The sequence below is a fragment of the Geodermatophilus sp. SYSU D01045 genome, from assembly GCF_054050295.1.
Window position 1 is genome coordinate 1 of sequence record NZ_JBJGZB010000009.1, and the last position, 111,895, is coordinate 111,895.

Below are 111,895 nucleotides of genomic sequence, written 5' to 3' on the forward strand. Positions count from 1 at the left end.
CGAGCGCCCGTCCCCCCGGGGGGACGGGCGCTCGGTCGTCCCGGGGACTCAGTCGAAGGCGGCCGCCCCGGCGTCGGCGAACAGGTCGGCGAAGGCCGCGGCGTCGGGCGCCGTGTCCCCGGGTCCCGCGCTCTGGGCGAGGAGCAGTCCGCGCGACCCCTCGACGGCGACGCCGACCAGCTTGGTGGCCGTGTCGCCCCAGCCCTCCACCGTGACCTGCAGGCCGGCGCTCTCGCCGCCGACCGCGGGCAGGTCCAGGCGCGCGAGGCGCACGGTGGCGTCGAGGCCCCAGGGGGTGCTGACCGTCACCGAGGAGCAGGCGCCCAGCAATTCGTCGACCGGCAGCGTGAGCCCGGCGAGCTCCGGCGACTCGGCCACCACCTGGTAGGTGCGCACGTCGTCGCTGCGGGCGACCTGGGCCGCGACCACGGGGTCGGCCGCGTCGTCGGCGGGCTCCGGCAGCGCCTCCAGCACGTCGGCGCACGCGGCCGGCTCCACGCTCACCCCGTCGGGCAGGCCGTCGTGCTCGCCGTCGTCAGCGTCGTCGCCGTCGTCGTCGTGGTCCCGCCAGCCGCCCCAGCCCCGGCCGCCGTGCCACCCGTCCCGGTCGTCGCCGTCCAGCCGGACGACGGACGCGTCCGGCCCGAACGCCTCGGCGGGCAGCAGCCGGTCCCCGAGGTCACCGGAGGCCGGCGTCTCCTCGGGCGTGGCGGGATCCTCGGCGGGGGTCGGGTCGGGGGCCTCCTCGGTGGCCGCCGCCGGGCTCACGTCCCCCGGCTCGGCCACCTGCTCCCCGGTCCCCCCGCACGCCGCGAGCAGCGCCGCCCCGCAGGCCAGCACCGCCGCACACGCCGTCCGTCGCGCCGCTCCCGCCCTCACCGCCATGCGAGTGATGGTCCACCTGCCCGGGGAGCGGCGTCGAGGGGTCGGGGGCCGGAACCGGACCACGCCCCGGGCCGTTGGTCCGCCGTCCGTCCCCGTCGCCGGAGGTGCCCCGTGCCGACCGCCCTGCTGACCCTCCCCGCCCCCGCCGAGCAGGCCGAGCGGCTGGTCGCCGCCGGCGCCCACGAGCGCGCGGGCCTGTCGGCGGCGGAGCTGCGCGCGCTGGCGGCGGGCGTCCCGGACGACGGGCTGCTCGTCCTCGCGCCGTCGCTGCTGCCGGCCACCGCCCTGGTGGAGCTGGTGTCCTGGCGGGACCGGCCGGTGTTCGTGGTCGTGGACATGACCGACCTCGACCGGTTCACCCCGCTGGACGACGCCGCCCCGCCCGCCGGCGTCTACGCCCTGTCCGCCCCCGAGCGCGGCGACGGGTACCGCAACTGCACGCCCGACGAGTCGCTGCCCCGGATCCGCGCCGCGGGCCGGACGCCGCTGACCGTGACCGAGGGCCTGACCTGGCTGCTGCAGTGCCCGGACCTGCTCGAGCGCAACGCCTGCACGATGACCGTCGGCTCCCGGCTGCGGCGGGCGGACGGGTCGCTGGACGCCCGCACCCCGGCGCTGTGGATCAGCAACGGCACCGGCCGCGACGGCCGTGAGCGCCGGGGCACGGCGAAGGTCGGCTGGTGCTGGGCGGGCAACCGGCACACCTGGCTGGGCATCGCCTCTGCCGCCGGCCGCACCCCGCCGTCCTGACGCGGGCGAGATCGGGGTGTGGTCGCCTCCCGCGCCCGGGGGCGACCACACCGCCGATCCCGCCCGGACGCCTCAGGCCTGGGCGCCCACCACGTCGGCGGTGGTGCCGAGGTCGTCCGGGGCGCCCTCGCCGCGGTCGGGCACGTGCGTCTGCGGCGCGTGCGCGGGCTCCGGCTCGGCGAAGGCCTCCGGCGACGGGCAGGAGCAGACCAGGTTGCGGTCGCCGAAGGCCTGGTCGATCCGGCGCACCGGCGACAGGTAGCCGCGGGTGACCAGCGAGGGCACCGGGAACACCGCCGCGCTGCGCGGGTACGGCCGATCCCAGTCGCCGGCCAGCATCTTGAGCGTGTGCGGGGCGTTGCGCAGCGGGTTGTCCGCCTCGTCGTACTCCCCCGTCGCGACCTTCTCGATCTCGCCGCGGATGGTCACCATCGCCTCGACGAACCGGTCGAGCTCGGCCTTGTCCTCGCTCTCGGTGGGCTCGACCATGAGCGTGCCGGCCACCGGGAAGCTCATCGTCGGCGCGTGGAAGCCGAAGTCGACCAGCCGCTTGGCGATGTCGTCGTTGGTGATGCCGGTGGCCCGGGTCAGCGGCCGGATGTCGAGGATGCACTCGTGGGCGACCAGCCCGCCGGCGCCGGTGTAGAGCACCGGGAAGTGCTCGCGCAGCCGGGTGGCGAGGTAGTTGGCGCCCAGCACCGCGTGCTCGGTGGCCCGCCGCAGCCCGTCGGGGCCCATCAGCCGCAGGTACGCCCAGGAGATCGGCAGGATCCCGGCCGATCCCCACGGCGCGGCCGACACGGCCGGGCCGGAGCCGCCGGTGTCGGCCAGCGGGTGCCCCGGCAGGAACGGCACCAGGTGCTCGCGGACGCCGATCGGGCCGACGCCGGGCCCGCCGCCGCCGTGCGGGATGCAGAAGGTCTTGTGGAGGTTGAGGTGGCTGACGTCGGAGCCGAAGCGGCCCGGCCGGGCCAGGCCCACCATCGCGTTGAGGTTGGCGCCGTCGACGTACACCTGGCCGCCGGCGTCGTGCACCGCGGCGCAGATCTCGCGGACCTCGGTCTCGAACACCCCGTGCGTCGACGGGTAGGTGATCATGATCGCGGCCAGCCGCTCGGCGTGCTGGTCGATCTTGGCGCGCAGGTCGGCGACGTCGACGTTGCCGGCCTCGTCGCAGGCCACCACGACCACCCGCATCCCGGCCATGACCGCGCTGGCGGCGTTGGTGCCGTGCGCGGAGCTGGGGATGAGGCAGACGTCGCGGTGCGACTCGCCGCGGGCGGCGTGGTAGCCGCGGATCGCCAGCAGCCCGGCGAACTCCCCCTGCGAGCCGGCGTTGGGCTGCACGCTGACCGCGGCGTAGCCGGTGATCTCCGCGAGCCAGGTGCACAGCTCGTCGATCAGCCGCCGGTAGCCGCGGGCCCGCTCGGCCGGGGCGAAGGGGTGCAGCCCGGCGAACTCCGGCCAGGTGACCGCGGCCATCTCGACGGCGGAGTTGAGCTTCATCGTGCACGAGCCCAGCGGGATCATCGTGCGGTCCAGCGCCAGGTCCTTGTCCGACAGCGAGCGCAGGTAGCGCATCATCGCCGTCTCCGAGCGGTGCGCGGAGAAGACCGGGTGGGTGAGGAACGGGGTGCGCCGGCGCAGGGCGGCGGGCAGCGCGTCCGGGCCGTCGTCGTCCAGCGCGGACTCGTCCGCGGCGACGCCGAAGGCCTCCGCCACCAGCCGCAGCACCGCCGGCGTCGTCGTCTCGTCGCAGGCGACGGCCACGGTGTCGGCGTCGACCAGCCGCAGGTCCACCCCGCGCCCGGCGGCCGCGGCGACCACCTCGGCGGCCCGGCCGGGCACGCGCGCCTGCACGGTGTCGAAGAAGGAGTCGTGGACGACGTCGACGCCGCCGGCGCGCAGCCACCCGGCCAGCGCCAGCGCGCTGCGGTGCACCCGGGCGGCGATCGCGGTCAGCCCCTCGGGCCCGTGGTAGACGGCGTAGGCGCCGGCCATGACCGCGAGCAGCACCTGCGCGGTGCAGATGTTGCTGGTCGCCTTCTCCCGGCGGATGTGCTGCTCGCGGGTCTGCAGCGCCAGCCGGTAGGCGACGTCGCCGTCGGCGTCGACCGACACCCCGACCAGCCGGCCGGGCAGCTGCCGGGCCAGGCCCTCGCGCACCGACAGGTAGCCGGCGTGCGGGCCGCCGTAGCCCAGCGGGACGCCGAAGCGCTGGGTGCTGCCGCACGCGACGTCGGCGCCCCACGCGCCCGGCGCCTCGAGCAGGGTGAGCGCCAGGACGTCGGCGGCGACGACCACCGCCGCGCCGGCGGCGTGCGCGGCGTCGGCGAGCGCCCGGTGGTCGCGGACCGCGCCGCTGGCGCCCGGGTAGGACACCAGCACGCCGAACGCGCCGGCCTCGGGCAGGTCGGCCGGCCAGCCGGCGGACAGGTCGGCGACGTGCAGCCGGATGCCCAGCGGCTCGGCGCGGGTCTGGAGCACGGCGAGGGTCTGCGGCAGCGTGTCGGCGTCGACGACGAACACCGCGCCCGGCTTGGCGCGCCCGGCGCGACGGACCAGCGTCATCGCCTCGGCCGCGGCGGTGGCCTCGTCGAGCATGGAGGCGCCGGCGACCGGCAGGCCGGTGAGGTCGGCGACCATCGTCTGGAAGTTCAGCAGCGCCTCGAGCCGGCCCTGGCTGATCTCGGGCTGGTAGGGCGTGTAGGCGGTGTACCAGGCGGGGTTCTCCAGGACGTTGCGCTGGATGACCGCCGGGGTGACCGTGCCGGAGTAGCCGAGCCCGATCATCGGGACGGTGACCTGGTTGGCCGCGGCCCGCTCGCGCAGCTCGGCGAGCACGGTGGCCTCGTCGGCGGCCGGGGGCAGCGACAGCTCGTCGCGGTCGCGCACCGCCTCGGGGACGGTGGCGTCGACCAGCGACTGCAGCGAGCCGTGGCCGACGGCCTCGAGCATCGCGGCGGTCTCGTCCGCCCGGGGGCCGATGTGCCGGCCGGCGAAGGAACCCGCGGGGCTCAGGGAGCGCAACGAGGGGAGGGAGTGAGCAGCGTCCGCCACTGCCACGACGCTACCAGCGCCTTCCGCGTGCGAACGGCGGCCCGCTCACCGCCGCGGGTCGGGCGGCCTGCCCGGACGCACGGGGAGGGGCGTCGCGCACCCCGCGGGACGCCCCTCCCGGACGTACGGGTCTGCTAGGCGGTCTGGGCGCGGCGGCGGCGGCGCAGGGACAGCTCGTCCTCGGCGGCGTGCAGCGGCGCGCCGTCCAGCCGCTCGGCGGGCAGCTCGGCCAGCTCACCGGACAGCTCGCGCAGCGCGCCGGACACCGCGATGCCGAAGACGCCCTGGCCGCCGGCGAGCAGGTCGACGACCTCCTCGGCCGAGGTGCACTCGTAGACCGTCGCCCCGTCGGAGAACAGCGTGACGTTGGCGAGGTCCTTGATCCCGCGGTTGCGCAGGTGGTCGACGGCCTTGCGGATGTTCTGCAGCGACACCCCCGTGTCGAGCAGCCGCTTGACCACCTTCAGCACCAGGATGTCGCGGAACGAGTACAGCCGCTGTGTCCCCGAGCCGGTGGCGCTGCGCACCGAGGGGGCGACCAGACCGGTACGGGCCCAGTAGTCCAGCTGGCGGTAGGTGATCCCGGCGGCGGCACACGCCGTCGGGCCGCGGTACCCGACGAGGTCGGTGTCGACCTCGTCGTAGTCCGTCGCCCCCACGGCGGCGTCGCTGAAGAGCTGACCCTGGGAGCCCTCGCTCTGGTCGCTCACGTCAGCGTCCTCCTTCGAGTCCCGCCACGGGCGCGGCGGAGCGTCCCGGAGTGCTCCCGCTTCCCCACGGGTCACACCGGTGTTGTCCGCGACCGTAAGCCGGGCCCCCAGGGCGGTCAACTGACGCGGGCGGCGTGTCGCCCCACTCACCCCATCAGAGTGGTATCGGCACGTCCGCGCCGGACTCCAGGGTTCTGTGACTGGTGTGACGAGGGTGACCTCCGGGGTCCCACCCGCCCCGTGCGTGCACGCGCAGCAGCGGGACGCCGCGGCCGGAGCCGGCGTCCCGCGCCGCGCCGGGTGTCAGGCGCCGCCGGAGCCGGAGCCGGCGCCGAAGTCCTCGGGCGAGATCTGGTCGAGGAACTCGCGGAACTTCTCGACCTCGTCCTCCTGCTCGTCGGGGATCTCGATCCCGACCTCGTCGAGCAGTTCCTCGGCGCCGAAGATGGGGGCGCCGGTGCGCACGGCCAGGGCGACGGCGTCCGAGGGGCGGGCGCTGACCACCCGGTCGTCGCCGAAGTCCAGCTCGGCGATGTAGATGCCGTCGCGCATCTCGGTGATGTTGACCGCCTCGAGGGTGGCGCCGAGGGTGCGCACGACCTCGCGGAGCAGGTCGTGGGTCATCGGCCGCGCCGGCCGCACGCCCTGCTGCTCGAACGCGATGGCGGCGGCCTCGACCGCGCCGATCCAGATCGGCAGGTACCGCTCCCCCTGCGTCTCCTTCAGCAGCAGGATCGGCTGGTTGCCGGGCAGCTCGACCCGGACCCCGACGACTCTGAGTTCCTGCACGGTGTTGCTCCTCAGCTGCGGCGGTACGGGTGGGCGCCGGTGCGCGGTGACGGACGGCCGGTCCGGCGGCTGGGTCCACCGTACGCCGGACTCACGGGCGCAACAGGTCGCGCAGTCGCGCCTCCAGCAGCGCCCGGTGCAGCTGCGCGGACAGCGCCGCGAGCTCGGCGAGCTGCTCGGTGGCGCGGGCCCGCGCGTCCTCCGAGCGGGAGCGCAGGACCGGCGCGAGCAGCTGCTCGACCAGCGCCGCCTCCCGCTCCGCGCCGGTGCGGAACACCCGCAGGTGGCGCGGCTCGATGCCGTGCCGGGCCAGTCCCGCGGCCGCCCGCGCGATCGGCAGGTCGCGGGCCGGGTGCCGCCCGTCGGCGTCGGGGACGAGCAGCCCGAACTGGACGTGGTCGGCCAGCTGGGCCGGCGTCAGCCCGGCCGCCGCGGCGAACGCGGCGGCCTCCATCGGCCCGGACGCCGCCGGCGGGTCCCCGTCGGGCCGGAGCTCGTCGGGCACGGCCGGGGCGGCCGGGTCCGGCACCGGCTCGCCGCGGTCGAGCGCGTCCAGGTGCTCCTTGATGACCCGCAGCGGGAGGTAGTGGTCCCGCTGGGCGGTGAGCACGTAGCGCAGCCGGTCGACGTCGGCCCGGGAGAACTTCCGGTACCCCGACGGCGTCCGCTCCGGGGAGACCAGGCCCTCGGCCTCGAGGAACCGGATCTTGCTGATGGTCACGTCGGGGAAGTCGTCGCGCAGGGCGCCCAGCACCGCCCCGATGGTCAGGCGGGGGGTGCGGGCGTCGGGCGCGCCGTCCCCGGACGCGCCGGCGGGCGCAGAACGCAAGGGATCAGCGCCCCGCTGTCAGCGGGCGGCGGGCTCGCCGGTGCGCGGGCCGGTCAGGTAGACGAGGCGGAACTTGCCGATCTGCACCTCGTCACCGCCGGACAGGGTCGCGACGTCGACCGGCTCCCGGTTGACGTAGGTGCCGTTGAGGCTGCCGACGTCGTGCACCGAGAAGCCGCCGCCCTCGCGGTGGAACTCCACGTGCCGGCGGCTGACGGTCACGTCGTCGAGGAAGATGTCGCTGTCGGGGTGCCGGCCGGCGGTGGTGACGTCCTGGTCGAGCAGGAAGCGGCTGCCGGCGTTCGGGCCGCGCTTGACCACGAGCAGGGCGGACCCGGCGGGCAGCGACTCGACCGCCCCGGCGTGCGCGTCGGCCGAGGGCTCGACGGCCTCGGGGACGTCGCCGGTGTCCTCGCCGCCGACCTTGGGGATGACGCTCGTCGACTCCCCGACGCGCTCCTGGGAGAGGGCGGCGCCGCACTGCGCGCAGAAGCGACTGCCCTCGGGGTTGTCGTGGCCACAACGAGTGCAGTGCACGTCTGTCTCCTCCGGTGCAGGGGGCACCGCCGCGGGCGTGGGGTCCTGCCGCGGGCGGCCGGCGGACGACGGCACCGGACGGTGTCGTCGCGGGTCGGCCGCCGTGCGGGGCACGGCGGGCCGTTGGTCATGGAACCAGCGGTGGTCCCGGGGGTCAACCGGACGCCGGGGCGGCGTCACAGCTGTCCCACGGGGCCGTCGAGGGCCCGTTCCCGAGGGCAGCATAGTGATCGTCCCCGGGCGTCCGGGCGGCCCGGGGGGTGGTCAGGACGCGTCGACCAGCGCCTGGTAGGCGGCCGCGTCGAGCAGGTCGGCGGTGGGGTCGCCGCCGTCGCCGGCCACGGTGATCTCGACCAGCCAGCCGGTGCCGTAGGGGTCGGCGTTGATGGTCTCCGGGGCGTCGCCGAGGGCCTCGTTGACCGCCGAGACGGTCCCGGCCACGGGCGAGTAGACGTCGGACACCGACTTGGTCGACTCCACCTCGCCGATCGGGTTGCCGGGGCCGACCTCCTCCCCCACCTCGGGCAGCTGCACGAACACGATGTCGCCGAGCGCGTCCTGCGCGTGGTCGGTGATGCCGACCCGGACGACCGTGCCCGCCTCCCCGCTGCCCTGCACGAGCGCCCACTCGTGCTGGTCGGTGTAGCGGCGGTCGTCGGGCGTGCTCATGCGGTGTCGTCTCCCGGGAGTCGTGGGGGTGGTCCGGCGGCCCGCGGGACCGCGGTCAGTCGCCGGCGTCGGGCTGAGCGTATTGAGGCTCGTCGAGCGGCCGCAACGCGTCCACCACGACCCGGTCACGCTGCTCGATGTCGACGCTGCCGCCCTGCCGGCCGACCCGGTCGACGACGCCGCCGGGGATGCTCATCGCCGTCTGCAGGTCCTGCGGGGAGCCGATGACGACGACCTCGTAGGGAGCGCTCACCGCCCGCCCGTCGACCTGCAGGGCGCCCGGGACGCCGGTGACGGCGGTGGAGACGCCGATCCGCACGCCGTCGATCTGCATGGTCTCCGCGCCCGCGCCGCGCAGCTCCTGGACGGCGTCGAGGAGGTCGGCCACCCGCACCTGCCCCTCGGGGTCGCGGATGGTCATGACCAGGCCCGGCCCCTCGGCGGCGACGGTGCCGTTGAGGATGGCCAGGGCGTCGGCGCGCTCGTTGGCGTCCTCGAGGGCGGCGGCCGAGCGGCTGTCGGTGTCGGACAGCTCGCGCAGCGCGCTGCGCTGGTCGGCGATCTGGGCGCGCAGCCGCTCCTCCTCGAGGTCGAGGTCGTCGAGGATCGCGACGAGCTCCTCCTCGCGGGCGCCCTCCAGGGCCTGGCCGGTGTCGGTGCTGCGCACCTGGACCGCGATCGCGAAGCCGAGCAGCAGGGTGAGGACGCCGATGAGCGAGGCGGCGACCAGCCGCTGCCGCCGGCGCCGCGGGGCGGGGGCGGGGGCGTCCTCCCCGGCCGGCGGGGCTGCAGCAGGCTCCTCGTCCCCGGCCGGCGCGGGAGCGTCCCCGGCCGGCGCCGGAGCGTCCCCGGCCGGCTCGGGGGTCTCGCCGGCGGGCGCGGGAGCGCCGTCGGCCGCGGCGGGAGCGTCGTCCGCGCGGGCGGGAGCGTCGTCGTCCACCGGCTCGGGGGTGTCGTCGGCCGGGGCGGTCCCGGCGGCGCGGGCCTCGGCGGGTCCGGCGTCGGTGACCTCCGGCCCGGCGTCGGCCGGGCCGGGGGGCCGCGGGTCGTCCCCGGCGGGACGCGGGGTGCCGCTCATGCCCGGAACAGGTGCCGGCGGATGGCCGCGGCGTTGCCGAAGATGCGGATGCCGAGGACGACGACCACCGCCGTGGACAGCTGCGCGCCGACGCCGAGCTGGTCGCCGAGGAACACGATCAGCCCGGCGACGACGACGTTCGACACGAACGAGATGACGAACACCTTGGCGTCGAAGATCCCGTCGAGGCGGGCGCGGGCGCCGCCGAAGACCGCGTCGAGCGCGGCGACCACCGCGATCGGCAGGTAGGGCTGCAGCCACAGCGGGACGGTGGGGTCGAGGACGAGGCCGAGCGCGATGCCGACGGCCAGGCCGATGACGGGGATCACCGCTCAGTCCCCCGTGCCGCCGGCGGCGGCCTCGGCCGGCTGGCCGGCGAAGGGCTTGGCGGAACGCAGCTCGGGGACTCCCCCGGCGGGAACGGACAGCTCGTCCTCCTGGGCGAACTCGAAACGCAGGCCGTAGGTCTCCGAGATGACCGCCAGGGCGTTGACCTCGGGACTGGCCAGGAACCGGGCCCGGAGCTCGTCCGGGTCCCCGACGGCGCTGACGCGGTAGGGGTTGGTGACCGGGCGGAAGTCCACGAGGACCGCTTCCCCGGCGAAGCGGATCGCGGTCGTGGGACCCAGCCGCTGGTCGTTGATCGACACGGCCTCGGCGCCCGCGGACCACAGCGCGTTGACCACCAACTGCAGGTCGCCGTCGCGGACGTCGCCGCTGCCGTCGTCCTCGGCGCCGCCGACCGGGTCGGCGTCGGCGTCGGGCTCGGCGTCGGCCAGGGTGACCAGCAGGCCGGGGCCGGTGACCGCGTCGAGGCCCGCGGCGAGCTCGGCGGCGTCGAGGGCGTCGATGGCCCGCTGGCCGACGGTGCTGGCGGCCAGGGCGTCGTCGCGGGCGTCGGCGACCTGGCCGCGCAGGTCCTCCAGCTCGGCGGCGAGGTCGTCGGTGCTGGCGGACTGGGCGCCGATCTCCTCCACCAGCCGGGCGCGGACCTCGTCCTGCCCGGCGGCTCCGGCGGCGGCCTGGTGGTAGGTGACGGAGAACAGCAGCCCGGCCAGCGCCATGGTCACCGCGACCGCCAGCGCGCCGAGCCGGCGGCGGGCCGGCGGGGCGTCGGCGGGACGGGCGGCGCGGGCCGCGGCGGCGCGGGCGTAGGCGGGGTCGAGGGTCTCGGCGAGCACCTGGTCCAGCAGCGAGGCGCCCATGGAGCGCATCCCGCCGCGGACCGGCGGGGCGGGCCGGGGAGTCGGTCGGGCGGCGGTCACGGCGCCGGGCGGGCCGCTGCGCCCGCCCCGGACGGTGCCGCGGCCCGGGTGAGCGCCCGCTCGGTGCGCACGATCCCGGCCACCTGGACGACGTAGAGCACGCCGGCCAGCACGTAGAGCACGCCGCCCCAGATGGTGAACGCGTAGGCGAACGGCTGGACCCAGGCCAGCCAGGCCCCGGTGGCGTCGTCGGCCAGGAGCAGCAGCGGGAAGGCGTAGAGCAGGTTGAACGTGGCCGCCTTGCCCAGGTAGTGCACCTGCAGCGGCTCGTAGCGGAAGTGGCGCAGGACCAGCAGCATCACGCCGAGCACCACCTCGCGGCCGACGAGCACCGCGACCACCCACAGCGGGACGACGTCGCGCAGCACGAAGGCGACCAAGGTGGCGATGATGTAGAGCCGGTCGGCGGCCGGGTCCAGCAGCGCGCCGAGGCGGCTGGACTGGCCGAGCACCCGGGCGAGCTTGCCGTCGGCCCAGTCGGTGACGCCGGAGAGCATGAGCACGGCCACCGCCCAGCCGTCCTCGTGCGGGCCCAGCAGCAGCCAGAGGAACAGCGGCACGCCGAGCAGCCGCAGCACCGACAGGGCGTTGGGGACCGTCCACACCCGGTCGGGCAGCTCGTTGCGGTCGGCCACCCGGCCCACACCCGCGTCCGGTCCCACGACCGCGCCCGCCATCGAGCCCGGCTCCGGGGACGCCGGGACGGCCGACGGCCCCTGCGACGACGTCACTGCTCCTCCACCCCGCTGCACACCGTGCCCGAGGCTAGTCGACGGACGCCGCCGCTCCCCGCCACTCGCGGGCCCGTGGCGGGCCCCCGCGGCGGGGGCGGCCGCTAGGCGGGGACGAGCAGCGACGCCGGGGCCGGCTCGTGGCCCAGCGGGCGGCGGCTGAAGGAGCCGGTGCCGTGGCTGACCGAGCGCAGCGCGCCGGCGTAGCCGAGCAGCTCCATCTCGGGCACCTCGGCGCGGACGGTGGTGCGGTCCCGGTCGGGGTCGGCGTCGCTGCCGGTGACCCGGGCGCGGCGGGAGGACAGGTCGCTCATCACCGCGCCCACGTGCTCCCCGGGCACGACCACGTCGACCTCGCACCACGGCTCGAGCACCTTGGTGCCGGCGGCGGCCGCGAGCTCGCGGACCGCCAGCGCCCCGGCGGACTGGAAGGCGGCGTCGGAGGAGTCGACCGAGTGCGCCTTGCCGTCGACGAGGACGAACGCGACGTCGACCAGCGGCCGGTCGTCGTGCACGCCCTTGGCCGCCTGCGCGCGGATGCCCTTCTCGACGCTGCCGTGGTACTGGCTGGGCACCGCCCCGCCGACCACCTTCTGCTCGAAGGTGATGCCCGACCCGGGCGGCCCGGGCTGCGCCTCGACCACGACGACGGCGTACTGCCCGTGCCCGCCGGACTGCTTGACCAGCCGCCCGGTGGCCTTCGCCGGCGCGGCGAGGGTCTCGACCATCGGCACCCGCACCGGGACGGTGGTCACCGCGACGCCGTGCCGGGTGCGCAGCCGCTCGAGCAGCACCTCGCCGTGGGCCTCCCCCACGCACCACAGCAGCAGCTGCCCGGTGTCGCGCGAGCGCTCGACGCGCACCGTCGGGTCCTCGGCGGCCAGCCGGGCCAGCGCGGGCCCGAGCCGGTCCTCGTCGGCGCGGGAGGCGGCCTCGACCGCGACCGGGTGCTGCGGCACCGGCAGGTCCCAGGGCGGCACCAGCCGCGGGTCGCCGGGTGCGGACAGGGTGTCCCCGGTCTCGGCGGTGCTCAGCCGGGCGACGGCGCAGACGTCGCCGGCCGGGCAGGCGGCGACCGGGCGCAGCGCCGACCCGAGCGGGGAGGACACCGCGCCGATGCGCTCGTCGGCGTCGTGGTCGGGGTGGCCGCGCTCGGCGCCGCCGTGCCCGGAGACGTGCACCGGGGTGTCCGGGGTGAGGGTGCCGGAGAAGACCCGCAGCAGCGAGACCCGGCCGAGGTAGGGGTCGGTCGTCGTCTTGACCACCTCGGCGACCAGCGGGCCGTCGGGGTCGCAGGTGAGCTCCGGGGCCCGCGAGCCGTCGGGGCGGGTGACCGGCGGGCAGCCGTGCTCGGTGGGGCTCGGGAAGCCGTTCACGATCAGGTACAGCAGCGCGTCGAGGCCGATGCCCTGCAGCGGGGCCGCGCACAGCACCGGGTGGAAGTGGCCGCGGGCGACCGCGGTGCCCAGGTCGGCCATCAGGTCGCCCTGGACCAGCTCGTCGCCGGCGAGGTAGCGCTCCATAAGCGCCTCGTCCTCGCTCTCGCCGATGATCCCCTCGATCAGCTCGCCGCGGAGCCGGTCGGCGTCGGGGGCCTGCGCGCCGGGCTCGAGCAGGTTGACCACGCCGGTCACCGTCCCGTCGGGCGCCCGGTCGACGAGGTGGACCGGGTACACCCCCTCCCCGAGCGCCGTCTGGCACAGCCGCACGGTCTCCTCGACGTCGGCGCGGGCGCGGTCGAGCTGGGTGACGACGACGGCGCGCGGCATGCCGACCGCGGCGCACTCCTCCCACAGCTGCACGGTGGTCGCGTCGACACCGCCGACGGCGGAGACGACGAACAGCGCGGCGTCGGCGGCGCGCAGCCCGGCCCGCAGCTCGCCGACGAAGTCGGGGCTGCCGGGGGTGTCGAGCAGGGTGATCCGCGTGCCGTCGTGCTCGACGGTGGCCACGCCGAGGGTCACCGAGCGCTGCTGGCGGACCTCGACGTCGTCGCTGTCGAGGCAGGTGGTGCCGTCCTCGACCCGGCCGGCGCGCACGAGAGCGCCGGTGGCCACGAGCAGCGCCTCGGCGAGGGTCGTCTTGCCGGCACCGGCGTGGCCGACGAGGGCCACGTTGCGCACCCGGGCCGCCTCCCGCGGCTCCGGCGCCGGGACGACGTCCTTACCCACGGCGGCCGCCGGGCCGGTCGCTGTCCTGGACGGGGATGCGCACGGGGACCTCCCGGGCTCGCGGGATGTGGTGTGCACCACACCCTGCCCCCGGACGCGCGGGCCGGGCAAGTCCCTCCCGGGACTCAGTCGGCGGCGGTCCCGGCGGGGGTCCCCGCCGCCGCGCCGACGGTGACCCGGACGGTGCACCGGGCCCACCCGGCGGGGGTCACGTCGCCGACGGCCACCGTCACGTCGTCGCGGGTGCCGGCCGCCAGCGCGGCCACGAGCAGCCGGGCGGCGGCGGCCGCGGGGTCCCGCTCGGCGGCCAGGACCCGCTGCAGGGTGGCGGCGGCGACGACGCCGGACAGCCCGTCGGAGCACAGCAGCAGCCGGTCGCCGGGCTCGGCCCGGACGGCGACCACGTCGGCCCGGCCGGGGTCGGCCGAGCCGCCCACGGCGCGGAGCAGGACCGACCGCACCGGGGAGGCGGCGGCCTCCCCGGGGGTCATGTCGCCGGAGTCGACCAGCGCCTGCACCAGCGAGTGGTCGGTGGTGAGGCGGGTGAGGACGCCGCCGCGGAGCAGGTGGGCGCGGCTGTCGCCGACGTGCCCGACGACGAGCCGGCCGTCGCGGGTGAGCACGGCCGCGGTGCAGGTGGTGGCCATGCCGGCCAGCGCGGGGTCGGCCGCGGCGGCGGCGCGCACGGCGGCGTCGGCGGCGGCGATCGCGTCGGCGAGCCCGGCGTCGGGACGGGCCTCGGTGCCGTCGCCGCGGGCGGCGGCCGCGCGGGCGACGACCTCCTCCACGGCCAGCCGGGCCGCGGTGCCCCCGCCCCGCCCCCCTCCTACGCCGTCGGCGACCACGAGCAGGGCGGGACCGGCGGACCCGGCGTCCTGGTCGGGGCCGCGCGGGCCGGCCAGGGAGACCGCGGCGGGGTCGAGGACCAGCCGGTCCGGGCCGGCCGGGTCCGGCGGCGGCACCGGACGCCCGCCGGGCGCCGCGACCGCCGGGAACCACGGCAGCGGCGTCGACGGGGCGGTCACGGGCGACAGCATGGACCGCCGTGCCCCGTCCCGGGGGAAGCGCCCGCGGGGCCGGACCCCGCGGGCGGCGGCGCTCAGACCCGGACGTCCCGGTAGGCCTCCCAGGCGTTGCTCATGCGGGCCACCTGCCCCAGGGAGAACCGGTCCATGCAGAAGTCCTCGGTGTAGTCCATGAAGTTGTGGACCGGGTCGAGGCCGGGGTCGGCCGGGCAGCTGTCGCGGGTCGCGTCGACGGCGCACTCGAAGGCCGGCACCGCCTCGGCGGGGGTGTCGGCGACGTGGTCGCCGGGGCCGGAGCAGCCGCCCTGGAAGGTGTGGAACAGCCCGAGCCAGTGGCCGACCTCGTGGGTGGCGGTGTCCCCCTCGTTGTAAGGCGCCGCGGCGCCACCGGGCAGCGACTCGTCGAGGACGACCACGCCGTCGCGCCACAGCTGTCCGCCCTTGGCCGACTGCGGGAAGGTCGCGTAGCCGAGCAGGCCGCCGCCGATGGGGGCGACGTAGACGTTGAGGGTGGCCGGGCCGCCCTCGCGCAGCGCGGACTTGGCCGCCCGCTCCTCCGGGCTCCCGGGCACCAGGCCCGCCCAGGCCGCGTTCACCGTGTAGTCGGTGTCGACGAGGGCGAAGCGGAACGGGGTGTCCGGCGAGGGCCCGGCGGCGCCGACGCCGGCGTAGGCGTCGTTGAGCACCTGCACCTGGGCGGCGATCTGCCGGTCGCGCTGCCGCTGCTCGGTGCGGGACAGCGGCTCGGCGGTGACGACGTGGACGTGCGTCGGGATGGTCACCGACGCGGCGGGCAGCACGGGCCGGCTCTTCGGGTCGCCCAGCGCCGCGGCCTGGTCGGTGGCGACGGCGTTGGGCTCGTCGCGGGTGGCCCCGGGCCGGACGCGGGCCTCGGTGCCGTGGCTGACGCCGTCGGTGTGGACGTCGGCGCAGGCCGCCGCGGCGCTGGGGAGGGCGGCAGCGGCACCGGCCGGGCCGGCCGCCGGGGCGGTCGTCAGGGCCAGTGCCACCGCGGCGCCGAGGGCGTGGACGGTCCGGCGCAACCGGGTCATGGGTGCCTCCGCAGGGCGCATCGGGTCCTCCGGCCCCGGCCCTGGCCGGCCGGAGGTGGGCGGGAGCCAACCACACTCCGGAACCGGACGGTCCGTCCACGTGTGTCGCAGGACACGTCCGCACCGACCCCGCGTGGGACCTGCGGGCGGGAGCGGTCCGCCGGCGTCCGGGACACTGGGGCGGTGACGAGCGAGACGGGCGGGCACGCGGCCGGGCGGGACCAGGAGAGCAGCCGCGCGCACGCGGTGCCGCGGGAGGCCGCCGACGGGCCGCCGCCGTGGGTGGCCGCGTGCGGGACGCCGGTCGCCGTCGTCCAGGGGGCGTGGGACGGCCGGCGCGGACTCGGCGCGGACGACGTCTGCCCGGAGTGCCGGCGCCTGGTGCCCGCCCGGGGCTAGGTGCCGGCCGCCTCGAGCGCGTCGTCGTCCGCGGGCTCGGCCACGGTGGCGCCGGGCAGGCGCACGGTGAACACCGTCCGCCCGGGCCGGCTGTCCACGCCGACGGTGCCCCCGTGCCCGGCCACCACGGCCGCGACGATCGCCAGCCCGAGGCCGGTGCTGCCGTTTGCCCGCGAGGGCGCGGAGTCGCCGCGGGCGAACCGCTCGAAGACCCCGGCCTGCAGCCCGGCGGGCACGCCCGGGCCGTCGTCGGCGACCTCGAGCACCGCGGTGCCGTCCTCGGCGCGCAGCCGGGTGGTCGCCGTCGTCCCGGCCGGGGTGTGCGTGCGGACGTTGGCCAGCAGGTTGGCCAGCACCTGGTGCAGCCGGGCGGCGTCGCCGGGGACGAGCACGGCCGCGCCGGGCAGGTCCACCCGCCAGCGGTGCGCGGGCCCGGCGGCGTGCGCGTCGCTGACGGCGTCCATGACCAGCCCGGTGAGGTCGACGGTGCCGACGGCGAGCTCGCGGCCGGCGTCGAGCCGGGCGAGCAGCAGCAGGTCGTCGACCAGGCCGGACGTGCGCACCGCCTCGGCCTCCACCCGGCGCAGCGAGGCGTCGGCGTCCTCGGGCAGCCCGCCGCGGCGGCGCACCAGCTCGGTGTAGCCGCGGACGGAGGTGACCGGGGTACGCAGCTCGTGGCCGGCGTCCGCGACGAACCGGCGCAGCCGGGTCTCGGAGGCCTGCCGCGCGGCGATGCCGGACTCCACCGAGTCCAGCAGCCGGTTGAGCGCCGCCCCCACCCGGCCGACCTCGGTGCGCGGGTCGGTGTCGGCGGCCGGCACCCGGTCGGGCAGCCGCACCTCGCCGCTGGACAGCGGCAGCGCGGCGACCCGCCCGGCGGTGGCGGCGACCCGGTGCAGCGGGCGCAGCGTGCGGCCCACCACCACCGACCCGGCGACACCGGCGGCCAGCAGCCCCAGCAGCCCGGCGACCACCTCGACGGCGACCAGCCGGACCAGTGCGGCCTCGGCCGAGGCCAGCGGCAGGCCGGTGACCAGCACGTCGCCGTCGCCGGACGGCGAGGCGACCACCCGGTAGTCCCCCAGCGGACCGAGGTCCACGGTGCGCGCGGCCCCGTCGGCCGGGACGCCGGCCAGCGCGGCGGCCTCCCCGGCGCTCAGCGCCTGACCGTCGCCCTCGGTGCCGACGACGGCGGCCTCGGTCACCGTGCCGTCGACGACGCGCGCGCCGAGTGTGCCGTCGCCCTGGCCGGGCACGAGCAGGAAGTCCGGTCCGCCCCCCGGGTCGCCGGGCCCGGGCCCGCTGAGCCCGCCGTCGGCGTGCGCCGAGCGGGTCACGGCGGCGGCCAGCCGGTCGTCGACCTGGCCGAGCAGCTCGCCGCGGACCGCGGCGGTCGCCGCCGCCCCCACGACGACGCCCCCACGACGACGAGCACGAGGGCGAGCGGGACGAGGAAGACCCACAGCAGCCGCGCCCGCAGCGAGCGGGGCCGGGCTCGCCGCGGGAGGGCACGCGTCGTCACGCCGTCCACGGTCCGCGCCGCGGCTGCACGTTCCCTGGACGCCGGGCGGGAGTCGGCTGGGTCCCGGGCGCCGCGGCGTGCCGCCCGCCGTCCCGCCTGTCAGAGTCGGGGGTGATGACGACGGGGACCACCGGCCTGACCCCTCCCGCGGCGCCGGCCGGCCTGACCGCGGCCGAGGCGCGGGCGCGGCACCGGCGCGGTGAGGGCAACGTCGCGGTCAGCGCGTCCTCGCGCAGCTACGGCGTCATCCTGCGCACGAACGTCTTCTCCTTCTTCAACGTCATCCTGTTCGCCATCGGCGCGGCGCTGCTGGCGCTGGGCCGGTACAGCGACGCGTTCACCAGCGTCGGCCTCGGGCTGGTCAACGCCGCCGTCAGCGCGGTGCAGGAGATCCGGGCCAAGCGCAAGCTCGACCGGCTGCAGCTGCTCGCGCGCGGCACGGTGACGGTGGTCCGCGACGGCGCCGACACCGAGGTGCCGCCGGAGGAGGTCGTGCTCGGCGACGTGCTGCGGCTGCGCCCGGGCGGGCAGGTCGTCGTCGACGGGCCGGCGCTCGGCGGGCGGCTGGAGGTGGACGAGTCGCTCCTGACCGGGGAGTCCGACGCGCTGCCGAAGGAGCCCGGCGACGACCTGCTGTCGGGCTCGTTCGTCGTCGGCGGCGAGGGCACCCAGCTGGCCCGCGAGGTCGGCGCCGCCTCCTACGCCGGCCGGCTGACCGCCGAGGCGCGCCGGGCCTCCACCGACCGGACGCCGCTGCAGCGCCGGATCGACTTCGTCGTCCGGCTGGTCATGCTCCTGGTGCTGCTGATGAGCGTGACGATCCTGGCGCAGGCCGCGCTCGAGGGCTTCACCCTGGTGCGGACCGTGCAGACCACCGCGGTCCTCTCGGGCCTGGTGCCCTACGGGCTGTTCTTCCTCGTCGCGGTCGCCTACACCGTCGGGGCGGCGAGGAGCGCCGGCCGCGGCGCGCTGGTGCAGCAGGTGAACGCGGTGGAGTCGGTGAGCAACGTCGACGTCGTCTGCACCGACAAGACCGGCACGCTCACCACCGGCCGGCTGTCGCTGGCCGAGGTGCGCCCGGTCGGGCCGCTGCCGGCCGCCGGGGTGGAGCGGCTGCTGGGGTCGATGGCCCGCAGCACCGCCGCGGGCAACCTGACGACGGCGGCGCTGGCCGGGGCGCTGCCCGGGGAGCCGGTGCCGGTCGCCGAGGAGGTGCCGTTCTCCTCCGCGCTGCGGTGGAGCGCGCTGCGCACCGCGGATGCCGTGTTGGTCCTCGGCGCCCCCGACACGCTGGCGCCGCGGCTGTCCGGGGAGCCGCTGGGCGTCCCCGTGCGCGAGCTGACCGGCCGCGGGCTGCGGGTGCTGGTGCTCGCCCGCGCCGACCGGGACGCCCCGCTGCGCGACGGCGCCGGCCGGGCGCGACTGCCCGCCCTCGAGCCGCTCGCCGTCGTCGCGCTGGCCGACGAGCTGCGCCCCGGCGTCGTCGACACCCTCGCCCGGCTCACCGCGGACGGCATCGCGGTCAAGGTGGTCTCCGGCGACGACCCGGCCACGGTGGCGGCGCTGGCCCGGCAGGCCGGCCTGGAGCCGGGCGAGCCGGTGGCCGGCCCCGCCCTCTCCGGGCTGTCGGAGGCGCAGTTCGACGACATCGTCGCGCGGACGACGGTGTTCGGGCGGATCGCCCCGGAGCAGAAGGAGCGGCTGGTCGACGCGCTGCGCCGGGCCGGCGGCTACGTGGCGATGGTCGGCGACGGTGTGAACGACGCCCGCGCGCTCAAGCGGGCGCACGTCGGGGTGGCGATGGCCGGCGGCAGCGCGGTCACGCGCGACGTCGCCGACATCGTGCTGACCGGCGACTCGCTGGCCGCGCTGCTGCCCGCCGCGCACGAGGGCCGCCGGATCATCACCGGGATCAGCACGTCGATGCAGGTGTTCCTCGCGCGCGTCGGCACCCAGGGGCTGGTCATCCTCGCCGTCACCATGCTCGGGCTGGGGTTCCCCTACTCCCCGGCCAACGTCGGGCTGACCCTGCTCACCGTCGGCGTGCCGACGCTGTTCCTCACCGCCTGGGCCCGCCCGTCCGCGCCCGACCCGCACCTGCTGACCACGCTGTGGCGGTTCGTGGTGCCGGCGGTGCTGGTGACCGCCGCGGGCGGGGTGGCCGTGTACGCCCGGCACTACACCGACCTGCTGCAGGGGTTCACCGACGACGCCGTCCCCTCGTTCGTCGTCGACGCCTTCGAGGACTACACCGGCGTGTCCTCCGACGACGTCGGCTTCGCCGAGGCGGCGGCGACGATCGGCGCGCAGACGGCGCTGTCGACGTTCGTCTCCTACGCGGCGTTCCTGCTGATCCTGTTCCTCAAGCCGCCGAACCGGTGGTTCGCCGCGTGGACCCGCCCCGACGGCGACCGGCGCCCCGCGTGGCTGGTCCTCGCGCTGGTGGTGGTGTTCTCCGCCGGGCTGTTCTGGCCGGCGTTCACGACCTACTTCGGGCTCACCGAGGCCGCCGACCCGGTGTTCGAGACCGTGGTCCCGGCGCTGGTGCTCTGGTTCGCGGTGCTGACCGCCGCCTACCGGTTCCGGCTGCTCGAGCGGGCGCTGGGCCTCACCGGCGTGGTCAGCCCGCTGCAGCCGCCGGGGTCACGGGACCCAGGAGCTCGGCGAGGGTGAGCGCGGCGGCCCGCGGCCGGTCGACGACGAGGACCTCGCCGGGCGCCGGGCCCGCGGCGCGGTAGCGGTCCCAGCGTCCGGCGTGCCGCCGCATCCGGCCCTCGGGGATGCGGCGGCCGCGGATGCGCTGGCCCTCGGCGGCGTCGTCGGCGGAGACGTCGAGCAGCACCAGCCGGACCGCGCGCCCGGCCCGGTGGGCCGCCCACAGCACCACCGGGCGCCACCAGCGGCTGGTCCACGGGTCGGTGAGGACGACGACCGGCGCCGTCCCCGCCAGGGCCCGGAGGACCCGCAGCCGGTGCGCGGTGTGCACCAGCGGGCGCATCACGCGGTAGGGCACCCGGGAGCCGGTGCGCCAGCGGGCGGCGACGTCCTCGGAGTCGACAGCGGCGACGCCCGGGACGCCGTCACCGAGCACCCGCCGCACCAGGGTGGTCTTGCCGCTGCCCGGCAGGCCGCCGACGACGACGAGCGTGCGGGCCGGCGCGGGCGGGCGCCCGCCGGGCCGTGCCGACGGCAGCGTGGTGGTCACGGGTCTCCTCCTCCGGGCGCCGGCCGTCGCGGGGCGTGCACTCCGGCGGAGCGGGGGACGGTACCGGCGCGGCGCCCCGCGGTGCCGGACCGCGTGCGCGGGGACCGGGGTGCAGCGCGGCACCGTCCTCCCCAACGGAGGACGGCGCCGCGAGGTGCCGGGCGGTCAGTCGTCCTCGTCGTCCGGGCCGCCGCGGCCGCCCCACCAGGGACCGTCCCCGTCGGCGGACTGCACGAACTCGGTGACCCGCGCCTCCAGGTCGGCCAGCCGCTCGTCGGCCTCCTCCTGGGTGAGGCGGCCCTCCTCGACGGCGGTGGCGATGCGCTCCTCCGCCGCGCCGACGAGCGCGGCGACGAGGTCCGCGACGGCGACGCCCCGGTCCTCGGCCACCGAGGCGAGAGTGGCGCCCTCGGCCTCCAGGGCCGTGCGCAGCTCCTCCTCGGACAGGCCCAGGGTCTCGGCGGCGACCGGGAAGCCGCCGCCACCCCAGCCGCCCCACCCGCCGTGCCGGCCACCGGGGCCGCCGTGCCAGGCCCCGGCGTCGCTCAGGGTGGCGGCGACCTCGTCGGCCTGCTCCTGGGTGATCGACCCGTCGTCGACCAGGCCGGCGAGGGCGTCACGGATGCGGTCGACGGCCGAGGTCGCGGAGGTCTCGGGAGTCGTGTCGTCCTCGGCCAGGGCCGGGGCGGCGAGGGCGAGGCCACCGACGATCAGGACGCCTGCCGTGGTGGCGAGCACGGTCTTTCTGCGCACGGGGGTTCTCCTCGTTCGGGCGGCCGGCTGCTCCGGCCGTCGCCCCGAGCGTCGGCGCGGTCCCTGTGACGGACCTGTCAGGCGGCCGTGGCGGGACTGTGGACCTCGCTGCCGTCCACCTCTGCCGCCCCGGGCGTGTGCAGCAGCACCGCCGCGGCGTTGGCCACCACCACGACGCCGATGCCGGCCCACTCGTGCAGCGCGAGCACCTGCCTGAGCAGCACCGCGCCGGCGAGGGCGGCCCACGCCAGGGTGCGCGCTGCACAGGACGCCGAACGCGCGCGGCGGGACCCAGCGCAGCGCGACCACGTCGGCGGCGTAGGGCACGGCCGAGGCGAGCACCCCGGCCGCGACGGCGCACGCCCAGCGGCGCGCCGGTGAGCCGCTCCTGCACGACCAGCACGACGACGACCGGGGTGACGGCCAGCGCGCACAGGGCGGTCGCGAGCGCGGGGGCCTGCAGCCCCGGCAGCCGGGCGCCGGCGACCCGGTTGAGCAGGGTGTAGGACGCCCAGCAGCCCGCGGCGGCCAGCCCGAGGCCGATCCCCGCCCAGTCGCTGGAGCCGCCGGGCAGCACGAGCAGCCACACCCCGCCGGCCGCGGCGAGGGCGACCAGCAGGTCCCGCCGCGACCGGGACCCGGCCAGGGCGACGGCCAGGGGCCCGAGGAACTCCAGGGTCACCGCGAGGCCCAGGCCGATCCGCTCGATCGCCGAGTACAGCGCGAGGTTCATCCCGCCGAAGACGGCGGCCAGCAGCAGCACCGGCCACCACTGCGGCCAGGTCAGGCGGTGCACGGCCGGGCGGGCGAGCGGCAGCAGCACGGCAGCGGCCACCCACTGCCGCACCGCGACCACCCCGGCGGGGCCGACGGCCGGGAACGCCTGCGCCCCGAGGGCGGCGCCGGTCTGGTTGCTCGCCGAGCTGACCAGCAGGGTGGCGAGGCGCGCGGGTGGTCGCGCACGCCCGGCGGGTCGTCGAGGAGGTGGCCGCCCTGCGGCGCGCCGCCGAGCGGGGCCGCGGGGAGCTGCGCGTCGGCTACGCGTGGGCGGCGCTGGGCCGGCACACCGCCGCGGTGCAGCGCCAGTGGGCCCGGACCGCACCCGGCGCGTCGCTGGTGTTCGTGCACTCGAACACCCCCACCGCCGGGCTGGCCGAGGGGCTGGCCGACGTGGCCGTGCTGCGCCGGACGCCGGCCGACCCGCGGCTGCGGACGGCGCCGGTGGGGTCCGAGCGGCGCTACGCCGCGCTGGCCGCCGACGACCCGCTGGTCCGCCGCCGCACCCTGCGGCTGGCCGACCTGGCCGGCCGGGTCCTGACCTCCGAGTCATGGCCTCCGACGGCGCCACCGGCACGACGACGGCGCGGCTGTGGGCGCCCGGGCACGGGCCCGCGGAGATCCGGGACACCCGCGGGGTGCACGAGTGGCTCACCGCCATCGCCGCCGGCCAGGCCGCGGGCGTGACCACCGAGGCCACCGCACCACCGAGGCCACCGCGCGGCACCACCCGCGGCCCGGCGTCGCCTACCGGCTGCTGCGGGACGCACCGCCGGTCGAGGTCCGGCTGGCCTGGTGGGCCGACAGCCCGCCGCCGGGCCTGGCCGGCCTGGTCGAGGTGGTCCGCGCCCGCCTGTCCGGCACCGCCGTCCCCGGCTGACCTGGGAGGACGACACACGGACGTCACCCGTTCGTCGCCGATCGGGTCCAGGCTGTGCCCGTGCACGCCGTCCGCCCGCCGACCGGGCGCCCGCGCCGGGGTCTGCTCGCGCGGCTGGTCCTCGGCGCGCTGACGCTCGTCCTCGCGTCGGTGCTGGTGGTGACCGCCGCGGGCGTCCTGGCGGTGGTCCTCTGGGTCCGGGACGGCGGGGAGGGTGCGGAGGCGCCGGCCACGCTGCGGGCCGCGGTGGCGCCGGAGCCGGGCAGTCCCGGCGAGATCCGCGGCCTGGACGCCGCCGGGGAGGCCGCCGTCCCCGTGCCGCCGCCGCCGGTCGCCGTCGACGAGGCCGGGGTGCTGGCCGCCGTCGACGCGGCCGCGGCGGCCGCGGACGGCACGGTCGCGGTGGCGGTGCTCGACGCGCTCGGCCGGCCGCTGGTCACCGGTCCGGCCGCCGGGGACGTCCTCCTGTCGGCGTCGCTGGTCAAGCTGCACGTCGTCGGCCGGCTGCTGGCGCTGGACGCCGCCGGCGCGGTCGACCTCTCCGACGGCGACCTCGCGCTGATGGAGCGGGCGATCGTGTCCTCCGACGACGGCGCGATGAGCACCCTGTGGGACCGCTACGACGGCGCCGCCCTGGTCACCGCCACCGCCGCCGACGCCGGCCTGACCGCCACCGCGCCGCCGCGGGTCGCCGGCCAGTGGGGCGAGGCGACACTGAGCGCGGCCGACGTCGCCGTCCTGCTCGTCGGCCTGGCCGGCACGCTCGGCGAGGAGCCGGCCGCCACGCTGCTCGGCTGGATGCGGAACACCGCACCGACGGCGGCCGACGGGTTCTCCCAGACCTTCGGCCTGCTCGCGGGCGGCAGCGGGGTGGCGGTCAAGCAGGGCTGGATCTGCTGCATCGACGGCCGGCGGCAGCTGCACTCGGCCGGCGTGCTGCCCTCGGGCACCGTCGTGGTACTGCTCGGCGACTTCCCCGCCGCGACGTCGTGGGGGCGCGCCCGCGCCGCCCTCGACTCCGCCGCCGGGGCGGTGCTCGCCGCGCTCGGCTGAGCCCCTCAGGGAGCTCACAGGCGGGGTCCAGCCCCTCCGGAGGGTGCCCGGGCAGCGTGCCGTCATGGACCGCGACACCGCGCCCTGGCTCTTCGACCCCTCGGCGACCCGCGCCCTCGTGGTGGCCCGGCGCTCCCCCGGCGGCGGGCCGGTCGGGGACGTCGTCTCGGACGTGGTGTGGGGCGAGGTGGTGCGCCTGCTGCGCTGGGCGGCCGCCGGCGGGTCCGGGCCCGTGGAGCTGCGTCCGGGGACGTGGTGGCGGCTGGCCGCCGAGAGCGCGGCGCTGCTGCGCCGGCTGCCGGCCCTGAGCGCGGAGATCGACCAGCCCTGGTCGATGGTCCCGCCGGTCCCCGCCGAGCCCGGGGTCGATCCGGCCGGGCGGATCACGCAGGTGGCCCGCCGGCTCGCCGACCGGCTCCGCTCCGGGGAGCCCGTCCCCCTGCGCGTGCTGGCCGCCGAGGTCGACGCGCTCGGCGAGGCGGCCGTGCAGGCGCTCGCCGCCGACTCCCTCGGACACTAGACGGACGTCGTATCGCGATATATCGTTACTGTCATCCGATACGTCAGGAGGCAGTCATGACACCCGATCCACGCTTCGAGGGATGGCGGCCCGGTGGCCGCGGGCACGGCCGGGGCCACCACCCGCACGGCCACCGGCCACACCGGTCCGGCCCGGCCGGGCCTGGCGGCGGGGGCCCCGTCGGCTTCGGCTTCGGCGGCCCGGGCGGGCCCCGGTCCGGTCCGGGCATCGGTCCCGGCTTCGGTCCCGGCTTTGGTCCCGGCTTCGGTCCGGGCTTCGGCCCGGGCCCCGGTCCCGGTGGCGACCCGGCGGCCGGGTGGCGGCGCCGCGGCGGCCGCGGGAGGGCCCCGCGCGGCGACGTCCGCGCCGCCGTCCTGCTGCTGCTCGCCGAGCAGCCGATGCACGGCTACCAGCTCATGCAGGCGATCGCCGAGCGCAGCGGCGGCCGCTGGACACCCAGCCCCGGCGCCATCTACCCGACCCTCAGCCAGCTCGAGGACGAGGGCCTGGTCACGGTGACCGCCGACGCCGGCCGCAAGCTCGCCACGCTCACCGACGCCGGCCGCAGCGCCGTCGAGCAGCTGCGCGGCACCGGGAACGACCCCTTCGCGGGCGGCCCGGAAGGTGCACCCGCCGCCGACCTGCGCGGCCTGCTCGACCAGCTCCACGGCGCGGTCCGCCAGGTGGCGCGCACCGGCACCGAGGCCCAGCTCACCGCCGCGGCCGGCGTCCTCGCCGAGGCCCGCCGGGCGCTGTACCTCCTGCTGGCCGACGGGCCCGGCGGCACCCCGGACGCCGGCGCGCCGGAGACCCCGCAGGCCTGACCTGCACCGCCTCCGGTCCCCGCCGCAGCACCCCGCGGCGGGGGCCCGGCGTCCTCGGGGCCTGTCCCGCACCACCCGCCGGCCGGTCGCGGGCGCGAGTTGTGGATAACGGTCGACCGGCAACGCCACGAGGGCGCCTCCCCGCTCGCTGTCGTCGAGGGGCCGTCCCCCGAGGGGACGGCCCCGCCCTACGCCTCGGCCGGCTCGGGGACGACGGCGCAGGTGCCCGCCGGGTAGAAGACGCCGGTGTGCCCGTCGGCGTCCCACTGGACGACGTACGGCGGCGCCCCGCCCTGCCCGCGGACCTCGAGCACCCGCCCGGTCCGGTCCGGCTCCCCCTGGTGGGTCGAGCGGACGACGATCCTGTCCCCCACGCGTGCTTCCACGGCGACCTCCCGGCGGTGGCGTGCCCTCTGCGCTGCCCGTCCTGGCCGGTCCAGCCTGCCGCTGCCGCCGGAGGGGGACAAGGGCCTCAGGCCGCCCCGTCGAGCACCTCGCGCAGCCGGGCCGCGAAGGCCGCGGGCTCCCCGGTCTGGCCGTACTCGCCGCCGAGGAAGCCCGCGTGCCCGCTGGGGAAGACGACCGGCGCGGTCCCCAGCGCCGCGGCCACCCCCACGCCGCCGCGGTGCGCGAGCTCACCCTCGGACTCGGCGCCGACGGCGACGACGACCCGGGTGGGCGCGGCCCGCAGCGCCTCGGTGTCGTGCTCGTGGTGGGTGCACGAGATCAGGTTCTGCCCGAGCAGGACGTCGTCGCGCGAGCCGTCGTCGTCGGCCGGCAGGCCGAACTGCGCCGGGTCGGGCCCGGGGCCCGCGAGCTCGGGCGTCACCGGGCCGCGGTGGGCGACCAGCCGGATGAAGGCCGCCATCCCGGCGCCGAAGCCGGACCGCTGGTAGGCCTCGCCGACGGCGCGGGTGGCGGCCGAGGCCTCCGCGGCGTCGGGGACGTACCGGACCGACGGCGGCTCGTGCGCGACCAGCGTGCGCACCAGCCCGGGGTGGCGGGCGACGAGGGTCAGCGCGTTCACCGCGCCGCCGCTGCTGGCGAAGACGTCGACCGGGCCGCCGCCGACCGCGGCGAGCACCCGGGCCAGGTCGTCGCCGTGCTCCTCGGGCGTGCTCGTGGCGGCGCCGTCGGTGCGGCGGCTGCGCTCGACGCCGCGCGGGTCGTAGGTGACCACCGTGCGGTCGGCGAAGTACCCGGCCAGCGTGCCGAAGCCGGCCGCGCCCATCGGCGAACCGACCAGCAGCAGCACGGGCGCGTCGGCGGGGCCGGGGCGGACGTCGTGGGTGAGGACGGCGCCGGGCACCTCGAGGGTGCGGGTCTCGAGCGCGGGGGCGGTGCTGGTCATCTCGGGCCTCCCGGGAGCGGTGGTGTCGGAGGGGAGACCGCCGCGGCGGGCCGGACTCATCGGCGCGCCGCCCCGATCGATGCGTACGGGCGTCCGCATGGATGTGTACGCTCGTCCGCATGACCTCGCCGCCCGCCCCGGACGACGCCCGGACCATGCGCGAGCGGATGCTCGCCGGTGACCTCTACGTCGCCGACGACCCCGAGATCGCCGAGGAGAGCGCCGCCGCCCTGGACCTGGTGGCCGCCTACAACGCGACCTCGGCCCGCCAGGGCCCGCTGCGCCGGGAGCTGCTCGGGCGGCTGCTCGGCTCGCTCGGCGAGGACACCGAGATCCGCCCGCCGCTGTACGTCGACTACGGCAGCCGGATCCGCATCGGCGCCCGCTGCTTCGCGAACGTCGGGCTGGTCGCCCTGGACGTCGCGGCCATCACCATCGGCGACGACGTGCAGATCGGCCCGAACGTCCAGCTGCTCACCCCCACCCACCCGGTCGAGCCCGGGCCGCGGCGGGACAAGTGGGAGGCCGCGCGGCCGATCACCGTCGGCGACAACGTGTGGCTCGGCGGCGGGGTGGTCGTGCTGCCCGGCGTCACCATCGGCGCGGACACCGTCGTCGGCGCCGGGTCGGTCGTGACCCGCGACCTGCCGGCCGGCGTGGTCGCCGTCGGCAACCCGGCCCGGGTGGTCCGCGAGCTGGACCGCGGGTGACCGCCCCGGCCCGGCGGCCGCGGCGGCACGACCCCGGCCGCCGGGACCGGCTGGTGGCCACGGCGCTGGACGTCATCGCCGACGCCGGCGTCGCGGGCGCCACGCACCGGGCCATCGCCCGCGCCGCCGACGTGCCCCTGGGGTCGATGACCTACCACTTCGCGAGCCTGGACGAGCTGCACGCCGCGGCGTTCACCCGGCACGTCGAGGAGGTGGCCGCCCGGTTCGACGCCCGGATGCGCGCCGCGCCCGACCGGGCCGCGGCCCTGGACGCGCTCGTCGGGCACCTCACCGGCGACCTCCTGGGCTCCGGCCGGGACCTGGTGCTGGCCGTCGAGCTCTACGTCGCCGCCGCCCGCCGGCCGGCGCTGCGCACGGTCACCCAGGACTGGATGCAGCGCAGCCGGGCGAGCCTCGAGCGCCACTTCGACCCGGTCACCGCCCGGGAGCTCGACGCCCTGGTCGAGGGGCTGGTGCTGCACAGCGCCCTGTCGACCGACCCCATGGACCGCGCCCAGATCCGCGCCGCCATCCTCCGCTTCGCCGCCTGACCCCCTCCCGCCCTCGACTCCCTGACAGGACGCCCGTGTCGGACACCCTCCCGGTCACCGCCCCGCCCCGGCTGCGCGCCGCCCGCGCCGCCGTCGCCGCCTGCTTCTTCGTCAACGCGGTGCTCTACGCCGACCTCGTGCCGCGGCTGCCGGAGGTCAAGGACCGGCTGGGCGTCTCCAACGCCGAGCTCGGCGCGGCGCTGGCGGCCCTACCGCTCGGGGCGCTGGTGTCCGCGCTGGCCTCGGCCGCGCTCATGCGCCGGTTCGGCTCGGCGCGGGTGGCCTCCTGGGGGCTGGTGGCGCTGGCCGCCGCCGTGTGGGGCGCCGCCGTCGCGCCGTCGTGGTGGCTGTTCGCCGGGGCGCTGTTCGTCGCCGGCGCGCTGGACGCGGTCGTCGACGTCGCGCAGAACGCGCACGGCCTGCGGGTGCAGCGGGCCTACGACCGGTCGATCCTGAACTCCTTCCACGGCCTCTGGAGCATCGGCGCGGTGGCGGGCGGGCTGCTGGGCTCCGCCGCGGCGGGCCTGCGCGTCCCGCTGGGGGTGCACCTGGGCGTGGTCGCGGCCGTCTTCGCCGTCGTCGCGCTGGTGGCGCACCGGTCGATGCTGCCCGGCCCGGACCGGGAGGAGGCGCCCGACGAGACCGTGCCCGCCGGCGGGCGGGGCACGCTGCGGGCGGTGGCGCTGCCGCTGACCGCACTGGGCGTGCTCGCCGCGTGCGGGGCGTTCGTCGAGGACGCGGGCTCCTCCTGGAGCGCGCTGTGGCTGCGCACCGAGGTCGGGACGGGCGCGGCGGCCGCGGGGCTGGGCTTCGTCGCGCTGTCGCTGGCGATGACCGTCGGCCGGCTGACCGGCGACCGCGTCGTCGACCGGTTCGGGCAGCGCCGGGTGGCCCGCGTCGGCGGCGCGATGGTGGCCGCGGGCACGGGCCTGGCGCTGGCGGTGCCGTCGCCGACGACGACGCTGGCCGGGTTCGCGCTGGCCGGGCTCGGCGTCGCCACCCTGGTGCCCGCCGTCTACGCCGCGGCCGACGACCTGCCCGGGCTGCGGCACGGCGTGGGGCTGACGCTGGTCAACTGGCTGCTGCGGATCGGCTTCCTGGTGTCCCCGCCGCTGGTCGGCGCGCTCGCCGACGCGACCAGCCTGCGGGTCGGGCTGCTGACCGTCGTCGTCGCCGGGGTGGCCACGGTGGTGTGCGGCGGGGTGCTGAAGGCGTCGGTGAGCCGCACCACCTGAGGGCCCGGCATCCGGTGGTGCACGACCGGCCTCCCCGGAGCCGGGCCAGGGAGCGGTGCTCGGAACCTGGCCCGGTGCCCGGCGGAGGAGTCCCCCTCTACTCGGCCGCGGCGGAGCGTGTGCCCACCCAGGGTGCACGCCCGGTGCACGGTCCGCATCCCGGAGTGTCGGTGGCCCGGGTCAGGATCGGCCGGTGACGACCTTCTTCCTCCCCCGTGCGACCGACGACGAGCAGGCCGAGCGGCTGTACGAGGCCCTCGCCGAGTTCGCCGGCTGCGAGCCCGCGCCGCCGGGGGCGCGGGTGCGCTCGGTCGCCTTCGACCAGGACGGCGCCCGGTGGGTGGCCGAGGTGGGCCGCGAGCTGCGCGGTCGGCGGACGACGCGGCTGCTGCGCCGCGGCGAGCTGCTCGAGCACACCGAGGAGCTCACCGACCCCGCCCGCGTGCTCGCCGTCTACCCGGGGACGCCGTACCACGTGGTCACCGACGCGCAGCCGATCACCGGCACCGCCTCGGAGTGGGCCAACCCGTTCCCCGTCACGCCCGCCGAGGTGGTGCTGTTCGACGCCCGCTGAGCCGCGGCGGCGCGGTTCCGTGACGTCGACACGACAAGTTGTCCCTATGTCCTGACAAAGTCTTGACGCCGCGCCGTGCGCCGGAGCACAGTCAGCTCCCATCCCGGGCACGACGCACAGGACGGAGCGGGACCGTGGACGACACCTCCGACGGAGCGGCCCCGGACGTGGTGGTCATCGGCCGCAGCGGCGTCGACGTCTACCCCCTGCAGACCGGGGTGGGCCTCGAGGACGTCGAGACCTTCGGCAAGTACCTGGGCGGGAGCGCCGCCAACGTCGCGGTCGCCGCGGCCCGCCTCGGGCACTCCCCCGCCCTGGTCACCGGCGTGGGCGACGACCCGTTCGGCCGCTTCGTCCGCCGGGCGCTGCGCGACCTGGGCGTGGACGACCGGTTCGTCGTCGTCGACCCCGACCACCCGACGCCGGTCACCTTCTGCGAGGTCTTCCCGCCCGACGACTTCCCGCTGTACTTCTACCGCCGCCCGACCGCGCCGGACCTGCAGATCCGGCCCGGGGACCTGGACCTCGACGCGATCCGCGGCGCCCGGCTGTTCTGGGCGACGGTCACCGGCCTGTCCGAGGAGCCCAGCCGCTCGGCCCACCACGCCGCCTGGGCGGCCCGGGACCGCCGCCGGCACACCGTCCTCGACCTCGACTACCGGCCGGCGTTCTGGTCCTCCCGGGAGGAGGCCGCGGCGCAGGTCCGCGCCGCGCTCCCCTCCGTGACCGTGGCCGTGGGCAACCGCGAGGAGTGCGAGGTCGCCGTCGGCGAGACCGACCCCGACCGGGCCGCCGACGCGCTGCTGGACGCCGGCGTGGAGCTGGCGGTCGTCAAGCAGGGTCCGCGCGGGGTGCTCGGCAAGACGCGCACCGAGCGGGTCGAGGTGCCGCCCACCCCGGTCGACGTCGTCAACGGCCTCGGCGCGGGGGACGCCTTCGGCGGCTCCCTGGTCCACGGCCTGCTCACCGGCCTGCCGCTGGAGGAGCTGCTGCGCAATGCCAACGCGGCCGGGGCGATCGTCGCCTCGCGGCTGGAGTGCTCGACCGCGATGCCGACGGCGGCCGAGGTCGCCGTCCACGTCGCCGCGCACCGCGCGACCACCCCCCGACTGGAGGACACCCGTGTCTGACACCGCCCTCGACCTCCCCGGCGTCGGGACCGCCGCGCCCCTGTGCAGCAGCTACGCCGAGGTCACCGAGCTGCGCAGCCGCACCCCGGAGGCGATCGGCCGCGCCCTGGCCACCCGCCGCCGCCGGCCCGCGTTCCTCCCCGACGACGGGCGGCTGATGCTCGTCGCCGCCGACCACCCCGCCCGCGGGGCGCTCGCGGCCCAGGGCCGGCCCGCGGCCATGCACAGCCGCACGGAGATGCTCGACCGGCTGCGCACCGCACTCGCCCGGCCCGGCGTCGACGGGCTGCTGGCCACCGCCGACGTCGCCGAGGACCTGCTGCTGCTCGGCGCGCTCGAGGACAAGGTCGTCGTCGCGTCGATGAACCGCGGCGGCCTGGCCGGCTCCGTGTTCGAGATGGACGACCGGATGACCGGCTACGACGTGCAGGGCGTCGTCGACGCCCGGTTCGACGCGGCCAAGATGCTCAACCGCTTCGACCTCGACGACCCCGCCACGGTCGTGTCGATGGAGGCGGCCGGCCGCGCGGTCACCGCCCTGGCGCGCGCCGGGCTGGTGGCGATGCTCGAGCCGTTCCTGTCCCGGCGGGTCGACGGTCGGGTCGTCAACGACCTGTCCCCCGACGCGGTGATCAAGAGCGTGCACGTCGCCCAGGGCCTGGGCGCCACCTCCGCCTACACCTGGCTGAAGCTGCCGGTGGTCGCGGACATGGAGCGGGTGGCGGACGCGACGACGCTGCCGACCCTGCTGCTCGGCGGCGACCCCGCCCGCCGGCCCGAGGAGACCTACGCCCAGTGGCGCGACGCGCTCGCGCTGCCCCCGGTGCGGGGGCTGGTCGTCGGCCGGACGCTCCTCTACCCACCCGACGACGACGTCGAGGCCGCGGTCGACACCGCCGTCTCGCTGGTCCACTGAGGACGGGCCCGCCGTGACCGCCACGTCCCCCGCTCCGCGCACCGCCCCCGACACCCGCTCCCTGCACCTGCCCGCCGGGACGGCCGCCACCGGGCCCTACGCCCTCGAGGTCACCCCCGAGTCGGCCGGCTGGGGCCACTCCGGGCTCCGCGTGCTCGAGCTGCCCACCGGCGGCCGGCACGTCCTCGACACCGGTCCGGACGAGGTCGTCGTCGTCCCGCTCGAGGGCGGGGTCACCGTCGCCTGCGACGGGGAGGTGCTCACCCTCACCGGCCGCAGCTGCGTCTTCGCCGGGCCGACGGACTTCGCCTACCTGCCGCTCGGGTCCACCGCCGAGCTGTCCAGCCGCAACGGCGGCCGGTTCGCGCTGTGCAGCGCCCGGGCGCGCCGTCGGCTGCCGGTCCGGTACGGGCCCGCCGCCGGGGTGCCGGTCGAGCTGCGCGGCGCCGGCCGGTGCAGCCGGCAGGTGCACAACTTCGCCACCGCCGGGGTCTTCGAGGCCGACTCGCTCATCGCCTGCGAGGTGCTCACCCCCGGCGGCAACTGGTCGAGCTACCCGCCGCACAAGCACGACGAGACCTCCGCCGAGGAGAGCGAGCTCGAGGAGGTCTACTACTTCGAGGTCGCCCCCGGCCCTCTCGGGCAGCCCGGCCTGGCCTACCACCGCGTGTACGGCACCGCCGAGCGGCCGATCGACGTGCTCGCCGAGGTCCGCGACCGCGACGTCGTCCTGGTCCCGCACGGCTGGCACGGACCGTCCATCGCCGCGCCCGGGCACGACCTCTACTACCTCAACGTCATGGCCGGCCCCGGCCCCGAGCGGGCCTGGCGCATCGTCGACGACCCGGCGCACACCTGGGTCCGCGGCACGTGGGCCGGCGAGGACGTCGACCCCCGCCTCCCCCTGCACGCCCCCGACCAGAACGGAGCGACCCTCCCGTGAGCGCGCCGACTCCCCCGCCGCCCCGGACCGGGACCGCGCGGCTGACCGTCGCCCAGGCGGTGGTCCGGTTCCTGGCCCAGCAGTCCACCGAACGCGACGGGCAGCGGCAGCGGCTGTTCGCCGGCTGCCTGGGCATCTTCGGCCACGGCAACGTCGCCGGCCTCGGCCAGGCGCTGCTGCAGGCCGAGGTCGACTCGCCGGGGGCGCTGCCCTACGTGCTCGGCCGCAACGAGCAGGCGATGGTGCACACCGCGGTCGCCTACGCCCGGGCGAAGGACCGGCTGCAGACCTGGGCGGTCTCCCCCAGCGTGGGACCGGGCTCCACCAACATGCTCACCGGCGCCGCGCTGGCGACGATCAACCGGCTGCCGGTGCTGCTGCTGCCGGCCGACACGTTCGCCACCCGCGCCGCCGGCCCGCTGCTGCAGGAGCTCGAGCGCCCCGACAGCGGCGACGTCACGGTCAACGACGCGTTCCGCCCGGTGTCGCGGTACTTCGACCGCATCTGGCGGCCCGAGCAGCTGCCCGGCGCGCTGCTCGGCGCCATGCGGGTGCTCACCGACCCGGCCGAGACCGGCGCGGTCACCCTCTGCTTCCCGCAGGACGTGCAGGCCGAGGCCTTCGACTGGCCGGTGGAGCTGTTCGCCCCGCGCACCTGGCACGTGGGCCGGCCGGTGCCCGAGCGCGCCGCGCTCGAGCGCGCCGCCGAGGTCGTCCGCTCCGCCCGCCGGCCGCTGGTCGTCGCCGGCGGGGGCGTCGTCTACTCGCACGCCACCGAGGCGCTGGACGCGTTCGCCACGGCCACCGGCATCCCCGTCGCGCAGACCCAGGCCGGCAAGGGCGCGCTGCCCTTCGACCACCCGCAGTCGGTGGGCGCCATCGGGTCCACCGGCACCACCGCGGCCAACGCGCTGGCCCGCGAGGCCGACGTCGTCATCGGCATCGGCACCCGGTACCAGGACTTCACCACCGCCTCCCGCACCGCCTTCGCCGACCCCGGCGTGCGCTTCGTCAACGTCAACGTCGCCGCGATGGACGCCGCCAAGCACGCCGGCGTCACGGTGCAGGCCGACGCCCGGGAGGCGATCACCGCGCTGGGCGCGGCGCTGGCCGGCTGGTCGGTCGACGACGCCTACCGGGCCCGCACCGCCGAGCTCGCCGCGGCGTGGGAGGCGACCGTCGAGGCCGCCTACCACCCGGCGACGTCGGGCAGCGGGGGCCGGCTCACCCAGAACGAGGTCATCGGCGTGGTCAACGAGGTGTCGGCGCCGCGGGACGTCGTCGTCTGCGCCGCGGGCTCCATGCCCGGTGACCTGCACAAGATGTGGCGGGTCCGCGACCGCAAGGGCTACCACGTCGAGTACGGCTACTCGTGCATGGGCTACGAGATCCCCGGCGGCATCGGCGTCCGGATGGCCAGCCCCGACCGCGACGTCTTCGTCATGGTCGGCGACGGCTCCTACCTGATGATGCCGACCGAGCTGGTCACCGCCGTGCAGGAGGGCGTCAAGATCGTCGTCGTCCTGGTGCAGAACCACGGCTTCGCCTCGATCGGTGCGCTGTCGGAGCAGCTGGGCTCCCAGCGGTTCGGCACCCGGTACCGCTACCGGACCGCCTCCGGCCGGCTCGACGGCGGGGTGCTGCCGGTCGACCTGGCGGCCAACGCCGCCAGCCTCGGCGTCGACGTCCTCTCCGCCCAGGACGGCCCGAGCCTCGAGGCCGCCCTCCGCAAGGCCAAGGCGAGCGACCGCACCACCGTCGTGCACGTGGAGACCGACCCGCTGGTCGACGCGCCCTCCAGCGAGTCCTGGTGGGACGTCCCGGTCAGCGAGGTCTCCACCCTCGAGAGCACCCGCAGCGCCCGCGCCGTCTACGAGGGCTGGAAGGCGCGCCAGCAGTCCCACCTCGTCCCCGCCCAGCCCTGATCCCGAGACGGAGGAGACCCGATGACACAGCAGCCGATGACACAGCAGCACGGCCGCGCGCGGATCCGGGTGGGGTCGGCCCCCGACTCCTGGGGCGTCTGGTTCCCCGACGACCCCGACCAGGTGCCCTGGCAGCGGTTCCTCGACGAGGTCAGCGCCTGCGGCTACGAGTGGATCGAGCTGGGCCCCTACGGCTACCTGCCCACCGACCCGGCGCGGCTGTCCGACGAGCTCGCCGCGCGCGGCCTGGAGGTGTCGGCCGGCACCGTGTTCGAGCACCTCCACCGCCCCGGCTCCTGGGAGGCGGTGTGGAGCCAGGTGAAGGACGTCGCCGCGCTGACGCAGGCCACGGGCGGCACCCACGTGGTGGTCATCCCCGACACCTTCCGCGACCAGAAGACGGGCGCCGACGTCGAGTCCCGCGAGCTCACCGCCGAGCAGTGGCGGGCGAAGACCAGCGGTGTGGACCGGCTGGCCCGCGCGATCCGCGAGGAGTACGGGCTCACCATCGCCTACCACCCGCACGCCGAGAGCCACGTCGGCTGGCAGCGCGACATCGAGCGGTTCCTCGCCGACACCGACCCGGGGCTCGTCCCGCTGTGCCTGGACACCGGGCACGTCAGCTACTACCGCGGCGACAACCTGGAGCTGATCGAGAAGTACCCCGAGCGGATCGGCTACCTGCACCTCAAGCAGGTCGACCCGGCGGTGGTCGACGAGGTGCTCGCGAAGGACGTCGTCTGGCCCGAGGCGGTCAAGATGAGCACGTTCGTGGAGCCACCCCACGGCGTGCCCGCCTACCCGCCGCTGTTCGAGGCGATCGAGCGGCACGGGCTCGACGTCTTCGCCATCGTCGAGCAGGACATGTACCCCTGCCCGCCGGACCAGCCGTTCCCCATCGCCCGGCGCACCCACCGGCACATCGCCGGGTGCCGGCTGCCGTCGCTGGAGATCGGCACCCCGAGGGCCCCCGCCGCCCGATCGGAGGCCCGGGCGTGACCACCGCCGAGACCCGCGCCGGAGCCCTCCCGGAGCTCGCCGACGTCCCGGCGCGCGACCTGCGGGTCGCCGTCCTCGGCGTCGGGATGATGGGCGCCGACCACGTCGCCCGCCTGCACAGCCGCATCTCCGGCGCCACGGTCGCCGCCGTCAGCGACGCGTTCGCCGACAAGGCCGAGCAGGTGGCCGGCACCGTGCCCGGCTGCCGGGTGGTCGGCGACCCGCTGGACGCGATCGCCGACGACGACGTCGACGCCGTGCTGGTCGCCACGCCCGGCCAGTTCCACGAGGAGCAGGTGCTCGCCTGCATCGAGCGCGGCAAGCCGGTGCTGTGCGAGAAGCCGCTCACCATGGACGCCGAGAGCTCGCTGGCCGTCGTCCGGGCCGAGGACGCCTACACCGCCCGCACCGGCCGGCGGCTGGTGCAGGTCGGCTTCATGCGCCGCTTCGACCCCGAGTACGCCGAGCTCGAGGCGCTGCTCCGCTCGGGGGCGCTCGGCGAGCCGCTGGTCGTGCACTGTGCGCACCGCAACGCGGCCGTCCCGCCGCACTTCACCAGCGAGATGATGGTCAACGACTCGGTGGTGCACGAGGTCGACGTCGCCCGTTTCCTGCTCGCCGAGGAGATCGCCGCGGTCACCGTGCTGCGGCCGCGGCCCACCCGGCACGCGGTGGCGGGCCAGTCCGACCCGCTGCTGGTGTTGCTGGAGACGACCGGTGGCCGGCTGGTCGACGTCGAGGTCTTCGTCAGCACCGGCGTCGGCTACGAGGTGCGCACCGAGGTGGTCGGCGAGGACGGCAGCGCGATGATCGGCCTGGACCTCGGCCTGGTCCGGCAGTCCGGCGGGGCGGCGGGGGCGGCCCGGTCGACCGGCGTGGCGCCGGACTTCCGGCAGCGGTTCGGCCGGGCCTACGACATCGAGCTGCAGCGGTGGGTGGACGCCGCCCGCCGCGGCGACGTCGACGGCCCCGGCGCGTGGGACGGCTACGCCGCCCAGGCGGTGTGCGCGGCCGGCGTGCAGGCGCTGCGGTCCGGGCGGCGCACCGAGGTCCGGCTGGCGGCCCGGGAGGCGGCACGGTGAGGATCGCCCTGGACCCGCAGATGCTGCGGACCACGCCGCTGCTCGAGCTGCCCGACGTCGTGGCCTCGATGGGCTACGAGTGGATCGAGCTGTCCCCGCGCGAGGACTTCGTCCCGTTCTTCAAGCACCCGCGCGTCGACCTGGCCACGGTGCGGGCGTTCCGGTCGCGCCTGGCCGACGCCGGCGTCGGCGTCACCTCGGTGCTGCCGGTCATGCGCTGGTCCGGACCCGGCGAGGAGGAGCGGCAGGCGGCGGTGCGCTACTGGAAGCGGGCCGTCGAGATCACCGTCGAGCTCGGCGTGGACACGGTGAACTCCGAGTTCAACGGCCGGCCCGAGGCGCCGGAGCTCGCCGAGGCGATGTTCTGGCGGTCGATGGAGGAGCTGCTGCCGGTGTTCGAGCGGGAGGGCGTCCGGCTGGCCCTCGAGCCGCACCCCGACGACTTCATCGAGCTCGGCCACCCCGCGGTCGACATGGTCCGCGGCATCGACTCGCCGTGCGTGTCGTTCCTCTACTGCACGCCGCACACCTTCCACCAGGGCGACGACGCCGCCGGGATCATCGGGCACGCCGGCGACCTGCTCACCCACGTGCACGTCGCCGACTCGATGGACCACCGCGCCTCCGACGGGCTGCGCTACATCACCAACCCGCCCGGCAACACCACCCGCGTCCACCAGCACATGGAGATCGGCCGCGGCGACGTCGACTTCGACGCGGCCTTCGCCGCGCTCGCCGGGATCGGTTTCGACGGCGTCCTCACCACCTGCGTCTTCGGCTGGGACGACCAGGCCCGCGAGTCCGGCACGCGGATGCTCGCCGCCATCCGCGAGCTGGTCACCAAGCACTTCCCCGACAGCACCCTCACCTGAGGAGCACCGACCATGCCCACGCACATCCCGCACTGGATCGACGGCGCGCGGCGCGACGGCACCAGCGGCCGCACCGGCGAGGTGACCGACTCCGCCACCGGCGAGGTGACCGGCGAGGTCGCCCTGGCCTCCGCGGAGGAGGTCGAGGCGGCCGTCGCCGCCGCCGCGGCCGCCTTCCCGCGCTGGCGGGACACCTCCCTGGCCAAGCGCACCGCGGTGCTCTTCCGCTTCCGCGAGCTGCTCAACGCCCGCAAGCCCGAGCTGGCCGCGATCATCACCGCCGAGCACGGCAAGGTGCTCGACGACGCCCTCGGCGAGGTCTCCCGCGGCCAGGAGGTCGTCGAGTACGCCTGCGGCGTGCCCTCGCTGGTCCGCGGCGGGTTCACCGAGAACGCCTCGACCGACGTCGACGTGCACTCCGTCCGCCAGCCGCTGGGCCCGGTGGCGGTCATCAGCCCGTTCAACTTCCCGGCGATGGTCCCGATGTGGTTCTTCCCCATCGCGATCGCCACCGGCAACACCGTCGTCCTCAAGCCCAGCGAGCAGGACCCCTCCGCGGCGGTCTGGATGGCCGAGCTGTGGAAGGAGGCCGGGCTGCCCGACGGCGTGTTCAACGTGCTGCAGGGCGACAAGGTCGCCGTCGACGGGCTGCTCGAGCACCCGGGGATCAAGGCGGTGTCCTTCGTCGGGTCCACCGCGATCGCCCGGTACGTCTACGAGACCGGCACCCGGCACGGCAAGCGCGTGCAGGCCCTCGGCGGCGCCAAGAACCACATGGTCGTGCTGCCCGACGCCGACCTCGACCTCGCCGCCGACCAGGCCGTGAACTCCGGCTTCGGCTCGGCCGGCGAGCGGTGCATGGCGATCAGCGCCGTCCTCGCCGTCGGCGGGATCGGCGACGACCTGGTCGCCCGGATCGCCGAGCGGACGCGGACGCTGCGCACCGGCGACGGCCGCAAGGGCTGCGACATGGGCCCGCTGATCAGCAGGAAGCACCGCGACCGGGTCGAGTCCTACGTGGAGGCCGGCGAGCAGGAGGGCGCGAAGGTCGTCGTCGACGGCCGCCGGGTGCAGCCCGACGGCGGGGAGGACGGCTTCTGGCTCGGCCCGACGCTGGTCGACCACGTCGAGCCGCACATGAGCGTCTACACCGACGAGATCTTCGGGCCGGTGCTGTCGGTGCTGCGGGTGGACAGCTACGAGCACGCCGTCGAGCTGATCAACCGCAACGAGTACGGCAACGGCACCGCGATCTTCACCAACGACGGCGGCGCCGCCCGGCGGTTCCAGCACGAGGTGGAGGTCGGGATGATCGGCATCAACGTGCCGATCCCGGTGCCGATGGCCTACTACTCCTTCGGCGGGTGGAAGAACAGCCTGTTCGGCGACGCCCACGCCCACGGCGCCGAGGGCGTGCACTTCTTCACCCGCGGCAAGGTGGTCACCTCCCGCTGGCTGGACCCCAGCCACGGCGGGCTCAACCTGGGGTTCCCGCAGAACGCCTGAGCCCCGGGTCAGTGGTGGTGGGTCTGCCGGCCGAGGGTGTCCACGGGGGTCGCGCCAGGGCGGGTCCACTGCGGCACGGGGCGGCTGGTGGGCCCCCAGGCGGCGTTCCCGTCGGCGTCCGAGCGCCAGTACCAGCAGATCGGCGCGCCGTGCCCGCCGACCGGTGAGCCGACCTGCGGGGCCTGCGGCCAGCCGTCGGGGACGTCCTCCCACGCCTCGCGGCGGCCGTAGGGCGTCATGTCGAGCAGGCCGAGGGTCCCGTCGGCGGGCTCGTTGCCCCGGCCGGTCGTGGAGTAGGTGAGGAACACGCGGTCGCCGTCGCGCAGGTAGCAGGACAGGTGCCCCTCCTCCGTGGCGATCCGCTCCTCCACCCCCCGCACCGAGTACCAGGGCTGGGTGTAGCCCATGAACCCGACGAAGGGCGCCACCTCGTCCCAGGCCCCCGAGGTCAGGACGGCGAACGAGACACCGCGGGCGTTCAGGTAGACGGCGTCTCGCAGGTGCCAGAGGTTGAAGGTGCAGCCCTCGCACTGCCCCTGGTGCGGCGCGCCGTCGTACCACATGGAGTGGTAGACGAGGAGCTCGTCGCGGCCCTGGAACAGCTCCGGGAACCGGACCGGGCCGTCGGGTCCGACGACCTCGGCCGTGCCGTCGACCTCCACCATCGGCAGCCGGCGGCGGGCCGCGGCGATGGCGTCGCCCTCACGGGTGTGCGCCTTCTCGCGCACCAGGAGCTCGTCCCGCGCGGCCTGCCAGGTGGCCCGGTCGACGACGGGCGGACGGCCGGCCGGCGCGGGAGCCGGGCGGTCCGGGGTGGTCGTCATGGCGTCCTCCGGGGGATCTCGTCACCGACGCTTCCCAGGGAGGACCCGCGCCCCGGCCGGAACTCATCGCGGACGGTGGCCCCCGCTACCGGCGGGCGCGGGCCACCGCGGCGGACAGGTCGCCGCGCCACGGGTCGCCGTGGCCGGGGACGAGCAGGTCGGCCGGCAGCGCGGCGAGGGCACCGAGGGCGTCGCGGGCGCGGTCCGGGGAGGCGGCGAAGAACCCCGGCAGCAGCTGCGGCCCGCGCACCCGCGACGTCGGGTGGCCGGTGACGAGCGCGTCGCCGGTCGCCACCATCCCGTGCCGGGGGAACAGGTAGGCGGTGTGCCCGGAGGTGTGGCCGGGGGTGGGCACGGGGACCGGCCCGCCCGGGAGGTCCAGCGGGCCGCCGTCCGGGCCGCCGTCCGAGGCGTCGCCGGGGAACGGCCGCGCCGCGGCGACGACGGGGTGCGCGGTGGCCCCGGCCCGCACGATCGACAGCGCCCACCGGGCGACCCGCGGCCGCCAGGCCCGGACGGCGACGTCGAGCGGCGTGGCCTGCTCGCGGCGCTCCCCGCGGGTGTTCGGCAGCTCGTCCGGGTGCACGAGCACGGGGGTGCCCGCCGCGAGGGCGGACAGCCCGCCGACGTGGTCGACGTGGGCGTGCGTGACGAGGACGGCGCGCACGTCCTCCGGGCGGGAGCCGAGGGCGCGGACCGCGTCGGCGAGGCTCGCGGCGTCGCCCGGGTACCCGGCGTCGACCAGGGTCAGGTCGCGGCCGTCGCGGACCAGCACCCGGTTCACCGCGGTGCCCGGCACGCAGAAGACGTCCTCGGTGACCTCGTGCACCGGCGCTCCCTCCCCCACCCGGACGGTAGCGCCGCGGGGGTTGCCCGGCCGCCCGGCGGGGTGTCGACTGGCCGGGCCGTCGGAGGGAGGGAGCCGGTGGGACGTCGGACCCGGAGCGGGCTGCAGGACGAGCTGCTGCGGCTGCTGCGCCCGCCGGACCCGCGGCGGGAGCGGCTGCCCAGCGAGCGGGTCGCGCCCGCGCTGGCCGCGATCGGCGACCGGATGTCGGGCCGGCCGGCGGACGAGGTGTGCGCCGCGCTGGAGGCGGCGGTGCGGGAGGCCGGCGGCACACCCGACCGGGCGGCGCTGCGGGAGTTCGCGGCCGACATCGAGGCCGGCGACAACCCCTTCGCCTGAGGACCCCGGACGGTGGGACGCTCGGTCCCGGAGGGGCGCTCCCCCGTCTCCCCCGCCCCGGCCGAGGTGAGGCCCGATGACCGCAGCGGCGATCCGCCGGCTGACCGCGTCCGGCGTGGGGGCGTGCCTGCTGGTGGCCGGCTGCGCCGGCGACCCGGACGGGTCCCCCGCACCGGCGGCCGCCGCGCCGGCGAGCGCCCCCGACCGGCGGGACGCCACCTACACCGTGACCTGCGACGGCGTCGTGCCCGAGGGGTTCGCGGTGACCCTGCGGGACGGGTCGGCGCGCGTGCCCGCCGAGACCGGCCCCTACGACTGGTTCGAGGTCTCCCTCGCCGCCGAGACGACCGGGGACGTCGACCGCGACGGCCGGCCGGACGCCGTCGTCCTGCTGCGGTGCTCCCCGCAGCCGTCGAACGGGATCGTCGAGGAGGTCCAGGTCCTCGACGCCGACGGCGACCGGCTCGCCACGCTGCCGAGCCCGCGCACGCTGCCGCGGGCCGACGTCCTCCCGCCCGTGTACGACCCGGACGGGCTCGCGGTGGAGGACGGCCGCGTCGTCGCGGTCATGCGGGTGTACGAGCCGGGCGACACCCACGCCGGCGGCCCGTCCGGGCGGATGACGGTCCGCTGGCAGTGGGACGGCCGGGACTTCCGGCGGCTGCCCTAGGTGCCGCCGGACCCGGTCAGGCGCGGGCGAACAGCGCCCGGTGCGCCTGGCGGCCGAGGATCTCGGCGGCGAGGCCGCGCTCGGAGCCGCGGCCCTCGAGCAGGGCGGCGAGGTCGTCGCGGTCGGCGGTGGTGGCGTAGTCGGCCAGCTCGCGCTCGAGGGCGCGGCGTGACCGCTGCCACACCGAGCCGCGGCTGAACGGGGCGAGGAGGCGGGGAGCGGTGCGGGTCATGACGGTTCTCCGTGCTGCATCTGCGATCGCTGTACCGACTCCATCGTCCTCGCCCGCGGCACGCCGGTGGCACTCCGGGCCTGTGAGTGTCGGCACCGTGACCGGACGCACCCGCCGGAGGGTCAGCGGCCGACGAGCGTCGTCTCGAAGTCGTAGCGGGACGCGCGGTAGACGTGCCGGCCGAGCTCCACCGCGCCGCCCTTGTCGTCGAACGCCGTCCGCTCCATCGTGAGCAGCGCCGCGCGCGGCGGCTCCTGCAGCAGCCGGGCCTCGTCGGCCCGGGCCAGGCGGGCGCCGATCCGCTGGTGGGCGACCCGCAGGTGCACCCCCTGCGCCCGCAGGTACTGGTACAGCCCACGCTCGACGAGGTCCTCCGCCGACGGGTGGAACCGGCCGGGCAGGTGGTTGGTCATCAGCGCCAGCGGCTCGCCGTGCGAGCGCCGCAGCCGGCGGACCACCACGATCTCCTCCCCCGGCGCGAGGTCGAGCTCCCCGGCGACGTCGGCCGGCGCGGGGCGCCGCTCCAGCGACAGCACCTCGGTCGTCGGCTCCTCACCGGCGCGGGACAGGTCGTCGTAGAGGCTGGTCAGCTCCACCGACCGGCGGACGTGCGGCTGGATCACCTGGGTGCCCACGCCGCGCTTGCGGACCAGCAGTCCCTTGTCGACCAGCTCCTGCACCGCGCGCCGGACCGTCGGCCGGGACAGCCCGTACCGCTGGGCGAGCAGCAGCTCGTTCTCCAGCCGCGAGCCCGGGGGCAGCGAGCCGCCGGTGATCGCCCCCTCGATGGCCTGCGCCAGCTGGAAGTACAGCGGCGTCGGGCTCGAGCGGTCGATGTCGAAGGTGAGCACGTCTGCCTCCCGGGGAGCGAGCACCGCGGGTCGGTTCGGAGCACCCGCCTCCCGCCCCCCGATGATCGCACCCCGCCGGCCGGGATCCTCCTGTCCTCCCCTCATCGGGGCAGCCGGACAACAGGATGTCCGGACAAGCAGACGTCAGCCGTAGGCGGTGCAGAACGCCGCGAGCGCCTCCTCCGGGTCGCCGGACGCCCAGCCCTCCAGCGCGACGACGCCGTCGTAGCCCAGCCGGGCCAGCGCCGCCGCGACCGCCTCGTGGCGGATCTCCCCCGTACCCGGCTCGCACCGCCCCGGGACGTCGGCCACCTGCACCTCGCCGACCAGCGGCAGCGCCCGCTCCACGAGCGCGATGAGGTTCCCCTCGCCGATCTGCGCGTGGTACAGGTCCAGGTTGAGCCGCAGGTGCGGGCTGTCCACCGCCTCGACCAGCGCGATCGTGTCCGCGGCCCGGGCGAACGGCGTGCCCGGGTGGTCCACGGCGGTGTTGAGGTTCTCCAGCGTGAACACCCGCCCGGCCCGCTCGCCGAGCTCCGCCAGCCGGGTCAGGGTGCGGGCGGCGGTCAGCCACATCGCCGGGGTCACGACGGCGGCGGGGACGACGGGCAGCCCGCGGGCGTCCAGCCCGGTGCCGTGCACGTTCAGCCGCGGGCAGTCCAGCCGCTCGGCGGCCGCCAGCGACCGCTCGGCGGTGCGCAGCAGCTCGGCCGCGCCGTCGTCGTCGGCGAGGGTGCCGGTGACGTAGCCGGTCATCGAGGAGAACGTCGCGCCGGTGGCGGCCAGCGCGTCGAGGTCCTTGCCCGTCCAGTCCCAGATCTCGACCTCGAGCCCGGCGGCGGCGATCCGCCGCACCCGCTCGGCGAACGGCAGGTCGAGGAACAGCATCTCCGCCGAGGCGGCCAGCCGGTACCGGCTCACTTCTCCACCTCGTCGGTCCGCACCGGCCGGCCCGCGCGGACCGACTCGGCCGCGGCCAGCGCGATCGCCAGCGCCGCGCGGGCGTCCTCCCCGGTGACCGGGGGCGGCGTCCCGCCGCGGACGGCGTCGACGAAGGCCGCGAGCTCGGCGGTGTAGGCGTCGGCGAACAGCTCCTGGTCGCTGCGGACGGTCTCGGCCACCCGGCCGCCGGGGCCGGAGAACACCGCGCCGGTGCGGCGGCCGTCGCCCATCGTGACCATGCCGCCGGAGCCGAGCACCTCGCCGCGGACGTCGTAGCCGTAGGCGGCCTCGAAGCAGGCCTCGGCGACGCCGATCGCGCCGTCGTCGAAGCGGACGACGACGACCGCGGTGTCCAGCAGCCCCCGGTCGCGCCAGGCGGGCTCGACCAGCGCGTCGGCGACGGCGTGCACCTCCACCGCCTGCGCGCCCGGGTGCAGGAACCGCAGCGTGTCGAAGTCGTGGATCAGCGTCTCGAGGAAGACGGTGTCCGGCTTCACCCGCGCCGGGACGAAGCCGCCCGGGTCGCGGGTGAGCGAGCGCAGCAGCCGCGGCGTGCCGAGCGTGCCGTCGTCCAGCAGCGCGCGGGCGGCGGCCCAGTCCGGGGCGAAGCGGCGGTTGAAGCCCACCTGCAGCACCACGCCGGCGGCGCGGGCGGCGTCGATGGCGCGGTCGGCGTCGGGCAGCGTCACCGCCATCGGCTTCTCGCAGAACACGTGCCGGCCGGCGGCCGCGGCGGCGGCCACCAGGTCGGCGTGCGCGCGGGCCGGCGCGGCGACGACGACGGCGTCGACCTCCGGGTCGTCCCACACCTGCGCGGCGTCGGTGTAGGCCCGGCCGGCGCCGAGCACCCCCGTCAGGTACTCGGCGGCGCCCTGCGCGGGGTCGGCCACCGCCACCAGCCGCGCGGACGGCAGCCGCCGGGCCAGGGTCTGCGCGTGGAAGGCGCCCATCCGCCCCGAGCCGAGGAGGGCGACGCCCAGCGGGCCGGCGGTCACAGGTCCAGCACCAGACGCGGGCCCGCGGCGCGGGAGACGCAGATCATCATGCAGTCGCCGGCCTGCCGCTCGTCGTCGCCGAGCACCGAGTCGCGGTGGTCGGGGGTGCCGGCGAGCACCGCCGTCTCGCAGGTGCCGCAGGTGCCCTCCGCGCAGGAGGACAGCACCCCGACCCCGGCCGCCTCCACCACCGACAGGATCGAGCGGTCGGCCGGCACGGGCAGGGTCAGCTCGCTGCGCTGCAGGACCACCTCGAACGGCTCGTCGCTGACCGGGCCGGTCTGCGGCCGCGGGGCGAAGCGCTCCACGCGCAGGGAGCGCGCGGGCCACCCGGCGACCGTGCGCTCGACCGCCGCGAGCAGCGGCTCGGGGCCGCAGCAGTAGACCAGGGTGTCCGGCTGCGGGGTGCCGAGGACCTCGTCGAGGTCGAGCAGGCCGGTCTCGTCCTGCGGGCGGACCGAGACCCGGTCGCCGTGGGGGGCCAGCTCGTCGAGGAAGGCCATCGAGGCGCGGCGCCGGCCGCCGTAGACCAGCCGCCAGTCGGCGCCGGCCGCCTCGGCCGCGCGGATCATCGGCAGGACCGGCGTGATGCCGATCCCGCCGGCGACGAACAGGTACCGCGGCGAGGGCGCGAGCGGGAAGTTGTTGCGCGGGCCGCGGACCCGCACCCGGTCGCCCTCGCGGAGGGTGTCGTGCACGTACCGGGAACTGCCGCGCCCGTCGGGGTCGCGCAGCACGCCGAGCCGGTAGGCGGAGTGGTCGGCCGGGTCGCCGCACAGCGAGTACTGCCGGGTGGGCGCCCCGTCGAGGACCAGGTCGACGTGCGCGCCCGGCTCCCAGGCCGGCAACGGCGAGCCGTCGGCCGCGCGCAGCACCAGCTCCACCACGCCGTCGGCGACCTCGCGCTTGACCGCCACCCGCGCCGGCGCCTCGAACTCGGTGGTGGCGAGGGTGACGCTGGTGGTCCGGTGCCGGACCTCCTCCACGTGCGGGCGGCGCCGGGCGCCCCCGCCGAAGCCGATCGGCAGGTTCTTCCAGACGTACATGTTCGGCGAGCTCGGGTAGAAGGTGGGCGCGCCGGCGAGGGTGTACTCGCCGAGCACCGGCAGCGCCTCCTCCAGCGCGATCCGCGCCTCGAGCCGGGCCAGCGGGGCGCCCAGGCAGCCGTGCACGCCCTCGCCGAAGCCGAGGTGGCGGCCGCGGGGCCGGGTGACGTCGAAGGTGTCGGGGTCGGGGAACTGTCGCTCGTCGCGGTTGGCCGCGCCGGTCACCAGGACCACGCGGCCGCCGGCCGGGATCGTGACGCCGTGCAGCGTCACCTCGCGCGAGGTGGTGCGGGCGGTGAGCTGCAACGGGGTGATCAGCCGCAGCGCCTCCTCGACCGCGGCCGGGATCAGCGAGGGGTCGGCCTGCAGCAGCGCGCGCTGGTCCGGGTTCTCGGCGAGCAGCGTGAACAGCGTCCCGGTCAGCCCGGCGGTGGACTCCACGCCGCCGAGGAACAGGATCATCATCAGACCGCTGACCTCGGACTCCGTCGTCACCCGCTCCGGCACGAACGGCACGCCGTCGACCTCGGCCTGGACGAACCGCGTGACCAGGTCGTCGCGGGCGGCCCGGCGGCGGTCGTCGAGCAGGTCGATGAAGAACTGCTGGACGCCGGCGGTGGCCGCCCGCGCGACCGGGGTCAGGTGCGGGGTGCCGGGCACGCGGTCCTTGAGCTCGTGCGTCCAGTGCTCGAGCTGCTCGCGCCGCGCCTGCTCCAGCGGGTCGGGGTCGTGCCGGCCCGGCAGCCCCATGAGGTGGAAGAACACGTCGAAGGGCATCGGCCAGGCCAGCTCCTGGGCGATGTCGACCGTGCCCCGGCCGCCGCTGCCGCGGCCCCGCCAGGTGCCCACCAGCTCGCGCACCACCGCGCGGATGCCGTCCTCGAGCGCGGCGATCCGGCGCGGCAGGAAGTAGGGCTGCACCACCGAGCGGACCTGGTCGTGGCGGGGGTTGTCCATGCTGCCGATCGATCCCGGCGGCACCTGCTCGAGGCGGCTGTCGTCGATGTCCATGCCCTCGAAGCTGCGGAACGTGTCGGCGTCCAGGGCCGCGGCGCGCACGTCCGCGAAGCGGGTCAGGACGTACCAGCCCCAGCGCTCGCTGTGCCACACCGGCGCCTCGTCGCGCATCCGGCGGTACAGGCCGAAGGGGTCGGACGTGTAGAAGTCCGGCTGGAAGGGGTCGTAGTCGAGGGTGGCGGCGGGGGCTGTGGCGGTCTGGGCCATGGCGGTCTCCGCGGTCGGGAGCAACGAGGCTTGAAGCGCTTCAAGCGTCAGGGGTGACCCGGGCCACTGTCAATGGTTTGTCAGGTCAAACCGGCGGCGCCGCGGTCGTTCCCCGGACCACCAGCCGCGGGGGGACGACGACCTCGCGGTGCTCCGTGCGTCCGCCGTCGAGCCGCTCCACCACCGCCGCGACCGCGTGCCGGACCAGCTCGCGCGACTCCTGGCTGACGGTGGTCAGGTCGACGTGCGCCAGCCGGGACAGCGGGCTGTCGTCGTACCCCACGACCGAGACCTCGCCCGGGACGGCGACGCCGGCGCGCAGCAGCGCGTCGAGCAGGCCGACCGCCGAGGCGTCGTTGTAGGCGACGACGGCGGTCGGGCGCTCCCCCGGCCCGAACAGCGTCCGCGCCGCCCGCGCCCCGGCCGCCTCGCCGTGGTCCCCGGCCACCACCCGCAGGTGCCCGTCGAGACCGTGCCGGCGCATGGCCTCGCGGTAGCCACGCCGGCGGGCCGACGCGATGACCCCCCGGCCGCCGTCGACGTGGACGATCCGCCGGTGCCCGAGGGCGACCAGGTGGTCGACCGCCAGCGCGACACCCTCGTCGTCCGCGGCCCGGACGACGTCCACCCCGGCGGAGGGCACCGGGCGCCCGACGGCCACCACCGGCAGCTGCCGGTCCAGCGCCCCGAGACGGGCCGCGGGCGCCTCGGGGCCGAGCAGGAGCAGCGCCTCGCACCGGGAGTCGAGCAGCGTCTCGACCGCGCGCTCCTCGTCGCGGGTGCGGGTGACCGTGCTGAGCACCAGGTCGTAGCCGTGTTCCTCCGCGGCCTCGTGCAGGTCCTCGACCAGCTGCGCGTGGAAGGTGCTGCGGACGTCCATCAGGACGCCGATCAGCCGGCTGCGCCGCCGGGCCAGCAGGCTCGCGGCGCGGTCGGGGCGGTACCCGAGCCGGGCGGCCGCTCCCAGCACCCGCTCCCGGGTCGCGTCGCTGGGCCCCGGGGCGCCGCGCAGCACCAGGGACGCCGTGGCCGGGGACACGCCCGCCTCGGCGGCGACGTCCGCCAGCCGCGGGCGGCGCACCGGCTCCTCCACGCTCAGGACGACCACCCGCTCCCTTGACACGACCCGGCTCCGCTGTTGTGATCGGCATCCCTATTGAAGCGCTTTAGCGACCCGCGGGTGGTGCCGTCCCCACCGCGCCGGCGCGCCACCTCCCCGGCTCCGCCCCCGCGCCGCCCCCGCCCACCCCACGAGAGGGGACCAGCGATGTCGCAGCGGCCGCTGTCCGTGGCGGTGATCGGTGCCGGGATGGCCGGCCGCAGCCACGCGGCCGGCTACCGCCAGGCGGGCACCGTCTTCGGGGAGGGCCTCCCGCCCGTCCGGCTGGCCGCGATCGCCGACGCCGACGCGGAACTGGCCCGCGACGCGGCCCGCCGCTACGGCTACGAGCGGGCGGTGTACCGCTGGGAGGACGTCGTCGAGGACCCCTCGATCGACGCGGTCAGCATCGTCCTCGGCAACGCGCTGCACCGGCCCGTCGCCGAGGCGGCGGTCGCCGCCGGCAAGCACGTGCTCTGCGAGAAGCCGCTGGCCGGGTCGATGGAGGACGCGCGGGCCATGGCCGCCCTCGCGGCGGACGCCGGCGTGGTCACCGCGGTCGGCTACACCTACCGCCGCTCCCCCGCGATCGCGGCCATCCGCGAGCACGTCCGCGGCGGCGGGCTCGGGGAGCCGACCCTGTTCAGCGGCCGCTACTGGTGCGACTACGCCTGCGACCCCCGCAGCCCGATGAGCTGGCGGTTCCGCGGCGGACCCGGCTCGGGGGCGCTGGGTGACGTCGGGGCCCACCTGATCGACGCCGCCGAGCACCTCTGCGGGCCGATCACCGCGGTGTCCGGCGGCGCGCTGACGACCCAGGTCCCGCGGCGCCCGCTCCCCCTGGGCAGGGTCGTCGGGCACGGCACGGCGCCGGTCGGCGACGAGGTCGGGGAGGTCGAGAACGAGGACACCGCCGTGTTCACCGCGCGCTTCGCGTCCGGCCTCGGCGGCTCGTTCTCCGTGTCCCGCACCGCGTTCGGGCTGCCGAACGGGCTCGCGTTCGACGTGCACGGGCTCGCCGGGCGGGTCGCCTTCGACGCCCACCGCCCCGCGGAGTACCTGGTCGACGACGCCCAGCCGGAGGCCCGCACCCGCGGGGCCCGCCAGGTGGTCGTCGGGCCGCAGGCGCCGTACTTCCACGGCGGCTACCCGATGGAGGCCCCCGGCGTCGGGATCGGCAACCAGGAGGCCTTCACCTACCAGTGCCGGGCCTTCCTCGACCAGGTGGCCGGGACCCCCGACCCGTTGCCCGCCAACGCGTCCTTCGCCGACGCGCTGCACACGATGGAGGTCATCGCGGCCGTCGTCCGGTCCTCGGGGGCCGGCGGCGCCCCCGTCGACGTGGCCGTGCCGGACCCCGCTCCGCCGGCCGCGGCCGGCGCCCCCGCCGTGCCGGCGCCTCCCGCCTGACCTCCTCCGTGACCGGACGACCCGGGCGCGACGACCGGCACGCGACGACCGGCACGCGACGACCAGGAAGCGACGACCAGGAAGCGAGACCCCCGTGGCCCTCAAGCTCGGCGCCTACACCGCCTGCCTCCACGACCGCCCCCTGTCCGACGCCCTCGACGTGCTGCAGGCCGACGGGCTGACCTCCGTCGAGGTCAACACCGGAGGCTTCATCCCCTCCCCGCACTGCCACGTCGACCTGCTGCTCGCCTCGGAGCGGGCCCGGCGCGACTACCTGGGGACGTTCGCCTCGCGCGGGATGGAGCTGACCGGGCTCAACTGCAACGGCAACCCGCTCAACCCGCTGCCCGGCGTCGGCCCGGAGCACGCCGACGACCTGCGCCGCACCATCGAGCTGGCCGGACTGCTGGGCGTCCGGAACGTCGTGACCATGTCGGGCACCCCCGGCTCGGACCCCGCCGCCCGCTACCCGTCCTGGGTGGTCAACCCGTGGGACGACGTCTACCTGGACGTCCTGGACTACCAGTGGGGGGTGGCCGAGGAGTTCTGGCGGGAGATCGACGCCCTCGCCCGCGCCCACGACGTCCGGGTGGCCCTCGAGATGCACCCGCACAACCTGGTCTTCTCCCCCGTCACCCTCGAGCGGCTCGTGGAGCGCACCGGCGCCACGAACGTCGGCGCCGAGATGGACCCCTCGCACCTGATGTGGCAGGGCATGGACGTCGTCGCGTGCATCCGGCGGCTCGGGCCGCTGGTGTTCCACGCGGCGGCGAAGGACGCGGAGATCACCCCCGGGGTCGACGTCCGCGGCGTGCTCGACACCTCCTTCACCCGCGTGCCGGCCGACGCCCCGGACACGGTGCCGACCGGCATCGGGTACCGGTGCTCCGCCTGGCCCGAGGACCCGGCGTGGCGGTTCGTCGCCGTCGGCGTCGGCCACGACGTCGGCTGGTGGACGGAGTTCCTGCGGGCGCTGGCCGAGGTCGACCCCGACATGGCGGTCAACATCGAGCACGAGGACGCCGCCCACGACCGCCTCGGGGGCCTCGCCCTCGCCGCGGAGAACCTCCGGGCGGCCGCCGCGAAGCTGTAGCGCCGGGTCAGCCCCCGGCCGTGGGCGGCTCGGGCCGCAGCCGGGGCCGGGGTCGCAGGGCCGGCGGCCACGTAGCAGGCGTCGATCAGCCGCATGGTGGTGACCGCGTCGTCGACGCCGACGGGAGACGACGCGCCCTCACGCATGACCGGCGCCGCCGTCCGGCCCGGGGGCGGACGGCGGCGCCGTCGCCGGGTCAGCGCTTGAGCTCGTGCGAGAGCTCGGCGAGCTCCTGACCGCCGGCCATCTCGGTGGTCAGCTGCTCGAGGGTGACCTCCGAGCGCTTCTTGTCCAGCACCCGCCGGCCGAGCTTGAGGATGACGAAGTGGTCCCCGACCAGGTAGGCGTGGTGCGGGTTGTGGGTGATGAAGACGACCCCGAGACCGGCGTCGCGCGCCGCGGCGGTGTACTTGAGCACCACACCCGACTGCTTGACGCCCAGGGCCGCGGTGGGCTCGTCGAGGATCAGCACCCGCGCGCCGAAGTACACCGCCCGCGCGATGGCCACGCACTGGCGCTGACCGCCGGACAGCGTGCCGATCGGCTGGTTGATGTCCTTGACGACGATGCCCATCTTCTGCAGCTCGGTGTCGGCGATCTCGCGCATGGCCTTGATGTCCAGGGGCGCCATCGGGTACTTGCCCTTGCGGATCTCCGAGCCGAGGAAGAAGTTGCGCCAGACCTCCATGAGGCCGACCACCGCCAGGTCCTGGTAGACGGTGGCGATGCCGGCGTCCAGCGACTCCCGCGGCGAGCTGAAGCGCCGCTCCTGGCCGTCGACCCGCAGCGTGCCCTCGGTGTGCGAGTGCAGCCCCGAGATGATCTTGATGAGGGTGGACTTGCCGGCGCCGTTGTCCCCGAGGACGCAGGCGACCTCCCCGGCGTTGACCGTCAGGTTGATGCCCTCCAGGGCGCGGATGGCGCCGTAGGACTTGCCCACGCCTTCCATCTCGACCAGGGGCGTGCCCTTGGCCAGGTCCTGGGCGGCGTGCTCGGCGATGGTGTCGGTCACGTCGTCATCTCCTCTGGGCGGCGTAGTTCTTGATGTAGAGGTTCACGAGCACCGCGAGCAGCAACATCACGCCCAGGAAGGTGCGGAACCAGTTGGGGTCCCAGCCGGCGTAGACGATGCCCTGGGTGGTCATGCCGAAGATGAAGGCGCCCAGCGCGGAGCCGACGGCCGAGCCGTAGCCACCGGTCAGCAGGGCGCCACCGACGACGGCGGCGATGATGTAGATGAACTCGTTGCCGACGCCGAGGCCGGCCTGCACGGTGCTGAAGTTGAACAGCAGGTGCATCCCGAGGAACCAGGCCAGGAACGAGACGCCCATGAACAGGCCGATCTTGACCTTGCGCACCGGGACGCCGACCGCGCGGGCGCTGGCCTGGTTGCCCCCGGCCGCGGTGATCCAGTTCCCGGTGCGGGTGCGCAGCAGCAGCCAGGTGCCCACGGCCACGAACACCAGCCACCACAGCACGGTGACCTTGAGCGTCATGAAGCCCAGGTCGATGTCGCTGGCGAAGACCGCCTTGGCGGCGCCGAAGCCGTCGATGTTGCTGGTGTTGGGCGTGGCGACCGTGCCGGTGACCAACTTCGTGACGCCGAGGTTGAGGCCCTGCAGGATGAAGAAGGTCGACAGCGTGATGAGGAAGCTGGGGATCCCCGTCCGCACCACCAGCCAGCCGTTGACGAACCCGATCGCCAGGGCGATCAGCAGGCTCACCACGACGCCGACCCACATGTTCAGGCTGAACTGGTAGCAGATCATCGCGGAGGCCAGGGCAGCGGACACCACCATGACACCGGCGGACAGGTCGAACTCGCCGCCGATCATCAGCAGGGCCACGCCGACCGCGACGATGCCGATGGTCGAGGAGGCGTAGAGGACCGTCGCCAGCGCCGGCAGGGTCCGGAAAGGCGCGGCGACGGCGTAGAAGAAGGCGAAGATCACGATCGCCGCGGCCAGCGCCCCGATCTCGGGACGGGCGAGGACGCGGGACACCATCGATCGTTCGGCACGGCCCGGTGGGGTGGCCGGGGGTGCGGTGGACGGCTTCGCCGCCACGGATGAGCTCATGGCGTGCTCCAGACTCGGGAGGGCGGGGTGGGAGGAGCCGGTCACGCGACTCCTCCCCAGCGGGCTACCGGGTGTTGTTGTTGGCGTACTCGACGATCGGGCCGATGTTGGTCTCGTCGACGACGGACGGTCCGGTCAGGACCGGCCCCCCGCCGCCGATGTCGTTGCCGTTGGTCAGGTTCAGCCACAGCGCCGTCACGGCCATGTAGCCCTGGACGTAGGGCTGCTGGTCGACCGAGAACAGGATGCCGCCGCTCTCGATCTGCTCGGCCACGTCGGCGTTCAGGTCGAAGGTGACGACGGAGGCCTGGCTGCCCGAGTCGGCCTTCGCCTGCTGGGCGGCCAGGGCGATGTCGGCGCCGAGGGTCACCACGTTCGCGATCGAGGGGTCCTGCTGCAGCTTGGCGCCGATGGTCTGCTGCACGGACGGCAGGTCGTCGCCATCGACGTAGAGGATCTCGGTGTCGGGGAAAGCGGTCGTCACCCCGGCACAGCGTGCCTCGAGTTGCACCTGGCCCTGCTGCTGGATCACGCAGACGGTGTGGCCGGGGTTCTCCTGGGAGATCTTGGTGCCCACGGTCTGCCCGGCCAGGTCCTCGTCGGAGCCGAAGTACATGCCGACGCCGTAGTTCGTGTAGTCGTTGATCCCGGCGTTGAAGGCGACGACCGGGATGCCGGCGTCGACCGCCTGCTGCACCTCGGGCCCGATGGCGTCGGGGGTGGGCAGTGTGGTCGCCAGCCCGTCCACTCCCTGGTCGATCGCGTTCTGGATGAGCGTCGTCTGCTCGCCGGCGTCCTGGTTGTTCGAGTAGTTCAGCGTGATGTTGTGGTTGGCCGCGGCCGCCTCGGCACCGTTGCGGATCTTGTCCCAGAACGTGTCGCCCGGCGCCTCGTGGGTGACCATCGCGATGGTGTAGCTCTCGCCCTCGGCGGCACCGCCGCCACCCTCGTTCTGCGCGCCACCCTCGCTGCTGCACGCCGTCGCGACGACGACCGTCACGCTCACCGCCACCGCCAGCCGCAGCGACCGTCGGGTCCTCCTCATGGGCGTCTCCTCGTCGGGATGGCCACCCTGCTGGCGGCCGTCGGCCGGTCCGGCTGGGATCCCCGCACCCGGCGGGACGTCCTAATGTCCGGACATAGTGACAAGGGGAATGTGACACGGGCCACCCCGAGCGTCAAGGCCCCTGGGCCCTGCCGGCGGGCACGGGGCCGCCCCCGACCGCGGCCCCGGGGACCGCCACCCGCGCCCCGCGGGCGGCGGACCCGGCGATCGCGTCGAGGACGGCCGCCGCCCACACCGCGTCGTCGAGGGTGGCGCCGTGCGGCGCGCCGGTGGCGGCCGCCAGCAGCGCGTCGCGGGCCTCGACCACCTTGAGGTCGTCGAAGCCCATCGGGTTGCCGGGTCCGGGCTGGAAGGCCGCGTACTCCCCCGCCCCGGGACCGACCAGCACGGTGGCGACGGGCTGGTCCTGCGCGAGCGGGCCGCGGCTGACCTGCAGCTCGCCCATCCGGCGGAAGTCCCAGGCCAGGCGCCCGGCGCTGCCGTGCACCTCGAAGCCGTAGGCGTTCTGCTCCCCCGCCGCCACCCGGCTGGCCTCCAGGGTCACCCGCGCGCCGGAGGACAGCCGCAGCAGCGCGGCGACGTGGTCGTCGTTCTCCACCGGCCCCGGGACGCCGCCGGCCGCCGTGGCGTGTCCCGACGTCGGCCCGGCCGGGCGGGGCCGCTGCGGCACGAACACCGCCGTGTCGGCGAGCACGGACACGACCTCCTCGCCGAGCAGGTGGCGGACCAGGTCGACGGCGTGCGAGCCGAGGTCGCCGAGGACCCCGCTGCCGCCGCGCGCCCGCTCGTACCGCCAGGTCAGCGCCCCCTCCGGCGCGGCGGCGTAGTCGCTGAGGAAGGCGACGCGGGCGTGGGTCACCCGGCCGATCTCCCCGGCGGCGAGCACCTCCCGCGCCAGGGCGACCGCGGGCACGTTGCGGTAGCTGAAGCCCACGACGCCCTGCACGCCGGCCGCCGCGGCCGCCCCGGCCACCGCGCGGGCGTCGTCGGCGCCCAGGCCGACCGGCTTCTCGATCCACAGGTGCCGGCCGGACTCCGCGACCGCGACGCCGATCTCCCGGTGCAGCCAGTTCGGGGCCGTGACCGACACGAGCTCCACCCGCGGGTCGGCGAGCACCTGCTGCCAGTCCGCGGTCGCCGTGGCGAAGCCGTAGCGGGCGGCGGCGGCCTCGGCCCGGCCGGGGACGTCGTCGGCGACGGCGACCAGCCACGGCACGGCGGGCAGGCCGGCGAAGTGGTGCCCGACCCGGGTGTGGGCGCGGGCGTGCACGGTGCCCATCCAGCCGAACCCGACGACCGCGACCCCGACCGGACGCCCGTTCCCCCGCCCGTTCCCCGGCCCGTTCCCGCCCACGGCACGCCCCCTCGGCCCCGTGCGTGGGAGCGAGCGTAGGGCCCGGACCGGGCGGCGGGGACCCCCTCCGCGCGGCCGGCCGGGACCGTCCTAGGAGCGGAAGAACAGCCGGACGGTGGTGCCGGCCGGACCGGTGCGGACGGCGGCGTCGTCGGCCAGGCTCCAGGCCAGCCACATCCCCCGCGCGCCGTCGGCGGGGTCGGGGGGCACGTAGCCGAGCGTCTCGTCGGTCAGGCCGGGCCCGCCGTCGGACACCTCGACGACGAACGCGTCCCCGTCGGTCCAGGTCGCGAGCTCCGCGAAGGGCGCGGCGCGCAGCGCGTTGACCAGCACCTCGTGGGCGGCCAGGACGACGTCGCCCAGCCGCGCGCGGCGGCCGGCCGGCAGCAGCAGGCTGAGCGCGCGGCGGGCCTGCGCCGGCGACGTCACCGGGACGACGGCCGCGCCCGCGGGGCGCCGGGTCCAGGGCGGCTGGACCGTGCGGAGGAAGTCGGCCGGGTCCTCGTACGCCGGCTGGGGCGCGGGGGCGGCGCCACCCCAGGTGAGTGGGTGGGTGCGGGCGACGGCCGCGAGGACGTCGGCCGGCAGCCGCTGGGCGTCGTGCAGGCAGAGGCTGTAGTACGGCATCGCCTCGTAGCAGCGGTTGGCCACCGCCTCGAAGCGGCTCCACTCCCGCCCGTCCTCGCGGGCGAGCCACACCGGCTCGGCGGCCAGCCGCCAGCTCGGCGCCTCCGCGCGGAGGGCGCGCAGGTCCCGGTCGTAGGCCTGCAGCGTGCCGTGGCCGCCGCGCCACCAGGTCTCGGCGGCGGCGAAGACCGCCAGCCGGCCGAGGTCGGTCCCCAGCTGCCCGGCGAGCAGGCTGCGCACGCGCTCGCCGGCGACGACGAGCACCGGCTCGTCGCGGCGGAACCCCTCGAGGACGAAGGGCACCACACGCTCGACCAGCTCGGCGTCGGAGGAGAACACGAACCCCTCGTGGGCGAACCCGGTGCCGTCCCAGTCGCCGGTCGGCCGCATCCAGGTCACGGCTGCTCCGGGGCGAGGTCGAACAGCTCCAGGCAGCGGCGCACGTTCCGGCGCGCCCCCACCGGCTGCAGGTCGATCCCGCGGGCGGACAGCTCCTGCGCGGCGCCGGCCAGGGCCCGCGCGCCCGCGACGTCGAGGAAGTCCAGGTCGGTGAGGTCGAGGACCAGCTCGCCGGGGGTGTCGCCGGCGACGTCGACGAGGGCGGTCGCCACGTGCGCGGCCTCGGTGAGGTCCACCTCGCCGTGCAGGGACAGCCGGGGTCCGCGGCCGGAGAGGTGGGCCAGCGGCTGCCGATCGCCGAGGTGCTGCAGTGGGTGGAGGACGGCGACCGGCCCGAGGGCCTCCAGGCCCACCGACGCGTCGTACAGGCACAGCGCGGTCATCGGGACCGCGCCCATGACCTCGTCGGCGAGCTGCTCGTAGGCGTGCAGCAGGCGGCGGCCGGAGCGCCCGCCGCGGATCAGCTCGGTGACGTCGGCGGCCACCCGCAGGCCGGTGCGCCCGCCGGCGAGGGCCTCCTGCGTCGCGGCGCGGTAGTGCTGCGCCTGCTCGGCCGGGGCCAGGCCGCCCGCGGAGGTGTAGCTGTCGCCGGTGACCTGCACGTCGAGCCGGCCGTCGGCGAGCAGCTCGTCCCGGTGGGGCAGGCCGGACACCGCGGCGAGCAGGGTGGGCCGCGAGGGGCCGACCAGCACCAGCTGCTCGTCGCGGCGGCGCCCCTCCTCGAGGAAGGGGACGACCGCGGCGGCGAGGTCGGCGGGGCCGCCGAAGGACCAGCAGGCGTGGTCGCCCGGCCGCAGTCCGGTCGGGCCGTCCAGGCCCCGCGGCACGGTCACGCCCGCGACGCTACCGACCCGGGTGCCCGATGTCAGGCCCTCGGACGGATCCGTTCCGCGGGCGGCCGCGGCGACGGTCCGCCCGCCCGGCTCAGGCGGGCGCGACCAGCCGGACGGCGTCGACGGCGGCCAGCGCGCCGAGCTCGTCGGCGACCATCCAGATGTCGGCGATGCGGCCGCCGTCGAGGGTGAGGACGTCGACCACCCGCAGCCGCACGTCCCGGCCGGTGGGCGGGAGCGGGCCGGCCGCGGTCTGCAGCGGGCCCACCTGCCGGCCGCCCATCCGGAAGGCGATCACGACGCGGTCGCCGTCCTCGACCACGGCGACGACCTGCCGCTCCACCCGCTCGAAGGTGCGCTGCGCCGCCCGGGCACGGGTGACCAGGTCGGCGGCGGTCAGCGGCCGGCCGTTGACCGTGACGGGGTCGGTGTAGACCGCGCGGAACGCCTCCTCCGCGGCGGGTCCGCCGGGCAGCGGCTCGGTCCACAGCCGCAGCAGCCGGTCGACGTCGAAGGCCATCGGCTCGTCACCGCCGGGAGCGGAGGGTCATCCCCAGGAGCACCCCGAGCAGCAGCATGATCGTCAGGATCAGCCACAGCGGCGACGTGACGTCGACGGTGAACAGGTCGACGGTGACCCGGTCCCGGTTCTGCACGATGAACGCGACCGCCACGACCGCGATGAGCAGCGCGAGGACCTGGCCCGGCCGCACCCGGCGGCGGGCCGGCCGGGGCGACGGGGATGCGGGTGACGTCGTGGCCATGGCTGCCTCCGCCGGTCGGGAGTCGCACGGACGGGCCGCACGCGCCACCGTCTCCGTCGCTGCCAGGGGCCTGCCTCACCCCGGACGGACGAGACGGCGGAGTCGGTCCGACCGGGCGGCACGCGACCTCCGCCCAGCGGGCCCGGGACGTCCGCCCCTGACCCGGAGACCGGCAGGAGCCGACGGTGGGCCCGTGACCCCCTCGAGGTGGGCCCCGCGCCCGCGCCACCTGATCGCGGCGGGGGTGGCCGGGTACGCGGCCCTGCAGTGGCTGGGCCGCACCTCCGGCACCGATCGCGCCGAGCGCCGCCGGCTCCTGCCCGGGGACGGCCTGTGCCCCGATCCGCAGATCGTGACCACGCACGCGACCACCGTCGACGCGCCGCCGGAGTGCGTGTGGCCCTGGCTGGTGCAGATGGGCTGGGGCCGCGGACAGTGGTACACCGCCCGCTGGGTGGACCGGCTGCTGTTCCCGCGCAACGGCCCCAGCGCCGACCGGCTCGTCCCCGCGTGGCAGCACCTCACCGTCGGCGACCGGGTCCTCGACGGCCCGCCGGAGGCGCACTGCGCCTTCACCGTCGCCGACGTCGAGCCGCCCCGGCACCTGGTGCTGCACTCCCGCGAGCACCTGCCGCCGGGGTGGGCCGAGCGCCACTGCGCCGCGATCGACTGGTCCTGGGCGTTCGTGCTGCAGCCGCTCGAGGACGGGCGCACCCGGTTCCTGTTCCGGACCCGCGCGCGGCTGCGGCCGTGGTGGGTCACCGCGGCGTACCGGATCGCCGTGGTGCCCGCCGACCTCGTGATGTCCCGGCAGATGCTGCGCGGGGTGCGGTCCCGCGCGGAGCGGACCACGCGGGCCGACCTCGTGGCGGTCGGAGCGGCGGCGGGAGGAGCGTGAGGGCCGCACCGGGCGTCCGGGAGGTCGCCCCGGGCGTCCACCTGCTGGGCGTGGGACGGGGCCCTCTCGCCTCGAACGTCCTCCTGGTCCGCTCCGGCCCGGCCTGGGTGCTCGTCGACGCCGGGTGGCCGGGCAGCGCCCGGCTCATCGAGGCCGCGGCGCGGTCGCTGTTCGGGCCGGGCACCCGGCCGGCGGCCGTCTTGCTCACCCACGTCCACCCCGACCACTCCGGCGCCGCCGGGGAGCTGGCGCGGTCGTGGCAGGTGCCGGTGTACGTGCACCCGGCCGACCTGCCGCTGGCGCGGGGCGAGTACCTGCCCACGTACGACATGCCCCTCGACCACTGGGTCCTCGTGCCGCTGATGCGCCTGCTCCCCCGGCGGGTGCGCGAGCGGATCACCGCGGCCGGCGACATCAGCGAGGTCACCCGTCCTCTCGACCCCGCGGCCGGGGTGCCCGGCCTGCTTGGCTGGCGGGTGGTCCCGCCCCCGGCCACACCCCCGGCTCCGTCGCCTACCTGCGTCCCGCCGACGGCGTCCTCCTCACCGGCGACGCCGTCGTGACCGTCGACCTCGGCTCACCGGCCGGGCTCCTGCTCGGCCGGCGGCGCCCGTCCGGCCCGCCCTGGTACACGACGTGGGACCGGCCGGCGGCGCGGCTCCGGGCACCACCCGGCGCCGACGGGAGACCCGGGTGCCCGCCGGTGACGGGAGCGGTCAGCCGGCGGCCCGGAGCGCGTACGCCTCGACCGTGAGGAGGACGCCGGCCCCGAACGCGACCGCCGTGCCCGCGCGGGCGCCGGGACCCGCCTCCGACCGGTCGGGACGGGGCGCGAACATCCGGAGCAGGCCGCCGAGCAGGGCCGACCACCCGGTGAGCGTGAGCACGACCGGCCAGCCGGCCACCCAGCGGTTGTGCGCGCGCACGAGGGACAGGCCGGCGACGAACACGAGCGATCCGTCGAGGTAGCTGACGCTGGGGTACTGCTCCCGCACCAGGTCGAGGTTCACCGCCTCCGACGCGGAGATCGCGAGCAGCGCCGCACCCACCAGCCCGGCCAGGCGCCGGGACCAGTCGTCGGCCTCGGCGTCGGCCGGACGGCGCCCGGCCCGGGTCCGGGCGGACACCGCGTCCTCCCCGCCCCGGTCAGGTCCGGACGACGAGGGTGTGCGCGGCCATGTCACCGAGCCGCTGCCGACGGGGGTTGGAGAGGGCGACGACGAAGGCCACCAGGTAGCCGAGGAGGCCGTCGACCAGCCGGAGCACGGTGCGGATCGCCGCGGCGGCGTAGCCCGGCGACGTGGCGCCGGTCCGCTCGTCGATGACCCGGATACCGGTCGCCATCTTGCCCAGCGTCTGCCCGAGCCCGCCCTCCATGAGGACGAAGTAGGCGGCGGCCACGAGGAGGTACAGCGCGGTGGCCCACGGCGGGGCGTCGGACACCCACTCCCAGGGGCCCACCTGCTCGATCGAGTCGGTGCCGGCGGCGAGCAGGGTGTAGGCGCCGCCGATGACCACGCCGTCGATCAGCGTGGCGACGACGCGGCGGCCGGTGACGTGGACGTCGGTGGTGGCGGTGTACGGGGGGTGGAGCGCCGTCATGGCTGCCTCCTGCGGGGTGCGGTCGGACCGTCCCAGCCTCGCGGGACGGTCCGGCCGCCCCCACGCCCGGACGGCCCGGGCGCAGGGGGTCCTTCGGCCCGGGTCAGTCCCGCACGCGCAGGAGGACCTTGCCGGCGGCGCGGCGCTCGTCGAGCTCGGTGACCGCGGCGGCGGCGTCGGCGAGGTCGTGCACCGTGCCGAGCACCGGCTGCAGGAGGCCCTGCTCGAGCAGCGGCAGCAGGTCGGCCCACTGCTCCTGCACGTAGCCGGGGTCGCCCGCCCAGAACGCGCCCCAGCCGACGCCGACGACCGACACGTTGTTCAGCAGCAGCCGGTTGACCTTGACGGTGGGGATCTCGCCGCCGGTGAAGCCGAGCACCAGCAGCCGGCCCTCGCGGCCGAGGCTGCGCAGGGAGTCGGTGAACCGGTCGCCGCCGACCGGGTCGGCGACGAGGTCGACGCCGCGGCCGCCGGTGAGCTCCTTCACCCGGTCGCGGAACCCGTCGGCGAGCACGACCTCGTCGGCCCCGGCGGCGCGGGCCACCTCGCCCTTGGCCTCGCTGGACACCACCGCGAGCACCCGCGCGCCGTAGGCCTTGGCGAGCTGGACGCCCGCCGTCCCGAGCCCGCCGGCGGCGCCGTGCACGAGCACCGTCTCGCCCTCGCGCAGCTGACCACGCCGGCGCAGCGCGAAGTGCATGGTCAGGTAGTTCATCGGCAGCGCGGCGCCCTGCTCGAAGGAGACCGCGTCGGGCAGCGGGAAGACGAAGCCCGGGTCGGCCGCGGCCACCTCGGCGAAGCCGCCGAAGCCGGGGAAGGCGGCCACCCGCCGGCCGGCGGTGAGCCCGCTCCCCTCCGGCGCGCTGCGCACGACGCCGGCCACCTCGCTGCCGGGCACGAACGGCGGCTGGGGCTTGAGCTGGTACTCGCCGCGGCTGAGCAGCACCTCGGGGAAGGTCACGCCGGCGACGTGGACGTCGATCACGACCTTGCCGTCCGCGTCGGGCTCGGGGACGTCGGCGACGGAGATGGCCGAGGGGCCGTCGAGGCTGGTGATCTGCGCGGCGCGCACGGGTCCTCCTGGTGCTCGGGAGACGGTCCGGCGAGTGTGTCAGAGCACGTCCGCGGCGCTGGCGTACGGCAGCCGCCCCCGCGGGCCTACTTGCCCCGCGGACCCGACGGGCACGTCGAGCTGCACCTGCCCGGCGTTCCGGAAGGCGAACGTGACCGGCACCGTGTCCGTGGTGGTGATGTCGGTGGTCACGTCGTCGAGCTGCATCCGCACCTGGCCCTGCGTCGCGTCGACCGAGCCGTCGGCGGGCAGGTCGATGCCGTCGGGGCTGCTGCCGCCCTGCTCGTCGAGCAGCGCGACCGACCCGGCCGAGGGCGTGCTCACCGAGACCAGCCGGTCGTCGGTGTCCGCGTCGTTGGTCAGCGCGCCGCGCAGGGCGACCGAGTCGCCCTGCGCGATCGTCGCGTCGGCGTCGAGGTAGACGTCGTCCAGGGCGACCTGCCCGACCGAGCCGTCGACGCCCGGGGTGTCCGGCGTCTCCTGCGCGGTCTCCGCGTCCTGCCCCGTGCTGCACGCGGTCGCGAGGAGGACGAGGACCGCGGCGCCCGTCGCCGTCCCGAGGGGTGGGCGTGCTCCGGTCCGCTGCTCCACGCTCTCCTCCTGACGTCGGTCCGGCGCCCGTCGTGCTCCCGGGGCCGGTCGCGCGCCGGGTCCGGGCTCAGGCGCCGGGGGTGGCCTGCAGGTCCTCCCGCCGCCGGACGCGCACCGCGCGGAACGGCCGCCCGTGCGCCGGCTCCTCGGCCCAGTCGACGCTGACCACCTGCCCGGCGCGCAGCGACTCCCCGGCCGGCTCGACGGCGGCGGCGTCGGCCCAGCAGTCGCCGGGCAGGCCGGGCACCTCGATGACGGCGCCGCGCGCCTGCTCGTCCCAGCGGACCACGGTGCCGGTGGAGGTCCCCGTGCGCGTCATGCAGCGAGGGTGAGGGCCGCGGCGCCCCGTGGCAACGACGTGCTCCCGCGCACATCCCGGACGCGTGCGCGCCCGCCGGGCGTTGTCCCTGGCATGAGCACCCCGAGCGCGACCACCGAGCGGGCGCCCGGCGCGGCTGGCCCGCTGTCGGAGGCCGTCCTCGCCGACGGCACGCCGGCCCTGGTCTGGCCGCTGCTGGACACCGATGCCGAGGCCCTGCGGGCCGGCTACGCCGAGCTCTCGCCCGAGTCGCGCCGCGCCCGCTTCCTCACCGACCTCCCCGAGCTGTCCGACTCCCTCCTGGAGCTCCTGGTCGACGGCGTGGACGGCGTCGACCACGTCGCCGTCGTCCTCACGGCGTTCCCGGCGGAGGGCGGCGCCCGCCCGGTCGGCGTGGCGCGCCTGGTGCGCTGGCCCGGTGAGCCGGGGACCGCCGACGTCGCGGTCACCGTGCTCGACGCCTGGCAGGGCCGCGGGGTGGGCCGGGCACTGCTGGACGCCGTGCTCGCCCGCCGGCCTCGCGACGTCGTCCGGCTGCGCACGACCGTGGCCGCGTACAACCGCGCCTCCCTGGGGATGCTGCGCCGGGCCGGCCGGCTGACCGCGCGGCACGAGGGCGGCGGCGAGCTCACCGTCGAGGTCACCGACCTGCCCCCGGTGGCCTGACGCCGGGACCGCCACGGGCGGGGCCGGACTCATCCGGTCCGGGCGACGTGCGGGCCGGCGCGTCGGAGCAGGCTCCGCGTGCCGGCACGCCCACAACGGCGGCGAGGCGCGCGACACTGGGCGCGCACCGTCGCCGTCCGTCGACCTCACCGGGTGGTGGACCATGAAGACGACCGACCGTCCCGCCGTCCCCGACGGGCTGCCCCGGCTGCGGGCGGGGTCCCACGCGGTGCCGGAGCTGGGTGCCTGCCTGATGGAGTACGTGTCCGTCCTCGCCGGGGCCACCTTCGACGACCACCCCCGCTGCACGGACCCCACCGTGGCCGCGCTGGCCCGGCTGGTGAACGACGCCTCGACCGACGACGGCCGGCCGCTGCTGGCCGCCTTCGCCCCGGTCCTGGTCGCCACGGGTCCCCTCCGGGACGCCCGGCGGACGGCGGCCGTCGTCCGCGCCGCCGTGCAGGCCGCGGGCGCCGCGGCGGAGGACGGGGCCGTCCTGGCCCGGCACCTCGCCCGCGCCGAGCGGAGGTACGCCCGCGTCACCGGCACCGGGCTGCGGGCCGGCCTCGCCCGGCGGCTGGACCCGCTGTACCGGCACGGACCCGGGCGCCACCGCCTCGAGGCGTCGGTCGACGCGCTGCGGGGGCTGCCCGGGCCGCGGCGCGACGTCGCGCTGCGGGCCACGCTGGCCGCGGCCGTCGCCGCCGCCCGCGAGCCGGACACGGCCTCCGTGCTCGTCCTCGCGGAGGAGCGCGCCGAGTGCCTCGACCTCCGTGACCGGGAGCGGGAGGGGCTGTCCCCGTCGGGTCAGGTGGACGGTCCCCGGCCCGACCAGCTCCAGGCGTAGCGGCCGTCGTCGGAGGCGGTGCCGGCCTCGCCGAGCTCGAGCGGGCGGAAGGTGTCGACCATGACCGCCAGCTCGTCGAAGCGCTCCGCGCCCAGCGACCGCTCGACCGCGCCGGGCTGCGGGCCGTGGCTGTGCCCGCCGGGGTGCAGGCTGATCGAGCCCCGGCCGATCCCGGAGCCCCTGCGGGCCTCGTAGTCGCCGTCGACGTAGAACATGACCTCGTCGCTGTCGACGTTGGAGTGGTAGTAGGGCACCGGCACGGCCAGCGGGTGGTAGTCGACCTTCCGCGGCACGAAGTTGCAGATCACGAAGTTCGCGCCCTCGAACACCTGGTGCACCGGCGGCGGCTGGTGCACCCGGCCGGTGATCGGCTCGAAGTCCGCCACGTCGAAGGCGTAGGGGTAGAGGCAGCCGTCCCAGCCGACGACGTCGAAGGGGTGCTCCGGCGTCACGTGGACGGTGCCGGCCAGCCCGCCGGGCCCGGGGCCGCGGTGCTTGACGTACACCTCGACGTCGGTGCCCTCGGCCAGCAGCGGCTCGGCCGGCCCGCGGAGGTCGCGCTCGCAGTAGGGCGCGTGCTCGAGGAACTGCCCGTACCGCGAGAGGTAGCGCTTCGGCGGCGCGATGTGGCTGTTGGCCTCGATCGCGTAGGTGCGCAGCGGCTCGTCACCGGTGGGGACCCAGCGGTGGGTGGTGGCCCGCGGGACCACCACGTAGTCGCCCCGGCCCACCTCCAGGACGCCGAACACCGTCTCGACGGTCGCCGTCCCGCGCTCCACGAAGACGCACTCGTCGCCGACCGCGTTGCGGTAGTACGGCGACGGCAGCGACGACACCGCGTAGCAGATGCGGACGTCGGCGTTGCCGAGCACCAGCCGCCGGCCGGTGACCGGGTCGGTGGCCTTGTGCTCCTCCCCGGGGAACAGGTCGTGCAGCTTCAGGTGCCGGGGCACCAGCGGCGCGTTCGGCGTCAGGGTCTGGTCGGGCAGCTCCCACGGGCGGGCGTCGACCAGCGCCGAGGGCAGGCCCCGGTGGTAGAGCAGGGAGGAGTCGCTGGAGAAGCCCTCCTCCCCCATCAGCTCCTCGGCGTACAGGCCGCCGTCGGGACGCCGGAACTGCGTGTGCCGCTTGGGCGGGACCTCGCCCACCCGCCGGTAGTACGCCACCGTCACGCACCTCCCCAGTGGCAGGAACGGCCGTTCCTGCCGCTCGACGATCAGAAGTTGCCGCGCTTCTCCTGCTCGCGCTCGATGGCCTCGAACAGTGCCTTGAAGTTGCCCTTGCCGAAGCCGAGCGAGCCGTGCCGCTCGATCAGCTCGAAGAACACCGTCGGCCGGTCGCCGGTGGGCGTGGTGAAGATCTGCAGCAGGTAGCCGTCCTCGTCGCGGTCGACCAGGATCCCGCGGGCCTGCAGCTCCTCGATCGGCACGCGCACCTCGCCGATGCGGGCGCGCAGCTCGGGGTCCTCGTAGTAGGAGTCCGGCGTCGCGAGGAAGTCGACGCCCTCGGCGCGCAGGGCGTCGACGGTGGCGACGACGTCGCCGGTCGCCAGCGCCACGTGCTGGGCGCCGGGGCCGCGGTAGAACTCGAGGAACTCGTCGATCTGGGACTTCTTCTTCCCCGCCGCCGGCTCGTTGAGCGGGAACTTGACCCGGTGGTTGCCGTTGGCGACGACCTTGCTCATCAGCGCGGAGTAGTCGGTGGCGATGTCGTCGCCGATGAACTCGGCCATGTTGGTGAAGCCCATGACCCGGTTGTAGAAGTCGACCCAGCGGTCCATGGCGCCGAGCTCGACGTTGCCGACGACGTGGTCGACGGCCTGGAACAGCCGTCCCGGGCGCCCCGGCCGCGGCTGGTGGGACGACGTCCGGGCGACGTAGCCGGGCAGGTAGGGGCCGGTGTAGCGGGAGCGGTCGACGAGGGTGTGCACGGTGTCGCCGTAGGCGGCGATCGTGGCCAGCCGGACGGTGCCGTGCTCGTCGGTGAGGTCGTGCGGCTCGGCGACGACGGTGGCGCCCTGGGCGCGGGCGTGGGCGACGCACCGGTCGACGTCGGGCACGGCGAGGGCGATGTCGACGATGCCGTCGCCGTGCGCGCGGTGGTGGTCGGCGCGCGGGCTGGCCGGGTCGTAGGCGCCGGTGACGACGAAGCGGGCGGCGCCGGAGCGCAGCACGTAGGCGCGGTGGTCGCGGTTGCCGGTCTCGGGGCCGGAGTAGGCGACCAGCTCCATGCCGAAGGCGGACTGGAAGAAGTGCGCCGTCTGCACCGCGTTGCCGACGACCCACACCAGCGCGTCCCAGCCCGAGACCGGGAACGGGTCGGCCGACTCGTCGTACTGCACCAGGCCGACCAGCTGCTCCAGCTGCCGCAGGTCGAGCCCGGCCAGGCGTTCCTCGTCGTTGAGGGTCTGCTCGATCGACACGGGGGCCTCCTGTGCGCGGGGACGTGGGGGAAGCCCACTGCGCGGAGCCGGTCTGTGCAACCCTGACCGCATCTGCTGGTCCGGCTGCACCGCTGGCCCAGCGGACCGGCCCGTCGACTGGGCAGACTGCACAGCTCGCACCCGGGAGGACGCATGACCCTCGACGCGCTGGACGTCGCGGTGCTGGAGGCGCTGCGCGCGCACCCGCGCGCGGGCGCGCTGGAGCTGTCCCGCCTGCTCGGGGTCGCCCGGGCGACGGTCACCGCCCGCGTCGCGCGCCTCGAGCAGTCCGGCGTCGTCACCGGCTACGGCCCGGACGTCGACGTCGCGGCGGCCGGGTTCGGCGTCCAGGCCTTCGTGACGCTGGAGATCGCGCAGGGCGCCATCGAGGCGGTCCGCGCCGACCTCGAGGCCATCCCCGGCGTGCTGGAGGCGCACGCGACGACGGGCAGCGGCGACGTGCTCTGCCGGGTGGGCGCGGCGTCGCACGAGGCGCTGCAGCAGGTGCTGGTCGACCTCAACCGGTCGCCGTCCGTGGTCCGCTCGACCAGCGTCGTGGCGCTGTCGGAGCTGGTGGCGCGGCGGACCCTGCCGCTGCTGCGGACCGGGGCCGCCCCGGACGCCGGCCGCTCCCGGATGCCCCGCGCCTGACCGCGGCCGGGCTCCGGGCGCGGCGTCAGGCGGTGACCTCCCCGGGCGCGGCGGCCCAGGCGGACGGACGGCCGGTGCCGGTGCGGACCACCGTCACCGGGCACGGCGCGTGGTGGACCACCTGGTCGCTGGTCGACCCGACCAGCAGCCCGGCGAACCCGCCGCCGCCGCGGGCGCCGACGACGAGCAGGTCCGCGCCCCCGGCCGCCTGCACGAGGGCCCGGGCCACCGGGCCGTGCACCGTGTGCGTGCGCACCGGCACCGCCGGGTCGAGGCCGGCCGCGGCGACGCAGCGCTCCAGGTCGTCGCGCACGGCCCGCTCGGAGTCCTCGAGCGGCGGCACGTAGCCCGGTGCCCAGGTCGACGGCCGCGGCGCGGTGGTCAGGCTCCACGCCCGGAGCACGTGCAGCGGGAGCCCGGTCCGCCCGGCCAGGCCGGCCGCCCACACCAGCGCCTCCTGGGCGCCGGCGGACCCGTCGTGCCCGACGAGCACCCCTCCGTCGATGGTCACGGACTCGCACACCTCGGCCACCGGCCCGGTCCTCCTCGCGATCGGCGCCCCGCACCCGCCCGCCGGTCGCGGGCGGCGACGGCACCGGGTGGGGCGGGCACGGCGCCGTCACACGGGCAACTGCCCGCCGGCCCGCGGAGTTCCACGGGCAGGGGCCGCGGGCGTCCCCGCGCCCCCTGCGCGGTCCGGCCGCTGGCCCGCCGCGGGGAGGTGCTGGTCGCCTGCGGTCTCGGGCTGGTGCACGGGCTGGCGTTCGCCGGCACCCTCACCGGCCTCGGTGTCGACGGCGCGACGTCGGTGCGCGCGCTGCTGGCCTTCAACGGAGGCGTCGAGCTGGCCCAGCTGCTCACCGTGGCGCTGGTCTTCCCGTCGCTGTAGGCGGTGTCCCGGACCCGCTGGTACCCGGCGCAGCGCCTGACCGGCGCGGCGGTCGCGCCGGCCGCCGCCACCGGCTGGGCGCTGGACCGCCTCGGCCTGCTCGCGGACCCGCTGGCCGGGGCGGAGGAGGCCGTCGTCGCCCGGCCCTGGTCCGTGGTCGCCGGGCTCGCGCTCGTGGCGGCCGGCTGCTGGGCGGCCGACCGCCGGCGCCCGTCCCGCCCGGCACGGGACGAGGTGCCGGTCCCGGCGGCCCGCTGACTCCCCGCCCTCCCCGTGCGTGGGCGGCGCACGCCCTGGGTACCCGGGACCCGCACGGAGCCGGAACAGCACGGGTCCGGCCGGTCCGGCGACGCGGGAGAGTGCCGGGCACGGCCCGACGCCCGGGGACGGGACGCATGGACGGGTCGACGTGGGCGCGCCGCTCGCCGCCCGCTCCGAGTCGCCGCGCCGCCACGGTGTGGCGCGGGCAGCTGCGCAGTGCCGCCGAGCTGACGCGGATGCGGGTGCAGCTGCGCGGGGCGCTCGCCGCGGACGGGCTGCCCGAGGCCACCGGGGAGCGGCTGCAGCTCGCGGTGGAGGAGCTGGTGTCCAACGGCCTCCGGCACGGGCGGCCGCCGGTGACCGTGGCCGTGACCGCCGACGGCGGCTGGCTGGTCGAGGTGTCCGACGCCGCCCGCGACCGCCCGCCGGTCCCGGCGGTCGGCCGGGACGCGGCCGCCGGCGGCATGGGCCTGCCGATGGTGGCCCGGCTCTCGGCCGCGCACGGCTGGTACGTCGGCGGCGACCGGAAGACCGTCTGGGCGTGGCTCGGCTCCCCGCCGCCGCCGGTGCTGCTGCCGCCCGAGCGGGTGGCGCAGGCCACCCGGCGGGCCCGCGACCTCGGCCGGCTCCTGGCCGACACCGACACCCGGGTCGCCACCACCTTCGACCGCCTGACCGCCGAGGCGGCGGAGCGTGGCCGGGCCGACCGCGCCGCCACCTACCGCACGGTCGCCCGGCGCATCCGGCGCCACGCCGCGCAGGGCCGGCGGATCAGCCGCCGGCCCTGACCGTCCGCCGCGCCGCCCGGTGTCCGCGCGGGCGGCGCGGACGACGTGCGTCAGGCCGGCGACGGGCGGCGCTTCTCCGGCCGCGTCCGGGTGTCCGGCGCGCTCCGCGGCGCAGGGGCCGCCGGCTCCGTCGCGCCGTCCGCCGTGACCACCGCCTCGTCGTCCGGCGGCTCCTCCTCCGCCTGCTCCTGCCGCGGTCCGGCGGCCGCACCGCGCGAGGTCGGCCACGTGAGCTCGAGCTCCAACTCGATCTCGTCGCCGTCGACCTCCACCTCCAGCTCGCAGCGGAGCCGGTCCCCCACCGACAGCTCGACGGTGCTGTTCCCCAGCCGGACGGCGACCTCGCCGTCGTCGGACTCCAGCCCCTCCGCGAGCGACCGGAGGAGGCGGGCGACCTCCGGGCGGCTGAGTGTCAGCTCCTGCTCGATCTTGACGTCCGCCACGGCCCTCTCCGTCCTCCCGGGCGCGCCGCACGGTGCACCGCACCTGCCGACCACGGTGGCACGGCGAGCCGGTGGCGTCGACGGTCCCGGAGCCGGGACCGTCGAGGGACGCTCGAGGGTCCGACTCCGCGGGGCGATCAGCGGGTGGGGTCGACCACGGTGATGCCGGCGACCGTCGTCCGGTCGAACACGGGCAGCAGGGCCGCCGCCTCGTCGAGGCCGATGGTGCGTTCGACCAGCCGCTGCGGCTGCAGCGAGCCCCGCTCGACGAGCGCCATCATGGCGGGGTAGTCGGCCGCGGCCATGCCGTGACTGCCCAGCAGGTCCAGCTCCCAGCCGATCACCCGGGCCATCGGGACCCGCGGGTGACCACCGACCGGCGGCAGCAGGCCGACCTGCACGTGCCGCCCCCGCCGGCGCAGGCTCAGGATCGAGTCGGCGCAGGTCTGCTCGCTGCCCACCGCGTCGACGGCCACGTGGCTGCCGCCGCCGGTCAGGTCCCGGACGACCGCCGGGACGTCGCGGCCGTCGGCGTGCACCGTGTGCTCCGCGCCCAGTCCGGCGGCCGCGGCGAGGGCCTCGGGGGTGCGGTCCACCGCCACCACCCGGGCCCCGAGCGAGCGGGCGATCATGACCGTGCTCAGCCCCACGCCGCCCGCCCCCACCACGGTGACCCACTCCCCCTCGCCGACCCGCGCGCGGCCGACCAGGGCGCGGTACGCGGTGGCGAACCGGCACCCCAGCGCGGCCGCGGCGGCGGAGTCGACCCCGTCGGGGACGCGCACCAGGTTGGTGTCGGCGGCGTGCAGGGCGACGTACTCGGCGAAGGACCCCCAGTGGGTGAAGCCCGGCTGCTGCTGGTCGGGGCAGACCTGGGCCTCCCCCGCCCGGCACCACTCGCAGCGCCCGCAGCCGCAGACGAACGGGACGGTCACCCGGTCGCCGGCCCGCCAGCGGGCGACCTCCGCACCGGCGTCGACCACCACCCCGGCGAGCTCGTGCCCCGGCACGTGCGGGAACGCGACCTCGTCGTGTCCCGCCCAGGCGTGCCAGTCGCTGCGGCACACGCCCGTGGCCGTCACGCGCACCACCACCCCGCCGGGAGGGGCGGTGGGCTCGGCCACCTCCTGGACACGGGGCAGGGCTCGGACCGAGTCGACCACCAGGGCGCGCACCGCCACATGCTGCCAGCCCGTGGCCGCCCACCCGCCCGGTGACCGGCGACGGGCGGTGCTCGACCCGGGGTCGAGGGCGACCGGCGGCTGACGGTCGCCGGCTCCTCCGGGGTGCGGCGCGCCGTCAGCGGCGGGCGCGCCGCCTCCTGGCCGTCCGCTCGACGACGTAGCGGACCAGCCAGACCACGGCGACGGCGCCGACGACCGGCAGCCCGGCGATCACCAGGAGGCGGCCGCTCAGGGGCGGCTTCGGCAGGGGCACGGTGCCAGCCTCCTCCTTCCGACGGGGATGCGCCGGACGCTCCCGCGGGTCGGTCGACCGTCGCCTACCCGCCCGCGTGCAGGGTGCACAGCAGGGCGTGCTGGCGGCGCACCTCGACCAGGTCGGCCATCGGCACGGCCAGCGGCCGCAGGTGCGCCGGGACCTCCTCGCCCTCCTCCACCTCGACCTCCTCGGAGAGCTCGAGGACCGGCGCGGTGTCGAGGATGCCGGTGTCGACCAGCAGCTTGGAGTGCTTGCTGCCGGTGCGCTCGATCAGGTCGACGTAGCCCTGGCTGACCGGGTGCCGGAGCGGCGTCGGGGCGTGGATCTCCGGGCAGATGACGACGTCGAGGTCGGCGGCGAGGTCGGCGGCGAGGTCCAGCGACCGCAGCACCGCCCCTCCCACACCGGGTGCGGGTCGAGCTCCCAGGAGGTGACGCCGAACTCGGGGCGGACCGAGGTGGAGCCGAGGCGGTGCGCCAGCCGAGACCGAGGAGCTGACGCAGCGCCCCCGGGACCGGCGGGCACGGCTGCGGGACCAGGTCGCGGACACCCACCAGCGCCTCGGGGAGGGACAGCACGGAGCCGAGGCCGTGGTGCACCGCGTGGCCGACCGGCTGCCCGACCCGTCCTCGGTGCACCGGCAGGCCGGGGAGCTGTCCGGGCCCGGAGGGCCGCTCCCGCAGGAGGAGCCACCACGGTGACGGAGTCCGACCCGGCATCCGGACGATCCGGTCCCCCATCCCTCCGGGATGAGTCCGGCACGACCACCGCAGCGGGACCGTGTCGGCCATGGACGCAGCAGTGCGGACGACCCCTCGCAGGAGCGACTTCCGGATCACGGGGTGGCACCGGGACGCGGCGCGCTTCCTCGCCGGCTGCATCGGCACCGGAGCCGTGCTCGGGGCCGCGGTGGCCGCCGCACGGGAACCGCACGGCTGAGCCGGCGGCACCGGGGGCGGTCGTCCCCGGCGGACGAGGGACCGGCGGCCGGGAGACGCGCCGCCCGGCCGGCGGGCCCCGTCCTGCGCTCCGCCCCTGGTCTCCGTCAGCCGGACAGGCCGGCGTTGAGCCGGGCGGCCTGGCGCACCAGGTGGTCGCGCTCGGCGAGGTCGGGGGCCTTCGCGGCCGCCTCGGCGTAGAGCCGGGCCGCCGTCGCGAGGTCGCCGTCGCGCTCGTGCAGGTACGCCGCGACCGCGGCGTGGCGGGGCAGCGAGCCGTCCACCGCCGCCAGCTCCGCGAGGCCCGCGCGCGGTCCGTCGGCCTCGCCGACGGCCACCGCCCGGTTGAGCCGGACGACGGGGCTGTCGGTCAGGCGCACGAGCTCGTCGTACCACTCGACGATCTGCACCCAGTCGGTCTCCGCGGCGGTGGGTGCGTCCGCGTGCAGCGCCGCGATGGCGGCCTGGGCCTGGTACTCCCCCAGCCGGTCGCGGGCGAGGGCCGCCTGCAGGACCGCCACGCCCTCGGCGATCAGTCCGGTGTCCCACCGGCTCCGGTCCTGCTCCGCGAGCGGCACCAGGCTGCCGTCGGGCGCGGTCCGGGCGGCGCGCCGGGCCGAGTGCAGCAGCATCAGGGCGAGCAGCCCGGCCACCTCGGGGTGGTCGATCACGGCAGCGAGCTGCCGGGTGAGCCGGACGGCCTCGGCGGCGAGGTCGACGTCACCGGAGTAGCCCTCGTTGAAGACCAGGTAGAGGACGCGCAGCACGGTCGCGACGTCGCCCGGCCGGTCGAACCGCACACCGGAGACGGTGCGCTTGGCCCGGCTGATGCGCTGCGCCATCGTCGCCTCGGGCACCAGGTAGGCCCGCGCGATCTGCCGGGTGGTCAGCCCGCCGACGGCCCGCAGCGTGAGCGCGACCGCGGACGACGGCGTCAGCGACGGGTGGGCGCACAGGAAGTAGAGGTGCAGCGTGTCGTCCACACCGGGCACGGGCCCGGGCGCGGGCTCCTCGTCGACGACGTCCTCCCGCCGGCGGCGGGCGGTGTCGGCGCGGGTCGCGTCGAGGAACCGGCGCCAGGCCACGGTGACCAGCCAGCCCTTCGGGTCCCGCGGCGGGTCGGCCGGCCAGGTGCGGACCGCCTCGACCAGCGCGTCCTGGACGGCGTCCTCGGCCGCCGCGAAGTCGGCTCCGCGGCGGACGAGGACGCCGAGCACGCCGGGCGTGAGGCTGCGGAGCAGCACCTCGTCCAGCGGGGGGGTCATCCCTCGATGGTGGGGTGCGCGCCCAGGAAGGGGCGCACCTCGAGCCACTCGTGGATCGGCTCCCCGCCCGCCCCGGGAGCGGCCGACAGCTCCCCGGCGAGCTCGACGGCGCGCTCCCGGCTGTCGACGTCGATCACCATCCAGCCGGCGATGAGGTCCTTGGTCTCGGCGAACGGGCCGTCGGTGACGGGCGGGCGCCCCTCGCCGTCGTACCGGACCCACATCCCCTCGGGGGAGAGCGCCTGGCCGTCGACGAACTCGCCGGTGCCCTCCAGCCGGGCCGCGAAGTCCTCCATGTACTGCACGTGGGCCGAGATCTCCTCCGGCGTCCACTTCTCCATCGGGACGTCGTTCACCGCCGCCGGGGCTCCGCGGTAGTGCTTGAGCAGCAGGTACTTGGCCATCGTGGTCTCTCCTCGGTGCCGGTGCGGCCCATCCTGGCCGCTCGCACCCCGGGGACGGAGCCGCGCCCGCGTTCTCGACACCGCCGTCCGGGATCTCCGGCGGACCGGTGCCCGGATCGACCGTCCTCGCCGCCTCGTGGCGTGCCGGCCCCGGGGACCTTGGCCTCTACGGGTGATCGGCCGCGGCCAGGACGCTCGACGGAGGTGCTCCGCTCCGTGCGGCGGGGGGAGACCGGACGTGGGTGCGACGCCGGGAGGGGTGCACCCGGCAGGGGCCGCGCCGGCCGGGCCGGCGCTCCCCGCGGAGGGACCGGCCGGCCGTGCGGACCGCAGGGGCCGGCGGTCCCCGTCCCCGGGAGGTGGGGTCGTGACAGGGGCGGTGCTGTCGGCCGAGACGCGACTGACCCGTCTCCTCGGGCGGCTGCTGAGCGCCGCGGAGGCCTCGCTGGCGGCGGGCGACCTCGAGCAGGCCCGCGCCACCGCCGAGGAGGTGCGCACCGTCGATCCGGACAACCGGCGCGCCGCCCTCGTCCTGCGGCAGGTGGCGGCCCGTCAGCACGACCCGTCCGGGGAGCGGGCGCTGATGACCCTGCTGTTCTCCGACCTGGTCGGCTCCACGAGGCTGTCCGAGCGGGTGGAGCCCGAGCACCTGCGGGACCTGTTCGCGGTCTACCGCGCGGCGGCCCGGGAGGCCGTGCACCGGTACAGCGGCCACCTGGTGCACTACTCCGGCGACGGGATCCTCGCCGGCTTCGGCCATCCCACCCCGCACGAGGACGACGCCCGGCGGGCGGTGCTCGCGGGCCTCGACCTGGTGAGGGCGATGCGCGACGCGCGCACCGGGCTGGACCGCCGGTTCGGCGTCTCCCCCGAGGTCCGGATCGGGATCCACACCGGGCGCGTGGTGGTCACGGACCTCGGGGACGCCGGCTCGGCGGCCGGGCGGGACCCGATCGTCGGCCTCGTGCCCACCTTCGCCGCGAGGCTCCAGCAGGAGGCCGCTCCGGACACCGTGGTGATCAGCGACGTCACCCGGCAACTGGTCGACGCCGACTTCTTCCTGCACCCGCTCGGCGAGCGCCGGCTGGAGGGGATCCGCCGCCCGGTGGAGGTCTTCCGCGTCGAGCGCCCCCGCTACGCCGCGGCCCGGTTCGAGGCGGCGCGCTACCGCCAGGCGGGGCTCGTCGGCCGCGACGAGCCCCGCGCCCGGCTGCTCGCGGCGTGGGAGGAGGTGCGGCGGGACGGCGGGGCGGCCGTCGACCCGGGCTTCCTCGTCGTCGGCGAGGCGGGCATCGGCAAGACCCGGCTGGTGACCGAGGTCCTCGACCGGGTGGAGGCCAGCGGCGGCCGGGTGTTCGGCACGGCCTGCCTGCCCTACCACGCCGACGTCTCGCTGTGGCCGGTCGCGCGGCTGCTCGAGGGGATGGCCGACCGGTCGGGAGAGACCCCCGACCGGCTCGCCTGGCTGGTCGGGAACCTCGGTGCGCTGGGCGTGGACCCGCGGCGGGCGGTGCCCCTCCTCGGCCCGCTGATCGGCGTCCCGGCGACGCCCGAGTACCCGGCGCCCCCGTGGGAGCCCGGCACCGTCCTCGACCAGACCCTCGACCTGCTCGTGGAGTGCCTGGCCGCGGCCGCCGCGCGGCGGCCGCGCCTGTTCGTCGTCGAGGACCTGCACTGGGCCGATCCCTCCACGCTCGAGCTGCTGGGGCGGCTCGTCGAGCGGCGGCCCGCGGGCCTGCTCACGGTGGCCACCGCCCGCCACGTCCCCGCCGTGCCGTGGCGGGACGGCGTGCAGGTGCTCGAGCTCGGCCGGCTCGACGGTCCGGCGGCCCACCGGCTGGTGGACAACCTCGCGTCCGGCAGGCGCCTGGACGACGGGGCGCGGGCCGCGATCATCGAGCACGCCGAGGGGATCCCGCTGTTCATCGAGGAGCTGACCCGCGCCGGCGTGGAGGAGCACGGCTCCGAGCCGCTGCCGCTGCGGCTGCAGGAGCTGCTCACCTGGCGGCTGAAGGCGCCGGCCATCGACCTCCGCGTGGTCCAGGTGGCCGCCACCGTCGGGCCGACGTTCGACCCGGCCACCGTCGCGGCGGTCGTCGGCGACGAGGACGCCGTGGCCGCCCAGCTCACCACCCTGACCGACGCGGGGATCGTCGAGCCGGTCGGCCCGGCGGCGGGTGTCCACCGCTTCCGCCACGCGCTGATGCGCGACGCCGCCTACGAGACCCAGGTCGTCGAGGCGCGCCGGGAGACGCACGCGGCCGTGGCCCGGGCGCTGGCCGCGCGCGGCGCCGAGCCGGCGATCGTCGCCCGGCACCTGGACCTGGCCGGCGCGGCCGGGCCCGCCGCCGGCCGCTACCTCGACGCCGCCCGCCGCGAGCACGGCCGCGGGGCGCACGAGGAGGCGACCAGGCTGGCCGCCCGGGCCCTGGAGCTGCTGGAGACCCTGCCCGGGTCCGACGAGCGCGACCTGGGCGAGCTTTCCGCCCGCATGCTGCGCGGCCTCGCGCTCAGCTCGACGCACGGCTACTTCTCCCCCGAGGTCGAGGCGGACTACCGGCGGGCGCAGGAGCTCGCCGCCCGGCTCGGACGGCCGGAGGTGCTCCCCGCGCTGATCGCCCTCTGGGCGTACTGGATCTCCAGCGGCCGGCTCACCACGGCCCGCGGTGTGCTCGACCAGCTCGCCGCGATGGTCCGCGAGCCGGCCTTCGCCTCGTTCGAGCCGGAGGTGCTGGGGTGCACGGGCTACCAGGACTTCAAGCGGGGCCACTTCACCTCGGCCCAGGCGCAGCTGGAGCGGGCGCTGGCCGCCATCAGCTCCCGCCCGACCGGGCAGTGGGACTCCCCACTGTGGCCGCTGCCCAACGACCCGTACTCGGGCGGGGCCGGCGCGCTGGCGGCCGTCTGCGCCGCCCGCGGGGAGCTGGACGCGGCCGAGCGGTGGGAGCGGGAGGCACGGCGGCGGGCCGAGGAGGTCGGCTCCCCGCGCGGTCCGTACAGCCTCGCGCAGGTCGAGTCGACCTTCAGCACCTGGATCCGGCACCTCCTCGGCGACGAGGAGGCCGCGCGACGGCTGGGCGCGGAGGCCGCTGACATCGGCCGGGAGCACGGCTACGCCCTGTGGGCGGCGTTCGGCGCCGCCTGGGCCGCCACCGACCGGCCCGGTGGCCCGCCGGACCGGGCGTTCCTCGAGCAGGCGCTCGAGACCCTCGCGCTCATGGGCCAGCAGGGCTTCTTCGCCGGCCACCTGGGCCGCCTCGCCGACCTGGACGCGGCGGCCGGCGACCAGGAGCAGGCGGACCGGCACCTGGCCGAGGCCCTCGAGACGGTCTCCCGGACCGGCGAGGAGCTCGACCTGCCCGAGCTGCTCCGCCGGCGGGCCCGCTTCACGCTGGCCCGCGGAGGGGACCCCGCCCCGGCCGTCGCCGACCTGACCGAGGCAGTGCGGGTCGCGACCGGGCAGGGCGCCCGGCTGTCCCGGCTGCGCGCGGCCGTGGACCTCGCCCGCCTGTCCCCGGACGTGCGACCGGCGGACTGGCGGACCGTCCTCGAGGAGGCCCGGGCGGACCTGCCGGGTGCCACGGTGACGCCCGAGACGACGGCCGCCGACGCCCTCCTGGAGCGGTGACCGCCGGGCGTACCGTCGCGTGCACGGACCGGGGCCGGGCCGGCGGTCCCGCCGGCGCGCTGCCCGTTCCCGCCGTCGGGCGAGGAGGCGGAGATGAACTCCCATCCCGAGCACCCCAGGCCGCTTCCCGGGTCCATGACGATCGAGCACGAGGGCACCTGCCGGGTGCTCCGTCTGCGCGGCGAGCTCGACACCGCGGTCGCGGAACAGTTCAAGGGACGGACGAGCCGGGACGCGCTGAGCGTCGACGTCATCGACGCCGCCGACGTGTCCTTCATCAGCTCCACGGCCCTCGCCGTCCTGGCCCGGTGCAGCGAGGTGTCCCTCGCCGCCGGCCGGCGTCCGGTGCTGCGTGCCTCGTCGCCCGCGCTGGAGCGCATCCTGCAGCTGAGCGGGCTGCAGGACGACTTCCTGCGCCCGCCCGCCACGCCCAGCTGCGCCGAGACGCCCGGCTGACCGCCTGACCGCGCCGCGTCGCTGCCACCGCGGCCGGTCACTCCACGGCGTGGTGGACCGCCACCGGCCTGCCGGTCGCCGGTGCCGTGCCGGGGGTCCTCGCCCGGCCGAGGGAAGGACCGGCGGTCCGTGGACGACCACTCCCGGCGACGGTAGGAACGGCTCAGCACCGACGAGGGAGGCGACGTGATCGACCGGGCCGGGCTGGCGGACTTCCTCCGCCGCCGTCGGGAGGCGCTGCAGCCGGAGGACGTGGGTCTCCCCCGCGGGCCGCGCCGCCGGACGAGCGGGCTGCGGCGCGAGGAGCTCGCCGTCCTCTGCCACATGTCCACCGACTACTACGCGCGCCTGGAGCAGGAGCGCGGGCCGCAGCCCTCGGAGCAGATGGTGGCCGCGATCGCGCAGGGGTTGCACCTGTCCCTGGACGAGCGGGACCACCTGTTCCGGCTCGCGGGTCACCGCCCGCCCGCGCGCGGCGCCGACGGCGAGCACGTCGGGCCCGGCCTGCTGCGCATCCTCGACCGGCTCGGCGACACCCCGGCGGAGATCGTCACCGAGCTCGGCGAGACGCTGCGGCAGACCCCGCTCGCCGTCGCGCTCACCGGCGACGCGACCCTGCGCACCGGGCCGGCGCGCAGCCTCGGCTACCGGTGGTTCACCGACCCCGCCACGCGGCAGCTGTACGCCCCGGAGGAGCACGCGTTCCTGTCCCGGCTCTACGCCTCGGGCCTGCGCGAGCTCGTCACCCTGCGCGGCCCGGGCTCGCGGGCCGCGCGCCTGGCCGAGCTGGTGCTGGCCCGCAGCGAGGAACTGCGGCGGCTGTGGGACACGCACGAGGTCGGCCTCCGCCCGCGCGAGGTCAAGCGCTTCGTCCACCCCGTCGTCGGCGCGCTGGAGCTGAGCTGCCAGTCGCTGGTCGACCCCGACCAGTCGCACCGGCTGCTCGTCTACACCGCCGTCCCGGGCAGCCCGAGCGCCGAGCGGCTGCAGCTGCTGTCGGTCCTCGGCACCCAGGCGGACCCCGCGGTCCGGGCCGCCCCCGGCTGACCGGGGCACGGCCCGGGACGGTCAGCGCGGCAGCGGGTGCACCCCGTCGGCTCCGGCCGCCGCGAACGACACCCCGGCCAGCTCCTCGGACAGGTGCCACATCCGCTCGGCGTCCCCGGTGCCGCGCACCGGGCGGTAGGGCTCCTGCTCCGCAGGGGCGCCGCTCGCCCCGCCGGGGCCGTCCGGGCCGTAGAACCGGCCGCCGCCGTCCGGCGCGGTCGCGGCGAGCAGGGCCGGCAGCGCCGCGCTCTCCACGGTGCCGGTGAGGCCCAGCCGCGACAGCACGCGGATGAGCCGCACGCCGGTGGTGTCCCGGGCGCGGCCGACCTCGGGCCGGGCCGCGAGCAGGCTGGTCGGCGCGATCCCGGGGTGGGCCAGGTCGCTGGTGATCCCCCAGCCCCCGGCGGCGCTGCGCCGCTGCAGCTCCAGGGCGAACAGGCCGACGGCGACCTTCGACTGGGCGTAGGCGCGCTGCCCGTCGTAGGACCGCTCCCAGTTCGGGTCGTCCCAGTTCACCGCCCCCCGGCGCGCCGCGACGCTGGTCTGCGAGGTCACCCGCGCCCGGCCGGCCCGCAGCAGCGGCAGCAGGGCGGCGACGAGCGCGACGTGCCCCAGGTGGTTGGTGCCGAACTGCAGCTCGTGCCCGTCGGCGGTCGTCTGCCGGTCCGGTGGCCGCATGACGCCGGCGTTGGCGACGAGCAGGTGCACCGGCCGCCCCTCGGCGCGCAGGGTCTGCCCCAGCGCCGCGACGGAGGCCAGCGAGGACAGGTCGAGGTCGCGCAGGGAGACGTCGGCGTCCGGGACCTGCGCGCGGATCCGGGCGACCCCGGCCTCGCCCTTGCGCGGGTTGCGGACCGGCAGGACCACCTCGGCGCCGGCCGCGGCGAGCCGGCGGGCCAGCACGAGGCCGACGCCGTCGCTGCCTCCCGTGACGACGGCGCGGCGGCCGGTGAGGTCGGGGACGGGGACGTCGGGTCGGGTGCGCGGCATCGGGTGCTCCTCGGGTCGTGGGGACCCCAGCCTCACCGCGCGAGGCGCCCGCGTTCAGGGACGGCCGATCCGCGGATCGCCGGTCCCCGGCTGCGGCCCGGACGCTGCGGCTGCTCCTCCACGGGACCGAAGACGGTCAGAGGAGCCGTTCCGGGCCGTGGAGCCGGGAGTTGAGCGTGTCCCACGGGGTGACGGTCGGCTCGGCGACCAGTTCGGCGCCGGCCTCGACCGGGTCCGCGGTCGCGGCGCGGGTGTCGGGTACCTCGAACGCGACGCGGATCCGGCCCGGGACGCGGTGTCCCACCTCGACCTCGTCGGTGTACTCGGCGTAGGGCGGGTCGTTGATCTCCAGCGTCGCCCGGCCGGCGTCGAGGATGACGACGTGGCCGCCGCGGGCCTCGTGGGCCTCCTGCTCCGGCAGCCCCAGCACGTCGCGGAAGAAGCGGACCGCGGCCTCGTGGCCCGTCGCGGTGACCACGAGGCGGAGTTCGGTGGCCCGCTGCCGTTGCTGCGTCATGGGAGTCTCCTCGGCCGCGGTGAGGGGCGTGCCGCGAGAGGTCCGCGAGAGGTCATCGCGTCGCGTGCGCGGAGGTCGGCCCGGACGCCGGTTCCCGTCGCACGTCGATCGGGACCATCGGACACCCTCATCGGCCCGCGCACCGGCGACCAGCTGCGGACCGCCCCGGTGCAGGCCGCCGGCGCGCATCCGGCAGGGGCGGTCACCCCTCCCCAGCCGGCGGCCCGGCCGGCAGCTCCCCCGTCCGCACCAGGTCGTGGGCGACGTCGCGGTCCCGGCGGGCCGCGCCCGCCGACGCCCGGGCCAGCGCCCGGATCGCCTGGTCGGCGGTCAGCCCGAGCCGCTGCACCAGCACGCCCGTGGCCTGGTCGATCACCGCGCGGGCCTCCAGGGCGATCCGCAGGTCGTCGGCCATCGCGCGGGCGCTCCGCATCGCGTGCAGGTCGCCGGCCGCCGCCGCGGCGTGCGGGCCCAGGCGGGTGGCGGCGGCCCGGGCGTCCTCGTCGAAGGCGTGCGCCGCGCGGGCGTAGATGTTCAGCGCGCCGGCGACGCCGCGGTCGGCGTCGATCACCAGCGGGACGGACAGCGAGCTCAGGGCGCCGTGGGCGACCGCCCGCGGCACGTAGTCCGGCCACCGGCTGTCGGTGCGGGTGTCGGCGACCTCGACCAGCTCACCGGTGCGCGCGGCGTGCAGGCAGGGCCCGTGGTCACGCTCGTACTGCGCCTCGTCGACGTCGACGGCCAGCCGACCGGTGGCGGCCACCGTGGTGGGCACGTCGTCGACGAGCAGCGACACCGACGTCTCGGTGTCGCCGGGCACCACCGTCCGGGCCAGCGCGGCCACGGTGTGCAGCAGGTCCTCCGTCGACAGCTCCGGAGCAGGCAGGCGCTCCCGGCGCCGGGGTGCGCCGGCAGCGTCGTCGAGGCGGGGCTCCTGGCTGCTGTCCACGGCGCGGCTCCGGTCTGCTGCACCGGGGCGGGCACCTCGGTTGCGGACTCCGCCTCGGAGCCCGCGCTGGCGTGGCACGCCGGGGTCGGACGCACGGTCGGCGCAGGGTGGCTCCCACCACCGGACCCGAGCGTACGCAGCTCTCCGTCGTGGCGGGCGCACCGCCGCGTCGAGGGCGGCACCGCCTGCGGTCACCGGCCGCCGCCGAGCGGCCGCCGTCCCCGACGACGCGGCCGGCGCCGCAGGGACCCGGACGGCGACGGCGGGGGCTAGAGGTCGCCGCCGCGGTCGAGCAGGCCGCTCAGGGGGACCTCTCCCTCGACGATGCGCCGGGCGAGCTCGTCGAGGTCCCCGCCGCGGGCGAAGGCATGCGCCCGGAGCAGCGCCAGCGCGTCGGTGCTGCTGACCTCGAGGCCGGCGTTGACGAAGCCCATGGCCCGCCACACGACCGAGCGCCGTCCGGCGGCCGGCGCGTCCAGCCACACCGGCCCGCCGCTCTCGCCGCGCGTCGCCTCGCTGTTCTGCTGGAACGCCGAGGTCACCTCGGCACTGATCGCCAGCGCGTGCGCCAGGCTCAACGCGGTCACGTCGTTCGGCGGGACCGTGTAGAGGTCCAGCGCCCCGATGCCGCGCAACCCCCCGTGCAGCGGTAGCGAGATGACCCCGCGGATCGGGGTGCTGGTGACCAGCTCGTCGTGGAACGCCGGCCACCGGGACCGGATCGTCACCTCGTCGGCCACCACGGGGCCGCCTTCGGCGTACGCCGTCAGGCACGGCCCGGCCCCGATGGTGAACTGCAGCCGCTCTGCCGTCGCCGCCGCCGCGTCACTCGAGCCCAGCGGTAGCCGTTGGCCGTCGACGAAGAAGAGCCCGATGCCCGCACCGTCGACCGGCAGCACCCGGGCGCACGCACGGGCGAGCCGCTCGGGCAGCAGCTCGGGGCCGGCCAGCTCCCCCGCCAACTCGGCGAGCACGGCCCGGAACTCCGCGACGACCGTCACGATCCTCCCGTCCCGACCCGTCGGTGGCGCCGGCCCCGTCCGCCGGGGCCGGGCGGCGAACCGCCCCGGGCGTCGGGCGTCGGCACGGTGAGACCGCCTGCGTCACTTCCTCCCGCGAACGACCGGTGCCCAAACTCCGGACGTCGGGTAGGCCCCTGTGCACGCAAGTGTGAGCCGGGACGGCGGGAGGGGCCGGGCCGGCGTCCGACCGGGTGCCCGACCCGGCCGGCGCGTGGGTCCTCGGACTCCCGCACCGTCTCCTCGCGGGTTTGCGACGTGGTGGCGCGGGCACGGATGGACATCGGCTGCGCATCCGCACGTGCCCGCGGCTCCCCACCTGCAGGACCGTGAAGGGCCAGCCGTGGACGTCGCGACGCGCACGACCGGGACGGCGCTCGCGGACGCCCCGGCCGGGTGCCACGCCGGCCGCGGACAGGGTCTGCCCACCGCCCGGGTCGCGGCTCCTCGGGTGCGCCGGGGAGGAGGTCACGGCCCGCGGGTGGCCCGCCTCCCCCGCGCGTCCGGACGGGAGAGCACCGCCGGGCCGGCGACCGTGCGTCACCGAGGGCCTGACGGCGGAGGACCGGGCAGGAGCACACGGCGCCCGCTCCGGCTGTGCTCCGGGCAGGTGGCATGACCGTCAGCCGGCCGGGCCACGGGGACCGCCGGGCCAGGACCGGTCCGACGGTGCACTACGACGCGCGGCGCGCGGTGTCCTACGCCAAGCCCCTCCTGCGCGGCTGGCTGCACCTGGTGTGGTTCGCCGCCTCGCTCGTGGCCGGCCCGCTGCTGTGGGTCGCCGTCCACGGCCGGGGGCCGGTGATCGGCGTCGGGATCTACACCGGCTGCCTCAGCGGGCTGTTCGGCGTCAGTGCCCTGTACCACCGGGGCAGCTGGGGGCCGGTCGCCCGCCGGGTCCTGCAGCGAGCCGACCACGTGATGATCTTCCTGTTGATCGCCGGGACGGCGACTCCGGTGTTCCTCCACGCCGTGCCCGGCACCTACGGGCGGCTGTGCCTGGTCCTGCTGTGGGCCCTCACCGCCCTGGGGATCCGGGCCCGTCTCGCCCGCATGGACGCGCCGGAGTGGCTCGTCGGAGGAGCGTTCATCGCGCTGGGAGCCGTCAACGCGCTCGCGGTACCGGCGCTGTGGGCCGCGGCCGGCGGCCTCGCCGCGGCCCTCGTCGTCGGCGGCGGGCTGCTGTACATCACCGGCGCCGTCGCCTACCACTGCCGCCGCCCCGACCCGCTCCCGTCGGTCTTCGGCTATCACGAGGTCTTCCACGCGTTCGTGTGTGCCGCCGCCACCTGCCACTACGCCGCCATCGCGCTGCTGGTCAGATGAGCCCGCGCGGTGGAGCGGGCGCACCGGCGCCGGCTCCACCCGGGTCCACGGACCGGCCGGAGGGCCGGCGCTCGCGGGCAGCCGCCCCGGACCGACCGGAACACCGGCCGGCCGAGCCGACCGCGGTCGGCGGCGGGCGAGGTTCAGGGGGAACGGACGGGGCGCGGCAGAGCCGAGGGGTGCTCGGCGGCTCGCGCCATGGCCCGGGCGACTGCCCGCGCGGCTTCCTCCCGCTGGGCGGCGGCCTCCAGGTCACGCTCGACGGCGCGGCGGGCGTTGGCCAGAGCGCCGCGGGTCGGTGCTCCCGCGAGGACGGTCCGCACGCGCTGCCGGATCCGCCACCACCGGGACAGCAGGCTCAGGACGAGGGTCATCGGCTCAGGGGGTGGGGACCGTCGTCGGCCCCGTGGGTGAGGGCCAGGCAGGTCCAGCACAGCGGGAGGACGCGATCGGCGGAGTCGGGCCAGGTCCAGATCCGGGGATCCAGGGGGACGACCGGGGTCGCGCACATCGCCCGGCCGGCCTGTCCGATCGCGTGCAACCGGCCGACCGCCGTCGCTCCGGCGATCGAGGACCCGTCGGCTGGGCGGGGGCTGGGGAGCACACCGTCGGCACCGACCGCCCAGCCGGCCGAGCCGGAGCAGGCGGGGGCTCGCTGACAGCAGGCGCACCGGCCGTGCGGGGCTCGCGCGCAGCTCATCGGGCGTCGTCGGCGGGGGCGTGCCCGGCCCGGTCGAGCACGGCGGGGCAGGCGTCCGCCGACGTCGGGAGGTGTCCGGCAGGGGCGGCCGTGGTCTCAGCCATGCCGCCACCGTGGCCGAGTGCTCCCGTCGGATACAGGGACCTACGCCTCTGTATCGAAACGAGGCGATCCGTATCCGCCCGTCGGTCCCGGCGTCTCGCGCGGGGCGATGGGCGTCGTCGGCACCACCTCCGACGAGTGGAGGTGGTCGAACAGCACCTCACAGACCTCGCTGAGGCCTCCGCCCGGTGTCGCATGAGGGCTCGACGAGGCACCGACTGCGCCGGTGGGCGAGGGGCTTCGCACATCGGGTACCGGCGGCTACCGTCGGTCGGGCCGGCGCTGCCGGTGGCGGCCCAGCCACGGCCCCGGGAAACGCTCACCCCGAAGGCGCGTCATGCCGGTCGAGGTCGTCGAGTTGTCCATCCGGGAGCCGGACGTCGCCCAGGCCGTGCTCGCCGATCTCTACCGCTCGGAGCGCCCGCTCGCGTTCTCCGGCGTCCGCGGGTCGTTCACCTGCGAGCTCCGGTCGGCAACGGCCGGTCACCTGACCGCGGACCGGCTGCGGTTCACCGCGGGCATGCGCTGCGCGGTCGCTCCGCTGAGCGACCTGGTGGTGGCCAGTCCGGTGAGCGGTGGGTGCCGGTACGTGGAGGGCCGGGACGAGGTCACCACGCGACCGGGCGTGGTGTTCCGGTGCCCGACCGGCGTGCCGTTCACGAACGAGTGGGACGACGTGGACGTGGGCATCGTGCGGCTGCCGCTGGCGGTGGTCGAGCGGGTGGCCGAGGAGCGGCTGGGCGTCCCCGGGACCGATGTGCGGTTCGACGGGATGAGCCCGGTGTCCGAGCCGATGCGCCGCACGTGGCTGGGGCTGATGCGCTTCGTGCACCAGCAGATGGCCGACCCCGGCAGCGGGCTGGCCGAGCCGCTGGTCGCCGCGCACCTGGCCGAGCTGATGGCGGCGGCCGCGCTGGCGGCGTTCCCGAACACGACCATGACGTCGGACCACCTGCCCGGCACCGGCGCGGTGGCGCCGGCGGTGGTGCGCCGGGCCATGGCCTTCATCGACGGGCACGCCTCGCTGCCGATCACCGTCACCGACGTCGCCCGCGCCGCCGGGGTCGGGCCGCGGGCGCTGCAGCTGGCCTTCGCCCGCCACGTCGGGCTGAGCCCGATGGGCTACGCACGGCGGGTGCGACTGGAGGGCGCGCACCGGGAGCTGCAGGCCGCCGACCCGACCGCCGGGGACACGGTCGCGGCGATCGCAGGCCGCTGGGGCTTCGCCAAGCCCGACCGGTTCGCCGCCGCCTACCGCGCCGCCTACAAGGTGGCCCCCAGCCACACCCTGCGCACCTGAACCACCGCGGCCGCACACGCCCCGAGGAGAGGTGATGACCGCCGAGACCGCCCCGACCACCACAGCGCCCCGACGCACCGAGTTCCGCACCCGCGACCCGGCCGAGGCACGCGAGCTCCTCGACACCCTCTACAGCGGTCGCCTCCAGGTGGACGCCCCGCGCGACGCCACGTGGCTGCTGGACCTGCGGACGGTCGACCCCGGCCCGTTCACCTTCTGCCACCTCACGCTGCCGGCCGACATCACCTTCGACGTCCACGGCCGAGACGACGTCGTCATCAGCACGGTCATCCGGGGCACCATCGGGCTCGAGCGCGGACAGAGCACCGACCGCTACGCGCCGGGGGACGTCTACGTCGCCGTCCATCCACAGTCCACCGACGTCAGTCGCACCCACAAGGCCCAGGCTCGCACCGTCACCCTGCCGCAGGCGCTGCTCACCGACGTGGCCCGCGGCGCCGCCGCGCCCGGCGGGCGGTGGCAGTTCACGGCCATGCATCCGGCCCCCGGTGACGCCGCACGCTGGCGTCAGGTCACCCGGTTCGTCGACGACCTGCTCGCCGAGCCCGAGGCCGCCGCCTCGCCGCTGCTGCTCGGGCCGGCCGCACGGCTGCTGGCCGCCACCGCGCTGACGATCCTGCCGAACACCGCCGTCGCCGAACCCGCGGCCGCGGACCGCGCCGACGCCCACCCCGGCACGCTCCGCCGCGCCACAGCGTTCATCGACGCCAACTGCGACCGCGACATCTCCGTCGCCGACATCGCCCGGGCCGCCTACGTCACCCCCCGCGCGGTGCAACTGGCCTTCCGCCGCCATCTCGGCTGCACTCCGACCACCTACCTCCGCCAGGTCCGCCTGGCCCAGGCCCACCGGGAGCTACGCGACGCCACCCCCGGCGACGGGGTCACCGTGACCGCCGTCGCCGCCCGCTGGGGCTTCACGCCCAGCCGGTTCACCGAGCGCTACCGCGCTGCCTACGGCGTGCTACCCAGCGTCACCCTGCGGACCTGACCCGCGGCCCCGCGCGGCCCGCAGCCGCCGGGCCTCCAGCCCCCGGCGCAGCTCCTCCGCCCGCTGCCGGCTGGCCCCGGCCTCGGCGACGAGCTCGGTCGCGGAGCGCCGGGCCCGCTCGGCCGCGGCGCGCCGCGCCGCCACCTCGGAGCGGTCCATCAGCGCCGCGCGATGCGCGTGCCCCCGGCTGTCGGCCATCGCGCCCCACCCGTGCCCAGGCTGTCTGCTCGTGGGGCGCCGCGCGCGGACACCCCCCGCCTGGGCTCAGCGGCGTCCTGCTCGTCCGAGGAGCCGATCGCGCGCGGCCACCCGCGATCAGCAGACGCGCCGGCCGCGGGCCCCGCCGCACGAGCGGGCACGCGGCTGCGCACGGTGGGGGTGTCGGTTCGCGTGTGCGGGGACTGCCGGTCAGTGCGCGGCGGACTCGAGCGCGTCGGCCCGCGTCCACATCCGCAGCGCCTCGCACCGCTCCTCCTCGGCACGCCGGCGCATGCGGGCTGCCCGGTCGCGGTGCGGCCCGGACGGGTCGGCGCTGCAGGCGGCCTCCGCGGCGCACGCGACGTCGTCGTAGGTCAGCGCCGCCTCCGCGGCAGCCGCGGCAGCCGCACGGATCGCTGCCACAGCGCCGCGCGAGACCGCGGCCCGCCGGTGGTCCAGCGGCTGCTGCGCCGGTGACGCGGTCACGACGCGATCGTGACCGGCGGATCACCGGTCGGCTACCACCGCAGGCGAACAGCCGCGCTCGCGGACTCGCCCGCAGGCGAAGTCGCGCCCGGCTACGGGGCCGAGGAGCCGTCCGGCTCGGACCGGGCGCGCCTACCGGCGGCCCCCGGAGACCTGTCCACCGCCGTCCGGGATGGGCATGCTCTCCGGACATGAGCATCGACACGGGTCGTCGGTCTCCGCCCTGCGCGCTGGTGATCTTCGGCGCCTCGGGTGACCTCACCGCCCGCAAGCTCCTGCCCGCCCTCGCCCAGCTGGCCGGCTACGGGGCGCTCCCTCCGGAGGTGACGCTCGTCGGCGTCGCCCGCACGCCGATGACCGACGCCGAGTTCACGGACGCCTGCCGCCGCGACGCCCCCACCGCGGGGAACCCGCGGTGGCACGACATGACGGCGACGGCCCGCTACGTGAGCGGCCACTACGACGACCCGGCCACCTACCAGCGCCTGGCCGAGGTCCTCGCGACGTGCGACGGCCGGCACGGGACGGCGGGGAACCGGGTGTACTACCTCGCCACGCCCCCGCGCCTGTTCGGGCCGATCGCGGTCAACCTCGGCAAGGCGGGGCTGTCCGTGCCGGCCGGCGACAGCTCCATCCGCGTGGTCGTCGAGAAGCCGTTCGGCTGGGACGAGGCCAGCGCCCGGGAGCTGTACGCCGACCTCTCGTCGGCGTTCGTCGAGGAGCAGGTCTTCCGGATCGACCACTACCTGGCCAAGGAGACGGTGCAGAACCTGCTGGCGCTGCGGTTCGCCAACTCGATCTTCGAGCCGATCTGGAACCGGACGTGGGTCGACAACGTGCAGATCACCGTCGCCGAGACCCTGGGCGTCGGCGAGCGGGGCGGTTTCTACGAGACCACCGGCGCGATGCGCGACATCGTGCAGAACCACGTCCTCCAGGTGCTCTCGCTGTTCCTCATGGAGCCACCCACGTCGTTCCACCCGGAGGCGATCCGCGACGAGAAGGTGAAGCTGCTGCGCGCGATCCGGACGCTGGACGGCGACGCGGAGATCGCCGAGAACGCGGTGCGGGGGCAGTACACCCGCGGCGGCACCCGGGAGGAGCTGATGCCGGGGTACCGGGAGGAGCCCGGGGTCGATCCGCTGAGCGCGACCGAGACCTTCGTCGCGATGCGACTGGAGGTCCGGAACTGGCGCTGGACCGGCGTCCCGGTCTACGTGCGCACCGGCAAGCGGCTCCCCTCCCGGATCACCGACGTCGCCATCGAGTTCCGCCGCCCACCGCAGCTCCCGCTGTTCCCCGGGACGGCGGCGGGCCTCGAGCCCGACGCCCTCATCGTGCGCGTGCAGCCCGACGAGGGCCTGAGCCTGCGCTTCGGCGCCAAGGTGCCCGGCCACGCCTTCCGCGTGCAGAAGGCCTCGATGGACTTCTCCTACGAGAGCTTCGAGGAGCAGTCGCCCGACGCCTACGAGCGGGTCATCCTCGACGCCCTGATCGGCGACCCCACCCTGTTCATCCGCGCCGACGAGGTCGGCCGGTCCTGGCGCATCGTCGACCCGGTGATGCAGTTCTGGGCCCGGGACGAGCGCCCCATCCCGCTGTACCAGGCAGCCACGTGGGGTCCGCCCGAGGCGGGCTCCCTGATCGCCCGGGACGGCCGGAGCTGGCGCCACTCGTCCTGACCAGCGCCGACGCGGCGGGTGCGACCACGAGCAGTCGCGGAGGCTGTCCGCGGCCCGGTGCAGGTCCGCGTCGTCGGTGAAGTCGTCGGTGGAGTGGTGCGGCGCGAACCGCAGGCCGTCGCCGCGCAGCGAGCACGGGACGCCCCGGGACAGCAGCCGGTCGTGCAGCAGCCGGGATGGCGTGGTCCGAGCCGATCCGCCGCCGTTCCGAGCGCGTTGCTGCACTCCTCGCCCGCGCTCGGCCGTGTCGGTCGCCGCCGGCTTCCTGGCCGGGTGCCTGCGGCGCCCTGATCCGGGCAGAGGCCTGATGGATCCCCGGATCCCAGCGGCGGGCCCTCGCCGCCCTGCGTGTGCGGGAGCTCCCGCGGGCCGGCACCACGCCCCGGTACGTGGAGGATGACCCGATGCTGAGCACCGAGGACCGGGACGGCGTCGCCGTCCTGCGCATCGAGCACGGCCGGGTCGGCGCCCTCGACGTCGAGCTGCTGGACGCCCTCACCGGGGCCGTCACCGCGACCGACCGGGCGCTGGTCGTCACCGGCACCGGCTCGTCGTTCTCCGCCGGGGTGGACCTGCGCCGGATCCTCGACGGCGGCCGGCCCTACACCGAGCAGCTCCTCACGGCGCTGTCCCGCACGTTCCGCGCCGTGTTCGACCACCCCCGGCCGACGGTCGCGGCGGTCAACGGGCACGCGATCGCCGGCGGCTGCGTGCTCGCCCTGGCCTGCGACCTGCGGCTGATGTCGGCCGGACGGATGGGGCTGGCCGAGCTGGCGGTCGGCGTCCCCTTCCCGACCGCCGCCCTGGAGATCGTCCGGCACGCGCTCGGCCCCCGCGCCGGCCAGGTGCTGCTCGGCGCGCAGGCCACCGACCGCGAGCGGGCACTGGCCCTGGGGATGGTCGACGAGCTCGCCGAGCCCGGCGACCTGCTGCCGCGGGCGGTCGCGCTGGCCGGGGAGCTGGCCGCCCGCTCGCCGGAGTCCTACCGGCTGGCCAAGGTCGCGCTCCACCGCCCCGCGAACGCGGCGATCGAGGCGACCGCCGGCGACGACGCGGCCGTCCTCGCCGGCTGGACCGCGGACGACACCCGGCGGCGGATCGAGGCCGCGCTCGCGGCACTGGCGCGGCGCTGACCCCGGTCCCCACCGCCGAGGCGGGTCCCGGGGTCGGGGCCGAGCGCTACGCCGCCTCCAGGACACCGGCGCGCTGCACCACCTCGGCGTAGAGGGACTCGTAGCCGTCGGCCATCACGGCCGGCGCGAAGCGGCTCGCCGCGGCCGCCGCGCAGGCGGCCGGGTCGATCTCGTCGAGGCGGTGCAGCGCCGCGACGAACGCCTCCTCGTCCTCGGCCAGGAAGCCGGTGATCCCGTCGTCGACCAGGGAGGGGAGGCAGCCCAGCGGGTGGGCGACCACCGGCGTCCCGGCGGCGAGCGTCTCGCACACCGCCGTCCCGCCGGGCTCGGGCCACCGGACCGGGAACAGCACGGCCCGCGCGGAGCGGAGCAGCGCCTCCTTGTCCTCGCCGGTCACGCTCCCGATCCACCGGGCGTGGTCGTCGTCGAGCAGGGGCTCGACGTGCTCGCGGAACCAGCGGACGTCGGGGTAGCCGGCCACCGGGCTGGCCGGGTCGGCGAGCGCGGCCTCGAGAGAGGCGCGATCGGGCTGCCCGCCCACCGGCCCTGCGAGGACGAGCGGCACCCCGGCGGCCCGGCAGGCCCGCAGCGCGACGTCGATGCCCTTCGCCTCGCACAGCCGGGACAGGACCAGGACGGCGTCGGATCGCTCGGCCCGTGGTACCGGGGGCCGGTCCGGGATCGGGACGGCGAGCGGCACCGCGCCCAGCGTCTGGCGCCGCAGCGCCTCCGGGCCCCGGGCCACCTGGGACTCGGAGACGCCGGCGAAGAAGACCCGGCCCCGGCCGTCGAAGCGCGCGTAGAACTCGGCGTTGCGCCGCAGGTCCCAGTGCAGCGTGTGCAGCACCGGCGGGACGGTGGGGCCGAGGGCCGCGAGGACCGCCGGTCCGACGACCTCCAGGTGGGTGTGCACCAGGTCGAACGGTGCGCCGCTCGCCGCCTGCCGGTGGATCGCCTCGACGACGGCGTGCGCGTGCGCGTGCGCGATCCCGGTGACCTCGGGGTAGGGGGCGGCGAGCCGCTCGAACTGCCCGGTCGGGAACGCCGCGACGCGGCCGTCCGCCGGCAGCCGGCTGTCCCCGACGGTGGCCAGCACGACCTCGTGGCCCCGTCGGCGCAGCTCGGTGGTCAGGGTCGCGACGACGTTCTCCAGTCCCCCGTACCCCTGCGGCGGCACCGGCAGCCAGGGTCCGGCGTCCATCAGGATCCTCACCGGCCCGCCCCGCCGACGCGCGCGCCCCGGTAGCCGGGCACGGTGCGCATCGGCGGCCGTTCCCGCACGCCGACCTCCCACGTCACCGCCTCGACGGCGGTCCCGGTGCGCACGTACTGGACGAGGGTGTCCTCCCGGACCCCGATGCCCGGGCACCGGGCGAGCGCCGTCTGCAGCACCTGCCCGGCCATCCGGCCCAGCGCCGCGTCGCTCTGGTGCGAGTGCCGGCGGCTGCCGAGGTCGACCTGCGCCAGGGCGTCGATGCCGGCGAGCTCGGCCAGGTCGACGAGCAGGCCCAGTTCGACGCCGTAGTGCGAGACGAACGGCACCCGCTCCAGCAGCTCCCGCCGGCCGGCGTACTCGCCCGACAGCGGCTGGACGAACCCCGACAGGTGCGGCCACAGGGCGTTGAGCAGGGGGCGGGCGGTCAACTCGGTCACCCGGCCGCCGCCGGTGGGCACCAGGCCCTCGCGGGTGTCCACCGGCCGGTCGTAGAGACCCTTGACGTAGCCGATCGCCGGGTCGGTCAGCAGCGGGCCGAGCAGACCCACCACGAACGTGGGGTCGAACGCCACCAGGTCCGAGTCGACGAAGACGAGCAGGTCCCCCGACGTCACGTACAGCGACTTCCACAGCGCCTCGCCCTTGCCCGGGACGTGCCCGCGCTCGGGCAGGACGTCGTCGACGTGGACGACGCGGGCCCCCGCGGCCCACGCGACGGCCGCGGTGCGGTCGGTGGACCCGCTGTCCACCACGACCACCTCGTCCACGAGCGGGACGGCGGCGACCAGGTCGCGGCGGAGGGCCCCGACGATGTCGCCGACCGTCGGTTCCTCGTCCAGCGCGGGCAGCACCACGCTGACCGTGAGGCCCTGACGGTGCTTGTGCTCGAGCAGGCGGCGGGAGTCGTAGTCCCGCGCGCGGAAGGTGCGGCGGTCCAGCCAGCGGGCGACGTCTGCGCGCATCTCGGCCTCTCGCTCGGGGGCTGTCGGGGTGGCCACCGTCGCACCTGGGTACACGAGACCGTGTCGCGCGTCACCTCGGCGTCGCGCGCGACACGGTGCGTGACGGCACGATGCCGACGTGGGCATCCGCGTGGGACTCGTCGGTGCAGGCGGGGTCGGCGCCCGCCACGCCCGTGTGCTGTCGGGCTTCGAGGACGTCGAGGTGGCCGGGATCTGGGACGCCGATCCGGCTGCGGCCGCGGCCCTGGCGGACGACGTCGGGACCTCCGCCGTGCCCGGCCTGGCCGGCCTGCTCGACCGCGGCCCGGACGCCGTCTGGCTCTGCGTCCCGCCCTTCGCGCACGGCGACCTGGAGCTCGCCGTGGTCGACGCCGGGCTGCCCTTCTTCGTGGAGAAACCGCTGGCGGCCGACCTCCCGGTGGCCGAGCGGGTCGCCGCGGCGGTGGCCGCCGCCGGCCTGCCGACGGCGACCGGCTACCACTGGCGGCACCTGGACACGGTCGGTCGCGCGCGGGCCGCGCTGGCCGGCCGCACGGTGCGCCTGGTCGACGCGCGGTGGTGGGGTACGACGCCGCCGCCGGCCTGGTGGAGCCGGCAGGACCGCTCCGGCGGGCAGGTCGTCGAGCAGGCCACGCACGTGCTCGACCTGCTGCGGCTGCTGGCCGGGGAGGTCGACGAGGTGGTCGGCGGCGCCGCGCCGTCCACGCGGGAGGGCCGCGACGTGCCCGACGCCACCGCCGCCGTGCTGCGGCTGGCGTCGGGCGCCGTGGGGACGGTGAGCACCTCCTGCGTGCTGCCGGCGCCGACCGCGGCGGGCCTGGAGGTGGTCGCCGACGGGACGGCGGTGCACCTGACCGAGACCACGCTGCGCGTGCGCACCCGCTCCGGTGACGAGGAGGCCACCCCCACCGTCGACCCCCGGACCGCCGTCGACCGCGCGTTCGTCGACGTCGTGTCCGGGCAGCCGGCGTCGCCCGGGCTGGTGGACGTCGCCGAGGCCCTGGCCACCCACCGGCTGGCCTGGGCGGTGGCCGAGGCGGCACGCACCGGCACGACCCTCGGGGTGCGCCGGTGACCACCGTGCGGACGCTGGTGGTGCCGCGCCCCGGCGTCCTCGAGGTCGAGGAGACGCCCGAGCCCCCGCTGGCCGAGGGCCGCTTCCGGGCGGAGACGCTGTTCAGCGGGGTGTCGGCGGGGACCGAGCTGACCTGGTACCGCGGGACGAGCCCGTACCTCGCCACCGGCTGGGACGCCGAGCTCGGCCTGTTCGACCCGGCGCAGGCGGCGCGTTCGTTCCCGGTGCGGCAGCTGGGCTACATGGAGGTCGCCCGGGTGGGCGACAGCCGCACCGCCGCGGTGGCCGAGGGGGCGCTCGTGGCCATGGCCTACGGCCACGCGACGGTCGTCCACGGCGACCCGGTGACCCAGCACGTGGTGCCGCTCCCGGGCGACCTGGACCCGCTGCTGGGCGTCTACGTGGCCCACCTGGGACCGATCTGCGCCAACGGCCTGCTGCACGCCGCAGCCGACGCCGGCGGCCGCGAGCTGGCGGACGGGGTCGCCGGCCGGCTGGTGGTGGTGGTCGGCGGCGGGGCGATCGGCCTGCTGGTCGGGCTGCTGGCCCGGGTGCACGGCGCCGCGGAGGTCGTCGTCGTCGACCCCACCCCCCAGCGGCGGGCCGCCGCGGCCGGGCTCGGACTGGACGCCGTCGACGACGCCCCGGACGTGGCCCGCGAGCTGAAGACGAGATGGCGGCACGGCCCGGCCGACCACGGCGCGGACGTGGTGTTCCAGTGCCGTGGCCAGGCCGCGGCCCTGGCCACGGCCCTGCGCTGTGCCCGGCCGCAGGCGACGGTGGTCGACCTGGCCTTCTACACCAGCGGCGCCGCGGACCTCGCCCTCGGCGAGGAGTTCCACCACAACGGGCTGTCGGTGCGGTGCGCCCAGATCGGCCGGGTGCCCCGCGGTCTCGCGCACCTCTGGGACCGCTCCCGGCTCTCCCGCGCGACCCTCGCCCTGCTGGCCCGGCACGGCGACCTCGTCCGTGCGCACCTGCTCACCGACGTCGTCCCGTTCGACGAGGCGCCGGTCTTCTTCGCCGACCTGAGCGCCCGGCGCCGCCACGCCCTCTCCGCGGTGCTCGAGGTGGCGCAGGTCTGAGGCACCCGCCCTACCCGCGACCCGGCGGTAGCGTGGGTCCCGGCCGTCCTGACCACGTCGTCGCTGCCGGAGCAGCGAGTCAGCGAGGAATCGCGCCATGACCACACCCCCGGACGTCCCCGTCCCGGACGACGACAGGCACCCCGACGCCGGCCCGCCGCAGCCCGGGAGCGCTCCCGGCGTGGAGCTCGGCGCGTCCGAGGACGCGGGTGGCACCTTCGAGCCCGAGGAGGACCCGGAGACCGGCGCCTGAGCCGTCCTCCGCTCCCGGGGAGGGCGGGCTTCGGACGTCGTCCGCAGCCCGCGGGCCGCCGAGGAGCCGGGCTCAGTCGCTGGAGACGGGCCGGGTCGACCCAGCGGCGACGAGCAGCCGACGGGCCGGGGCCTCGTCGGAGGGGGCGACCAGCACGCGGACCCCCTCCAGTTGCAGCTGGGGGTACTGCCCTCCGGCATCGTCGGTCGCCAGGTCCGCGTGCAGGCCGTGACTGCGCAGCAGGCCGACGATGAGTTCGCCCTCCGTGCGGCTGCCGACGACGGCCACGGGCACAGGAGCACCGTCCACACGCCCACCTCCTCCACGCTGCCCCCTCGTGACGGGCAGCACCACCGTCACACCGTCGGGGGTCCGCGGCCCCGGTCGAAGGTCCCGGACCCGAGAGACGCCGTGGGACGACCGGACGCCCCGAGAGGACACCGCGGATGACCGAGGTGCAGATCCACACCACCAGGCTGGACACGCGGGCCAACGACGCACTGACGGCCATCGCCGACGCCGGCGCTGCGGCGTTCGGCCACACCGCCGAGCTGACACTGGACGGACGACTGGCCCAGCTGCTGCGGCTGCGCGTCGCCCAGATCAACAACTGCCCGTACTGCCTGACGGTCCACCACCGCGCCGCGCGGGACGTCGGCGTGCCGCAGGCGGAGATCGACCTCCTCTCGGCGTGGTGGGAGACCCGGCTGTTCAGTGACGCCGAGCGTGCTGCGCTGGCGTACGCCGAAGCCCTCACCCGCGCCTCCGACACCACGGTCGCGCAGGCGTTCCAGCGGTACCACGACGAGCTGGCCGCCCACTTCGACGAGGCCGCGATGCGGGAGATCGTCGGGGTCGTCGTCAACATGAACACCTGGACCCGGCTCAAGCTCGCCGAGGGCGCCATGCCCTCGCTCGGGTGATCCCGCCCGCGCCGGACCCTCGGGGCTCCCACCCCCCAGCCGCGGCGGGGGCGCACGGGGCGACCATGACGACGGCGGCGTCGACCACCGCCGGGCGTGCGGCCTTCCCCGCGGGGCGGGTGCGTTGATCGAGGGGACGTGGACCCCCTCTCCGGGACGACGCGGCTACCGTCCGGACGTGCGTCCCGTCTCCGCGGCGGGTGCGCCGCTCGGGAGCCCGGAGTCAGAGGCGTCGCGCGCCTTCGGCACCGACGGCGCCGTCGCGGAACCGCTCGGGGTGAACCGCCGGACGAAGTCGAGCGCCGTCTGGGCGACCTCGCGCCAGCCGTGGTCGATCGTGAGGGAGTGGCCCCGGTTCGGCATCCTCACGATCTCCGTCACGGCCGGGTTGCGCCGCTGCCGCTTGTAGGAGGCGTTCGCGATCGCCCACGGGACCGTGTGGTCCTTCTCGCCCTCGATGATCAGCAGCGGACCGCGGTCGGGGTTCCTCGTGTCGACCTTGGCCTCCGTCCGCGGGTTGAGGTTGGCGTTGCCCATCTGCACGAGCGAGATCCCGGAGCCGGCGACGTGGTACCGGTCGTAGAGCTCCCTCGCTTCCTCCTCGTCCAGGGCGTTCGCCCAGCTGTACCTGAACTGGTCGAGGGTGAGCGTCAGCGCCCGGCGGCGGGTGCGCGGGTCGACCAGGAACGGGCCCGCCGACCTGAGCGTGGCGACGGGCAGCGGCAGGACGCCACGGAAGATCCCGGGGTCGATCGCCACCGTGGCCGCCGACAGGCCCCGGCCCGCGAGCACCTGCGCCAGCAGACCCCCCGTCGAGTGCCCGACGAGGGCCGGCTTCCTCTCCAGGGCCTCGATGACCTCGGTGGTGTGCTCGGCGACCTGCCTCAAGGTCTTCCGGGCGAGCACCTCCGGCTCCGCCCGGGCGGCCTCGACCGTGTCCGGATCGTCCGGCCAGTCCGGCGTGAGCGGTGCGTAGCCGGCCTGCCGGAAGAGGTCCGCCCAGCCGGCCCAGCTGCTCGGCAGGAGCCAGAGGCCGTGGATGAAGACGACCGGGGTGTCGCCGGAGGCGTTGGCCGCCTCGATCTCCCGCATCTCCCGCTCGGACGTCGATGCCATGACGAGCTCTCCTCCGGTCGGAGTGGACGGATCAGGAGTGCCGGAAGGTGACGAGGGCCTTCGCAGCGCGGGCTCCTGCGCCTCGGAACCGTCCCGCCGCGGTGGCTGCTGGTCACGTCGGCCTCGCACTGCTGCCACCGGGGCCCTCGCGCGGATCGTCCCGGCCAGTCCTGGCCCGCACCAGTGCTCTTCGTCCCTCGGGGACCGGCCGTGCCCGCGGCTCGAGACGGCTTCGACCACGGTCGCCCGGAGCGCGAGGAGCCCTGGACCCACGATGGTGTGGTGCCGGGCCCGGCCCAGGACCGCTGCAGCACCGACTGCACGGTGTCCGCGACGGCGAGCGTCCCGGACGGCCGGTGCCAGGCACGGCACGGATGCGGTCCTCTGCTGGTCGGGCGGACGGTGGACCGCGAGCGCCGGCGCCGACGCCGTCGTGACGAGACCTGCGAGGAGATCGTGCAGGCCGGTGAGCACGGCCTGCCGGCCGCCGAGTGCGCACCTGTCCGCCAGCCCCCGGGGGTCGTGGTGGGCGAGGTGCGTGCTGCCGGACTCGGACCACACCAGCACGCGCAGCGGCAGGTCCAGACCGGCCCGCGGATCGGCCTGCACGGGAGCCGTGCCCACCGCGGGATCGCCGAAGACCAGCAGCACGTCGTCCTGCTGCAGGCCGGCCTCCCGGGCGCCCGCGGCGTGGTCGATCGTCGCGACGAGCGGCACCCGGCGTTCGTGGAGGGCGGCGGTGACGAGCGCGGCGGTCGACGGCACGTCACCGGGTGCCGCCACCACGACCAGCGCATCGGTCATCGCCACCTCCGGGATCGGTCGAGACGGTGCAACCGGTCGACGACCGTGCGACCGGCACGGGCGTTCCTCGTCGTCGCCTGTCCGGACCGGACAGTCGGCCGGTCCGGAGCGCCGTCAGCCGGCGGAGGTCGCCAGGGGCTGTCCGGCCTCGACGATGTAGGTGGACAGCATCCGTCCCGTGCCCTGGCCGATGTCGCGGGCGTTGTGGGGAGTCCGCGGTGGGATGAGGAAGCCGTCGCCGGCCCGCAGGGTCACGGTGTCGGCGTCCCTGATCTGCATCTCCACCGTCCCGGCGAGGATGTAGCCCACCTCCTCCCCGGGGTGGGTGTGCCAGCCCGATTCCACGCCCACCGGGATCTCGGTGAGCACCTGCACGATCTCCCGCCCGGGGATCGACGAGGGGCCGCGCTGCACCTCGCTGCGCCGGAGGACGGCGGCCAGGTCGTCCGGCACCGACATCACGGGCGGCCCGGGATCGGACACGGCTCAGACCCCTGCCGGGGCACGGCCGGCGAGACGGTGACCCACGGCCTCCATCGCCTGCAGGATCGCGTCGACCACCGGCTGCGGCTTGGTGACGAAGGCGACGTGCGAGCCCTCCACCTCGCTGATGGTCATGCCGGCACGCTGGGCCATGGTCCGGAGGACGTCGCTGCCCGCGGCCTTGTCGCCGGTCGGGATGACCGCCCAGCACGGCAGGGCCTTCCATGCCGGCGCACGGGTCGACTCGGTGAACCCCCGCATGGCCACCGGCCGCTGGGTGACGGCCATCACGGCGCTGTCCGCGGGCGGCACGTCGGCGGCGAAGGCGTCGTGGTACCGCTCCGGATCGATGGCGAACTCGACCTCGGTCTCGCTCCCCTGACCGGTGGGGTACTGGAGTGCGACGAGAGCGCTGTTGAGGACGCTGTCGACGGAACCGTTCTCGATCTCCGTGAGCGTCTCCCCCTCGTCCGGCGCGAAGGCGGCGACGTAGACCAGGGCGACCACGTTGCCCGGTCGCGTCCCGGCGTTGGTGAGGACCGCCCCGCCGTAGGAGTGGCCGACGGCGATCACCGGGCCGGGGATCTGCCCGAGCGCACTGGCGACGTAGGCGGCGTCGTGAGCCAGGCCGCGCAACGGGTTGGAGATCGCCTGGGCCCGCACCCCGGCGGCCGTGAGGCCGGCGATGACGCCGTTCCAGCCGGAGCTGTCGGCGAAGGCGCCGTGGACGAGGGCGACGGTGGGGGCGGCGGTGGTGTCGGTCATGGGGTTCCCTCCCGATGTGGTGGTCGACAGAGCCCGGTGCCGGGACGACCGGCTGTCCGCTGCCCCGGTCCTCGCCGAGGACGTCCACGCCCTCCTCGGTGAGGACGGCAGTCGTCGCTCCTCCCGACCCTCGGCTGCCGCGGTGCCCGCGTCCGTCCCGGACCTGTCGCGGGGGACCCTCGTCGCCGCCGTGCGGCCGGAGCAACGGTCAACCGACCTGCCGGTGCGGTCGGGCCAGGCGCTCGGCTCGGTACGCGGGGGGCCGGGGCGGGACGGCTGACCCGGTCGGGACCTACCTCACCGCGTGGAACCGCCGGATGGCGGCCAGGACCTCCTGCGGGCGTTCCTCGACCAGGAAGTGGCCACAGTCCAGGGCGTGTCCGGAGACGTCGGCGGCCCAGTCACGCCAGATGGCGAGGGTGTCGTACCAGGCCGCCAGGGCTCCCTGGCCGGCCCACAGGACCTGGGTCGGGCAGGTGATCCGGCGGCCGGTCGCGCGGTCCTCGTCGTCCCACTGCCGATCACACGTCGCCCCGGCGCGGTAGTCCTCGCACATCGCCCGGATCACGGCCGGGTCCCGAGCGCACCGGACGTAGTCCGCCACGGCCGCCGGCGGGAACCGGCGGATGGCACCGCCGAACTCGGCGTCGAAGAGGAAGAACCCGGGGTCCGCGCCGATGAGCTGCTCCGGGACGGGATGCGGTTGGGCGAGGAAGGCCCAGTGCCAGTAGCCGAGGGCGAAGCGGGCATCGGCGCGTGCCCAGACCTCCCCGGTCGGGATCACGTCCAGGACGGTGAGCCGGCGGACCGCGTCGGGGTGGTCGAGCGCCATCCGGTAGGCGACCCGGCCGCCGCGGTCGTGTCCGGCGACGTCGAAGCGGTCGAATCCGAGCCGGCGCATCAGGGCGACGCAGTCCTGGGCCATGGCGCGCTTGCCGTAGCTCTCGTGGCCGGGGACGGCGGCCGGCTTGGAGCTGTCCCCGTAACCGCGCAGGTCGGGGGCGACCACCGTGAAGTCCTCGGCCAGATCGCCGGCCACCAGGCCCCAGGCCAGGTGGGTCTCGGGGTAGCCGTGCAGGAGCAACAGCGGCGGCCCCGACCCTCCGGCCCGGACCCGCAGCGACACCTCGCCCACGGTCACCTGCGACACGGTCAGCTCGTCGAACGACGCGGGCAGCGTCGTTCCGCTCGTGGTCCCGGTGGGCACGGACATCGGCGTCTCCTGGGGCACCCCGCACAGCCGACGCAGTATGGAGGCGCTGGGGTCCCCGGCACGTGAGTCACCCGACTCGTCGCGGCCACGCGGCTCTGGCTGGTCGCCGGCCGGTGCCATGGGAGAGACTTCCGTCGCCGCCCGTCCTGACATCCGGAGCCGCGTCGTCCCGTGCTGACCGGCGCCCAGCCGAGAGGACGTCCCATGGAGGACACCCACCTCCTCGGTGACAGCGAGAGCGCCGACCTGGTCGGGCGGACCGCAGAGCTGCAGCTCCTCGGGGCCTTCCTCAGCCGGGCTGCCCACCACGGGGACGCGCTGCTCCTGAGCGGAGGACCGGGAGTCGGCAAGACCGTGCTCCTCGACGTCGCCGGCCGAGTGGCCGCCGGCTCGGGGACGCGGGTCCTGCGAGCGGCCGGGGTCGAGTTCGAGGCCGAGGTCAGCTTCGCCGGGCTCCACCAGCTGTTCCTCCCCCTGCACGACCAGGTGCAGGCGCTCCCGCGGCCACAGCGGGAGGCACTGTCGGTCGCTCTCGGCACGGGCACCGGTCGCACAGCCGGCCGGCTGGTGATCTCCGCCGCCGCGCTCGGCCTGCTCCGCCACCTCGCGGAGCGGCAACCGGTCCTGCTGGTCGTCGACGACGTGCAGTGGCTGGACCGCTCGACTGCGCGGGTCCTCGGGTTCGTCGCCCGCCGACTGGAAGGCAGCCGCGTCGGGTTCCTCGCCGCGGTGCGGAGCGGGACCGAGTCCTCCCTGCTGCACGCCGGCCTGCCGGAGCACGAGGTGTCGCCCCTCGACGAGCTCGCGGCGACGCAGCTGCTGGCCAGCCGGTTCCCCGATCTCGCCGTGCCGGTCCGCCGGCACGTCGTCGCGGCGGCGCAGGGCAACCCGCTCGCCCTCCTCGAGCTGCCGGCGACGATGACGGAGGGCCAGCGCGTTGCGCGGAACCCCTTGCCGCCCGTCCTCCCGCTGACCGGTCAGCTCCAGCGGCTGTTCGCCCCCCGGCTGCGCACGCTGCCACCGGCCAGCCGCAGGCTGCTCCTGCTGACCGCCCTGGACGGGACCGGAGACCTCCGGGCGCTGCGCGCAGGCTCCTCCGGTGACGGCTGGCTGGACGATCTGGCGCCCGCCGAGCGGGACGGGCTGGTCCGGGTCGACTCGACCACCAACCGGGTGACCCTGCGGCACCCCCTGATCGGCGCGGCGGCGGTGGAGCTGGCCACCGCCGGCGAGCGCCGGCGGACCCATGCCCTCCTCGCCGACCTGCACGCCGACGACCCGGAACGTCGTGCCTGGCACCTGGCCGAGGCCGCAGGCGGCCCGGACGAGCCGACGGCCGCGCTGCTCGAGGTGGCCGCCTCCCAGGCGCTGCACAAGGGGGACGCCGTCCGGGCCGTACACGCTCAGCTCCGCGCCGCGGAGCTGAGCCCCCGTGGCGCGGACCGTGCGCGCCGGCTGGCCGCAGCCGCCTACCTCGGTGCCGACACAGCAGGGAAGTTGGACAGTGTCCCCCGCCTCCTCGGTGAGGCCCGCCGCGCCGACCCGGACAGCGCTGAGCCCCTCGAGGTCACGGTGGCCGCCGCCTACCACCTCCTCAACGGGGAGGGTGACGTCGACACCGCCCACGCGATGCTGTCCCGGGTGATCGAGGACGCCGTGGAGCAGGGGCACGGCGGCCCGGCGGTCGACGAAGCGCTGCACAGCCTGATGCTGGTCTGCCACTTCAGCGGACGGGACGAGCCGTGGCGCCCCTTCGAGTCGGCGGTGACCCGGCTGGGGCCCGCGGTCTCACCGGTCCTGACGGTGTCGGGCAACCTGTACGGCGCTCCCGCCGTCCGCGCGTCGTCGGGCGAGCTGGACCGCCTGGACCGGCTCATCGCCACGCTCGGCGCCGAGGTCGACCCCACCCGGATCGTGCGCGTCGCCATCGCGGCCTTCTACGTCGACCGCGTGTCGGCCTGCCGATCGGCGCTGTCGAGGGTCATCCGGGACGGGCGCGACGGCGGGGCCGCCACGTCCGCCGTCCAGGCCTTGATGATGCTCTGCCACGACGCCTATCGCGGGGGACGGTGGGACGAGGCGGCGCGGATGGCCGACGAGGGCATCGCCTGGAGCGAGCTGCTCGGGTACCAGCTGATCTCCCTGCCCGGCGTCTACTGCCGCGCGATGCTCGCCGCGGCTCGTGGTGACGACGAGGCGACCAGGTCCCTGACCGAGGAGCTCGTGGCCTGGGCGGCGCCTCGAGGCGCGACGGTGCTCGAACACTTCGCCAACCGGGCCAGGGCCCTGGCCGCCCTCGGTCGAGGCGACTACGAGGAGGCCTACCGCCGTACGACCGCCATCAGCCCCCCGGGCCTCCTGGCGCCGCACGTCCCTGTCGCGATGTGGGTCGCCAAGGACCTGGTGGAGGCGGCGGTCCGCACCGGGCGTTCCGCGGAGGCCGCGGCGCACGTCACCGCCATGCAGGGGGCCGAGGTCTTCCGGCTCCGCCCGCGCCTGGCCCTGCTCGCCTCGGGATCGGCGGCGCTCGCGGCCTCCGGGGAGGACGCCGGCGACCTCTACGAGGCGGCCCTGGCCGTCCCCGGCGCCGAAGCGTTCCCGTTCGAGCGGGCACGCGTGCAACTGGCCTACGGCGAACACCTGCGGCGGACCCGGGCGACATCGGCGGCCCGACTCCAGCTGAGCGCTGCCCGGGAGGCGTTCGAGCGCCTGGGCGCGCACCCCTGGGTCAGTCGTGCGGAGCAGGAGGTGCGTGCCAGCGGCCTGACGCACGGTTCCCGCACCGAGTCCGACGCGGCGGCGACCCTGACACCGCAGGAGCACCAGATCGCCTCGCTGGCCGCTTCCGGGCTGACCAACAAGCAAATCGGGAGCCGTCTCTACCTGTCCCCCCGCACGGTCTCCGGCCACCTGTACCGGATCTTCCCCAAGCTCGGCATATCGACGCGCGCGGCCCTGCGCGACGCGTTGACCCGGACATCCCCGGCACCACCGCCGGAGACGGCTGACCCGGAGCCGGCTGCACGATCCGAACGACACCGACGGTGACCTGTACGAGGTCCTCGATGCGGCCGGCCTCTGCCGGGCCGACACGGGAGTCGGAGACCGAGTGGGCCGGGAACAGCGAGGTGGGCGGGATGTCGATGCGCGACCGGGACGCCGGGCGGGCCGGAACGCCGTCCGCGCGGGCTGCTCCGCCACCGTGGCCGCGACCCGGCGCTCCCAGCAGCCGGCCGGCCCTTCTCGACCCAGTGCAGGAGACCCGCGAGCACGTGCCACACCCCTGCTGTACGGGGCCGCTCGGCGTGGCCGGTCGACGGAGCGACTCCCGCCCGTGCCCCCGGACCTGCCCGGGTGTCCGCCGCAGTTCGGTGTCGTGCGTCTGTGCAGCTCGACCGGCACACGGAGCGTGCGCACCACGGTGGATGACACCGCGCGAGGAACAATGGTGGTCGGAACGGTGGTCGACCGCGTGCCACGGACATCACGAGAGCACGTCGTGCAGGAGCCTGGACCTCCGTCAGACGAGGGAGCGCACCCGGCTGAGCGCGAACCTCGGTTCCGCCTCCGCTTCACCGAGGGCGAGGTCGGCCGCGATCCTCCCGATCAGGGCGGCGAACTTGGCGCCGTGTCCGGAGCAGGGCGAGGCGACGACGACGGGGCCGATCCGGTCGAGCACGAAGTCCTCGTCCGGGGTGGCGGTGTACAGGCAGCTGCCCTGAGCGATCGGCTCCGGGTCCAGGCCGGGCAGCCACGCCCGGACGAACGCGGTCACCCGCTCGCGCGAGGCCGGGTCGATGACGCCGTCGCGGGTGGACGCCGTCGTGGGCCGGCCACCGTCGTGCTGGGCGACCTTCATCGCCGGGCGCGGGCCGCCGTCTGCCCCGGAGGGCAGGCCGAACAGCTGCAGGTCGCCCTTGTGCACGAAGGTCGGCCAGACGGCGGCGGGGTCGCGCTGCCGGAAGTGGAAGACCTGCTGCTGGGTCACCGTGAGCGGCGGCAGCGGGAGGCCGAGCGGCAGCTCCGGCAGCCACGGTCCGGCCGCGACGACGACGCTGCGCGCGCTCAGTTCCGGTCCGTCGGTGACCACGCGCGCGCCGTCCCCGTCCGGTGCGACGGCGAGCACCCGGGTGCGCTCGAGCACGGTGCCGCTGAGCTCGTGCACGCGCCGCACCCAGGCGGCGACCGCGGCGTCGGCGTCGAGCACCGCACCCTCGGGGTGGAACAACACGGGGCCGTCGAAGCGCATCCCCGGCCAGCGGGCCTCCGCCTCCCCCGCCGTCAGCAGCTCGTGGGACACCCCCTCGGCGGCCATCAGCCGGGCCAGTCCCACGGGGTCGCGGCGGGCGCCGGTGTCGAGGCCGCCGGTGGTGCGCAGCAGCGCTGTCCCGGTGTCGTCCTGGGCGTCGGCCCAGGCGCCGTACGCGCGGCCGGTCAGCCGCACCCAGAACGGGTCGGCGTAGGCCCGGCGCACGATGCGCGAGGTGCCGTGCGAGCTGCCGTGGACGTGCCCGGCGTCGAAGGCCTCGACCAGCGCCACGGAGACCCCGCGCCGGGCCAGCTGCCACGCCGTCGCCGAGCCCACGAGGCCGGCGCCGACGACGGCGACGTCGACCCGCAGGTCGCTCACAGCCCGCCCTGCCCGGGGATCCAGGACGTGCCGGCCAGCGGCACGCGGGCCATCGCGGCGGCCTCGATGGTGAGCGCCACCAGGTCCTCGGGCTCCAGCGAGTGCAGGTGCGCCTTGCCGCAGGCGCGGGCGATGACCTGGGCCTCCATCGTCATCACGCGGATGAAGTTGGCCAGCCGCCGGCCGCCGACGACCGGGTCGAGGCGGGCCGCGAGCTCCTCGTCCTGGGTGGTGATGCCGGCCGGGTCGCGGCCGGCCTGCCAGTCGTCGTAGAACCCGGCCGCCGAGCCCAGCGCCCGGTACTCCTCGTCGAGGTGTGGCGCGTTGTCGCCCAGGGCGACGAGCGCCGCGGTCCCGATCGCGACGGCGTCGGCCCCGAGCGCCATGCACTTGGCGAGGTCGGCGCCGTTGCGGATCCCGCCGGACACGACCAGCTGGACCTGCCGGTGCAACCCCTCCTCCTGCAGCGCCTGCACCGCCTGCGGGAGGGCCGCCAGCGTCGGGATGCCGACGTGCTCGATGAACACCTCCTGCGTTGCCGCGGTGCCGCCCTGCATGCCGTCGAGCACGATGACGTCGGCGCCGGCCTTCGCCGCCAGCTTCACGTCGTAGTAGGTGCGGCTGGCGCCGATCTTGACGTAGATCGGCTTCTCCCAGTCGGTGATCTCCCGGAGTTCACCGATCTTGATCTCCAGGTCGTCGGGGCCGGTCCAGTCCGGGTGACGGCAGGCGCTGCGCTGGTCGACGCCCATCGGCAGGGTGCGCATGCCGGCCACGCGCTCGGTGATCTTCTGGCCGAGCAGCATCCCGCCGCCGCCGGGCTTGGCGCCCTGGCCGAGGACGACCTCGATGGCGTCGGCGGCCCGCAGGTGGTCGGGGTTCATGCCGTAGCGGGAGGGCAGGTACTGGTAGACGAGGTGCTTGGACTGGCCGCGCTCCTCCGGTGTCATGCCGCCGTCGCCGGTGGTGGTGCTCGTCCCGACCTCGCTGGCGCCGCGGCCCAGCGCCTCCTTCGCCCGGCCCGACAGCGCGCCGAAGCTCATCCCGGCGACGGTCACCGGGGTGGCCAGGTGCAGCGGGTAGGTGGCGTGGCGGTTCCCGAGGACGACGTCGGTGTCGCAGCGCTCCCGGTACCCCTCCAGCGGGTAGCGGGACATGCTGGCGCCGAGGAAGAGCAGGTCGTCGAAGTGCGGCACCCTGCGCTTGGCGCCGCCGCCGCGGATGTCGTAGATGCCGGTCTCGGCAGCACGCTGGATCTCGGCGATGGTGGCGCGGTCGAAGGTCGCGGACTCGCGGAGCATGGGGGTCTCCTCAGTACGCCGAGGCGTTGTCGACGTGGAAGTTGTAGAGACGGCGGGCCGAGCCGTAGCGCCGGAAGTCCCGCGGGTCGGCGTCGATGCCGGCCGCATGGAGCAGGCCGGTGAGCTCGGCCAGGTGCTCGGGTCGCACCTCCTTCTCCACGCAGTCCGCGCCGAGGCTCCTGACCGATCCGGCCACGTAGACCCGGGCCTCGTAGAGGGAGTCGCCGAGCGCGTCGCCGGCATCGCCGCACACGACCAGCCGCCCGGCCTGTCCCATGAAGGCGCTCATGTGCCCGACGTCGCCGCCGACGACGATGTCCACGCCCTTCATCGAGATCCCGCAGCGGGCCGACGCCGAGCCCTCGACGACCAGCAGGCCGCCGTGCGCCGTCGCCCCGGCCGACTGGGAGGCGTTGCCGCGGACCCGCACCGTGCCGCTCATCATGTTCTCGGCGACCCCGACCCCGGCGTTGCCCTCGACGGTCACCGTCGCGAGCTGGTTCATCCCGGCGCAGTAGTAGCCGACGTGTCCCTCGATGCGGACGTCGACCGCCGCGTCGAGCCCGACGGCGATGTTGTGCCGCCCGGCGGGTGAGGTGACCCGCCAGGCGGACGCCTTGTCCGCGACGTCCGGGGCGTGCAGGGCGGCGTTGAGCTCGCGCACCCCGGTGAGGGACAGGTCGACGACGGCGGGCTCCACCGCGGTGTCCGCCGTGCCGTGGGTCGTGCTCAGCGCTGCCATGCGTAGACCTCTTCCGGCTCGGGCTCGAAGATGCGGGCGGCCTCGACGCCGGGCAGGCCGGCCAGGGCGCGGTACTCCGACGCCATGGCGACCCACTGCGGGGTCTCGGCGACGACGGCGGGTTTGCAGGCGATGGCGTCGCGGACGACGGCGAAGCTGTCGCGGGTGCTGACCAGCAGCGTGTAGAAGCCGTCGAAGCGCTCGCACAGCAGCTCCAGCGACTTCTCCACGTCGTAGCCGGCGGCCAGCTGGGCGGCGACGAAGCGGGCGCCGACCTCGGAGTCGTTGTCGCTGTCGAAGACCGCGCCCGCGGCGCGCAGCTCGCGGCGGATGGTGGCGTGGTTGGCGAAGGAGCCGTTGTGCACCAGGCACTGGTCGGCCCCCACGGAGAAGGGGTGGCAGTGCGCCGGGGTGACCGCCGACTCCGTGGCCATCCGGGTGTGCGCCACGCCCTGCCAGCCCTGCGCGGCCGCCAGGCCGAACTCGGCGGCCAGGGCCTGCGGGTGCCCGACGCCCTTGAGGACGGCGACCTCCTCGCCGGCGCCGATGACCACGGCACCCGGGACGGTCTCGCGGACGGCGGCGGCGAGGGCTCCGGGGTCGGTCGCCGCGTGGACGACCAGCGTCTGGCCGGCGTCCACCACCTCGGCTGTGTCCAGACCCGGCCACCCGGCGGCGCGGACGGCGGTGGCGACGTCGTCGGCGGTCCGGTCACCGGTGAGCAGCGAGACCGACGCCGCGCCCGGCGGCGACCAGCGCGGGTCGCCGTAGACGGCGACCCCGGCGGAGTCCGGACCGCGCTCGGTGACCTGGCAGAGCATGCCGGTCAGCAGCTCTCCGAGCCGGGGGTACAGGGAGGGCTCCCGCAGGTGGAGCCCGACGATCCCGCACATCGCAGGACGGTTCCTCTCGTCGGTCGGTCGGGTCAGAACGCGGTCACGTAGCGGTCGACCTCCCAGGGGGTCACCTGCCCGTGCCACTCGAAGAACTCCTCGCGCTTGAGGCCGGCGAAGTACTCGCAGACACCGGGCCCGGCCGCGTCCAGGGCCGCGGCGACCACCGGGTCGGCCTGCAGCGCCTCGACGGCGTGCAGCAGCGTCGGCGGCAGCGGGCTGCTGGTGGTGGCGCCGGGCTCGCCGGGGTCCAGGCCGCGGCGGATCCCGTCGAGGCCGGCGGCCAGCGCGGCCGCCGCGGCCAGGTAGGGGTTGGCCGAGCCGTCACCGCCGCGCAACTCCACGCGGTTGCCGTCGGGGACGCGGAGCAGGTGGGTGCGGTCGTTGCCGCCGTAGGACGCCGTGCGCGGGGACCAGGTCGCGCCGGACCGGGTGGAGCTGGCGCCGGTGCGCTTGTAGGCGTTCACCGTCGGGGCGAGCACCGCCTGCAGGCCGCAGGCGTGCTCGATCAGGCCGGCCACGAAGGAGTAGGCCAGCGGGGACAGGCCCAGGCCGCGGGCGTCGGCGGGGTCCGGGAACGCCGGCTCGCCGTCCCGCCACAGCGACAGGTGCATGTGCAGCCCGCTGCCGGTCCGGTCGGTGAAGGGCTTGCCCATGAAGGTGGCGGTCATGCCGCGCTGCTCGGCGAGCACCGACAGCAGGTAGCGCAGGGTGACCACCCGGTCGGCGGTGGTCAGCGCGTCGGCGTAGGCGAAGTTCTGCTCGAACTGGCCGTTGCCGTCCTCGTGGTCGTTGGCGTAGTTGCCCCAGCCGAGGGAGTTGATCGCCTTGGACACCTCGGTCAGGTGGTCGTACATGCGGGTCAGCCCGCGGGCGTCGTAGCAGGGCCGGGCCGCGGTGTCCTTCGGATCGGCGGGCCGCAGCGCGCCGTCCGGGCCGCGCTCGACGAGGAAGTACTCGACCTCGGCACCGACCTTGAGCTCCAGGCCCAGCTCGGCGGCGCGGGCCAGCTGCGCCTTGAGCAGCACCCGGGGCGCGTACGGCCAGGGCCGACCCTCCACGTGCGGGTCGCAGTGCACGATCGCCAGTCCCGGCCGGATGAAGGGCACCGGCATGTAGGACGAGGGGTCGGGGACGGCCATCAGGTCGGGGTCCCTCGGCTCCTGCCCCATCGCGCCGACCGCGTAGCCGGCGAAACCCACGCCCTCGGTCTCCAGCTCCTCGACCGCCTCGACCGGCACCAGCTTGGCGCAGGGCTTGCCGGTGAGGTCGACGAACAGCGCCATGACGAACTCGATCCCGTCGGCGCGGGCGCGGCGCGCCAGCTCTCCTCCGGTGGCCAGCTCGACTGGCGCCGGCGGGGCCTCGGGGCGGGTGGCGGTGAGCGACACGGGTCCTCCCGGGTGGTCGAGGTGTTCACTGCTGTGAACCTCTGTCGCCCCGGAGTGAACAGGGTGCGTGTTTCCGCGACGTGACCGTCCGGGGAGATCCCTGTTTCCTCCTGTGCCCTGGCGCCGGGCACCCGGGCCACGCGGCGGCGGCCCGCCGTCCCCGGGGAGGACGACGGGCCGCCGGGCGCGCCGGTGCCGGTCAGCCGCCGGCCAGCCAGGCGGCCGCGGCGTGCCGGTAGCGCTCGATGCCCTTGTAGGCGGCCATGTCGTCGGGCAGCTCGGCGAGCACGGCGGCCGTCCTCCGCCGCCACTCGGGGACGGCCGCGAGCTCGCGGAGGGACAGCAGGTGGGTGCGGATGAGGAAGCAGACGGCGTTCGAGACGCCCAGGCGCAGCAGGTGCTGCACCTCCACCCGCAGGTGCAGCCGGTCGGGCAGCGCTGGGTCGTCGACCACGAGTCGCCTCTCCCGGCCCCACACCGGGTAGGTCTCCGTGGAGGTGTCCAGGCGCCGGTCCACGGTCATCGTCCAGTTGGTCCGGCGGTAGGCGTCGCCGGGCTGCAGGCGCATGAGGAACTGCTCGGCGCGGGCGACGACGCCGGTCTCGTGGACCCGCGGCACCGGCCCGTGGACCTCCAGGAAGCGCATGCCGACGTCGAAACCCAGGGACCAGTCGGCGGCGAAGGTGACCAGCCCGGCGTCGGCCCACAGCGAGCCCTCGCGCTGGTCGAGCAGGACGACGTCCTCCTGCACCTGGCTGCCGAGGAAGGCCAGCGGGCCGCCGGGCAGGGAGTCGTCGTCACCGAGGACGAAGGACGACGACGTCCCGAGCAGGTCGTTGCGCCAGTGCCACCGGTCGCCGCGCCGGTGCAGCGCCATCACGTCGGGACGGGTGGCCGCGAGCTCCGCCAGCAGCGTGGCCAGCGCGTCCCAGGCGGCGACGCGCATGTGCGACAGCTGGGCGCACCGGGAGGGATCGGCGGCCAGCACGTCCCGGCGGACCGCGAGCTCGAGCGCGTAGTCGTCGTCGACGTCGATCACGTGCTCGCCCCAGGTGCCCGCGGCGGTCCCCACCGGGCGGCGGGCCGGCTCGACGTTGGTCGCGTAGCGGTAGGCGTCGGCCGGGAAGGGGAACGGGAAGCGGGACACCCGTGGCGGCAGCGTCGTGGTCACAGGTCCAGCTCCAGGTCGTCGTCGAGGCTGCGCGAGACGCAGCACATGACCGCGTCGCCGGCGGCGCGCTCGGTCTCGGACAGGTACAGGTCGCGGTGCAGCGGCCGGCCGGAGACGACGGGGACCCGGCATTCACCGCACACGCCCTGGCGGCACATGCTCGGGACGGCGACGCCGGCACCCTCCAGTGCCGCGAGCAGGCTGGTGCCCGCGGGCACCGGCACCCGCAGGCCGGACCGGGTCAGGTGCGCGGTGAACGGCTCCCCCGGGTCGAGGTCGGCGGCGCTGAACCGCTCGGCGTGCACCCGGTCGGACGGCCAGCCCAGCTCCTCGGCGGTCCGCTCGACGAACTCGAGGAGCGGCGCGGGGCCGCAGACGTACACGTGCGTGCCGACCGGGCGGTCGGCGAGCGCCGCGGCGACGGCGTCGAGCATCGCCGGCGTGGACTCGTGCACAGTGAGGCGGTCCCCGCACAGGGCCGCCAGCTCCTCGCGGTGGGCGCCCGCTCCGGGCCGGTGGCCGTAGACCAGCTCGAAGGAGCGCCCCCAGCGGACCGCGGCCCGGGCGTGGGACAGCATCGGGGTGATCCCGATGCCCCCGGCGACCAGCACGTGGTGCCGCGCGGTGGCGACCGGGGCGAAGGCGCTGCGCGGCCGGGAGACGGCCACCCGGTCGCCGACGGCGAGACCGTGCACGAAGGCGGAGCCGCCCCGGCCCCCGGGGCACAGCAGCACCGAGATCCGGTACTCCTCCTCCGGCAGCCCGTCCCCGGTGAGCGAGTAGGCGTTGCGCCGCTCCCCGCAGGTGAGCACCACGTGGCTGCCGGGCGCGTACCCGGGGAGCGGATCGCCGTCCGGGTGCCGCAGGACGAGCGTCCGGATGCCGGGTGCGGCATCGGCGAGCGCGACGACCTCGAGCCGCAGCGGCGCGGCGTCCCCCGGTGCCGCCGTCGCCGGCGCGGGCAGGACGGCGGTCACGCGACCTCCTCCGCGTCGGCCATGAAGCCCAGGTAGGTGCCGGTGCGCCGGGAGACGTGCGCGTAGACGTGCAGCCGGCGGGCGCAGCCCCGGCAGGGGACCTCGGCGCCGACCGGGACCTCCGCCTCGGTCGTGACGCCGCAGTGCGGGCAGGCGACCCGCCTGCGGTCCGCGCCGGTCACCGCCGTCCGGAGCTCGGCGTCGAGGAGACCCAGGCCGGTGGCCACGGCCCGGGCGGCCAGGACGTCGACCTCGGGTCCGGCCAGCATGAGGCGCCAGCCGACCCGGGCGCCGCCCACCTGCTCGGCGAGCGCCGTCAGCGTGACGTCGTCGGCCCGCTCGGCGACGTGGCTCCAGACCACCCGCCCGGCCGGCGTGGCGGCGAGCCAGTCCGCGACGATCTCCCGCCCGCGGTCCCCGAAGCCCAGCACGGAGACGGTGCGGCCGGCGGGGTCCACCGGCGGCACGCTCGCCGGCCAGCTCGGGACGCTCGTGTGTTCGGCTCCCACGGCCGGTCAGGGGGCGAAGGAGCGGTGGCCGGTGTAGAAGCCCAGCGCCCGATCCGGCGTCTCGAAGCGGATCCGCGAGCCGCCGGGGAAGAACAGGACGTCCTTCGGCCGCGCGACGACCTGCTGACCGGAGTCGAGGTCGGTGAGGTGGAACTCGCCCTCGACGACGACCTTCATCTCGTCGTAGGTGTACTCGTAGTCCAGCGGCGCGCCGGCGAAGAGCTCGAAGAAGCCGCTGCACATCGCCGCCCCGCCGGGATTGGCGAAGACGTCGCCGATGTGGGCGCGGACGCCGTCCACCTCCATGCTCGGCAGCCCGAGCGAGCCTCCGGTGACGTGGCCGATGGTGCCGGTGACGGGCACGGGTCCTCCTG

Annotated in this window: 119 protein-coding genes and 1 pseudogene; 46 read left to right on the forward strand and 74 right to left on the reverse strand. The window is 76.4% G+C overall.

From position 1 onward, the window contains the following. Positions 1–48: 48 nt before the first annotated feature. Complete coding sequence (locus tag ACI798_RS08940; protein WP_457047739.1) at positions 49–885, reverse strand: hypothetical protein; 837 nt, start codon at positions 883–885, stop codon at positions 49–51. Between the two features lie 111 nt (positions 886–996). Here ACI798_RS08940 and ACI798_RS08945 point away from each other — a divergent pair, with 111 nt between their 5' ends. Then, the gene (locus ACI798_RS08945; protein WP_457047740.1) at positions 997–1,635 is read left to right on the forward strand and encodes a DUF5701 family protein; all 639 of its coding nucleotides are present in this window, start codon (positions 997–999) and stop codon (positions 1,633–1,635) included. Positions 1,636–1,707: 72 nt separating this feature from the next. Here ACI798_RS08945 and gcvP read toward each other — a convergent pair whose 3' ends face one another. The 13 genes from gcvP to ACI798_RS09010 form a co-directional block, all read right to left on the reverse strand. Continuing rightward, positions 1,708–4,695 carry an aminomethyl-transferring glycine dehydrogenase gene (gene gcvP / locus ACI798_RS08950; protein WP_457047741.1) on the reverse strand — a complete coding sequence of 996 codons (2,988 nt, stop codon included), beginning with the start codon at positions 4,693–4,695 and terminating at the stop codon, positions 1,708–1,710. A 134-nt stretch (positions 4,696–4,829) separates the two neighbouring features. Beyond that, positions 4,830–5,405, reverse strand: a complete 576-nt coding sequence (locus ACI798_RS08955) for a MerR family transcriptional regulator (RefSeq protein WP_456941131.1) — start codon at positions 5,403–5,405, stop codon at positions 4,830–4,832. Positions 5,406–5,708: 303 nt separating this feature from the next. Then, positions 5,709–6,194: a bifunctional nuclease family protein gene (locus tag ACI798_RS08960; protein WP_456941130.1), complete on the reverse strand. Its 486-nt coding sequence runs from the start codon at positions 6,192–6,194 to the stop codon at positions 5,709–5,711. A 91-nt stretch (positions 6,195–6,285) separates the two neighbouring features. Beyond that, a complete protein-coding gene (ftsR, locus tag ACI798_RS08965; protein ID WP_457047742.1) occupies positions 6,286–7,023 on the reverse strand; it encodes a transcriptional regulator FtsR in 738 nt (245 codons plus the stop codon). An 18-nt stretch (positions 7,024–7,041) separates the two neighbouring features. Then, positions 7,042–7,560 carry an oxoglutarate dehydrogenase inhibitor Odhl gene (gene odhI / locus ACI798_RS08970; RefSeq protein WP_456941128.1) on the reverse strand — a complete coding sequence of 173 codons (519 nt, stop codon included), beginning with the start codon at positions 7,558–7,560 and terminating at the stop codon, positions 7,042–7,044. A gap of 264 nt (positions 7,561–7,824) precedes the next feature. Next, positions 7,825–8,229, reverse strand: coding sequence for a glycine cleavage system protein GcvH (gcvH, locus tag ACI798_RS08975; RefSeq protein ID WP_387988174.1), 405 nt, complete (start codon positions 8,227–8,229; stop codon positions 7,825–7,827). 55 nt (positions 8,230–8,284) lie between these two features. Beyond that, positions 8,285–9,307, reverse strand: a complete 1,023-nt coding sequence (locus tag ACI798_RS08980) for a DUF881 domain-containing protein (protein WP_457047743.1) — start codon at positions 9,305–9,307, stop codon at positions 8,285–8,287. Next, entirely contained in the window at positions 9,304–9,636 is a 333-nt protein-coding gene (locus tag ACI798_RS08985; protein ID WP_387988172.1) for a small basic family protein, read from the reverse strand. The genes ACI798_RS08980 and ACI798_RS08985 overlap by 4 nt, the downstream gene beginning before the upstream one ends. Positions 9,637–9,639: 3 nt before the next feature. Further along, the gene (locus ACI798_RS08990; RefSeq protein ID WP_456941126.1) at positions 9,640–10,512 is read right to left on the reverse strand and encodes a DUF881 domain-containing protein; all 873 of its coding nucleotides are present in this window, start codon (positions 10,510–10,512) and stop codon (positions 9,640–9,642) included. Positions 10,513–10,568: 56 nt separating this feature from the next. Next, complete coding sequence (locus ACI798_RS08995) at positions 10,569–11,303, reverse strand: CDP-alcohol phosphatidyltransferase family protein (RefSeq protein WP_456941125.1); 735 nt, start codon at positions 11,301–11,303, stop codon at positions 10,569–10,571. Between the two features lie 104 nt (positions 11,304–11,407). Then, entirely contained in the window at positions 11,408–13,474 is a 2,067-nt protein-coding gene (locus tag ACI798_RS09000) for an elongation factor G-like protein EF-G2 (protein ID WP_456941124.1), read from the reverse strand. Between the two features lie 125 nt (positions 13,475–13,599). Then, positions 13,600–14,499, reverse strand: a complete 900-nt coding sequence (locus ACI798_RS09005) for a PP2C family protein-serine/threonine phosphatase (RefSeq protein ID WP_457047744.1) — start codon at positions 14,497–14,499, stop codon at positions 13,600–13,602. A 74-nt stretch (positions 14,500–14,573) separates the two neighbouring features. Then, positions 14,574–15,551 carry a zinc metalloprotease gene (locus ACI798_RS09010; protein WP_457047745.1) on the reverse strand — a complete coding sequence of 326 codons (978 nt, stop codon included), beginning with the start codon at positions 15,549–15,551 and terminating at the stop codon, positions 14,574–14,576. Positions 15,552–15,734: 183 nt separating this feature from the next. On the opposite strand from ACI798_RS09010, the gene ACI798_RS09015 reads away from it, so the two are divergent. Then, positions 15,735–15,950: a hypothetical protein gene (locus ACI798_RS09015; RefSeq protein WP_457047746.1), complete on the forward strand. Its 216-nt coding sequence runs from the start codon at positions 15,735–15,737 to the stop codon at positions 15,948–15,950. On the opposite strand, the gene ACI798_RS09020 is transcribed toward ACI798_RS09015, so the two are convergent. Continuing rightward, entirely contained in the window at positions 15,947–17,359 is a 1,413-nt protein-coding gene (locus ACI798_RS09020) for a sensor histidine kinase (RefSeq protein ID WP_457047747.1), read from the reverse strand. The two genes, ACI798_RS09015 and ACI798_RS09020, sit on opposite strands and share 4 nt — an antisense overlap. 227 nt (positions 17,360–17,586) lie before the next feature. Here ACI798_RS09020 and ACI798_RS09025 point away from each other — a divergent pair, with 227 nt between their 5' ends. After that, on the forward strand, positions 17,587–20,145 hold the full coding sequence (locus tag ACI798_RS09025) for an HAD-IC family P-type ATPase (protein ID WP_457047748.1): 2,559 nt from the start codon (positions 17,587–17,589) through the stop codon (positions 20,143–20,145). Here ACI798_RS09025 and ACI798_RS09030 read toward each other — a convergent pair. From ACI798_RS09030 to ACI798_RS09040, 3 genes are all read right to left on the reverse strand, one after another. Continuing rightward, positions 20,093–20,677, reverse strand: coding sequence for an AAA family ATPase (locus ACI798_RS09030; RefSeq protein WP_456941117.1), 585 nt, complete (start codon positions 20,675–20,677; stop codon positions 20,093–20,095). The two genes, ACI798_RS09025 and ACI798_RS09030, sit on opposite strands and share 53 nt — an antisense overlap. A gap of 165 nt (positions 20,678–20,842) precedes the next feature. After that, the gene (locus tag ACI798_RS09035; protein ID WP_456941116.1) at positions 20,843–21,430 is read right to left on the reverse strand and encodes a hypothetical protein; all 588 of its coding nucleotides are present in this window, start codon (positions 21,428–21,430) and stop codon (positions 20,843–20,845) included. Between the two features lie 77 nt (positions 21,431–21,507). Then, on the reverse strand, positions 21,508–21,654 hold the full coding sequence (locus ACI798_RS09040; protein ID WP_457047749.1) for a hypothetical protein: 147 nt from the start codon (positions 21,652–21,654) through the stop codon (positions 21,508–21,510). A gap of 727 nt (positions 21,655–22,381) precedes the next feature. Between ACI798_RS09040 and ACI798_RS09045 the strand changes: the two genes are divergently transcribed. From ACI798_RS09045 to ACI798_RS09065, 5 genes are all read left to right on the forward strand, one after another. Further along, complete coding sequence (locus ACI798_RS09045; protein WP_456941114.1) at positions 22,382–22,894, forward strand: LysR substrate-binding domain-containing protein; 513 nt, start codon at positions 22,382–22,384, stop codon at positions 22,892–22,894. Next, entirely contained in the window at positions 22,854–23,087 is a 234-nt protein-coding gene (locus ACI798_RS09050; protein ID WP_456941113.1) for a hypothetical protein, read from the forward strand. Before ACI798_RS09045 ends, ACI798_RS09050 begins: the two co-directional genes overlap by 41 nt. A gap of 60 nt (positions 23,088–23,147) precedes the next feature. Next, positions 23,148–24,140, forward strand: a complete 993-nt coding sequence (locus tag ACI798_RS09055; protein ID WP_457047750.1) for a serine hydrolase — start codon at positions 23,148–23,150, stop codon at positions 24,138–24,140. 64 nt (positions 24,141–24,204) lie between these two features. Continuing rightward, positions 24,205–24,660: a hypothetical protein gene (locus ACI798_RS09060; protein ID WP_456941111.1), complete on the forward strand. Its 456-nt coding sequence runs from the start codon at positions 24,205–24,207 to the stop codon at positions 24,658–24,660. Positions 24,661–24,716: 56 nt separating this feature from the next. Then, on the forward strand, positions 24,717–25,484 hold the full coding sequence (locus ACI798_RS09065; protein ID WP_457047751.1) for a PadR family transcriptional regulator: 768 nt from the start codon (positions 24,717–24,719) through the stop codon (positions 25,482–25,484). 188 nt (positions 25,485–25,672) lie between these two features. Here ACI798_RS09065 and ACI798_RS09070 read toward each other — a convergent pair whose 3' ends face one another. Together ACI798_RS09070 and ACI798_RS09075 are read right to left on the reverse strand one after the other, a co-directional pair. Continuing rightward, positions 25,673–25,870 carry a DUF1918 domain-containing protein gene (locus ACI798_RS09070; protein WP_387988159.1) on the reverse strand — a complete coding sequence of 66 codons (198 nt, stop codon included), beginning with the start codon at positions 25,868–25,870 and terminating at the stop codon, positions 25,673–25,675. An 86-nt stretch (positions 25,871–25,956) separates the two neighbouring features. Then, positions 25,957–26,835, reverse strand: coding sequence for an alpha/beta fold hydrolase (locus tag ACI798_RS09075; RefSeq protein ID WP_457047752.1), 879 nt, complete (start codon positions 26,833–26,835; stop codon positions 25,957–25,959). 119 nt (positions 26,836–26,954) lie between these two features. Between ACI798_RS09075 and ACI798_RS09080 the strand changes: the two genes are divergently transcribed. The 12 genes from ACI798_RS09080 to ACI798_RS09135 all read left to right on the forward strand — a co-directional run bounded on the left by ACI798_RS09080 (position 26,955) and on the right by ACI798_RS09135 (position 39,278). Then, positions 26,955–27,545: a sugar O-acetyltransferase gene (locus ACI798_RS09080; RefSeq protein ID WP_456941108.1), complete on the forward strand. Its 591-nt coding sequence runs from the start codon at positions 26,955–26,957 to the stop codon at positions 27,543–27,545. Next, positions 27,542–28,096 (forward strand): TetR/AcrR family transcriptional regulator, encoded by a 555-nt coding sequence (locus tag ACI798_RS09085; protein ID WP_457047753.1) that lies wholly within the window; start codon positions 27,542–27,544, stop codon positions 28,094–28,096. Before ACI798_RS09080 ends, ACI798_RS09085 begins: the two co-directional genes overlap by 4 nt. A gap of 35 nt (positions 28,097–28,131) precedes the next feature. Continuing rightward, on the forward strand, positions 28,132–29,331 hold the full coding sequence (locus ACI798_RS09090) for an MFS transporter (RefSeq protein WP_456941106.1): 1,200 nt from the start codon (positions 28,132–28,134) through the stop codon (positions 29,329–29,331). Between the two features lie 193 nt (positions 29,332–29,524). After that, positions 29,525–29,905, forward strand: coding sequence for a hypothetical protein (locus ACI798_RS09095; RefSeq protein WP_456941105.1), 381 nt, complete (start codon positions 29,525–29,527; stop codon positions 29,903–29,905). A 134-nt stretch (positions 29,906–30,039) separates the two neighbouring features. Next, a complete protein-coding gene (iolC, locus tag ACI798_RS09100) occupies positions 30,040–31,035 on the forward strand; it encodes a 5-dehydro-2-deoxygluconokinase (protein ID WP_457047754.1) in 996 nt (331 codons plus the stop codon). Then, positions 31,028–31,951: a class I fructose-bisphosphate aldolase gene (locus ACI798_RS09105; RefSeq protein WP_457047755.1), complete on the forward strand. Its 924-nt coding sequence runs from the start codon at positions 31,028–31,030 to the stop codon at positions 31,949–31,951. Before iolC ends, ACI798_RS09105 begins: the two co-directional genes overlap by 8 nt. A gap of 13 nt (positions 31,952–31,964) precedes the next feature. Then, positions 31,965–32,894, forward strand: coding sequence for a 5-deoxy-glucuronate isomerase (gene iolB / locus ACI798_RS09110; protein WP_456941102.1), 930 nt, complete (start codon positions 31,965–31,967; stop codon positions 32,892–32,894). After that, a complete protein-coding gene (gene iolD, locus ACI798_RS09115) occupies positions 32,891–34,819 on the forward strand; it encodes a 3D-(3,5/4)-trihydroxycyclohexane-1,2-dione acylhydrolase (decyclizing) (RefSeq protein WP_457047756.1) in 1,929 nt (642 codons plus the stop codon). Before iolB ends, iolD begins: the two co-directional genes overlap by 4 nt. A gap of 21 nt (positions 34,820–34,840) precedes the next feature. After that, on the forward strand, positions 34,841–35,818 hold the full coding sequence (locus ACI798_RS09120; RefSeq protein WP_456941100.1) for a TIM barrel protein: 978 nt from the start codon (positions 34,841–34,843) through the stop codon (positions 35,816–35,818). Further along, entirely contained in the window at positions 35,815–36,900 is a 1,086-nt protein-coding gene (locus tag ACI798_RS09125; protein ID WP_456941099.1) for a Gfo/Idh/MocA family protein, read from the forward strand. The genes ACI798_RS09120 and ACI798_RS09125 overlap by 4 nt, the downstream gene beginning before the upstream one ends. Continuing rightward, positions 36,897–37,772, forward strand: coding sequence for a sugar phosphate isomerase/epimerase family protein (locus ACI798_RS09130; RefSeq protein ID WP_456941098.1), 876 nt, complete (start codon positions 36,897–36,899; stop codon positions 37,770–37,772). Before ACI798_RS09125 ends, ACI798_RS09130 begins: the two co-directional genes overlap by 4 nt. Positions 37,773–37,784: 12 nt before the next feature. Beyond that, positions 37,785–39,278, forward strand: coding sequence for a CoA-acylating methylmalonate-semialdehyde dehydrogenase (locus ACI798_RS09135; RefSeq protein ID WP_456941097.1), 1,494 nt, complete (start codon positions 37,785–37,787; stop codon positions 39,276–39,278). Positions 39,279–39,286: 8 nt separating this feature from the next. Here the strand turns inward: ACI798_RS09135 and ACI798_RS09140 are convergent, their stop codons facing one another. Both ACI798_RS09140 and ACI798_RS09145 read right to left on the reverse strand, forming a co-directional pair. Further along, positions 39,287–40,102: a DUF899 family protein gene (locus tag ACI798_RS09140; RefSeq protein ID WP_457047757.1), complete on the reverse strand. Its 816-nt coding sequence runs from the start codon at positions 40,100–40,102 to the stop codon at positions 39,287–39,289. Between the two features lie 85 nt (positions 40,103–40,187). Continuing rightward, on the reverse strand, positions 40,188–40,931 hold the full coding sequence (locus ACI798_RS09145; RefSeq protein ID WP_457047758.1) for an MBL fold metallo-hydrolase: 744 nt from the start codon (positions 40,929–40,931) through the stop codon (positions 40,188–40,190). 96 nt (positions 40,932–41,027) lie between these two features. On the opposite strand from ACI798_RS09145, the gene ACI798_RS09150 reads away from it, so the two are divergent. Both ACI798_RS09150 and ACI798_RS09155 read left to right on the forward strand, forming a co-directional pair. Beyond that, positions 41,028–41,288, forward strand: coding sequence for a hypothetical protein (locus ACI798_RS09150; RefSeq protein WP_456941094.1), 261 nt, complete (start codon positions 41,028–41,030; stop codon positions 41,286–41,288). 76 nt (positions 41,289–41,364) lie between these two features. After that, the gene (locus ACI798_RS09155; protein WP_456941093.1) at positions 41,365–41,958 is read left to right on the forward strand and encodes a hypothetical protein; all 594 of its coding nucleotides are present in this window, start codon (positions 41,365–41,367) and stop codon (positions 41,956–41,958) included. A gap of 16 nt (positions 41,959–41,974) precedes the next feature. Here ACI798_RS09155 and ACI798_RS09160 read toward each other — a convergent pair whose 3' ends face one another. From ACI798_RS09160 to ACI798_RS09185, 6 genes are all read right to left on the reverse strand, one after another. Next, positions 41,975–42,190, reverse strand: a complete 216-nt coding sequence (locus ACI798_RS09160) for a hypothetical protein (protein ID WP_457047759.1) — start codon at positions 42,188–42,190, stop codon at positions 41,975–41,977. A gap of 122 nt (positions 42,191–42,312) precedes the next feature. After that, complete coding sequence (locus tag ACI798_RS09165) at positions 42,313–43,041, reverse strand: GntR family transcriptional regulator (RefSeq protein WP_456941091.1); 729 nt, start codon at positions 43,039–43,041, stop codon at positions 42,313–42,315. Positions 43,042–43,185: 144 nt separating this feature from the next. Beyond that, on the reverse strand, positions 43,186–43,962 hold the full coding sequence (locus tag ACI798_RS09170) for a TIM barrel protein (RefSeq protein ID WP_456941090.1): 777 nt from the start codon (positions 43,960–43,962) through the stop codon (positions 43,186–43,188). After that, on the reverse strand, positions 43,959–44,978 hold the full coding sequence (locus ACI798_RS09175) for a Gfo/Idh/MocA family oxidoreductase (RefSeq protein ID WP_456941089.1): 1,020 nt from the start codon (positions 44,976–44,978) through the stop codon (positions 43,959–43,961). The genes ACI798_RS09170 and ACI798_RS09175 overlap by 4 nt, the downstream gene beginning before the upstream one ends. Continuing rightward, positions 44,975–47,248, reverse strand: coding sequence for a cytochrome P450/oxidoreductase (locus ACI798_RS09180; protein WP_457047760.1), 2,274 nt, complete (start codon positions 47,246–47,248; stop codon positions 44,975–44,977). The genes ACI798_RS09175 and ACI798_RS09180 overlap by 4 nt, the downstream gene beginning before the upstream one ends. 85 nt (positions 47,249–47,333) lie before the next feature. Further along, a complete protein-coding gene (locus tag ACI798_RS09185; protein ID WP_456941087.1) occupies positions 47,334–48,371 on the reverse strand; it encodes a LacI family DNA-binding transcriptional regulator in 1,038 nt (345 codons plus the stop codon). Between the two features lie 144 nt (positions 48,372–48,515). Here ACI798_RS09185 and ACI798_RS09190 point away from each other — a divergent pair, with 144 nt between their 5' ends. Beyond that, positions 48,516–49,757, forward strand: a complete 1,242-nt coding sequence (locus tag ACI798_RS09190; RefSeq protein WP_457047761.1) for a Gfo/Idh/MocA family protein — start codon at positions 48,516–48,518, stop codon at positions 49,755–49,757. A 94-nt stretch (positions 49,758–49,851) separates the two neighbouring features. Further along, on the forward strand, positions 49,852–50,850 hold the full coding sequence (locus ACI798_RS09195; RefSeq protein WP_456941085.1) for a sugar phosphate isomerase/epimerase family protein: 999 nt from the start codon (positions 49,852–49,854) through the stop codon (positions 50,848–50,850). A 196-nt stretch (positions 50,851–51,046) separates the two neighbouring features. Here ACI798_RS09195 and ACI798_RS09200 read toward each other — a convergent pair whose 3' ends face one another. From ACI798_RS09200 to ACI798_RS09235, 8 genes are all read right to left on the reverse strand, one after another. After that, positions 51,047–51,862, reverse strand: a complete 816-nt coding sequence (locus ACI798_RS09200) for an ATP-binding cassette domain-containing protein (protein WP_456941084.1) — start codon at positions 51,860–51,862, stop codon at positions 51,047–51,049. 4 nt (positions 51,863–51,866) lie between these two features. After that, positions 51,867–52,928, reverse strand: a complete 1,062-nt coding sequence (locus tag ACI798_RS09205) for an ABC transporter permease (RefSeq protein WP_456941083.1) — start codon at positions 52,926–52,928, stop codon at positions 51,867–51,869. 64 nt (positions 52,929–52,992) lie between these two features. After that, on the reverse strand, positions 52,993–53,973 hold the full coding sequence (locus ACI798_RS09210; RefSeq protein ID WP_456941082.1) for a substrate-binding domain-containing protein: 981 nt from the start codon (positions 53,971–53,973) through the stop codon (positions 52,993–52,995). A 133-nt stretch (positions 53,974–54,106) separates the two neighbouring features. Beyond that, on the reverse strand, positions 54,107–55,348 hold the full coding sequence (locus tag ACI798_RS09215; RefSeq protein WP_457047762.1) for a Gfo/Idh/MocA family protein: 1,242 nt from the start codon (positions 55,346–55,348) through the stop codon (positions 54,107–54,109). Positions 55,349–55,438: 90 nt separating this feature from the next. Further along, positions 55,439–56,365 carry an anti-sigma factor RsbA family regulatory protein gene (locus ACI798_RS09220; protein ID WP_456941186.1) on the reverse strand — a complete coding sequence of 309 codons (927 nt, stop codon included), beginning with the start codon at positions 56,363–56,365 and terminating at the stop codon, positions 55,439–55,441. A 5-nt stretch (positions 56,366–56,370) separates the two neighbouring features. Then, the gene (locus ACI798_RS09225; protein WP_457047763.1) at positions 56,371–57,207 is read right to left on the reverse strand and encodes an MEDS domain-containing protein; all 837 of its coding nucleotides are present in this window, start codon (positions 57,205–57,207) and stop codon (positions 56,371–56,373) included. Between the two features lie 91 nt (positions 57,208–57,298). Then, positions 57,299–57,727 carry an ester cyclase gene (locus ACI798_RS09230; protein WP_456941079.1) on the reverse strand — a complete coding sequence of 143 codons (429 nt, stop codon included), beginning with the start codon at positions 57,725–57,727 and terminating at the stop codon, positions 57,299–57,301. A 7-nt stretch (positions 57,728–57,734) separates the two neighbouring features. Beyond that, positions 57,735–57,971, reverse strand: coding sequence for a lipopolysaccharide assembly protein LapA domain-containing protein (locus tag ACI798_RS09235; protein WP_456941078.1), 237 nt, complete (start codon positions 57,969–57,971; stop codon positions 57,735–57,737). Between the two features lie 193 nt (positions 57,972–58,164). Between ACI798_RS09235 and ACI798_RS09240 the strand changes: the two genes are divergently transcribed. Continuing rightward, positions 58,165–58,869, forward strand: a complete 705-nt coding sequence (locus tag ACI798_RS09240) for a hypothetical protein (protein ID WP_457047764.1) — start codon at positions 58,165–58,167, stop codon at positions 58,867–58,869. After that, complete coding sequence (locus ACI798_RS09245; RefSeq protein WP_457047765.1) at positions 58,866–59,432, forward strand: MBL fold metallo-hydrolase; 567 nt, start codon at positions 58,866–58,868, stop codon at positions 59,430–59,432. The genes ACI798_RS09240 and ACI798_RS09245 overlap by 4 nt, the downstream gene beginning before the upstream one ends. Before the next feature lie 153 nt (positions 59,433–59,585). On the opposite strand, the gene ACI798_RS09250 is transcribed toward ACI798_RS09245, so the two are convergent. The 5 genes from ACI798_RS09250 to ACI798_RS09270 form a co-directional block, all read right to left on the reverse strand. Next, positions 59,586–59,996 (reverse strand): hypothetical protein, encoded by a 411-nt coding sequence (locus ACI798_RS09250; RefSeq protein WP_457047766.1) that lies wholly within the window; start codon positions 59,994–59,996, stop codon positions 59,586–59,588. Positions 59,997–60,015: 19 nt separating this feature from the next. After that, positions 60,016–60,471, reverse strand: coding sequence for an RDD family protein (locus tag ACI798_RS09255; protein WP_456941074.1), 456 nt, complete (start codon positions 60,469–60,471; stop codon positions 60,016–60,018). A 103-nt stretch (positions 60,472–60,574) separates the two neighbouring features. Beyond that, the gene (locus tag ACI798_RS09260) at positions 60,575–61,543 is read right to left on the reverse strand and encodes an NADPH:quinone oxidoreductase family protein (RefSeq protein ID WP_456941073.1); all 969 of its coding nucleotides are present in this window, start codon (positions 61,541–61,543) and stop codon (positions 60,575–60,577) included. Between the two features lie 39 nt (positions 61,544–61,582). Beyond that, positions 61,583–62,134, reverse strand: coding sequence for a copper chaperone PCu(A)C (locus tag ACI798_RS09265; protein WP_457047767.1), 552 nt, complete (start codon positions 62,132–62,134; stop codon positions 61,583–61,585). Between the two features lie 67 nt (positions 62,135–62,201). Next, on the reverse strand, positions 62,202–62,453 hold the full coding sequence (locus ACI798_RS09270) for a hypothetical protein (protein WP_456941071.1): 252 nt from the start codon (positions 62,451–62,453) through the stop codon (positions 62,202–62,204). Between the two features lie 93 nt (positions 62,454–62,546). Between ACI798_RS09270 and ACI798_RS09275 the strand changes: the two genes are divergently transcribed. Both ACI798_RS09275 and ACI798_RS09280 read left to right on the forward strand, forming a co-directional pair. Further along, the gene (locus ACI798_RS09275; protein ID WP_456941070.1) at positions 62,547–63,119 is read left to right on the forward strand and encodes an N-acetyltransferase family protein; all 573 of its coding nucleotides are present in this window, start codon (positions 62,547–62,549) and stop codon (positions 63,117–63,119) included. A 163-nt stretch (positions 63,120–63,282) separates the two neighbouring features. Further along, the gene (locus ACI798_RS09280; RefSeq protein ID WP_456941069.1) at positions 63,283–63,966 is read left to right on the forward strand and encodes a hypothetical protein; all 684 of its coding nucleotides are present in this window, start codon (positions 63,283–63,285) and stop codon (positions 63,964–63,966) included. Here ACI798_RS09280 and ACI798_RS09285 read toward each other — a convergent pair. Together ACI798_RS09285 and hppD are read right to left on the reverse strand one after the other, a co-directional pair. Beyond that, the gene (locus ACI798_RS09285; RefSeq protein WP_457047768.1) at positions 63,927–65,132 is read right to left on the reverse strand and encodes a cupin domain-containing protein; all 1,206 of its coding nucleotides are present in this window, start codon (positions 65,130–65,132) and stop codon (positions 63,927–63,929) included. The two genes, ACI798_RS09280 and ACI798_RS09285, sit on opposite strands and share 40 nt — an antisense overlap. A 50-nt stretch (positions 65,133–65,182) precedes the next feature. Continuing rightward, a complete protein-coding gene (hppD, locus tag ACI798_RS09290; protein WP_457047769.1) occupies positions 65,183–66,388 on the reverse strand; it encodes a 4-hydroxyphenylpyruvate dioxygenase in 1,206 nt (401 codons plus the stop codon). A gap of 153 nt (positions 66,389–66,541) precedes the next feature. Here hppD and ACI798_RS09295 point away from each other — a divergent pair, with 153 nt between their 5' ends. Next, positions 66,542–67,039, forward strand: a complete 498-nt coding sequence (locus ACI798_RS09295) for an Lrp/AsnC family transcriptional regulator (protein WP_456941066.1) — start codon at positions 66,542–66,544, stop codon at positions 67,037–67,039. Between the two features lie 25 nt (positions 67,040–67,064). Here ACI798_RS09295 and ACI798_RS09300 read toward each other — a convergent pair whose 3' ends face one another. Then, complete coding sequence (locus ACI798_RS09300) at positions 67,065–67,550, reverse strand: universal stress protein (RefSeq protein ID WP_456941065.1); 486 nt, start codon at positions 67,548–67,550, stop codon at positions 67,065–67,067. 210 nt (positions 67,551–67,760) lie between these two features. Here ACI798_RS09300 and ACI798_RS09305 point away from each other — a divergent pair, with 210 nt between their 5' ends. The 3 genes from ACI798_RS09305 to ACI798_RS09315 all read left to right on the forward strand — a co-directional run bounded on the left by ACI798_RS09305 (position 67,761) and on the right by ACI798_RS09315 (position 68,977). Further along, positions 67,761–67,928: a HupE/UreJ family protein gene (locus tag ACI798_RS09305; protein WP_457047770.1), complete on the forward strand. Its 168-nt coding sequence runs from the start codon at positions 67,761–67,763 to the stop codon at positions 67,926–67,928. Between the two features lie 3 nt (positions 67,929–67,931). Beyond that, on the forward strand, positions 67,932–68,186 hold the full coding sequence (locus ACI798_RS09310; RefSeq protein WP_457047771.1) for a hypothetical protein: 255 nt from the start codon (positions 67,932–67,934) through the stop codon (positions 68,184–68,186). A 137-nt stretch (positions 68,187–68,323) separates the two neighbouring features. Then, complete coding sequence (locus ACI798_RS09315) at positions 68,324–68,977, forward strand: ATP-binding protein (protein WP_456941062.1); 654 nt, start codon at positions 68,324–68,326, stop codon at positions 68,975–68,977. A 50-nt stretch (positions 68,978–69,027) separates the two neighbouring features. On the opposite strand, the gene ACI798_RS09320 is transcribed toward ACI798_RS09315, so the two are convergent. The 4 genes from ACI798_RS09320 to ACI798_RS09335 form a co-directional block, all read right to left on the reverse strand. After that, complete coding sequence (locus ACI798_RS09320) at positions 69,028–69,420, reverse strand: amphi-Trp domain-containing protein (RefSeq protein WP_457047772.1); 393 nt, start codon at positions 69,418–69,420, stop codon at positions 69,028–69,030. Positions 69,421–69,557: 137 nt separating this feature from the next. Further along, the gene (locus ACI798_RS09325; protein ID WP_457047773.1) at positions 69,558–70,595 is read right to left on the reverse strand and encodes an alcohol dehydrogenase catalytic domain-containing protein; all 1,038 of its coding nucleotides are present in this window, start codon (positions 70,593–70,595) and stop codon (positions 69,558–69,560) included. 124 nt (positions 70,596–70,719) lie between these two features. Then, positions 70,720–70,857: a hypothetical protein gene (locus ACI798_RS09330; protein ID WP_456941059.1), complete on the reverse strand. Its 138-nt coding sequence runs from the start codon at positions 70,855–70,857 to the stop codon at positions 70,720–70,722. Between the two features lie 64 nt (positions 70,858–70,921). Continuing rightward, the gene (locus ACI798_RS09335) at positions 70,922–71,251 is read right to left on the reverse strand and encodes a hypothetical protein (protein WP_456941058.1); all 330 of its coding nucleotides are present in this window, start codon (positions 71,249–71,251) and stop codon (positions 70,922–70,924) included. A 398-nt stretch (positions 71,252–71,649) separates the two neighbouring features. On the opposite strand from ACI798_RS09335, the gene ACI798_RS09340 reads away from it, so the two are divergent. Further along, positions 71,650–71,799, forward strand: a complete 150-nt coding sequence (locus ACI798_RS09340) for a hypothetical protein (RefSeq protein WP_456941057.1) — start codon at positions 71,650–71,652, stop codon at positions 71,797–71,799. Between the two features lie 106 nt (positions 71,800–71,905). On the opposite strand, the gene ACI798_RS09345 is transcribed toward ACI798_RS09340, so the two are convergent. Beyond that, the gene (locus ACI798_RS09345; RefSeq protein WP_457047774.1) at positions 71,906–73,063 is read right to left on the reverse strand and encodes an RNA polymerase sigma factor; all 1,158 of its coding nucleotides are present in this window, start codon (positions 73,061–73,063) and stop codon (positions 71,906–71,908) included. Further along, positions 73,060–73,467 carry a YciI family protein gene (locus tag ACI798_RS09350; RefSeq protein WP_456941055.1) on the reverse strand — a complete coding sequence of 136 codons (408 nt, stop codon included), beginning with the start codon at positions 73,465–73,467 and terminating at the stop codon, positions 73,060–73,062. Before ACI798_RS09350 ends, ACI798_RS09345 begins: the two co-directional genes overlap by 4 nt. Before the next feature lie 367 nt (positions 73,468–73,834). Between ACI798_RS09350 and ACI798_RS09355 the strand changes: the two genes are divergently transcribed. The 3 genes from ACI798_RS09355 to ACI798_RS09365 all read left to right on the forward strand — a co-directional run bounded on the left by ACI798_RS09355 (position 73,835) and on the right by ACI798_RS09365 (position 78,598). Then, positions 73,835–77,095, forward strand: a complete 3,261-nt coding sequence (locus ACI798_RS09355) for an ATP-binding protein (protein ID WP_457047775.1) — start codon at positions 73,835–73,837, stop codon at positions 77,093–77,095. Between the two features lie 135 nt (positions 77,096–77,230). Next, positions 77,231–77,551 (forward strand): STAS domain-containing protein, encoded by a 321-nt coding sequence (locus ACI798_RS09360; RefSeq protein WP_457047776.1) that lies wholly within the window; start codon positions 77,231–77,233, stop codon positions 77,549–77,551. A 186-nt stretch (positions 77,552–77,737) separates the two neighbouring features. Beyond that, positions 77,738–78,598 (forward strand): helix-turn-helix transcriptional regulator, encoded by an 861-nt coding sequence (locus tag ACI798_RS09365; RefSeq protein ID WP_457047777.1) that lies wholly within the window; start codon positions 77,738–77,740, stop codon positions 78,596–78,598. 21 nt (positions 78,599–78,619) lie between these two features. Here ACI798_RS09365 and ACI798_RS09370 read toward each other — a convergent pair whose 3' ends face one another. The 4 genes from ACI798_RS09370 to ACI798_RS09385 form a co-directional block, all read right to left on the reverse strand. Beyond that, positions 78,620–79,588 carry an SDR family oxidoreductase gene (locus tag ACI798_RS09370; protein WP_456941051.1) on the reverse strand — a complete coding sequence of 323 codons (969 nt, stop codon included), beginning with the start codon at positions 79,586–79,588 and terminating at the stop codon, positions 78,620–78,622. Between the two features lie 136 nt (positions 79,589–79,724). Beyond that, entirely contained in the window at positions 79,725–80,105 is a 381-nt protein-coding gene (locus ACI798_RS09375) for a VOC family protein (protein ID WP_457047778.1), read from the reverse strand. Between the two features lie 202 nt (positions 80,106–80,307). Further along, positions 80,308–81,054 carry a GAF and ANTAR domain-containing protein gene (locus tag ACI798_RS09380; RefSeq protein ID WP_457047779.1) on the reverse strand — a complete coding sequence of 249 codons (747 nt, stop codon included), beginning with the start codon at positions 81,052–81,054 and terminating at the stop codon, positions 80,308–80,310. A gap of 269 nt (positions 81,055–81,323) precedes the next feature. Further along, positions 81,324–82,055 carry a GAF domain-containing protein gene (locus tag ACI798_RS09385; protein WP_457047780.1) on the reverse strand — a complete coding sequence of 244 codons (732 nt, stop codon included), beginning with the start codon at positions 82,053–82,055 and terminating at the stop codon, positions 81,324–81,326. A 633-nt stretch (positions 82,056–82,688) separates the two neighbouring features. Here ACI798_RS09385 and trhA point away from each other — a divergent pair. Further along, positions 82,689–83,399, forward strand: coding sequence for a PAQR family membrane homeostasis protein TrhA (gene trhA, locus ACI798_RS09390; RefSeq protein ID WP_456941047.1), 711 nt, complete (start codon positions 82,689–82,691; stop codon positions 83,397–83,399). Positions 83,400–83,542: 143 nt separating this feature from the next. Here trhA and ACI798_RS09395 read toward each other — a convergent pair whose 3' ends face one another. Continuing rightward, complete coding sequence (locus ACI798_RS09395; RefSeq protein ID WP_456941046.1) at positions 83,543–83,773, reverse strand: hypothetical protein; 231 nt, start codon at positions 83,771–83,773, stop codon at positions 83,543–83,545. 765 nt (positions 83,774–84,538) lie between these two features. Here ACI798_RS09395 and ACI798_RS09400 point away from each other — a divergent pair. Further along, positions 84,539–85,501, forward strand: a complete 963-nt coding sequence (locus ACI798_RS09400; RefSeq protein WP_457047781.1) for an AraC family transcriptional regulator — start codon at positions 84,539–84,541, stop codon at positions 85,499–85,501. Between the two features lie 34 nt (positions 85,502–85,535). After that, positions 85,536–86,513 (forward strand): helix-turn-helix transcriptional regulator, encoded by a 978-nt coding sequence (locus ACI798_RS09405; protein ID WP_457047782.1) that lies wholly within the window; start codon positions 85,536–85,538, stop codon positions 86,511–86,513. On the opposite strand, the gene ACI798_RS09410 is transcribed toward ACI798_RS09405, so the two are convergent. Together ACI798_RS09410 and ACI798_RS09415 are read right to left on the reverse strand one after the other, a co-directional pair. Further along, entirely contained in the window at positions 86,487–86,711 is a 225-nt protein-coding gene (locus ACI798_RS09410) for a hypothetical protein (protein WP_457047783.1), read from the reverse strand. The genes ACI798_RS09405 and ACI798_RS09410 overlap by 27 nt on opposite strands. Positions 86,712–86,921: 210 nt before the next feature. After that, on the reverse strand, positions 86,922–87,197 hold the full coding sequence (locus ACI798_RS09415) for a hypothetical protein (RefSeq protein ID WP_457047784.1): 276 nt from the start codon (positions 87,195–87,197) through the stop codon (positions 86,922–86,924). A gap of 191 nt (positions 87,198–87,388) precedes the next feature. On the opposite strand from ACI798_RS09415, the gene zwf reads away from it, so the two are divergent. Both zwf and ACI798_RS09425 read left to right on the forward strand, forming a co-directional pair. Beyond that, positions 87,389–88,879 (forward strand): glucose-6-phosphate dehydrogenase, encoded by a 1,491-nt coding sequence (zwf, locus tag ACI798_RS09420; protein ID WP_457047785.1) that lies wholly within the window; start codon positions 87,389–87,391, stop codon positions 88,877–88,879. Positions 88,880–89,283: 404 nt separating this feature from the next. Further along, complete coding sequence (locus ACI798_RS09425; protein WP_456941041.1) at positions 89,284–90,012, forward strand: enoyl-CoA hydratase/isomerase family protein; 729 nt, start codon at positions 89,284–89,286, stop codon at positions 90,010–90,012. Positions 90,013–90,058: 46 nt separating this feature from the next. Here the strand turns inward: ACI798_RS09425 and ACI798_RS09430 are convergent, their stop codons facing one another. Further along, entirely contained in the window at positions 90,059–91,213 is a 1,155-nt protein-coding gene (locus ACI798_RS09430; protein WP_457047786.1) for a glycosyltransferase, read from the reverse strand. 8 nt (positions 91,214–91,221) lie between these two features. Then, a complete protein-coding gene (locus tag ACI798_RS09435) occupies positions 91,222–92,226 on the reverse strand; it encodes a glucosyl-3-phosphoglycerate synthase (RefSeq protein WP_456941039.1) in 1,005 nt (334 codons plus the stop codon). An 82-nt stretch (positions 92,227–92,308) separates the two neighbouring features. Between ACI798_RS09435 and ACI798_RS09440 the strand changes: the two genes are divergently transcribed. The 3 genes from ACI798_RS09440 to ACI798_RS09450 all read left to right on the forward strand — a co-directional run bounded on the left by ACI798_RS09440 (position 92,309) and on the right by ACI798_RS09450 (position 94,603). Then, positions 92,309–93,265, forward strand: coding sequence for a Gfo/Idh/MocA family protein (locus ACI798_RS09440; protein WP_456941038.1), 957 nt, complete (start codon positions 92,309–92,311; stop codon positions 93,263–93,265). Further along, complete coding sequence (locus ACI798_RS09445) at positions 93,262–94,350, forward strand: zinc-dependent alcohol dehydrogenase (RefSeq protein WP_457047787.1); 1,089 nt, start codon at positions 93,262–93,264, stop codon at positions 94,348–94,350. Before ACI798_RS09440 ends, ACI798_RS09445 begins: the two co-directional genes overlap by 4 nt. Before the next feature lie 97 nt (positions 94,351–94,447). Further along, the gene (locus ACI798_RS09450) at positions 94,448–94,603 is read left to right on the forward strand and encodes a hypothetical protein (protein ID WP_456941036.1); all 156 of its coding nucleotides are present in this window, start codon (positions 94,448–94,450) and stop codon (positions 94,601–94,603) included. Between the two features lie 72 nt (positions 94,604–94,675). On the opposite strand, the gene ACI798_RS09455 is transcribed toward ACI798_RS09450, so the two are convergent. Then, the gene (locus tag ACI798_RS09455; protein WP_456941035.1) at positions 94,676–94,912 is read right to left on the reverse strand and encodes a hypothetical protein; all 237 of its coding nucleotides are present in this window, start codon (positions 94,910–94,912) and stop codon (positions 94,676–94,678) included. A gap of 137 nt (positions 94,913–95,049) precedes the next feature. Between ACI798_RS09455 and ACI798_RS09460 the strand changes: the two genes are divergently transcribed. Continuing rightward, positions 95,050–95,526, forward strand: coding sequence for a carboxymuconolactone decarboxylase family protein (locus ACI798_RS09460; RefSeq protein WP_457047788.1), 477 nt, complete (start codon positions 95,050–95,052; stop codon positions 95,524–95,526). 165 nt (positions 95,527–95,691) lie between these two features. On the opposite strand, the gene ACI798_RS09465 is transcribed toward ACI798_RS09460, so the two are convergent. The 5 genes and pseudogenes from ACI798_RS09465 to ACI798_RS09485 all read right to left on the reverse strand — a co-directional run bounded on the left by ACI798_RS09465 (position 95,692) and on the right by ACI798_RS09485 (position 99,907). Further along, positions 95,692–96,642, reverse strand: a complete 951-nt coding sequence (locus ACI798_RS09465) for an alpha/beta hydrolase (RefSeq protein ID WP_457047820.1) — start codon at positions 96,640–96,642, stop codon at positions 95,692–95,694. A 528-nt stretch (positions 96,643–97,170) separates the two neighbouring features. Further along, positions 97,171–97,446 (reverse strand): annotated as a pseudogene (locus ACI798_RS09470) (DUF302 domain-containing protein); the annotation flags it as partial. Between the two features lie 114 nt (positions 97,447–97,560). Continuing rightward, positions 97,561–97,929, reverse strand: a complete 369-nt coding sequence (locus ACI798_RS09475; protein ID WP_456941031.1) for a cupin domain-containing protein — start codon at positions 97,927–97,929, stop codon at positions 97,561–97,563. Positions 97,930–97,932: 3 nt separating this feature from the next. Continuing rightward, on the reverse strand, positions 97,933–98,694 hold the full coding sequence (locus ACI798_RS09480) for an alpha/beta fold hydrolase (protein ID WP_457047789.1): 762 nt from the start codon (positions 98,692–98,694) through the stop codon (positions 97,933–97,935). Between the two features lie 292 nt (positions 98,695–98,986). Beyond that, a complete protein-coding gene (locus ACI798_RS09485; RefSeq protein WP_457047790.1) occupies positions 98,987–99,907 on the reverse strand; it encodes an alpha/beta fold hydrolase in 921 nt (306 codons plus the stop codon). A gap of 204 nt (positions 99,908–100,111) precedes the next feature. Here ACI798_RS09485 and ACI798_RS09490 point away from each other — a divergent pair, with 204 nt between their 5' ends. Then, positions 100,112–102,955, forward strand: a complete 2,844-nt coding sequence (locus ACI798_RS09490; RefSeq protein WP_457047791.1) for a helix-turn-helix transcriptional regulator — start codon at positions 100,112–100,114, stop codon at positions 102,953–102,955. 472 nt (positions 102,956–103,427) lie between these two features. On the opposite strand, the gene ACI798_RS09495 is transcribed toward ACI798_RS09490, so the two are convergent. From ACI798_RS09495 to ACI798_RS09535, 9 genes are all read right to left on the reverse strand, one after another. Then, positions 103,428–104,537 (reverse strand): FAD-dependent oxidoreductase, encoded by a 1,110-nt coding sequence (locus ACI798_RS09495; RefSeq protein ID WP_457047792.1) that lies wholly within the window; start codon positions 104,535–104,537, stop codon positions 103,428–103,430. Beyond that, on the reverse strand, positions 104,534–105,838 hold the full coding sequence (locus tag ACI798_RS09500; protein ID WP_456941026.1) for an FMN-binding glutamate synthase family protein: 1,305 nt from the start codon (positions 105,836–105,838) through the stop codon (positions 104,534–104,536). The genes ACI798_RS09495 and ACI798_RS09500 overlap by 4 nt, the downstream gene beginning before the upstream one ends. Positions 105,839–105,848: 10 nt before the next feature. Then, the gene (locus ACI798_RS09505; protein WP_456941025.1) at positions 105,849–106,580 is read right to left on the reverse strand and encodes a GltB/FmdC/FwdC-like GXGXG domain-containing protein; all 732 of its coding nucleotides are present in this window, start codon (positions 106,578–106,580) and stop codon (positions 105,849–105,851) included. Further along, positions 106,568–107,473, reverse strand: coding sequence for a hypothetical protein (locus tag ACI798_RS09510; RefSeq protein WP_457047793.1), 906 nt, complete (start codon positions 107,471–107,473; stop codon positions 106,568–106,570). Before ACI798_RS09510 ends, ACI798_RS09505 begins: the two co-directional genes overlap by 13 nt. Before the next feature lie 32 nt (positions 107,474–107,505). Beyond that, positions 107,506–108,864 carry a type III glutamate--ammonia ligase gene (gene glnT, locus ACI798_RS09515; RefSeq protein ID WP_457047794.1) on the reverse strand — a complete coding sequence of 453 codons (1,359 nt, stop codon included), beginning with the start codon at positions 108,862–108,864 and terminating at the stop codon, positions 107,506–107,508. A gap of 199 nt (positions 108,865–109,063) precedes the next feature. Beyond that, a complete protein-coding gene (locus tag ACI798_RS09520) occupies positions 109,064–110,035 on the reverse strand; it encodes a heme-dependent oxidative N-demethylase family protein (RefSeq protein WP_457047795.1) in 972 nt (323 codons plus the stop codon). Further along, the gene (locus ACI798_RS09525) at positions 110,032–111,012 is read right to left on the reverse strand and encodes a PDR/VanB family oxidoreductase (protein ID WP_457047796.1); all 981 of its coding nucleotides are present in this window, start codon (positions 111,010–111,012) and stop codon (positions 110,032–110,034) included. The genes ACI798_RS09520 and ACI798_RS09525 overlap by 4 nt, the downstream gene beginning before the upstream one ends. Further along, positions 111,009–111,470, reverse strand: a complete 462-nt coding sequence (locus ACI798_RS09530; RefSeq protein WP_457047797.1) for a dimethylamine monooxygenase subunit DmmA family protein — start codon at positions 111,468–111,470, stop codon at positions 111,009–111,011. The genes ACI798_RS09525 and ACI798_RS09530 overlap by 4 nt, the downstream gene beginning before the upstream one ends. A gap of 57 nt (positions 111,471–111,527) precedes the next feature. Next, positions 111,528–111,884 carry a cupin domain-containing protein gene (locus tag ACI798_RS09535; RefSeq protein WP_457047798.1) on the reverse strand — a complete coding sequence of 119 codons (357 nt, stop codon included), beginning with the start codon at positions 111,882–111,884 and terminating at the stop codon, positions 111,528–111,530. Positions 111,885–111,895 lie beyond the last annotated feature (11 nt).

Coding starts and splice junctions, on each gene's coding strand:
- trhA (WP_456941047.1), top strand. CDS start 82,689: ATGACCGTCAGCCGGCCGGGCCACGGGGACCGCCGGGCCAGGACCGGT.
- ACI798_RS09235 (WP_456941078.1), bottom strand. CDS start 57,971: ATGGCCACGACGTCACCCGCATCCCCGTCGCCCCGGCCGGCCCGCCGC.
- ACI798_RS09010 (WP_457047745.1), bottom strand. CDS start 15,551: ATGACCCGGTTGCGCCGGACCGTCCACGCCCTCGGCGCCGCGGTGGCA.
- ACI798_RS09280 (WP_456941069.1), top strand. CDS start 63,283: ATGAAGACGACCGACCGTCCCGCCGTCCCCGACGGGCTGCCCCGGCTG.
- ACI798_RS09345 (WP_457047774.1), bottom strand. CDS start 73,063: ATGACCCCCCCGCTGGACGAGGTGCTGCTCCGCAGCCTCACGCCCGGC.
- ACI798_RS09160 (WP_457047759.1), bottom strand. CDS start 42,190: ATGACCCGCACCGCTCCCCGCCTCCTCGCCCCGTTCAGCCGCGGCTCG.
- ACI798_RS09480 (WP_457047789.1), bottom strand. CDS start 98,694: ATGACCGACACCACCGCCGCCCCCACCGTCGCCCTCGTCCACGGCGCC.
- ACI798_RS09025 (WP_457047748.1), top strand. CDS start 17,587: ATGACGACGGGGACCACCGGCCTGACCCCTCCCGCGGCGCCGGCCGGC.
- ACI798_RS09270 (WP_456941071.1), bottom strand. CDS start 62,453: ATGACGCGCACGGGGACCTCCACCGGCACCGTGGTCCGCTGGGACGAG.
- ACI798_RS08990 (WP_456941126.1), bottom strand. CDS start 10,512: ATGGGCGCCTCGCTGCTGGACCAGGTGCTCGCCGAGACCCTCGACCCC.
- ACI798_RS09315 (WP_456941062.1), top strand. CDS start 68,324: ATGGACGGGTCGACGTGGGCGCGCCGCTCGCCGCCCGCTCCGAGTCGC.
- ACI798_RS09275 (WP_456941070.1), top strand. CDS start 62,547: ATGAGCACCCCGAGCGCGACCACCGAGCGGGCGCCCGGCGCGGCTGGC.
- ACI798_RS09075 (WP_457047752.1), bottom strand. CDS start 26,835: ATGACCAGCACCGCCCCCGCGCTCGAGACCCGCACCCTCGAGGTGCCC.
- ACI798_RS09205 (WP_456941083.1), bottom strand. CDS start 52,928: ATGAGCTCATCCGTGGCGGCGAAGCCGTCCACCGCACCCCCGGCCACC.
- gcvH (WP_387988174.1), bottom strand. CDS start 8,229: ATGAGCACGCCCGACGACCGCCGCTACACCGACCAGCACGAGTGGGCG.
- ACI798_RS09400 (WP_457047781.1), top strand. CDS start 84,539: ATGCCGGTCGAGGTCGTCGAGTTGTCCATCCGGGAGCCGGACGTCGCC.
- ACI798_RS08980 (WP_457047743.1), bottom strand. CDS start 9,307: ATGAGCGGCACCCCGCGTCCCGCCGGGGACGACCCGCGGCCCCCCGGC.
- ACI798_RS09135 (WP_456941097.1), top strand. CDS start 37,785: ATGCCCACGCACATCCCGCACTGGATCGACGGCGCGCGGCGCGACGGC.
- ACI798_RS09140 (WP_457047757.1), bottom strand. CDS start 40,102: ATGACGACCACCCCGGACCGCCCGGCTCCCGCGCCGGCCGGCCGTCCG.
- ACI798_RS09155 (WP_456941093.1), top strand. CDS start 41,365: ATGACCGCAGCGGCGATCCGCCGGCTGACCGCGTCCGGCGTGGGGGCG.
- ACI798_RS09080 (WP_456941108.1), top strand. CDS start 26,955: ATGACCTCGCCGCCCGCCCCGGACGACGCCCGGACCATGCGCGAGCGG.
- ACI798_RS09230 (WP_456941079.1), bottom strand. CDS start 57,727: ATGGCCTTCGACGTCGACCGGCTGCTGCGGCTGTGGACCGAGCCGCTG.
- ACI798_RS09490 (WP_457047791.1), top strand. CDS start 100,112: ATGGAGGACACCCACCTCCTCGGTGACAGCGAGAGCGCCGACCTGGTC.
- ACI798_RS09360 (WP_457047776.1), top strand. CDS start 77,231: ATGACGATCGAGCACGAGGGCACCTGCCGGGTGCTCCGTCTGCGCGGC.
- ACI798_RS09220 (WP_456941186.1), bottom strand. CDS start 56,365: ATGCGGCCGACCGGCGACTGGGACGGCACCGGGTTCGCCCACGAGGGG.
- ACI798_RS09395 (WP_456941046.1), bottom strand. CDS start 83,773: ATGACCCTCGTCCTGAGCCTGCTGTCCCGGTGGTGGCGGATCCGGCAG.
- ACI798_RS08940 (WP_457047739.1), bottom strand. CDS start 885: ATGGCGGTGAGGGCGGGAGCGGCGCGACGGACGGCGTGTGCGGCGGTG.
- ACI798_RS09060 (WP_456941111.1), top strand. CDS start 24,205: ATGGACCGCGACACCGCGCCCTGGCTCTTCGACCCCTCGGCGACCCGC.
- ACI798_RS09450 (WP_456941036.1), top strand. CDS start 94,448: ATGACCACACCCCCGGACGTCCCCGTCCCGGACGACGACAGGCACCCC.
- ACI798_RS09405 (WP_457047782.1), top strand. CDS start 85,536: ATGACCGCCGAGACCGCCCCGACCACCACAGCGCCCCGACGCACCGAG.
- ACI798_RS09410 (WP_457047783.1), bottom strand. CDS start 86,711: ATGGCCGACAGCCGGGGGCACGCGCATCGCGCGGCGCTGATGGACCGC.
- ACI798_RS09430 (WP_457047786.1), bottom strand. CDS start 91,213: ATGGACGCCGGACCCTGGCTGCCGGTGCCGCCGCAGGGGTACGGGGGA.
- ACI798_RS09485 (WP_457047790.1), bottom strand. CDS start 99,907: ATGTCCGTGCCCACCGGGACCACGAGCGGAACGACGCTGCCCGCGTCG.
- ACI798_RS09505 (WP_456941025.1), bottom strand. CDS start 106,580: ATGGCAGCGCTGAGCACGACCCACGGCACGGCGGACACCGCGGTGGAG.
- ACI798_RS09065 (WP_457047751.1), top strand. CDS start 24,717: ATGACACCCGATCCACGCTTCGAGGGATGGCGGCCCGGTGGCCGCGGG.
- ACI798_RS09465 (WP_457047820.1), bottom strand. CDS start 96,642: ATGGCATCGACGTCCGAGCGGGAGATGCGGGAGATCGAGGCGGCCAAC.
- ACI798_RS09425 (WP_456941041.1), top strand. CDS start 89,284: ATGCTGAGCACCGAGGACCGGGACGGCGTCGCCGTCCTGCGCATCGAG.
- zwf (WP_457047785.1), top strand. CDS start 87,389: ATGAGCATCGACACGGGTCGTCGGTCTCCGCCCTGCGCGCTGGTGATC.
- ACI798_RS09190 (WP_457047761.1), top strand. CDS start 48,516: ATGTCGCAGCGGCCGCTGTCCGTGGCGGTGATCGGTGCCGGGATGGCC.
- ACI798_RS09210 (WP_456941082.1), bottom strand. CDS start 53,973: ATGAGGAGGACCCGACGGTCGCTGCGGCTGGCGGTGGCGGTGAGCGTG.
- ACI798_RS09180 (WP_457047760.1), bottom strand. CDS start 47,248: ATGGCCCAGACCGCCACAGCCCCCGCCGCCACCCTCGACTACGACCCC.
- ACI798_RS09350 (WP_456941055.1), bottom strand. CDS start 73,467: ATGGCCAAGTACCTGCTGCTCAAGCACTACCGCGGAGCCCCGGCGGCG.
- ACI798_RS09460 (WP_457047788.1), top strand. CDS start 95,050: ATGACCGAGGTGCAGATCCACACCACCAGGCTGGACACGCGGGCCAAC.
- ACI798_RS09295 (WP_456941066.1), top strand. CDS start 66,542: ATGACCCTCGACGCGCTGGACGTCGCGGTGCTGGAGGCGCTGCGCGCG.
- ACI798_RS09120 (WP_456941100.1), top strand. CDS start 34,841: ATGACACAGCAGCCGATGACACAGCAGCACGGCCGCGCGCGGATCCGG.
- ACI798_RS09370 (WP_456941051.1), bottom strand. CDS start 79,588: ATGCCGCGCACCCGACCCGACGTCCCCGTCCCCGACCTCACCGGCCGC.
- ACI798_RS09375 (WP_457047778.1), bottom strand. CDS start 80,105: ATGACGCAGCAACGGCAGCGGGCCACCGAACTCCGCCTCGTGGTCACC.
- ACI798_RS09340 (WP_456941057.1), top strand. CDS start 71,650: ATGGACGCAGCAGTGCGGACGACCCCTCGCAGGAGCGACTTCCGGATC.
- ACI798_RS09255 (WP_456941074.1), bottom strand. CDS start 60,471: ATGACGGCGCTCCACCCCCCGTACACCGCCACCACCGACGTCCACGTC.
- ACI798_RS09500 (WP_456941026.1), bottom strand. CDS start 105,838: ATGCTCCGCGAGTCCGCGACCTTCGACCGCGCCACCATCGCCGAGATC.
- ACI798_RS09510 (WP_457047793.1), bottom strand. CDS start 107,473: ATGTGCGGGATCGTCGGGCTCCACCTGCGGGAGCCCTCCCTGTACCCC.